The 115,343-nt window shown below is 39.7% G+C and carries 103 protein-coding genes, 6 tRNA genes and 1 pseudogene (2 of these 110 running past the window's edge); 62 read left to right on the forward strand and 48 right to left on the reverse strand.

Features of this window, described 5'->3' with window-relative positions:
• The 3 genes in view from PARA_RS04775 to PARA_RS04785 are tightly spaced (at most 60 nt apart) and all read left to right on the forward strand, a layout consistent with a single transcriptional unit that may run on beyond the window.
• Positions 1–527, forward strand: partial view of a sugar ABC transporter substrate-binding protein gene (locus tag PARA_RS04775; RefSeq protein WP_014064780.1) — the 3' portion only. Its footprint begins 406 nt before the window's first position; only the last 527 of its 933 coding nucleotides appear in the window; the start codon falls outside the window, past its left edge; its stop codon occupies positions 525–527.
• A gap of 60 nt (positions 528–587) precedes the next feature.
• Positions 588–2,099 (forward strand): sugar ABC transporter ATP-binding protein, encoded by a 1,512-nt coding sequence (locus PARA_RS04780; protein WP_014064781.1) that lies wholly within the window; start codon positions 588–590, stop codon positions 2,097–2,099.
• Between the two features lie 55 nt (positions 2,100–2,154).
• Positions 2,155–3,108 carry an ABC transporter permease gene (locus PARA_RS04785; RefSeq protein WP_014064782.1) on the forward strand — a complete coding sequence of 318 codons (954 nt, stop codon included), beginning with the start codon at positions 2,155–2,157 and terminating at the stop codon, positions 3,106–3,108.
• A 294-nt stretch (positions 3,109–3,402) separates the two neighbouring features.
• Here PARA_RS04785 and iolG read toward each other — a convergent pair whose 3' ends face one another.
• From iolG to iolD, 3 genes are read right to left on the reverse strand one after another with little or no spacing between them, the layout of a single operon-like run.
• A complete protein-coding gene (gene iolG, locus PARA_RS04790; protein ID WP_014064783.1) occupies positions 3,403–4,413 on the reverse strand; it encodes an inositol 2-dehydrogenase in 1,011 nt (336 codons plus the stop codon).
• A 2-nt stretch (positions 4,414–4,415) separates the two neighbouring features.
• Entirely contained in the window at positions 4,416–5,312 is an 897-nt protein-coding gene (gene iolE, locus PARA_RS04795; protein ID WP_014064784.1) for a myo-inosose-2 dehydratase, read from the reverse strand.
• 52 nt (positions 5,313–5,364) lie between these two features.
• The gene (gene iolD / locus PARA_RS04800) at positions 5,365–7,311 is read right to left on the reverse strand and encodes a 3D-(3,5/4)-trihydroxycyclohexane-1,2-dione acylhydrolase (decyclizing) (protein ID WP_014064785.1); all 1,947 of its coding nucleotides are present in this window, start codon (positions 7,309–7,311) and stop codon (positions 5,365–5,367) included.
• Positions 7,312–7,620: 309 nt separating this feature from the next.
• Here iolD and PARA_RS04805 point away from each other — a divergent pair, with 309 nt between their 5' ends.
• Positions 7,621–9,531, forward strand: coding sequence for a bifunctional 5-dehydro-2-deoxygluconokinase/5-dehydro-2-deoxyphosphogluconate aldolase (locus PARA_RS04805; protein ID WP_014064786.1), 1,911 nt, complete (start codon positions 7,621–7,623; stop codon positions 9,529–9,531).
• Positions 9,532–9,568: 37 nt separating this feature from the next.
• Here PARA_RS04805 and PARA_RS04810 read toward each other — a convergent pair whose 3' ends face one another.
• The 5 genes from PARA_RS04810 to frdA form a co-directional block, all read right to left on the reverse strand.
• Complete coding sequence (locus PARA_RS04810) at positions 9,569–10,408, reverse strand: MurR/RpiR family transcriptional regulator (RefSeq protein ID WP_014064787.1); 840 nt, start codon at positions 10,406–10,408, stop codon at positions 9,569–9,571.
• A 117-nt stretch (positions 10,409–10,525) separates the two neighbouring features.
• Entirely contained in the window at positions 10,526–10,870 is a 345-nt protein-coding gene (gene frdD / locus PARA_RS04815; protein WP_014064788.1) for a fumarate reductase subunit FrdD, read from the reverse strand.
• Between the two features lie 11 nt (positions 10,871–10,881).
• Positions 10,882–11,292, reverse strand: a complete 411-nt coding sequence (gene frdC / locus PARA_RS04820; protein WP_014064789.1) for a fumarate reductase subunit FrdC — start codon at positions 11,290–11,292, stop codon at positions 10,882–10,884.
• A gap of 10 nt (positions 11,293–11,302) precedes the next feature.
• Entirely contained in the window at positions 11,303–12,073 is a 771-nt protein-coding gene (locus tag PARA_RS04825; protein ID WP_005696861.1) for a succinate dehydrogenase/fumarate reductase iron-sulfur subunit, read from the reverse strand.
• Positions 12,066–13,865: a fumarate reductase (quinol) flavoprotein subunit gene (gene frdA / locus PARA_RS04830; protein ID WP_014064790.1), complete on the reverse strand. Its 1,800-nt coding sequence runs from the start codon at positions 13,863–13,865 to the stop codon at positions 12,066–12,068. Before frdA ends, PARA_RS04825 begins: the two co-directional genes overlap by 8 nt.
• Before the next feature lie 279 nt (positions 13,866–14,144).
• Between frdA and epmA the strand changes: the two genes are divergently transcribed.
• The 3 genes from epmA to PARA_RS04845 all read left to right on the forward strand — a co-directional run bounded on the left by epmA (position 14,145) and on the right by PARA_RS04845 (position 18,009).
• Complete coding sequence (epmA, locus tag PARA_RS04835) at positions 14,145–15,128, forward strand: elongation factor P--(R)-beta-lysine ligase (RefSeq protein ID WP_014064791.1); 984 nt, start codon at positions 14,145–14,147, stop codon at positions 15,126–15,128.
• A 236-nt stretch (positions 15,129–15,364) separates the two neighbouring features.
• Entirely contained in the window at positions 15,365–16,603 is a 1,239-nt protein-coding gene (locus PARA_RS04840) for an HAAAP family serine/threonine permease (RefSeq protein ID WP_014064792.1), read from the forward strand.
• A 35-nt stretch (positions 16,604–16,638) separates the two neighbouring features.
• Positions 16,639–18,009 carry an L-serine ammonia-lyase gene (locus PARA_RS04845; protein WP_014064793.1) on the forward strand — a complete coding sequence of 457 codons (1,371 nt, stop codon included), beginning with the start codon at positions 16,639–16,641 and terminating at the stop codon, positions 18,007–18,009.
• A gap of 45 nt (positions 18,010–18,054) precedes the next feature.
• On the opposite strand, the gene PARA_RS04850 is transcribed toward PARA_RS04845, so the two are convergent.
• Positions 18,055–19,146 (reverse strand): metallophosphoesterase, encoded by a 1,092-nt coding sequence (locus PARA_RS04850; RefSeq protein ID WP_014064794.1) that lies wholly within the window; start codon positions 19,144–19,146, stop codon positions 18,055–18,057.
• 135 nt (positions 19,147–19,281) lie between these two features.
• Between PARA_RS04850 and PARA_RS04855 the strand changes: the two genes are divergently transcribed.
• The 6 genes from PARA_RS04855 (at position 19,282) to PARA_RS04880 (ending at position 24,344) form a co-directional block, all read left to right on the forward strand.
• On the forward strand, positions 19,282–19,611 hold the full coding sequence (locus PARA_RS04855; RefSeq protein WP_005696839.1) for a YbaB/EbfC family nucleoid-associated protein: 330 nt from the start codon (positions 19,282–19,284) through the stop codon (positions 19,609–19,611).
• Between the two features lie 61 nt (positions 19,612–19,672).
• On the forward strand, positions 19,673–20,275 hold the full coding sequence (recR, locus tag PARA_RS04860) for a recombination mediator RecR (protein WP_005696838.1): 603 nt from the start codon (positions 19,673–19,675) through the stop codon (positions 20,273–20,275).
• Between the two features lie 4 nt (positions 20,276–20,279).
• Positions 20,280–22,223, forward strand: a complete 1,944-nt coding sequence (locus tag PARA_RS04865; protein WP_014064795.1) for a DNA topoisomerase III — start codon at positions 20,280–20,282, stop codon at positions 22,221–22,223.
• 116 nt (positions 22,224–22,339) lie between these two features.
• Positions 22,340–22,687 carry a preprotein translocase subunit SecG gene (gene secG / locus PARA_RS04870; RefSeq protein WP_014064796.1) on the forward strand — a complete coding sequence of 116 codons (348 nt, stop codon included), beginning with the start codon at positions 22,340–22,342 and terminating at the stop codon, positions 22,685–22,687.
• 23 nt (positions 22,688–22,710) lie between these two features.
• Positions 22,711–22,796: transfer RNA gene (locus tag PARA_RS04875), tRNA-Leu, on the forward strand.
• 126 nt (positions 22,797–22,922) lie between these two features.
• Positions 22,923–24,344: a sucrose-specific PTS transporter subunit IIBC gene (locus PARA_RS04880; protein ID WP_014064797.1), complete on the forward strand. Its 1,422-nt coding sequence runs from the start codon at positions 22,923–22,925 to the stop codon at positions 24,342–24,344.
• An 89-nt stretch (positions 24,345–24,433) separates the two neighbouring features.
• Here the strand turns inward: PARA_RS04880 and PARA_RS04885 are convergent, their stop codons facing one another.
• The 9 genes from PARA_RS04885 to leuA all read right to left on the reverse strand — a co-directional run bounded on the left by PARA_RS04885 (position 24,434) and on the right by leuA (position 35,963).
• Positions 24,434–24,901 (reverse strand): hypothetical protein, encoded by a 468-nt coding sequence (locus PARA_RS04885; RefSeq protein ID WP_014064798.1) that lies wholly within the window; start codon positions 24,899–24,901, stop codon positions 24,434–24,436.
• A gap of 172 nt (positions 24,902–25,073) precedes the next feature.
• Positions 25,074–25,856: a hypothetical protein gene (locus tag PARA_RS04890; protein ID WP_014064799.1), complete on the reverse strand. Its 783-nt coding sequence runs from the start codon at positions 25,854–25,856 to the stop codon at positions 25,074–25,076.
• Between the two features lie 318 nt (positions 25,857–26,174).
• Positions 26,175–26,342: a hypothetical protein gene (locus tag PARA_RS04895; protein WP_014064800.1), complete on the reverse strand. Its 168-nt coding sequence runs from the start codon at positions 26,340–26,342 to the stop codon at positions 26,175–26,177.
• A 30-nt stretch (positions 26,343–26,372) separates the two neighbouring features.
• A complete protein-coding gene (locus PARA_RS04900) occupies positions 26,373–27,128 on the reverse strand; it encodes a YaaW family protein (RefSeq protein WP_014064801.1) in 756 nt (251 codons plus the stop codon).
• 63 nt (positions 27,129–27,191) lie between these two features.
• Positions 27,192–30,884 carry a methionine synthase gene (gene metH, locus PARA_RS04905; RefSeq protein WP_014064802.1) on the reverse strand — a complete coding sequence of 1,231 codons (3,693 nt, stop codon included), beginning with the start codon at positions 30,882–30,884 and terminating at the stop codon, positions 27,192–27,194.
• A 175-nt stretch (positions 30,885–31,059) separates the two neighbouring features.
• Positions 31,060–31,662: a 3-isopropylmalate dehydratase small subunit gene (leuD, locus tag PARA_RS04910; RefSeq protein WP_005696826.1), complete on the reverse strand. Its 603-nt coding sequence runs from the start codon at positions 31,660–31,662 to the stop codon at positions 31,060–31,062.
• Positions 31,663–31,672: 10 nt separating this feature from the next.
• Positions 31,673–33,082, reverse strand: coding sequence for a 3-isopropylmalate dehydratase large subunit (gene leuC, locus PARA_RS04915; RefSeq protein WP_041918225.1), 1,410 nt, complete (start codon positions 33,080–33,082; stop codon positions 31,673–31,675).
• Between the two features lie 90 nt (positions 33,083–33,172).
• On the reverse strand, positions 33,173–34,249 hold the full coding sequence (gene leuB, locus PARA_RS04920; RefSeq protein WP_014064804.1) for a 3-isopropylmalate dehydrogenase: 1,077 nt from the start codon (positions 34,247–34,249) through the stop codon (positions 33,173–33,175).
• A 166-nt stretch (positions 34,250–34,415) separates the two neighbouring features.
• The gene (gene leuA / locus PARA_RS04925; protein ID WP_014064805.1) at positions 34,416–35,963 is read right to left on the reverse strand and encodes a 2-isopropylmalate synthase; all 1,548 of its coding nucleotides are present in this window, start codon (positions 35,961–35,963) and stop codon (positions 34,416–34,418) included.
• 525 nt (positions 35,964–36,488) lie between these two features.
• Between leuA and dprA the strand changes: the two are divergent.
• From dprA to pfkA, 5 genes and pseudogenes are all read left to right on the forward strand, one after another.
• Positions 36,489–37,346, forward strand: a pseudogene (gene dprA, locus PARA_RS04930) (DNA-processing protein DprA); the annotation flags it as partial.
• A gap of 51 nt (positions 37,347–37,397) precedes the next feature.
• Positions 37,398–37,604: a hypothetical protein gene (locus PARA_RS10520; protein ID WP_419760871.1), complete on the forward strand. Its 207-nt coding sequence runs from the start codon at positions 37,398–37,400 to the stop codon at positions 37,602–37,604.
• A 63-nt stretch (positions 37,605–37,667) separates the two neighbouring features.
• On the forward strand, positions 37,668–38,444 hold the full coding sequence (gene yaaA / locus PARA_RS04935) for a peroxide stress protein YaaA (protein ID WP_014064807.1): 777 nt from the start codon (positions 37,668–37,670) through the stop codon (positions 38,442–38,444).
• Positions 38,437–39,027 (forward strand): hypothetical protein, encoded by a 591-nt coding sequence (locus PARA_RS04940; RefSeq protein ID WP_014064808.1) that lies wholly within the window; start codon positions 38,437–38,439, stop codon positions 39,025–39,027. The genes yaaA and PARA_RS04940 overlap by 8 nt, the downstream gene beginning before the upstream one ends.
• Before the next feature lie 112 nt (positions 39,028–39,139).
• Complete coding sequence (pfkA, locus tag PARA_RS04945; protein WP_014064809.1) at positions 39,140–40,105, forward strand: 6-phosphofructokinase; 966 nt, start codon at positions 39,140–39,142, stop codon at positions 40,103–40,105.
• Positions 40,106–40,184: 79 nt separating this feature from the next.
• On the opposite strand, the gene folA is transcribed toward pfkA, so the two are convergent.
• Positions 40,185–40,685, reverse strand: coding sequence for a type 3 dihydrofolate reductase (gene folA, locus PARA_RS04950; protein ID WP_014064810.1), 501 nt, complete (start codon positions 40,683–40,685; stop codon positions 40,185–40,187).
• A gap of 141 nt (positions 40,686–40,826) precedes the next feature.
• On the opposite strand from folA, the gene proB reads away from it, so the two are divergent.
• Positions 40,827–41,936, forward strand: coding sequence for a glutamate 5-kinase (gene proB / locus PARA_RS04955; protein ID WP_014064811.1), 1,110 nt, complete (start codon positions 40,827–40,829; stop codon positions 41,934–41,936).
• 112 nt (positions 41,937–42,048) lie between these two features.
• Positions 42,049–42,429 (forward strand): hypothetical protein, encoded by a 381-nt coding sequence (locus tag PARA_RS04960; protein ID WP_014064812.1) that lies wholly within the window; start codon positions 42,049–42,051, stop codon positions 42,427–42,429.
• 35 nt (positions 42,430–42,464) lie between these two features.
• Here the strand turns inward: PARA_RS04960 and PARA_RS04965 are convergent, their stop codons facing one another.
• The 3 genes from PARA_RS04965 to pssA form a co-directional block, all read right to left on the reverse strand.
• Positions 42,465–43,097, reverse strand: a complete 633-nt coding sequence (locus PARA_RS04965; RefSeq protein ID WP_014064813.1) for an FKBP-type peptidyl-prolyl cis-trans isomerase — start codon at positions 43,095–43,097, stop codon at positions 42,465–42,467.
• 22 nt (positions 43,098–43,119) lie between these two features.
• On the reverse strand, positions 43,120–43,989 hold the full coding sequence (asd, locus tag PARA_RS04970) for an archaetidylserine decarboxylase (protein WP_014064814.1): 870 nt from the start codon (positions 43,987–43,989) through the stop codon (positions 43,120–43,122).
• Between the two features lie 125 nt (positions 43,990–44,114).
• On the reverse strand, positions 44,115–45,482 hold the full coding sequence (pssA, locus tag PARA_RS04975) for a CDP-diacylglycerol--serine O-phosphatidyltransferase (protein WP_014064815.1): 1,368 nt from the start codon (positions 45,480–45,482) through the stop codon (positions 44,115–44,117).
• Positions 45,483–45,631: 149 nt separating this feature from the next.
• Between pssA and PARA_RS04980 the strand changes: the two genes are divergently transcribed.
• Both PARA_RS04980 and gss read left to right on the forward strand, forming a co-directional pair.
• Positions 45,632–46,705, forward strand: a complete 1,074-nt coding sequence (locus PARA_RS04980; protein WP_014064816.1) for a tRNA/rRNA methyltransferase — start codon at positions 45,632–45,634, stop codon at positions 46,703–46,705.
• Between the two features lie 170 nt (positions 46,706–46,875).
• On the forward strand, positions 46,876–48,765 hold the full coding sequence (gene gss / locus PARA_RS04985) for a bifunctional glutathionylspermidine amidase/synthase (RefSeq protein ID WP_014064817.1): 1,890 nt from the start codon (positions 46,876–46,878) through the stop codon (positions 48,763–48,765).
• A gap of 51 nt (positions 48,766–48,816) precedes the next feature.
• On the opposite strand, the gene PARA_RS04990 is transcribed toward gss, so the two are convergent.
• From PARA_RS04990 to trmB, 9 genes are all read right to left on the reverse strand, one after another.
• The gene (locus PARA_RS04990) at positions 48,817–49,455 is read right to left on the reverse strand and encodes a NapC/NirT family cytochrome c (protein WP_005698705.1); all 639 of its coding nucleotides are present in this window, start codon (positions 49,453–49,455) and stop codon (positions 48,817–48,819) included.
• An 11-nt stretch (positions 49,456–49,466) separates the two neighbouring features.
• Positions 49,467–49,895, reverse strand: a complete 429-nt coding sequence (locus tag PARA_RS04995) for a nitrate reductase cytochrome c-type subunit (RefSeq protein WP_014064818.1) — start codon at positions 49,893–49,895, stop codon at positions 49,467–49,469.
• A 21-nt stretch (positions 49,896–49,916) separates the two neighbouring features.
• The gene (gene napH, locus PARA_RS05000) at positions 49,917–50,807 is read right to left on the reverse strand and encodes a quinol dehydrogenase ferredoxin subunit NapH (protein ID WP_014064819.1); all 891 of its coding nucleotides are present in this window, start codon (positions 50,805–50,807) and stop codon (positions 49,917–49,919) included.
• Complete coding sequence (gene napG / locus PARA_RS05005; protein ID WP_014064820.1) at positions 50,807–51,712, reverse strand: ferredoxin-type protein NapG; 906 nt, start codon at positions 51,710–51,712, stop codon at positions 50,807–50,809. Before napG ends, napH begins: the two co-directional genes overlap by 1 nt.
• A gap of 120 nt (positions 51,713–51,832) precedes the next feature.
• Positions 51,833–54,319 (reverse strand): nitrate reductase catalytic subunit NapA, encoded by a 2,487-nt coding sequence (napA, locus tag PARA_RS05010; RefSeq protein ID WP_014064821.1) that lies wholly within the window; start codon positions 54,317–54,319, stop codon positions 51,833–51,835.
• A gap of 63 nt (positions 54,320–54,382) precedes the next feature.
• Positions 54,383–54,646: a chaperone NapD gene (locus PARA_RS05015; RefSeq protein WP_005699783.1), complete on the reverse strand. Its 264-nt coding sequence runs from the start codon at positions 54,644–54,646 to the stop codon at positions 54,383–54,385.
• Complete coding sequence (gene napF, locus PARA_RS05020) at positions 54,633–55,175, reverse strand: ferredoxin-type protein NapF (protein ID WP_014064822.1); 543 nt, start codon at positions 55,173–55,175, stop codon at positions 54,633–54,635. The genes PARA_RS05015 and napF overlap by 14 nt, the downstream gene beginning before the upstream one ends.
• Positions 55,176–55,397: 222 nt before the next feature.
• A complete protein-coding gene (locus PARA_RS05025; protein ID WP_005696799.1) occupies positions 55,398–55,739 on the reverse strand; it encodes a YggL family protein in 342 nt (113 codons plus the stop codon).
• Positions 55,740–55,791: 52 nt separating this feature from the next.
• Complete coding sequence (gene trmB / locus PARA_RS05030) at positions 55,792–56,538, reverse strand: tRNA (guanosine(46)-N7)-methyltransferase TrmB (protein ID WP_014064823.1); 747 nt, start codon at positions 56,536–56,538, stop codon at positions 55,792–55,794.
• 113 nt (positions 56,539–56,651) lie between these two features.
• On the opposite strand from trmB, the gene priA reads away from it, so the two are divergent.
• The 5 genes from priA to PARA_RS05055 all read left to right on the forward strand — a co-directional run bounded on the left by priA (position 56,652) and on the right by PARA_RS05055 (position 64,891).
• Positions 56,652–58,841 (forward strand): primosomal protein N', encoded by a 2,190-nt coding sequence (priA, locus tag PARA_RS05035; protein ID WP_014064824.1) that lies wholly within the window; start codon positions 56,652–56,654, stop codon positions 58,839–58,841.
• 94 nt (positions 58,842–58,935) lie between these two features.
• A complete protein-coding gene (gene ftsN / locus PARA_RS05040) occupies positions 58,936–59,811 on the forward strand; it encodes a cell division protein FtsN (protein WP_014064825.1) in 876 nt (291 codons plus the stop codon).
• 156 nt (positions 59,812–59,967) lie between these two features.
• Positions 59,968–60,546, forward strand: coding sequence for a TetR/AcrR family transcriptional regulator (locus PARA_RS05045; RefSeq protein ID WP_014064826.1), 579 nt, complete (start codon positions 59,968–59,970; stop codon positions 60,544–60,546).
• 30 nt (positions 60,547–60,576) lie between these two features.
• Entirely contained in the window at positions 60,577–61,773 is a 1,197-nt protein-coding gene (locus tag PARA_RS05050) for an efflux RND transporter periplasmic adaptor subunit (RefSeq protein ID WP_014064827.1), read from the forward strand.
• A gap of 13 nt (positions 61,774–61,786) precedes the next feature.
• On the forward strand, positions 61,787–64,891 hold the full coding sequence (locus PARA_RS05055) for an efflux RND transporter permease subunit (protein WP_014064828.1): 3,105 nt from the start codon (positions 61,787–61,789) through the stop codon (positions 64,889–64,891).
• Between the two features lie 129 nt (positions 64,892–65,020).
• Here the strand turns inward: PARA_RS05055 and PARA_RS05060 are convergent, their stop codons facing one another.
• Entirely contained in the window at positions 65,021–65,803 is a 783-nt protein-coding gene (locus PARA_RS05060) for a M48 family metallopeptidase (protein WP_014064829.1), read from the reverse strand.
• 125 nt (positions 65,804–65,928) lie between these two features.
• Here PARA_RS05060 and mtr point away from each other — a divergent pair, with 125 nt between their 5' ends.
• From mtr to tsf, 4 genes are all read left to right on the forward strand, one after another.
• Positions 65,929–67,185 (forward strand): tryptophan permease, encoded by a 1,257-nt coding sequence (gene mtr, locus PARA_RS05065; protein WP_014064830.1) that lies wholly within the window; start codon positions 65,929–65,931, stop codon positions 67,183–67,185.
• A 65-nt stretch (positions 67,186–67,250) separates the two neighbouring features.
• Positions 67,251–68,024 (forward strand): class I SAM-dependent methyltransferase, encoded by a 774-nt coding sequence (locus PARA_RS05070; RefSeq protein WP_014064831.1) that lies wholly within the window; start codon positions 67,251–67,253, stop codon positions 68,022–68,024.
• Positions 68,025–68,193: 169 nt separating this feature from the next.
• Entirely contained in the window at positions 68,194–68,916 is a 723-nt protein-coding gene (rpsB, locus tag PARA_RS05075; protein WP_014064832.1) for a 30S ribosomal protein S2, read from the forward strand.
• Between the two features lie 133 nt (positions 68,917–69,049).
• A complete protein-coding gene (gene tsf / locus PARA_RS05080; RefSeq protein WP_014064833.1) occupies positions 69,050–69,901 on the forward strand; it encodes a translation elongation factor Ts in 852 nt (283 codons plus the stop codon).
• Between the two features lie 71 nt (positions 69,902–69,972).
• Here tsf and PARA_RS05085 read toward each other — a convergent pair whose 3' ends face one another.
• On the reverse strand, positions 69,973–71,532 hold the full coding sequence (locus PARA_RS05085; protein WP_014064834.1) for a phosphoethanolamine transferase: 1,560 nt from the start codon (positions 71,530–71,532) through the stop codon (positions 69,973–69,975).
• A 124-nt stretch (positions 71,533–71,656) separates the two neighbouring features.
• Here PARA_RS05085 and pyrH point away from each other — a divergent pair, with 124 nt between their 5' ends.
• Positions 71,657–72,370, forward strand: a complete 714-nt coding sequence (gene pyrH / locus PARA_RS05090; protein WP_014064835.1) for a UMP kinase — start codon at positions 71,657–71,659, stop codon at positions 72,368–72,370.
• Positions 72,371–72,563: 193 nt separating this feature from the next.
• Here the strand turns inward: pyrH and PARA_RS05095 are convergent, their stop codons facing one another.
• The gene (locus PARA_RS05095) at positions 72,564–73,403 is read right to left on the reverse strand and encodes a DUF4189 domain-containing protein (protein ID WP_014064836.1); all 840 of its coding nucleotides are present in this window, start codon (positions 73,401–73,403) and stop codon (positions 72,564–72,566) included.
• A 153-nt stretch (positions 73,404–73,556) separates the two neighbouring features.
• Between PARA_RS05095 and frr the strand changes: the two genes are divergently transcribed.
• From frr to PARA_RS05165, 14 genes are all read left to right on the forward strand, one after another.
• Positions 73,557–74,114, forward strand: a complete 558-nt coding sequence (gene frr / locus PARA_RS05100) for a ribosome recycling factor (RefSeq protein WP_005696784.1) — start codon at positions 73,557–73,559, stop codon at positions 74,112–74,114.
• An 89-nt stretch (positions 74,115–74,203) separates the two neighbouring features.
• A complete protein-coding gene (gene ispC / locus PARA_RS05105; protein WP_014064837.1) occupies positions 74,204–75,403 on the forward strand; it encodes a 1-deoxy-D-xylulose-5-phosphate reductoisomerase in 1,200 nt (399 codons plus the stop codon).
• A 40-nt stretch (positions 75,404–75,443) separates the two neighbouring features.
• Complete coding sequence (uppS, locus tag PARA_RS05110; RefSeq protein ID WP_014064838.1) at positions 75,444–76,163, forward strand: polyprenyl diphosphate synthase; 720 nt, start codon at positions 75,444–75,446, stop codon at positions 76,161–76,163.
• A gap of 11 nt (positions 76,164–76,174) precedes the next feature.
• Positions 76,175–77,041, forward strand: coding sequence for a phosphatidate cytidylyltransferase (locus PARA_RS05115; RefSeq protein ID WP_014064839.1), 867 nt, complete (start codon positions 76,175–76,177; stop codon positions 77,039–77,041).
• Positions 77,042–77,049: 8 nt separating this feature from the next.
• Positions 77,050–78,381 (forward strand): sigma E protease regulator RseP, encoded by a 1,332-nt coding sequence (gene rseP, locus PARA_RS05120; protein ID WP_014064840.1) that lies wholly within the window; start codon positions 77,050–77,052, stop codon positions 78,379–78,381.
• Positions 78,382–78,407: 26 nt separating this feature from the next.
• Complete coding sequence (bamA, locus tag PARA_RS05125; RefSeq protein WP_014064841.1) at positions 78,408–80,786, forward strand: outer membrane protein assembly factor BamA; 2,379 nt, start codon at positions 78,408–78,410, stop codon at positions 80,784–80,786.
• 103 nt (positions 80,787–80,889) lie between these two features.
• A complete protein-coding gene (locus PARA_RS05130; protein WP_014064842.1) occupies positions 80,890–81,498 on the forward strand; it encodes an OmpH family outer membrane protein in 609 nt (202 codons plus the stop codon).
• A 12-nt stretch (positions 81,499–81,510) separates the two neighbouring features.
• The gene (lpxD, locus tag PARA_RS05135) at positions 81,511–82,536 is read left to right on the forward strand and encodes a UDP-3-O-(3-hydroxymyristoyl)glucosamine N-acyltransferase (RefSeq protein ID WP_014064843.1); all 1,026 of its coding nucleotides are present in this window, start codon (positions 81,511–81,513) and stop codon (positions 82,534–82,536) included.
• Positions 82,537–82,631: 95 nt separating this feature from the next.
• Positions 82,632–83,081, forward strand: coding sequence for a 3-hydroxyacyl-ACP dehydratase FabZ (gene fabZ / locus PARA_RS05140; protein ID WP_014064844.1), 450 nt, complete (start codon positions 82,632–82,634; stop codon positions 83,079–83,081).
• A 23-nt stretch (positions 83,082–83,104) separates the two neighbouring features.
• The gene (gene lpxA / locus PARA_RS05145; RefSeq protein ID WP_005696773.1) at positions 83,105–83,893 is read left to right on the forward strand and encodes an acyl-ACP--UDP-N-acetylglucosamine O-acyltransferase; all 789 of its coding nucleotides are present in this window, start codon (positions 83,105–83,107) and stop codon (positions 83,891–83,893) included.
• 95 nt (positions 83,894–83,988) lie between these two features.
• Positions 83,989–85,158 carry a lipid-A-disaccharide synthase gene (gene lpxB / locus PARA_RS05150; protein WP_014064845.1) on the forward strand — a complete coding sequence of 390 codons (1,170 nt, stop codon included), beginning with the start codon at positions 83,989–83,991 and terminating at the stop codon, positions 85,156–85,158.
• Positions 85,151–85,753 (forward strand): ribonuclease HII, encoded by a 603-nt coding sequence (rnhB, locus tag PARA_RS05155; protein ID WP_014064846.1) that lies wholly within the window; start codon positions 85,151–85,153, stop codon positions 85,751–85,753. Before lpxB ends, rnhB begins: the two co-directional genes overlap by 8 nt.
• 35 nt (positions 85,754–85,788) lie before the next feature.
• Positions 85,789–87,642, forward strand: a complete 1,854-nt coding sequence (locus PARA_RS05160) for an SLC13 family permease (protein ID WP_014064847.1) — start codon at positions 85,789–85,791, stop codon at positions 87,640–87,642.
• Between the two features lie 163 nt (positions 87,643–87,805).
• Positions 87,806–88,855, forward strand: coding sequence for a transferrin-binding protein-like solute binding protein (locus tag PARA_RS05165; RefSeq protein WP_041918226.1), 1,050 nt, complete (start codon positions 87,806–87,808; stop codon positions 88,853–88,855).
• An 84-nt stretch (positions 88,856–88,939) separates the two neighbouring features.
• Here PARA_RS05165 and aspA read toward each other — a convergent pair whose 3' ends face one another.
• A complete protein-coding gene (gene aspA, locus PARA_RS05170; protein ID WP_014064849.1) occupies positions 88,940–90,358 on the reverse strand; it encodes an aspartate ammonia-lyase in 1,419 nt (472 codons plus the stop codon).
• 221 nt (positions 90,359–90,579) lie between these two features.
• Between aspA and PARA_RS05175 the strand changes: the two genes are divergently transcribed.
• The 8 genes from PARA_RS05175 to galU all read left to right on the forward strand — a co-directional run bounded on the left by PARA_RS05175 (position 90,580) and on the right by galU (position 99,228).
• Entirely contained in the window at positions 90,580–90,870 is a 291-nt protein-coding gene (locus PARA_RS05175; RefSeq protein WP_005629492.1) for a co-chaperone GroES, read from the forward strand.
• Between the two features lie 22 nt (positions 90,871–90,892).
• Positions 90,893–92,539, forward strand: coding sequence for a chaperonin GroEL (groL, locus tag PARA_RS05180; protein ID WP_005696764.1), 1,647 nt, complete (start codon positions 90,893–90,895; stop codon positions 92,537–92,539).
• Positions 92,540–92,650: 111 nt separating this feature from the next.
• The gene (locus PARA_RS05185) at positions 92,651–93,199 is read left to right on the forward strand and encodes a YecA family protein (RefSeq protein ID WP_014064850.1); all 549 of its coding nucleotides are present in this window, start codon (positions 92,651–92,653) and stop codon (positions 93,197–93,199) included.
• Between the two features lie 12 nt (positions 93,200–93,211).
• Entirely contained in the window at positions 93,212–94,504 is a 1,293-nt protein-coding gene (pepP, locus tag PARA_RS05190; RefSeq protein WP_014064851.1) for a Xaa-Pro aminopeptidase, read from the forward strand.
• 103 nt (positions 94,505–94,607) lie between these two features.
• Positions 94,608–95,033, forward strand: coding sequence for a universal stress protein UspA (gene uspA / locus PARA_RS05195; RefSeq protein ID WP_014064852.1), 426 nt, complete (start codon positions 94,608–94,610; stop codon positions 95,031–95,033).
• A gap of 186 nt (positions 95,034–95,219) precedes the next feature.
• Complete coding sequence (alaS, locus tag PARA_RS05200; RefSeq protein WP_014064853.1) at positions 95,220–97,844, forward strand: alanine--tRNA ligase; 2,625 nt, start codon at positions 95,220–95,222, stop codon at positions 97,842–97,844.
• Between the two features lie 78 nt (positions 97,845–97,922).
• On the forward strand, positions 97,923–98,114 hold the full coding sequence (csrA, locus tag PARA_RS05205; protein ID WP_014064854.1) for a carbon storage regulator CsrA: 192 nt from the start codon (positions 97,923–97,925) through the stop codon (positions 98,112–98,114).
• A gap of 226 nt (positions 98,115–98,340) precedes the next feature.
• Positions 98,341–99,228, forward strand: a complete 888-nt coding sequence (galU, locus tag PARA_RS05210) for a UTP--glucose-1-phosphate uridylyltransferase GalU (protein WP_014064855.1) — start codon at positions 98,341–98,343, stop codon at positions 99,226–99,228.
• Between the two features lie 112 nt (positions 99,229–99,340).
• Here galU and aqpZ read toward each other — a convergent pair whose 3' ends face one another.
• The gene (gene aqpZ, locus PARA_RS05215) at positions 99,341–100,030 is read right to left on the reverse strand and encodes an aquaporin Z (protein WP_014064856.1); all 690 of its coding nucleotides are present in this window, start codon (positions 100,028–100,030) and stop codon (positions 99,341–99,343) included.
• Between the two features lie 227 nt (positions 100,031–100,257).
• Between aqpZ and metJ the strand changes: the two genes are divergently transcribed.
• On the forward strand, positions 100,258–100,575 hold the full coding sequence (gene metJ / locus PARA_RS05220) for a met regulon transcriptional regulator MetJ (protein ID WP_005696757.1): 318 nt from the start codon (positions 100,258–100,260) through the stop codon (positions 100,573–100,575).
• A 1-nt stretch (position 100,576) separates the two neighbouring features.
• Here the strand turns inward: metJ and cueR are convergent, their stop codons facing one another.
• Complete coding sequence (gene cueR / locus PARA_RS05225; RefSeq protein ID WP_014064857.1) at positions 100,577–100,963, reverse strand: Cu(I)-responsive transcriptional regulator; 387 nt, start codon at positions 100,961–100,963, stop codon at positions 100,577–100,579.
• A gap of 80 nt (positions 100,964–101,043) precedes the next feature.
• On the opposite strand from cueR, the gene PARA_RS05230 reads away from it, so the two are divergent.
• Together PARA_RS05230 and PARA_RS05235 are read left to right on the forward strand one after the other, a co-directional pair.
• Positions 101,044–101,253, forward strand: coding sequence for a heavy-metal-associated domain-containing protein (locus PARA_RS05230; RefSeq protein ID WP_005696754.1), 210 nt, complete (start codon positions 101,044–101,046; stop codon positions 101,251–101,253).
• On the forward strand, positions 101,240–103,408 hold the full coding sequence (locus PARA_RS05235) for a heavy metal translocating P-type ATPase (protein ID WP_014064858.1): 2,169 nt from the start codon (positions 101,240–101,242) through the stop codon (positions 103,406–103,408). Before PARA_RS05230 ends, PARA_RS05235 begins: the two co-directional genes overlap by 14 nt.
• 39 nt (positions 103,409–103,447) lie before the next feature.
• On the opposite strand, the gene cpxA is transcribed toward PARA_RS05235, so the two are convergent.
• The 4 genes from cpxA to yejK form a co-directional block, all read right to left on the reverse strand.
• On the reverse strand, positions 103,448–104,851 hold the full coding sequence (cpxA, locus tag PARA_RS05240) for an envelope stress sensor histidine kinase CpxA (RefSeq protein ID WP_014064859.1): 1,404 nt from the start codon (positions 104,849–104,851) through the stop codon (positions 103,448–103,450).
• Positions 104,851–105,555 carry a response regulator gene (locus PARA_RS05245; protein ID WP_014064860.1) on the reverse strand — a complete coding sequence of 235 codons (705 nt, stop codon included), beginning with the start codon at positions 105,553–105,555 and terminating at the stop codon, positions 104,851–104,853. Before PARA_RS05245 ends, cpxA begins: the two co-directional genes overlap by 1 nt.
• 63 nt (positions 105,556–105,618) lie before the next feature.
• Positions 105,619–106,032, reverse strand: coding sequence for an outer membrane protein assembly factor BamE (bamE, locus tag PARA_RS05250; protein WP_014064861.1), 414 nt, complete (start codon positions 106,030–106,032; stop codon positions 105,619–105,621).
• A 62-nt stretch (positions 106,033–106,094) separates the two neighbouring features.
• The gene (yejK, locus tag PARA_RS05255) at positions 106,095–107,111 is read right to left on the reverse strand and encodes a nucleoid-associated protein YejK (protein WP_014064862.1); all 1,017 of its coding nucleotides are present in this window, start codon (positions 107,109–107,111) and stop codon (positions 106,095–106,097) included.
• Positions 107,112–107,250: 139 nt separating this feature from the next.
• Between yejK and PARA_RS05260 the strand changes: the two genes are divergently transcribed.
• The 3 genes from PARA_RS05260 (at position 107,251) to PARA_RS05270 (ending at position 110,396) form a co-directional block, all read left to right on the forward strand.
• Positions 107,251–107,469, forward strand: coding sequence for a YejL family protein (locus tag PARA_RS05260; RefSeq protein WP_014064863.1), 219 nt, complete (start codon positions 107,251–107,253; stop codon positions 107,467–107,469).
• A gap of 1 nt (position 107,470) precedes the next feature.
• Positions 107,471–109,213: a DUF3413 domain-containing protein gene (locus PARA_RS05265; protein ID WP_014064864.1), complete on the forward strand. Its 1,743-nt coding sequence runs from the start codon at positions 107,471–107,473 to the stop codon at positions 109,211–109,213.
• A gap of 190 nt (positions 109,214–109,403) precedes the next feature.
• On the forward strand, positions 109,404–110,396 hold the full coding sequence (locus tag PARA_RS05270) for an amidohydrolase family protein (protein WP_005696743.1): 993 nt from the start codon (positions 109,404–109,406) through the stop codon (positions 110,394–110,396).
• A 119-nt stretch (positions 110,397–110,515) separates the two neighbouring features.
• Here the strand turns inward: PARA_RS05270 and PARA_RS05275 are convergent.
• The 4 genes from PARA_RS05275 to PARA_RS05290 form a co-directional block, all read right to left on the reverse strand.
• Positions 110,516–110,591 (reverse strand) — tRNA-Val (locus PARA_RS05275).
• A gap of 47 nt (positions 110,592–110,638) precedes the next feature.
• Positions 110,639–110,714, reverse strand: a tRNA-Val gene (locus PARA_RS05280).
• Positions 110,715–110,773: 59 nt separating this feature from the next.
• Positions 110,774–110,849: transfer RNA gene (locus PARA_RS05285), tRNA-Val, on the reverse strand.
• Between the two features lie 44 nt (positions 110,850–110,893).
• Positions 110,894–110,969 (reverse strand) — tRNA-Val (locus PARA_RS05290).
• 172 nt (positions 110,970–111,141) lie between these two features.
• On the opposite strand from PARA_RS05290, the gene gltX reads away from it, so the two are divergent.
• The gene (gene gltX, locus PARA_RS05295; protein WP_014064865.1) at positions 111,142–112,584 is read left to right on the forward strand and encodes a glutamate--tRNA ligase; all 1,443 of its coding nucleotides are present in this window, start codon (positions 111,142–111,144) and stop codon (positions 112,582–112,584) included.
• Between the two features lie 80 nt (positions 112,585–112,664).
• Positions 112,665–112,740: transfer RNA gene (locus PARA_RS05300), tRNA-Ala, on the forward strand.
• Positions 112,741–112,796: 56 nt separating this feature from the next.
• Here the strand turns inward: PARA_RS05300 and mtgA are convergent.
• The 3 genes in view from mtgA to PARA_RS05315 are tightly spaced (at most 32 nt apart) and all read right to left on the reverse strand, a layout consistent with a single transcriptional unit that may run on beyond the window.
• The gene (mtgA, locus tag PARA_RS05305; protein ID WP_014064866.1) at positions 112,797–113,543 is read right to left on the reverse strand and encodes a monofunctional biosynthetic peptidoglycan transglycosylase; all 747 of its coding nucleotides are present in this window, start codon (positions 113,541–113,543) and stop codon (positions 112,797–112,799) included.
• Positions 113,521–113,829: a trp operon repressor gene (trpR, locus tag PARA_RS05310; RefSeq protein WP_014064867.1), complete on the reverse strand. Its 309-nt coding sequence runs from the start codon at positions 113,827–113,829 to the stop codon at positions 113,521–113,523. The genes mtgA and trpR overlap by 23 nt, the downstream gene beginning before the upstream one ends.
• A 32-nt stretch (positions 113,830–113,861) precedes the next feature.
• A protein-coding gene (locus PARA_RS05315) for a transglycosylase SLT domain-containing protein (protein ID WP_014064868.1) crosses the window boundary here: on the reverse strand, positions 113,862–115,343 show its 3' portion. The gene runs 711 nt beyond the window's last position; the window shows 1,482 of its 2,193 coding nt (coding positions 712–2,193); the start codon falls outside the window, past its right edge; the stop codon is at positions 113,862–113,864.

Here is a 115,343-nt window from a genome sequence, read left to right on the forward strand (position 1 = left end):
TGCAGGGAGAATTTATTGTTAATTCATTGAATGGTAAACCAGCTAAAGCCATTATTTTACTTGGACCATTGGGTTTAGAAGCTCAAATTAAACGAACAGAGGGTAATAAAAAGATCTTTGCACAGCATCCTGAAATTAAAGTGGTCGCAGAACAAGAGGCAAAATGGGATAGAGCTAAAGGGATGGAAGTCGCAGAAAATCTGCTTTCAGCTCACCGAGATGCAAATGTAATTCTGAGTAATAATGATGAAATGGCGATCGGGGCTTTATTGGCTGCGAAGAAACTTGGCTTCAAAGATGAAGACATGCTCATTGTAGGAATTGATGCTACACCAGACGCTTTAGCTTATTTAGGTAATGGCTTGGATGCGACCGTTTATCAATCTGCATCAGGACAAGGACGATTGAGTGCAGAAATGGCCTATAAGGCTGCGCTTGGTGAAGAGATTCCCAAATATAATTGGATTCCTTTTGAATTGGTTACCCCAGAAATGAAGGAACAATATATCAACAAATATAAGGAGTAAATTGACCGCACTTTATAACGTTATTTCCGTATTTATTTTTATCGAGTCAAGGAGTTAAACATGACTAATAGTAATAGCTCAAATTCTCCCTATATTTTAGAAATGAGAAATGTATCGAAAACATTTCCTGGGGTTAAGGCATTAGATCGGATCAATCTCCGAGTCAAGCGTGGAAGTGTTCACGCTCTGATGGGGGAAAATGGAGCAGGTAAATCCACATTGATGAAAATTCTATATGGAATTTATATTCCTGATGAAGGTGGAGAACTTATTCTAGATGATAAACCTTTTAAACCGGGGCGTCCTATTGATGCAATTCGTCGTGGTCTAACTATGGTGCCTCAGGAAATTTCTCCTGCTGCTAATTTGACGATTGCGGATAATTTTTATTTAGGTCGGGAAATAACGAAAGGTAAATTTTTCCTTAATCAAAAAGCAATGAATGAGCAAGCCTCCGCGATTCTAAAAGAGCTTGGTGTGCCGATGGACGTGACAGAAAAAATGTCAGATGTATCGGTAGCAAAAGCTCAGTTGGTTGCGATTGCGACTGCCGTTTCTAATGATGCGAAAGTGATCATTATGGATGAGCCAACAACGGCATTAACTGAAAATGAAGTAGATCAACTTTATCGCATTATTGAAACGGTCAAAGCGAGAGGTATTGCGATTATCTTCATCTCTCACAAATTAGATGAGGTCTTTAGAGTATCTGATGAGATCACGGTAATTCGCGATGGTCAATATGTGGATACGAAGCCAACAAAAGAAGTGACCAAAGAACAACTCATTTCCATGATGGTTGGCCGTGATATGTCAGAAATGTTCCAACGTGAGCGTTTTGAATTATCTGATGAGATTGTTTTAGAAATTAAACATTTTACCCGAGAAGGAAAATATCAAGATATTAATTTTGCTGTACGTAAAGGTGAGATCTTTGGTATTGCTGGATTAGTTGGTGCAGGTCGTTCGGAAATTGTAGAAGGCTTATTTGGTTATAAACCTGCGGATAGTGGTGAGATTTATATTAAAGGCGAAAAAGCGATTATTAATAATCCGCTAGATGCCATGAAGCATAAAATTGGCTTTGTAACTGAAGACAGAAAATTGACAGGCTTGTTCCTAAATCTGAGCATTACAGACAATATGATCATGCCGGAAATGTCGCCTTATTTAGAGAATTTCCTTGTATCTGTTGCAAGAGCACAAAAAACGGCAAATGAACAAAAAACAAAACTCAAAATAAAAGCGCCAAATGTGGATGTGATTACGAATAATCTGTCTGGCGGTAACCAACAAAAAGTATTGCTTGCTCGTTGGTTATTACTAGAGCCTGAAATTTTGATTTTAGATGAACCAACAAAAGGGATTGACGTCGGGGCTAAAGCTGAGCTCTATAAATTGATGGTTGAGTTATCAAAACAAGGTAAAACGATCATTATGATTACGTCAGATATGTTGGAGCTTTTATCAATGAGTGATCGCGTTATGGTTATGCATGAAGGGCATCAAGTTGGCATCATTCCACATACAGAATTGACTCAAGAGCGAGTACTTGAATTGGCTTCGGGTTAGTGTCTATTAATTAGAATGGTTTATTTATTAAGATTAAAAAAGTGAGAGGTTTATTATGGAAAACGTGACACTGAAGAAAATAATTAATGCGTATGGAATGGTCTTAATTTTAATTCTTCTCTTTTTGGCATTGTCTGTTTCAATAGACGGTTTTTTTTCAGCTAGAACAGTATGGAGTATTATCGAACAAGTATCCATGTTTGGTATTATTGCAATTGGTGTAACCTTCATCATTATCACAACGGGTATCGATCTATCATCTGGCTCAGTGGTGGCACTTACAGCAGTCGTTTCAGCTTCAATTGTGACTGGTGGTGATAGCGTATCATCTGCGCTGCTGGCTTTTGCTGCCTCAATTTTAATTGGTGCTTTATTGGGATTGTTTAATGGTGGATTTACCGCGCTTGGTGGCATTCCGCCGTTTATCTCAACTTTAGGTATGATGATTATTGCACGTGGTGCTGCACAGCTTTATTCTGATGGTCGCCCAATTGATGCGTCTTCAGAAGCATTTACCTGGATTGCTGATGTGAATATTTTTGGACTTCCAGGGCTGGTTTTGTTGTATATCTTAATTGTGATTGCTTCTCATATTTTACTTAGCCGTTCAACTTTTGGTCGTCATGTTTATGCAGTAGGTGGAAATCTGAATGCAGCTAAAATTTGTGGTATTAACACAAATAGAACATTAATTTGGGTTTATGTTCTAGGTGGAGCATTATCTGGATTAGCAGGCGCTTTACTCGCATCACGAACCTATGCGGGTAACCCATCTTACGGTTTAGCTTGGGAGCTTGATGCTATCGCGGCAGCCGTTATTGGTGGAGTTTCTTTAAGTGGTGGCTTCGGTACTATTCCAATGTGTGTGATTGGAGCTTTAATTATCGGTACCACCAATAAAGGCTTAAATATGTTAGGTGTGGACCCATACTGGCAGCAAATTGTTAAAGGGGCGATTATTGTAATCGCAGTATTACTTGATACTTTAAAACGTCGTAAAAAAGGGTAATGGAGACAAATACCCATTGATTTCAGAAAAGGCTACCTATGGTAGCCTTTTTTATTGGCATTAAGATTTAAAGCATAAAGAGAATACATGTATGCGTTTTTATTAAGAAAAGTGCGGTCAAAAAAAGGGCGTTTTTGAAATGATGTAGTAATTATCTGAAATGCTAAGTGGACTTATTAAGAACTAAATCTCTATGGTAAATGAGGGAATGTTTCCCACCATTTTTTGTCGTTTTAGGATATGAAAAGAGACCTAAATTTCTTTAGGTCTCTTTCCATATTTATATGTTTAGTTCTAAGCAATTTCTGCTAATTTAACTGGGCGTCCTTCATCTAATGAACGTTTAGCCGCAAGAGCGATAATTACCGGTTGTAATCCATCATTACCATTCACTAAAGTCGGTTTGTCGTTTACTACGGAATCAACAAAACAAGCCATTTCGTCAGCAAAAGATTGCATATAACGTTCTAAGAAGAAGTATTTAGGTTTCTCGGCAATCACACCGGCTTCACAGGAATAAACCGCAGTAGAATCGGTATCATTGCGAGTTTGCACCGCCCCTTTTGAGCCGAATACTTCTGCTCGTTGATCGTAACCGTAAACAGCTTTTCGACTATTATCGATCACGCCAATAGCACCGTTAGCCAGTTTTAAGGTGATAACAGCGGTGTCGATATCGCCAGCTTTACCGATTTCTGGATTGACTAGTACGCCACCAGCTGCGTACACTTCTACAACCTCACTACCAGATAAATAGCGAATCATGTCGAAGTCGTGAATGGTCATGTCGAAGAACATTCCACCAGATACTTTTACATATTCAATTGGTGGTGCATCAGGGTCACGCGAGGTCACTCGAATTAAGTGCGGTTCACCAATATCACCATTTTCTACACGAGTTTTAATCGCTTTGAAGTTATGGTCAAAGCGGCGATTAAAGCCAACTTGGAATTTCACGCCAGCTTTTTCTACTTCTGCTAACACTTCTTTGATGCGATTGACATCTGCATCAACTGGTTTTTCGCAGAAAATGTGTTTGCCTGCTCGAGCGGCTTCAATAGAAATAGGCGCATGGGTATTGGTAGATGAACAGACTAATACAGCATCAATTTCAGGATCTTGTAGAATTTGTTTGTAATCCTCATAAACATGAGCAATGCCCATGCCTTTCGCCCATTGTTTGAGCTCATCCGTCACTTTGACGTCAGAAATTGCTTTAATTTCAGCACCTTTCACATATTTTGTAATACTTTCAGAATGTACGCGACCAATACGACCGGCGCCGATAATACCTACTTTAATCATAATTAGATCCCCGCTGTTTCTTTAATGTATTTACGGCCTTTGACGGCGTATTCAAATGGGTTGGCTATGGCTGGGTCTTGTTCTGCCTCAACCACCATCCAGCCTTTATAATTGTGTTTTTCAAGAATATCAAAAATTGGTCTGAAATCGATTACACCATCACCTGGTACGGTGAATGTGCCTTTGCGAACACCTTCTAAAAAGCTAAGATCATTTGCTTTTACTTCAGCAACGACTTCATCACGCACATCTTTTAAATGCACGTGGCAAATTCGGTCTATGTATTTTTCTAATACGTCTAGCATCGCTTTTTGTGAGCCTTCAGAATAATAGATATGACCTGAATCAAATAACAAATACACGTCATCGTTAACGACAGCCATATATTTATCAATTTCAGCTGGCGTTTGAATACCAGTGCCCATGTGATGATGTAGGCATACTTTCATGCCTTTTTCGGCGGCTAATTTGGCTAGTTCATTATAGCCCTCAGCAAGGAGCTGCCATTCTTCTTCAGTAAAAACAGTTTTTTCTTTAAAAACAGCTTTTGTTGTGCCTTGGATACTACGGCTTTGTTCAGAACAGCCAATAACCTTGGCTCCCATAGCATGAAGGAAATCTCGATGTTTAATGAATTCTTTGATCGTTTCTTCTTTTTTGCCATCTACAAAAAAGGTACTAAACCAAGCATTACAAATTTGAATTCCACGAACACTCAATTTGTGTTTTAGCACTTCCACATCGCGCGGATATTTATTTCCGACCTCGCATCCAGTAAAACCGGCCAGCGCCATTTCACTAACACATTGTTCAAAGGTATTTTCTTTGCCAAGATCAGGCATGTCATCGTTAGTCCAACCAATTGGCGCGATACCTAATTTCACGTTTTCAGCTTTCATAGTATTTCCTTCTCGAAAGAGTGGTTAAATTGGAGATAAATCAAGTCTTTGACTAATAGCGTCTCGCTTCGTTAATGTGTTTCACACTATTTTCATGAGCTTTACGGATAGTCTCTTTTTCAGAAACCTCTGCTACGCCGACGTGCCACCAGCTACCATAGCCATGGATCATGGTTTTTGGTAGTACTTTGATATCAATTAAGGTGGAAACATTTTGTTTTTTAGCATCGGCTAAGGCGGCGTACAATTCTTCTTCTGTTGTAACTTTGTAGGTCTTACATCCGTAAGAAGCTGCGTTCATGGCAAAATCGACAGGTACGAATCCACCATCTAATTTGTTGGTTTGTGGATTTCTGAAACGGAATTCTGTCGCAAAGCTATCCATACCATTGCCGATTTGTAAGTTGTTAATACATCCGTTAGTCATATTGTCGAATAACACGACATTAATTTTTTTATTTTCTTGTACGGATGTGACAAGTTCAGAATGAAGCATCATATAAGAACCATCACCTAATAAGGCATAAACCTCTTTTTCTGGTTGAGCTAATTTTGCTCCTAAAGCCGCATTGACTTCATAGCCCATACAAGAATAACCATATTCTAAATGGTAGGTATTTTCGCCTTTAGATTGCCACGCTCTTTGTAAGTCGCCAGGTAAGCTACCAGCCGCCCCTACAATGATATCGTTTTCACCTAAGGTCTCATTGAGAATGCCTAGAACACGGCTTTGTGTTAAGCAAGATTGAGTGAGCTTAATAAATTCCTCATAAACTTTTTCTCGATCTAAGGCATCATTCACTTCTGGGATGAAATCTTTTTCAGTGTAAGTCGCGTGATAAATACGTTGTAATTCCTGTTTAAATTGCGCTTTAGCTTCACTAATTGAATTGCCCCATTGCGCACGATAGCGATAACCTGTTGGCGATAGAAGTGCGGTCAGTTTTTCTAGGGTTTCTTTAGCATCAGCCACCACTTGGACACCATCTAATTTATAAGCATCAAAACGGGCAATGTTAATATTTAGGAATTTCACCTCTGGATTTTGGAAGATCCATTTAGAGGAAGTAGTGAAATCTGTATAGCGAGTACCAATACCGATAATGAGGTCCGCCTCTTTTGCCAAGAGATTAGCGGCTAAACAACCTGTTTCGCCTACACCGCCAACGTTAAAACTATATTCAGAAACAACCGCACTTTTACCCGCTTGAGTCTCTGCAAAAGGAATATGGAATGTTTCTGCAAAGTGCTTGAGTTGTTCTGCGGCTTCTGAATAACGCACACCACCACCACAAATAATTAATGGTTTTTTCGAGCTCATAATAAGCTCAATAGCAGATTTCAACATCGGCTCAGTTGGTAGTGTTCTTTCAATTCTGTGAACCCGTTTTTGTAGAAAATATTCAGGGAAATCATAGGCTTCAGCTTGAACATCTTGAGGTAACGCAAGAGTTACTGCACCGGTATCTGCTGGGTCAGTTAATACTCGCATGGCATTAATACAGGCAGTCATCAATTGCTCAGGACGGCTAACACGGTCCCAATATTTGCTTACTGCTTTAAATGCATCATTTGTGCTAATGCTTAAGTCATGAAATTGCTCAATTTGTTGTAAAACAGGGTCTGGTTGGCGGGTTGCAAACACATCACCCGGTAAAAGAAGAAGTGGGATACGATTGGCTGTTGCGGTTGCTGCTGCTGTAATCATATTAGCAGCACCAGGCCCAACAGAAGAGGTGCAAGCATAAATTTTTTTACGTAGATTTTGCTTTGCAAAACCAATGGCCACATGGGCCATACCTTGTTCATTACGCCCTTGACGAACGATGAGATTACCGCTGTCTTGTTCTAATGCTTGACCAATGCCTAATACATTGCCATGTCCAAAAATACCAAAGATACCTTCAACAAATTTAGTGACTTTACCGTCAAACTCAATATATTGATTATCAAGGAATTTTATTAGCGCTTGTGCCACAGTTAGTCTTACAGTTTTCATTGTAATCTCCTTTTAGGGTAACTTGCATTAGTGCTAGTATATAAGCATTCTTCTAATTTTAAATATTTTTGAAATAAAAATTTCATTTTTGAGACATAGATCAAACTTTTTTTAGCACGAGAATTCGATTTTATAAATGAAGGTTAGACAGTGTAGTAAACAGGATTGTTTTAGATGTAGTAGAACAGTTTTTAGATATTGATTTTGTGATTAATGTCTAAAAAATGAAATTTCGTTATTGCTTTTTTTGAAATATATGTTTCAATTTGTGTTAGCGAAGCAACTTTATTAATTAGAAGGAATGGCATTATGAAAACGGTAGAAAAAACACTAGACCTCATTTGTCTCGGTCGCGTAGCTGTTGATCTTTATGCACAACAAATTGGTGCAAGATTAGAAGATGCATCTTCTTTTTCCAAATATCTAGGTGGATCTTCAGGTAATGTTGCCTATGGAACTGCTGTGCAAGGTGTGAAATCCTCAATGCTAGCACGTGTTGGGGATGAGCATATGGGCCGTTTCTTGCGTGAAGAATTACAGCGTGTTGGCGTAGATACCAGCCATCTTATTACGGATAAAGAACGCCTAACCGGACTTGTCATTTTAGGTATTAAAGATCAGGACACATTCCCATTAATTTTCTATCGTGAAAATTGTGCCGATATGGCTATTACAAAAGAAGACTTTGATGAAAGCTATATTGCCTCTGCTAAAGCATTAGCTATAACAGGGACTCATTTATCCCATCCGAAAACCAGAGAAGCCGTGTTAACCGCATTAGAGTATGCTGGTAGAAATAATACGAAACGCTTGTTAGATATTGATTATCGCCCGGTATTATGGGGACTAACTTCTCTTGGTGATGGTGAAACTCGCTTTATTGATTCAGAAGCTGTGACAAAATCGTTACAAGAAGTATTACATCATTTTGATGTACTCGTGGGTACCGAAGAAGAATTTCATATTGCTGGAGGTTCAACTGATACATTAACCGCACTTAAAAATGTGCGTAAGTTCAGCCATGCTGTTTTGGTTTGTAAACGTGGCGCATTAGGTTGTTCAGTATTTGAAGGGGATATCCCTGATGATTTGGATGGCGGGTTAAATGTTTATGGTGTGAGAGTGGAAGTACTGAACGTACTTGGAGCAGGTGATGCATTCATGTCAGGACTCATTCGAGGTTACATTAATAATGAAGGTTGGGAACAATCTTGTCGTTATGCCAATGCTTGTGGTGCATTAGTGGTATCTCGCCACGGTTGTGCTCCGGCAATGCCTACAAAAGCCGAGTTAGATAATTACTTAGCTCGAGCAGAATCAGTACCTCGTCCAGATTTAGATCCACAATTAAATCATTTACATCGAGTGACAACCCGAAAAGCAAAATGGGATAATTTATGTATCTTTGCTTTTGATCATCGCAAACAGTTAGTTGATCTCGCTGAGAAATGTGGTGCAGATGTCAAACGAATTCCTAAATTGAAACAACTTCTCTTACAAGCTGCAGAAAGAACAGCACAAGAAGAGGGGATTTATGATGGACAAGCAGGAATTCTTGCTGATACTACTTTTGGGCAAGCTGCATTAAATGAAATTACGGGTAAACATTGGTGGATTGGCCGTCCAATTGAACTTCCTGCTTCTCGCCCATTACGTTTGGAATATGGTGATTTAGGTAGTCAATTAGCAAGCTGGCCACAAGAACATGTGGTGAAATGTTTGGTCTTTTACCATCCGAAAGACAGTATTGAAATGAAAACAGAGCAAGATGCAACATTAAAACAAGTGTATCAAGCTTGCTGTCGAACAGGACATGAATTGCTATTAGAAGTGATTTTACCTTTAGATATGGAACAAAATGAAGCATACTATGCTGAAATTATTACGCATTTCTATCATTTAGGCATTAAACCAGATTGGTGGAAATTACCAGGTGTTTCAGCAAAAGCTTGGGCGCATATTAGCGAAGTCATTCAAGCAAATGATCCATATTGCCGTGGAATCTTGATTTTAGGTTTGGATGCACCGGAAGATAAGTTTAAAGCAGTATTTGATGCATCAACCAATGCACCTTTAGTCAAAGGTTTTGCTGTAGGACGAACAATTTTCGGGCAACCATCAGGAGAGTGGTTAAGTGGAAAATTAACAGATGATGAGCTTATTGCTGAAGTGAGCGAAAGATACAGAAGACTCATTAAGCTTTGGAAATCTCGTCAATAATTGTAAATGTAAAATGCCCCATCTTGGGGCATTTTTATTATTTGGTGTTTTTATCTTTTTCTTTTTCTAAACCTAATACAATTGCAAGTGTTTGCACTAAGGTCATTGTTGAACACTGAGAACGGAAGCCGAGTACTTGTGCTTCTTTGATAACAAATGCAATATCACTGAATGCGAGTAATGGGCTAATTTGGCTATCTGTAATAGAAATTTGTTTAACCCCTTTTTTAGCACAAACCTTACTAATATTAACCGTTTCAGCTGCATAAGGTGAGAAACTAATTGCGACAACAACGTCTCCTTCTTTGACTTGATTAAGCTGTTCATCAAACATTCCACCTAATCCATTAATTAAAAAAGAACGACAATCTAAGTGTTGTAAGGCATAGTTTAAATAGCAGGCAGCACTAAAAGAACGCTTTAATCCAATGATAAAAATATTATTGGCCTCTTTGAGAATTTTGGCTGCTTCATTAATTTGTTCATTTGTGGTTTGTTCGGCTAACTGATGTAACGCTTGGCTATTGGCTTGTGAGAAAATAGTCAAAATATCTTCTGGTGATTCTTCACCTTCTGATTTAGCAATTTTATGTGAAAGTTGAAGTCTTTCCGTGTAATTAGTGGTTTTTTCCATAAGATTTTCACGGAAGATTTGTTTCATTTCGTTAAAACCGGAAAAACCGAATTCAGAAGCAAAACGAATAAGCGTTGAAGGGGGAACATCAGCTTTTTCTGCAATAACGGCAACGGTATCAAAAACAATACTGTCGCTATTATCTAAGATATATTTTGCAACTTGTTTAAGTCTTTTACTTAAACTATCGTAACGAGTTTGTATTTCTGTTTGTAAATTGGTTAATTGAGATTTTTCTTTCATATAAAGTTATTTTTAGAATAAATGTTCGCAGATCTTATAGAGATGAACGAAAAATTCAAGAAAAAAGTGCGGTCAAAAATGACCGCACTTTTATTTCTTCACTTTAGTACTTTTAAATTACAAACCTAATACGGCAAATAACACCCAAACAGTGTAAATGGTTGCTAGACCGTAGAAGATAAATCCGCCTGCAGGCACGTGAATTTTAAGATCGTGCATCGCGTGGTGGATACGGTGTAAACCACACCACATTGGGAAAATTGTTAAAACTAAGATAACTAATTTTCCGATCCAAGAATAAGCGAATGTAATTAGGTTATGTGGATCAATTAATCCAAATGGTAACAATAAACCAAGGATTAAGATTACCACAGGGAAGAAAATCGCACTGACAGTCCCGCCAGCACCAAACATCAACCATACTGGTGGTTCACCAGAGCGTTTTGGATTTTGTTCGACCATTTTTTCTCTCCCTACATATAAACTAAAATTAATGCGATAACACTAATCACCGCTGTAACTGCCCAAAGTGCATTTCTTAACACGTGATGTGGTAAACGTTCATTTTTAACAATGATGTTCATCACTTTTGGTGTCATCACGAAATAAGTTGCAGTGTGATATAAAGTCGCAATTAATGTAATGATATTTAAGATCACCACAATTGGATTTCTTAAGAAGCCAATGAAATCAACAATACCTAAGCCTGGTATAGGATTGCTTGCAAGGCAAAGTACACCATAAAGCAATACGATACAGAACCATACGGCAAAGATAGAAGTTGCTTCACGCACCATATAAGCTTTGTAGAAATCCAATTTTTGCCACCAAGTAGCCGTCATTGGGCGAACATATTTTTTACGTTTACTTACTGTTACTGACATATTCTTCCCCTTAGCCTTTTGGTTTTAGCATTGAGATAACATAATCTTTGGCACTTTCCACTTTGCCTTGGTTAATTGCAGAAGCTGGATCCACGTGTTTTGGACACACTTCAGAACAATAACCGACGAAAGTACAGCTCCAAACACCGTTTTTACCATTTAATAATGGCATACGTTGTGCTTTACCATGGTCACGGTTATCAAGGTTGTAACGGTGTGCCATTGTAATTGCAGCTGGGCCTAAGAATTCAGGGTTTAAACCAAATTGCGGACAAGCGGCATAGCATAAACCACAGTTGATACACATTGAGAATTGACGATATTTTTCAAGCTGTGCCGGAGTTTGTTTAGTACGGCTTACTTGCAATTCTTTCGATGGATGTGGTTTACCATCTAATGCTGGCGCTTCGTTACCAATAATATAAGGTTTAATTGCCTCTAAACTTTCGATGAAGTGGCTTAAATCCACCACTAAGTCGCGTTCAATAGGGAAGTTTGCTAATGGTTCAATACGCATGTGGCCGCTGTAATCACGTAAGAACGTTTTACAAGCCAATTTTGGTTTGTTATTGACCATCATCCCACAAGAACCGCAGATCGCCATACGGCAAGACCAACGATAAGAAAGAGACGGTTCAAGTTTATCTTTAATATAACCTAACGCATCTAAAAGAGAGGTTTGGTTATCATAAGGTACTTGATAAGAGCTTAAATGTGGCTCTTGATCGTTTTCTGGGTTGTAGCGTAATACTTCAACAGTCATTACCGGTGAATTAGCCATTTGCTTGCTCCTTAGCTTTCGCAGCCGCTTCTGCCGCTTCTGCTTCAGCACCATAAACACGTTTTGCTGGTTGAGATTTAGTGATTTTCACCGGACTGTATTCAATACGCGGTGCATCATCGCCATTGTAGTAAGCAAGGGTGTGTTTTAAATAATTCACATCATCACGTTCAGTGTAGTCTAAGCGTTGGTGTGCACCACGAGACTCTTTACGTTCAATTGCAGAGTTTGCAATAGATTGTGCCACATCAAGGATGTAACCTAATTCTACTGTGTAAAGCACATCGGTATTGAATACGCTTGAACGGTCTGTTACACGGATACGTTTATAACGTTCTTTAAGCTCAGCAATTTTATCTACTGCTTTTTGCATGCTTTCTTGGTCACGGTAGATACCACAACCTTCTTCCATTACGGTACCCATTTCATCACGGATTTCAGACCAAGATTCATTACCTTCTTGGTTATAAAGTGCTTCAAGGCGAGCCACAACATCTTGAGCTTGCGCATCAACTGCTGCACGATTTGCAGGTTGCGCTTCTGCTGCACGTTGTGCGGCATATTCACCCGCAACACGGCCTAAAACCACTAATTCTGCAAGCGAGTTAGAACCTAAACGGTTTGCGCCGTGTAAACCAGAAGACGCACATTCACCCACAGCAAATAACCCTTTAATGCGAGTTTCGCTGTTGTAATCCACTTCGATACCACCCATAGTGTAGTGAACAACTGGACGAACAGGGATTGGTTCATTAACTGGGTTTACACCCTCATAAGCACTTGCCAATTCACAAATGAATGGAAGACGTTCATGTAAATATTTTTCACCTAAGTGACGTAAGTCAAGGTGAACCACATCGACACCTTTTGCCGTTTTTAAGGTGTTGCCTTTTCTCCATTCTTGCCAGAATGCTTGTGAAACTTTATCACGCGGACCAAGTTCCATATATTTGTTTTCAGGTTTACCGATTGGGGTTTCAGGACCTAGACCATAATCTTGTAAATAACGGTAGCCGTTTTTATTCACTAAGATACCGCCTTCACCACGACAACCTTCAGTCATTAAGATACCGGTGTTTGGTAAGCCGGTTGGGTGATATTGGACGAATTCCATATCACGAAGAGGGACACCGTGACGATATGCCATTGATAAACCATCACCAGTTACGATACCGCCGTTGGTGTTGAATTTAAATGCACGACAACCACCACCCGTTGCAATCACAACCGCATTTGCGTTGATTTGAACAAGTGAACCTTCCATCATATTCATCGCCACCATACCGCGAGCATGACCATCATCAACTAAGATGTCTAAAACGAAGTGCTCGTCAAAGCGTTGAATTTGTGGATATTGAATGGATGTTTGGAAAAGAGTATGTAATAAGTGGAAACCGGTTTTGTCTGCCGCGAACCAAGTACGTTCGATTTTCATCCCACCGAAACGGCGCACGTTCACATCACCATCTGCTTTACGGCTCCAAGGGCAGCCCCAACGTTCAAGCTGAGTCATTTCCACTGGAGAATGTTCAACGAAGTATTCCACCACATCTTGTTCACATAACCAGTCACCACCGGCAACGGTATCGTGGAAGTGTTTATCGTAGGAATCTTCCTCTTTAATTACTGCGGCCGCACCACCTTCTGCTGCAACCGTATGGCTACGCATAGGATAAACCTTAGAAACTAATGCGATCTTTAAGTTAGGGTTTGCTTCTGCTGCTGCAATTGCTGCACGTAAACCGCCGCCACCGGCACCAACAATAGCAATATCGACATTAACCGTTTGCACGATATCCTCCAATCAATAGAAAGTAAAAAAATAAAATGCCCTAAATAAATAGGGGATATATTGCCATTCTGCCATTTTTGTTTACAAATTAGTAACCTTTTTTCTGGAATAAACGGATAAAATATCAAAAGTGTGATCTAACTCAAAAAAGTTACTTTTTTTATATTTTTTAGATGATAACCGTTTTCGTTTAAGAATGATTTAGTCGGATTATTGAGTTAAAAATCGCTCTTGTTTACAATAGTCTTATTCATTTTAAAGGTGAAAACGGAGAAAAAAATGACCGCACTTAGCGATAAAAAAACAGAATGGCAACCTTCTGCATCAATTCAAAACTTATTGGCGCGTGCCAAAATCATTGCAGATATCCGCCAGTTCTTTACTGAACGTGGATTACTAGAAGTGGAAACGCCCGTTTTAAGTGAATTTGGCGTAACGGATCTTCACCTTTCCACCTTTAATACAGAATTTGTTGCCCCTTTTGATGAGTTGTCGAAAACGCTGTGGCTTTCTACCAGCCCGGAATATCACATGAAACGTTTATTAGCGGCAGGAAGTGGACCGATTTTTCAAATTGGCAAAGTGTTTCGTAATGAAGAAGCAGGTAATCGCCATAATCCAGAATTTACCATGCTTGAATGGTATCGACCGCACTTTGATATGTACCGCCTAATGAATGAAGTGGATGATTTATTACAACAGATCCTCGATTGCAAACCTGCAGAAACCTTAAGTTATCAATTTGTCTTCCAAGAATATGTAGGATTAGATCCATTATCAGCGACTCGTCAAGAATTAGTAGAGGCAGCGCGTAAGCACAACTTTATGGCAGATGAAGATGAAGATCGTGATACTTTACTACAATTTTTATTCAGCGAAGTGGTAGAACCTAAAATCGGACAAGAAGCGCCTGTTGCCGTTTATCATTTCCCTTCTTCCCAAGCAGCGCTTGCACAACTTAGCCCAGAAGATAGCCGCGTGGCAGAACGTTTTGAGTTCTATTATAAAGGCTTAGAGTTAGCCAACGGTTTCCATGAGCTCACCGATGCGCGTGAACAGCAACATCGCTTTGAGCAAGACAACCGCCTACGTGAAAAAGCTGGCTTGCCACAACGTGAAATTGATCATCGTTTACTGGCGGCATTACAAGCAGGAATCCCCAATACATCAGGCGTGGCTTTAGGTGTCGATCGTCTAATTATGATTGCATTAGGCGCTGAAAGTATTAAAGAAGTGATTTCATTTTCGGTGGAATGTGCTTAAGTTTATATAGTGTGCGTTACTCACTCTTACCTAAAAATGATTTCAATTTGTACCGCACTTTTTTTGATTTAGATAAATATTTATGTAAAAAAGTTACATAAAATTGTTAGTAAGATCACACTTTATTATTTTGCACTTTGCGATCACCCCCTAACGTTATCATAATGCCACCATTAATTTAATGAATGAATATTCATTGGGTAAAGATTTTATAATTTAACTTTAGAGGGTAATGTATGGACACTACAACTAATAAAAAATGGAATAAATTTGATACAGCTTGGGTATTAAACTTATTTGGAACTGCGGTGGGTGCAGGGGTATTATTTTTACCAATCAACGCAGGGATGGGCGGCTTTTGGCCTTTGATTGTGATGGCGGTTTTAGTTGGACCGATGACATATTTTGCGCATCGTGGTTTGGCTTATTTCGTGTTGTCTTCTTCTAAACCAGGCAGTGATATTACCGAAGTAGTAGAAGAACATTTCGGCCCGACCGCTGGGAAATTAATTACCTTATTATATTTCTTTGCGATCTTCCCAATTTTATTGATTTATGGAAACGGGATCACTAATACGGTCGATTCTTTTATCGTCAACCAATTAGGCATGGCTTCACCAAACCGTGTGATTCTTTCTTTTGTATTAATTGCGATATTGATTTCAGTCATGTTGTTCAGTGAAAAAGTGATGTTGAAAATCACCGAATTACTGGTTTATCCATTGGTGTTGATTCTCTTTGCGTTATCAATTTATCTCATTCCGCAATGGAATGCTTCAATGCTTTATGAACTTCCTACTGCTGGTGGCTTTATCACGACATTATGGTTAACCATCCCAGTATTGGTTTTCTCTTTTAACCATTCTCCGGCAATTTCATCTTTCACGCTTTCTCAACAACGTGAATATAAAGATTTTAATACAACGGAATATCACATTGGTCGTACAGAAAAAGGCACTTCAACCGTATTACTTTTCTTCGTGATGTTCTTTGTATTTAGCTGTGTATTAACTTTAACACCAGCAGAGTTATTAGAAGCAAAAGCACAAAATATCAGTATCTTGTCTTATCTTGCTAACAAATTTGATAACCCATACATTTCTTATTTTGCACCATTAGTGGCTTTCTTCGCGATTACAAGCTCATTCTTTGGCCATTATTTAGGCGCACGTGAAGGTTTAGAAGGTTTATACCTCAAAATGAAAGGTGAAAGCGTGAATCGTAAAAAATTAAATTACGGTACTGCAGTTTTCTTCTTATTGACTTTATGGGGTGTGGCGATCATTAATCCAAGTATTTTAGGTTTGATTGAATCCCTTGGCGGCCCAATCATTGCGATGATCCTTTTCATTATGCCTATGTATGCAATCCGCAATGTTCCAGCAATGAAACGCTATCAAGGTCGTTTTAGCAATATATTTGTTACAGTTATGGGATTAATTGCTATCTCCGCGGTCGTATATGGATTATTATAAGCGGCTTTTTAGTTTAGCTTAGGATTTAAAATAATATGATTAGTGTATTTGATATGTTTAAAGTGGGAGTTGGGCCATCCAGCTCCCATACTGTTGGCCCGATGAAAGCAGGCAAGCAGTTTATTGATGATTTAATCGAGCAAGGTAAATTTGATGCTGTTGCAACCTTGCATGTTGATGTGTATGGTTCTCTCTCAATGACAGGACTTGGCCATAATACAGATATCGCCATCATTATGGGATTAGCAGGTTATCTACCACACGATGTAGATATTGATTTAATCCCAACATTTATCGACCAGGTTAAACAAACCAAAAAACTGTCGATTGCACAGGGTAAAAAAACGGTTAATTTCGATTGGGATGCCAATATGGTATTCCATAATTCCTTTTTATCATTGCATGAAAACGGCATGACAATTACCGCATTAGATGCTGAACGTAATGTGCTTTATCGTCAAACCTATTATTCTATCGGTGGTGGTTTTATCGTAGATGAAGCGCATTTTGGTCAAGAGAAAGAGAATCCTGTGGCCGTGCCGTATCCTTATCAATATGCTGAAGATATTTTGAAACATTGTCAGGAAAATGGCTTAATGCTATCTACGGTGATGATGAGAAATGAGTTAGCATTACGTGATAAAAAAGAGGTTGAAGCACATTTACATAATGTCTGGAAAACCATGAAAGATTGTATTGAGCATGGTGTCAATACAGAAGGCGTGTTACCAGGACCATTAAAAGTAGTACGTCGTGCACCGTCACTTTATCGTCTCTTGCAAGCCAATAGTAATCGTCTTGCAAATGATCCAATGCATGTCATCGACTGGGTGAATATGTTTGCCCTCGCGGTAAACGAAGAGAATGCTGCCGGTGGACGCGTCGTGACCGCACCAACGAACGGTGCTTGTGGTATCGTACCAGCCGTGCTTTCTTATTATGAAAAATTTGTAGGACCTTTAACACAGGATGTGATTGAGCGCTACTTATTGGCAGCTGGTATGATTGGTTCACTTTATAAGATGAATGCGTCTATTTCTGGTGCAGAAGTTGGCTGCCAAGGTGAAGTAGGCGTGGCATGTTCAATGGCTGCCGCAGGTTTAACTGAAATCCTAGGCGGTACGCCAGTACAAGTATGTATTGCAGCTGAAATTGCGATGGAACACAATCTGGGCTTAACTTGCGACCCTGTTGGTGGACAAGTACAGGTGCCTTGTATTGAACGTAACGCAATTGCTTCAGTGAAAGCGATTAACGCTAGCCGTATGGCATTACGCCGAACCACGAACCCTCGCGTAACCTTGGATAAAGTGATCGAAACCATGTATGAAACAGGTAAAGACATGAATGCCAAATATCGCGAAACATCGAAAGGTGGCTTAGCGGTGAAAGTGGTCTGTTCTTAAGATTTCATTGATAATAAAAGAGCGGTCATTTTTGACCGCTCTTTTTTATTTTCCTTTCACATCAATAATTACTACTTCTGATTGAGATCCTAAGCGCATTGGAATACCCCAGAAACCATAACCAGAAGTGACAAAAACATGTGGATTGCCAATTTTTTCATGACTATAATCCAAACGATACATCATTTTTGTGATTATACTGGCGGGGAATACTTGCCCTTTATGTGCATGCCCTGAAACTTGAATATCAAGAGGGAGTGAAGCATGTTTTTCGATATCTGTTGGTCGGTGATCCAATAGAATAATCGGTAAGTCAGTATTCACTTGTTTTAATAACGCCTCGGTACTTGGTCTATCGTGAGCAAGATTGTCATTTCGTCCAATCAGTACCAATTCATTATTTAATGTTAATGTTTCATCTCTTAATACCGTAATACCCGCTTTGCGAATTTCTTGATCAATTCGATCTTGGTCACCGAATAAGTCATGATTGCCTAGTGTGGCATACACGCCCATTGGGGCCTTGAGTTTCGCCAGATGAGGCTGCATTTTTTCGGCTAAATAGGCATTGACGTTATCATCCATAATATCGCCAGGCAGTAAAATGATATCCACCTTTTCCTGCTGCATAATATCAGCCAGTTTATCCAATTCTTTCCCACCAAATAATTTGCCTAAATGGAGATCGCTTGCCATACCAATTCGCAGCGGTTTAATGGGCTTATCTAGCGTAATTTCATAATGAATAACACGTGTGACATAGGCGTTATACACACTTAAGGCAGTGATACCAATAAATAAAATCGGGTAAGTAATGCGTAAAGTACGGTCGATTTTTGTGATGGATTTGGATTTTCGGAAAAGAAAATGAATACCTCCCACGGCGATACTCGCAAAGGCTGAAAAAAGGAGAAGCGCGAGCACTAAAGCAATAAGTCGAAATATCGTAAAAAGCTTTAAAAAATGGCAAATAACCAAGACATTAGGAAGCAAAAAGCTGACAAAAGTAATTGCTCGTCTTGCCTTTTGAGAGAGCTGTTTGTTAAGCCACCAAATCAGCGTTTTATTAAAAATATAAATCAGCAGTTGTAACAAAATAATGGCTGCCGTAAATATAAAGTAATAACGAGTTTCCATCTGCAATTCCTAAATAAAAGTGCGGTCGTTTTTGACCAAGTTTTGAAGTATTGAATAATAAATTTCTCTGTTCCCAAAGGCAAATTTTTTCGCTAAAATGCGGCTCGTTTTAGTTAATTTAAGAAGGAAAATCCAATGTTTGGAAAAGGCGGTTTAGGCGGCTTGATGAAACAAGCCCAACAAATGCAAGAAAAAATGCAAAAAATGCAGGAAGAAATTGCCCAATTAGAAGTAACAGGCGAAAGTGGTGCAGGTTTAGTAAAAATCACGATTAATGGTGCGCACAACTGCCGTCGTATTGAGATCGATCCTTCTTTAATGGAAGACGATAAAGAAATGTTGGAAGATTTAATTGCTGCCGCATTCAACGATGCAGTCCGTCGTGCAGAAGAATTACAAAAAGAAAAAATGGCGTCTGTAACCGCAGGCATGCCATTACCTCCAGGAATGAAACTTCCATTTTAATTCATCGGGTGTGTGAATTTACACGTTCACACACCATTCATTTTCTCCCATCATAAATATTATGCAAAGCAGTCCACTTTTAGAACATCTTATTGAAAACCTTCGTTGCTTGCCGGGTGTTGGCCCGAAATCAGCGCAGCGCATGGCTTATCATCTCTTACAGCGCAATCGTAGCGGTGGGATGAATTTAGCACGTGCATTAACGGAAGCGATGTCTAAAATTGGGCATTGTTCACAGTGTCGTGATTTTACCGAAGAGGAAACGTGCAATATTTGTAACAATCCTCGCCGTCAAAATTCAGGTTTGCTTTGCGTGGTGGAAATGCCGGCGGATATTCAGGCTATTGAGCAAACAGGCCAATTTTCTGGGCGTTATTTTGTCTTAATGGGGCACTTATCGCCTTTAGATGGTATTGGCCCAAAAGAGATTGGTTTAGATTTATTGCAAAAACGTCTGGTAGAAGAATCTTTCCACGAAGTGATTTTAGCGACCAATCCAACGGTGGAAGGCGATGCCACAGCCAATTATATTGCGGAAATTTGCCATCAACATAATATTAAAGTGAGTCGTATTGCTCACGGGATCCCTGTCGGTGGGGAATTAGAAACCGTGGACGGCACCACCTTAACCCATTCTTTCTTAGGTCGTCGTCAGATCGACTAATCTTATGCGCCTGTTTATTGCCGAGAAACCCAGTCTTGGGCGAGCGATTGCCGATGTATTGCCAAAACCTCATCAGCGGGGTGATGGTTTTATTAAATGTGGCAATGATGATGTTGTGACTTGGTGCGTGGGGCATTTGCTCGAACAAGCAGAACCGGATGCCTACGATCCTAAATTTAAACAATGGCGTTTAGAACATTTACCCATCATTCCTGAAAAATGGATTTTGTTACCGCGAAAAGAAGTTAAAAAACAACTTTCCGTGGTGGAAAAACTTATTCATCAAGCTGATGTTTTAGTTAACGCAGGCGACCCGGATAGAGAAGGGCAGTTGCTGGTGGATGAAGTGTTCAGCTATGCCAATTTATCAGCCGAAAAACGTGATGGCATTTTGCGTTGTCTGATTAGCGATCTTAACCCCAGCGCGGTCGAAAAAGCCGTACAAAAGCTCCAACCGAATCGTAACTTTATCCCATTAGCCACCTCCGCACTGGCGCGTGCTCGTGCCGATTGGCTTTATGGCATTAATATGACCCGCGCTTATACCATTCGGGGTCGCCAAGCGGGTTATGATGGCGTGCTGTCTGTTGGGCGAGTGCAAACGCCCGTATTAGGTTTGATTGTTCGACGTGATTTGGAAATTGAAAATTTCCAACCAAAAGATTTCTATGAAGTGTTGGCGTGGGTAAAAGAAGAAAAAACATCTGAAAATCCAACCGCACTTTTTTCTGCACTTTGGCAACCAAGTAAAGCTTGCGAAGACTACCAAGATGAAGATGGTCGTGTGCTGTCTTTAGGCTTAGCCGAAAATGTAGTGAAGCGTATTACCGATCAACCTGCCGAAGTGACAGAATATGTAGATAAGCGCGAGAAAGAAACGGCGCCTTTGCCTTATTCGTTGTCAGCATTGCAGATTGATGCGGCAAAACGTTTTGGCATGTCAGCGCAAAGCGTGTTGGATACCTGTCAGCGGTTATATGAAACCCATCGTTTGATTACCTATCCACGTTCGGATTGTCGCTATTTGCCGGAAGAGCATTTTGCTGAACGACATAAAGTGATGAATGCCATTTCTCAGCATTGTCAGACGTACCAAACCTTGCCATTGGTGGTAGATACTGAGCAACGTAATCGTTGTTGGAATGATAAAAAAGTGGAAGCGCACCATGCCATTATTCCGACAGCTAACACGCGCTCGATCAATTTAAGTATTGATGAACAACGTATTTATGAATTGATTGCGCGTCAGTATTTATTGCAATTCTGTCCAGATGCGGAATATCGTAAAAGCAAAATTATCTTAAGTATTGCGGGCGGTACTTTTGTGGCTCAAGCGCGCAACTTGCAAACTGCGGGTTGGAAAGAATTGCTTGGTAAAGAAGACGAAGATGAAAATCAAGAGCCGTTATTGCCGATCGTGAAGAAAGGGCAGATCCTGTACTGCGAACGAGGCGAAGTGGTGAGCAAAAAAACGCAACCGCCGAAACCATTTACTGATGCGACGTTGCTTTCCGCCATGACAGGGATTGCGCGCTTTGTGCAAGATAAAGAATTGAAAAAAATTCTGCGAGAAACAGATGGACTTGGCACAGAAGCCACGCGCGCAGGTATTATCGAATTGCTGTTTAAACGAGGCTTTTTGACCAAAAAAGGACGAAATATTCACAGCACAGAAACGGGGCGGATCCTCATTTCAGCATTACCAGATATTGCCACACAACCTGATATGACGGCACATTGGGAAGCGCAATTAACGGATATCAGTCAAAAACAAGCGAGTTATCAGCAATTTATGTTTACGCTCAATCAAATGTTGCCGGATTTAGTGCGCTTTGTGGATTTCACCGCATTACGTCGTCTAAGTCAGATTTCAAAAGGTTTAAGCACACCAGCAACGAAACGAAAAAGAGCGGTCAAAAAATCGGAAGATTTAAACGCTGAAAATTGATTAAACTTAATACAATTAAGTAAAAAAAATGGGAAAGCGCTTGCGAAAAGCGTGAATTTTATATAACATTTGCTCCCAGTTTTCTTGCGAAATCGCAATTTAGAGAAGAAAGAATAATGTACAATATTTTATTATTTGTTTATGTATTAATTTGTATCGCCTTAATCGGCTTTATCCTTATTCAACAAGGTAAAGGCGCGAACGCAGGTGCGTCATTTGGCGGCGGTGCATCAGGTACCATGTTTGGTTCTGCAGGTGCAGGTAACTTTTTAACCCGTACCAGCGCAATCTTAGCGACAGGCTTTTTTGTGATTGCTTTAGTGTTGGGTAATATCAACTCTCACCGTGGTAACGTACAAAAAGGTTCATTTGACGATTTATCTCAAACTGCTGAACAAGTTCAACAACAGCAACAACAAGCTGCTCCAGCAGTTGAAAACAAAAATAATGACATTCCGCAATAATAAGGAATAAAAACAGAATAAACGCTCTGGTGGTGGAATTGGTAGACACGCTATCTTGAGGGGGTAGTGGCCGCAGGCCGTGCGAGTTCAAGTCTCGCCCAGAGCACCAACTATAAACCGACTTAATCAAGTCGGTTTTTTTTCGCCTAAAATTTGCCTGAATAGCTAGTTATTATCCCCTGTTTTGGTTACAATCGGTCAATTTCTTTTTCTAAAACCCCATTAGGAGAGCACTATGAACTTCCCTCAAATTGCCCAGCAAGTGATTGATAAGCTTGGCGGCAAAGAAAACATCGCCACAGCAGCACATTGTGCAACGCGTTTACGTATTGTGTTAAACGATGAAAGCAAAGTGGATAAAGAAGGTATTGATAATATTGAAGGCGTGAAAGGGCAGTTTGCTGTCGCCGGTCAATATCAAATTATCTTCGGTTCAGGTACGGTGAATAAAGTCCATGCTGAACTCACCAAATTGCTTGGTATCGGCGATGTGAGTAAAGCCGAAGTGGCTGAAGCAGCATCAGGCAATCAAAACTTATTGCAACGTTTGGTGAAAGGCTTGGCAGATATTTTCGTGCCAATCATTCCGGCAATCGTAGCAGGCGGTTTGTTAATGGGTATTCACTCCATGCTGACAGCGAAAGGTTTCTTCGTTGATGAATTAAGCGTGATTGATATGCACCCAGGTCTTGCGGATTTGGTGGATTTTATTAACACCATCGCGAATGCACCATTTGTATTCTTACCAGTATTACTTGGTTTCTCAGCCACCCGTAAATTCGGCGGTAACCCATTCTTAGGGGCAGCGCTTGGGATGTTATTAGTTCACCCTGCATTAGCAGATGGTTGGAACTACGCATTAACCCTTGCGCAAGGCAAAATCCAATACTGGAATGTATTCGGTCTTGAAATTGAAAAAGTCGGCTATCAAGGCACGGTTATCCCAACATTAGTTTCTGCTTGGGTATTAGCAACCTTAGAAAAAACCTTCCGTAAGTTTGTGCCTTCTTATTTAGATAACCTCATTACCCCCTTATTCTCGCTCTTTATTGCGGGCTTCTTAGCATTTACTGTAATTGGTCCAATTGGTCGTGAAGCGGGTTCATTAATTGCATCAGGTTTAACTTGGTTATATGACACCTTAGGTTTCGTGGGCGGCGCGATCTTCGGGGCATTCTATGCACCAATTGTTATCACGGGTATGCACCAAACCTTCATTGCGGTTGAAACACAATTATTAGCTGAAATGGCAAATACAGGCGGTACCTTTATTTTCCCAATCGCTGCAATGTCAAATATCGCACAAGGTGCAGCCTGTTTAGGTGTGGCAGTGGCATTAAAAGATCCAAAAGTACGCGGTTTAGCAGTACCATCTGGTATCTCTGCATTATTAGGAATTACTGAACCGGCGATGTTCGGGGTGAACTTACGCTATCGTCAAGCTTTCTTTGCGGCGATGATTGGTTCAGGTCTTGCAAGTGCCTTTATCGCGTTCTTTAATGTAAAAGCCATTGCATTAGGGGCAGCAGGTTTCTTAGGTATCCCATCTATCAAACCGGATAGCCTTGCGATGTATAGCCTCGGTATGGTGATTTCATTTGTGGTGGCATTCACGCTTTCAGTCGTTTTCGTGAAACGCGCACAAGCAAAAGCATAATTGAAATAAAAAAGAAAAAGCACGAGTTTAATCTCGTGCTTTTTTGTTTGGAAAAATGCGTCTAAAAATGACCGCACTTTCAGTGAGAATTAGCCTTCTCGACAGTTTAACCAAGTGGTTTTCATGCCTTGATTATTCTTGTAATACACGGAATTATTTTCACGAGCGATTAAATCAACATAACTGCCATCAATCGGCTCATAAGAGCGATAAATCACTTCAAAGCGATTTCCACGTGCATTTAAGGTACGATTTTCCACATGATCAAACGGCACGGCTTTTCCACCATCTAATTGGAAATAAATACCAAAGTTATCTTTCATGCGGCTTTCTCTTGAAAGCGGGAAGTAAGTGGTTAAATACGAACTTGAACCCGTTTCTGAATTACGGCAAGAATAGTAATAACGCTTGTAGTCTTTAGGATTGTTTAATTCCGTTTGGCTAATATTATTTTTAAGGAATCGTGTTTTAACAGTTTTCTTTGGTTGTTGTGTTGTGGTACAAGCAAACAACCCTACGAATGCAGCCGTGAGTAATGCTATTTTGAATTTATTCATTGATAAAGTTCCGAGAGTAGAGTGAATGAGAAAGGGAGTATAATAGCGGAAATTGGGGATAGTGCAATATACAAAGGGGAAAGTGCGGTGAGTTTTTGAAGTGTTTTTTAGTAAAATTTGGCACACGCTGCGAGCGTGCGCCATTATAAAGAAAATGAAATATGATAAGTAACTACTTGCCCATAACAGGACCCACCCCTATCAACATAAGGTAGTAAATTGGTGCAGTAATGATGTCAAAGGCTTCTTTTGCTCTATATTTGGCTGATTCTTTCATCTTATCTCGTTTCTCTGATCGAATTTCTTCATCTGTTTTTAGACGATAATTATCAAGATATGCAGGTATTGGTATAGAGCGTGAGGATTTTTTCAAAATTTCATCACGGTTATTCAATTTCACGATACGCCCATTGATTATTGGCTTCTCTACCCATCCCATATAAAGGGTAATTTTGGTTTTAGGCTTATTATCTTTGCATTCAGAAGGTTCTTGATGGAAGAAATCGCTTACTCCACAATTACCATCATCATAAATTATTCGCCAACGTTGCTCTAATCCTTTCAAACTTTGACGAAGCGTATTAAGGTATTTCATCGGTAATACTAGCTTATAGTATATTTTAACAAAGTTATTACTACGGTCAGCATCAAAGGAAAGCGCTAGATAAAATTTATCATCCCTTCTATTGGATTTTAACAGCTTTGTCATGTATTCAGGTTGGAATAAAGGTTGTAAATAATGCGCATCAATACCTGAAAACTCATAATCTTCGTTATCACTAAGCAAATAAGTTTTATTATCCGGTGTTTTAACAATACCTCGAATTAATATTTCTTCACCTTTCAAGCGAGTCATATATTCGTAAAAGGGCGTCGTACTGTCGTAAGCAGGTGGCGTATTGTTACTCGAACAAGCTACTAATAATAAGCAAAGCAAAGAGATAAATTTTTTCATAGGATTCCTTACAAGCGGTGGGATTTTGGAATTAGTTTACTTAATCCAGAATTGTTTTGCTATTTGTTTTTAGGATACGCTTTCCTCATATTAGTGTTAGAGATTAAAAAATGGGGGGAGAATTATTCACTAAACTTCTATGCTTGTATGAGGCAGATCAAAGTGCGGTCAGTTTTTCAGGTGCTGTTTAATAAAAACATTGCGAATTTTACCCATAAGCTGTCGGCAGAACCAATATTCAAAATTCTTTGGATTTTTTGACAGCACTTTTAGTTGCTAGGCACAAGCGAGGACGCTTGCGCCATCGTGGGGAGTATATTATGATTTACCTGTTCCATCACAATCAGGACAAATAAATTCACCGTAGTAGTCTCCACCACAAAACGCACAATCAGAATGACCTTCTCGAGAGTTATCTCCCATATCAATTGGGCAGTAGTCAAAATAGCCTCGCCCTTCACAAGTATAGCATTCATCGCCTAACATATTTTTCTCCTATTCTATAAACTATTAAAGTTAATTTTCCTCTTCACCATCTCTAAGTGCCACAATACCAATATATAAACAAATTGGAATAGTTTTTCTATATGCTTCACCTTGCAAATCAAGTGCAAACCAAGCTCCAGAAAGAACCCATATTATTGGCCCCAAGGTATTTAACCAAGGATTTCTTTTTACGAGCTCTTGAATAAGTTTTTTTGCTATATCTTTACCAACGAATTGAGCAATAATGGAGATAACTATAGATTGAATTATTGCTGCAGTCATTTCAGGTCCTAAGATCTTAAATAGTATTGGTAGAACAGCAATTTTTCCATTATCTTTTAAGTAATTAATGATTTTTTCACTATCTGCATCACAAATCTTTGCTTTTTTAAAATACGCTGATAATTCTTCTGGAGATTTTGATAGAAGTTCTTTGTCAACAACAGCTAGCACCAGTAATTCAAGCATTTTTTCAGTAGAGGCTCCTAGTTTAACCTTCACTTTCAATTTATTAGCAACATCGCTAATTACTTCTTCAGCAGAAACTCCTCCATCATCATTAAATAAACTTCTAAATAAATATGCAACATCAGATGAGCCATAATATCTAATTTGTTTATCTATTAACTTAATGAGTTCATTTTTAGTGGTAATATCTCCATCCTTAATAGTTTTTTTTAACAACTCTTTTCGTTTTGAGTCATTAGTAAAAGCTACATAACTATCTAGAATTTCAGAGATGTATTCAAGGTCATTATTTGTACATTTTTGGAGGATTTTTTTCATGATTGATTCCTTGTTAAAAAGTTATAAATATAGGACGCATTATAAAGTTATTAATAATTAAAGTTACTTCATCGCCACACCCAACCATTTCATCATCTCTCTCTCATCCCAGCCTTTACGTTTGGCATAATCTTGAGCTTGGTCTTCATCAATGCGACCTAAAGTGAAATAGTTACTTGCCGGGTGGGTGAAGTACCAACCGCAGACGGAAGCTGCCGGCCACATAGCGTAGCTTTCGGTGAGTTTCATGCCGATGCGTTGTTCCACTTCTAATAAATCCCAAATCAATGCTTTTTCGGTATGCTCAGGGCAGCTTGGATAACCTGGTGCAGGGCGGATGCCGACATAGTTTTCATTGATTAAACCTTGATTGTCGAATTCTTCTTGCGTGTAGCCCCAAATGCGGGTGCGAAGCTCAAAGTGCAGGTATTCTGCCATGGCTTCCGCTAAGCGGTCGCCCACCGCTTGTAGTAAGATAGCATTGTAGTCATCGCCTGCCGCTTTATAGCCTTCTACTAATTCCATTTCTTCAATTCCTGCACAGACGGCAAACATACCCATCCAGTCTTTTTTGCCACTTTCGCGATCAGCAATAAAGTCACTTAAGGCAAAGTTAAACGGACTTTTGCTGTTTTTGCCACGTTCTGTTTGTTGGCGTAAGCCGTAAGCGGTGCCAATTTGTTGTGTGCGTTCTTCATCAGCGAAAAGCACCACATCATCGCCTACACGTTCCGCAGGGAAGATGCCTAAAATACCGCTTGGGTTGAGTTTGTGGTTTTGCTCTAATTCATCTAATACCACTTGCGCATCGTTCCATACTTTACGTGCTTCTTCGCCACCTTCTGGATAATCAAAGGCATCAGGATAGCCACCCATTAAGCCCCAAATGCGGAAGAATGGCGACCAGTCGATAAATTTACGTAATGTGGCAATCGGTACGTTTTTAAATTCCACAATACCTGTTTGGTTTGGTGTTGGCGGCACGTAATCTGCCCATTCACCACTAAAGCCATCAAAGCGGTTTGCACGCGCTTCTTCAATGCTGAGCTGTTTACGCAGTGGTTTACGGTTAGAGAAAGATTGCTGAATTTTCTCATAATCCTTTTTAAACTGTTCCCATAATTCTGCACGGCTTTCAGGATTCATCAATGTCGCACACACCGTCACCGCACGAGAGGCATTTGAGGTATAAAATACGCCGTGTTCTTTATATTTTGGATAAAGTTTAATTGCCGTATGTTCTTTAGATGTGGTCGCACCGCCAATCATCACTGGCAGATTTAAGCCTAAGCGAGTCATTTCCCCCAAGAAGTATTCCATCTCATCTAGAGAAGGGGTAATCAAACCACTTAACGCGATGATATCCGCTTTTTCATCAATAGCGGTTTGAATGATTTTGTCTGCAGGCACCATCACGCCCAAGTCAATCACTTCAAAGTTATTACATTGCATCACTACGCTCACGATATTTTTACCGATATCGTGCACGTCGCCTTTTACCGTCGCAATCACCACTTTACCGTTGCTTGAACCTTTTTGTTTAGTGGCGTTGATAAACGGCTCTAAATACGCCACAGATTGTTTCATCACGCGCGCAGATTTCACCACTTGTGGCAGGAACATTTTACCGTCACCGAATAAATCACCGACGACATCCATCCCTTCCATCAGCGGCCCTTCAATGACATCTAATGGGCTTGGTAATTGTTGGCGGGCTTCTTCAGTATCTTCCACAATGTAAGTGGTAATCCCTTTCACTAGCGCGTGTTTTAAACGTTCTTCCACTGGCCAAGTACGCCATTCTGCGACAGAATCCACCGCACTTTCATCGTTGCCTTGGTTACGATATTTCTCCGCAATATCGAGTAATTTTTCAGTGGCATCAGGACTGCGGTTTAATACTGCATCTTCCACAATTTCACGTAATTCAGGATCGAGATCGTCATAAATCGCAAGTTGTCCCGCATTCACAATCCCCATATCCATGCCTTGCTTGATGGCATGATAGAGGAAAACAGCGTGGATAGCCTCACGCATCACGTTGTTACCACGGAATGAGAAAGACACATTCGACACCCCGCCCGAGATTTTCGCATGCGGTAGGGCACGTTTAATGCGACCTGTAGCATTGATGAAATCCACACCGTAGTTGTTGTGTTCTTCAATCCCTGTACCGATGGCAAAAATATTCGGGTCGAAAATAATGTCTTCTGGTGGGAAGCCGACTTGGTTCACCAAAATGTCATAAGCACGGCTACAAATTTCCACTTTGCGATCTTCGGTATCGGCCTGCCCCACTTCGTCAAACGCCATGACCACCACGGCTGCACCATATTTACGTACCAATTTGGCGTGGTCGATAAAGATTTCTTCGCCTTCTTTAAGCGAAATAGAGTTCACAATCGGTTTACCTTGTACCGACTGCAAGCCCGCCTCAATCACTTCCCATTTGGAGGAGTCGATCATCACAGGCACTTTGGCAGCATCCGGTTCCGTCGCCATAATATTAAGGAAACGGGTCATGCATTTTTTGCTGTCTAGCAAAGCTTCATCCATATTGATGTCGATCACTTGCGCCCCGTTTTCCACTTGGTCGATGGCAATTTCAATGGCTTCGGCAAATTTGTCTTCTTTAATTAAGCGTTTGAATTTCGCTGAACCTGTCACGTTATTACGTTCGCCCACGTTCACGAATAGACTTTCATCATCAATATTGAGTGGTTCTAAGCCTGATAAACGCATCGCAGTTTTAATTTCAGGCAATTTACGCGGTGCAATACCTTGCATTGCATCGGCAAAGGCTTTGATATGTTCTGGCGTCGTACCGCAACAACCCCCGACAATGTTTACAAAGCCACTTTCAGCCCATTCTTTCAGATGTGCCGCCATCTCTTCAGCCCCCAAATCATAGCCACCAAAAGCATTTGGTAGGCCCGCATTCGGGTGAACAGATATATAGGTTTCGCTGATTTTAGACAGTTGTTCAACATATTGGCGGAGTTCTTTCGGGCCGAGCGCACAGTTTAAACCGAAAGTTAGCGGTTTAGCGTGACGAAGTGAGTTGTAGAACGCTTCTGTGGTTTGCCCAGAAAGCGTCCGACCGGAAGCATCGGTAATGGTGCCGGAAATCATAATCGGTAATTCCACACCTAATTCTTCAAACACGGTTTCAATGGCGAAAATGGCGGCTTTTGCGTTTAACGTGTCGAAAATGGTTTCGATCATGATTAAATCTGCACCACCTTCAATTAAGCCTTTAGTCGCTTCAGCATAGGCATCCACCAGTTCCATAAAGGTAATGTTACGGAAACCTGGATCGTTTACATCAGGAGAAATAGAGGCCGTACGGTTGGTTGGCCCTAACACGCCCGCAACAAAGCGAGGTTTTTCTGGTGTACTGTATTTATCTGCGGCTAAACGCGCTAGTTTTGCCCCTGCGAAATTCAGTTCGTAGGCAATAGACTGTAAATCATAATCCGCTTGTGCAATAGTGGTAGAACTGAAGGTATTGGTTTCAATAATATCGGCGCCCGCTTGTAAATATTTCTCATGAATCGCAGAAATTAACAGCGGTTGGGTTAAGGTGAGCAAGTCATTATTGCCACGTAAATCAACCGCACTTTCTTTAAAACGCTCGCCTCTAAAATCAGCCTCAGTGAGTTTATATTTTTGGATCATCGTCCCCATCGCACCATCTAAAATAAGGATGCGTTCAGCGAGGGATTTTTTCAGTAATTCGGTTTGATTATGTGACATAGACAGCTCTTTTTAAAATCAATCAATATTGGTCGGAATAATAGGGATAAGCATGGATACTGTCAAATAAAAGGGGAGAAAGTGCGGTAAAAAAATGGAATGTTTTCAAAAAGAAAGGCGGACAAATTGTCCGCCAAATGGTTAGCTATATTTGCTGTCCGAGTAAAAAAACAGATTAACGTAAAAATGCCGGAATATTTTTTTCGTATTCACTGATGGCGTCTTCGTGTTGTAACGTCAAACCGATGTTATCCAAGCCGTTTAACAAACAATGGCGGCGGAATTCATCCAGTTCAAAGTGATAGACTTTGTCACCTACAGTGACCGTCATCGCTTCCAAATCCACATGGATTTGTTTACCTTCATTTGCCCACACCCATTGGAAGATTTCTTCTACTTCTTCTTCGCTTAAACGAATCGGTAACATGTGGTTATTTAAACTGTTGTTATAGAAAATATCCGCAAAACTTGGTGCGATCATCACTTTGAAACCGTAATCGGCTAATGCCCAAGGCGCATGTTCACGAGAAGAACCACAACCAAGGTTTTTACGCGCTAATAAAATGGTCGCGCCTTGATATTGCGGATAATTCAATACGAAATCCGGGTTTGGCTTGGTGCCTTCCACATCCAAATAACGCCATTCATGGAATAAGTGTTTACCGAAACCTACGCGGGTAATCGCTTGTAAAAATTGTTTTGGAATAATCGCATCTGTGTCCACGTTTGCCGCATCCAATGGCACTACTAAGCCTGAAAGTTGTTTAAATCCTGCCATTTTCTGCTCCTTAGTTTAATGTTACGTCACGAATATCAACGAATTTACCGAACATTCCCGCTGCGGCAGCCATCGCAGGGCTCACTAAGTGAGTGCGACCGTTACGGCCTTGGCGACCTTCAAAGTTACGGTTTGAAGTGGAAGCACAGCGTTCCCATTCACCTAAACGGTCATCGTTCATCCCTAAACACATTGAGCAGCCCGGATTACGCCATTCAGCGCCCGCTTCGATAAAGATTTTATCCAAACCTTCTTTTTCTGCTTGTTCTTTCACTAAACCAGAGCCTGGTACCACTAAAATACGTTTTACATTGTCGGCTTTTTTACGACCTTTCATGACAGCCGCTGCGGCACGTAAATCTTCGATACGAGCATTGGTGCAAGAGCCAATAAACACTTGATCCACCGGAATGTCTTTTAAATCGGTATTCGGTTCTAAACCGATATAATTCAAGGCTTTTTCTGCTGAAGCACGAGTCACGGGATCGGTCATTTCTGCTGGATTAGGTACACGTTGATCGATACCGATTACTTGGCCAGGGTTTGTTCCCCAAGTTACCTGTGGTGCAATATCTTTGGCTTCTAATGTGATGACTGTGTCAAATTTTGCATCATCATCGGATTTTAAGGTTTTCCAATAAGCAACAGCATCATCCCAATCTTTACCTTTAGGCGCATGTGGACGACCTTTTAAGTATTCGAAAGTCGTTTCATCTGGTGCGATTAAGCCGGCTTTCGCGCCCATTTCAATCGCCATATTACAAACAGTCATACGGCCTTCCATAGAAAGGTCACGAATGGCTTCCCCACAGAATTCCACCACATGGCCTGTACCACCTGCCATGGTGGTTTTACCGATAATGGCAAGAATAATATCTTTTGCGGTAATACCTGGCGCTACTTTGCCGCGCACTTCAATTTTCATATTTTTTGCGCGAGCTTGTTTTAAGGTTTGTGTGGCTAATACGTGTTCGACTTCAGATGTACCAATACCAAATGCCAAAGCACCGAACGCACCATGAGTGGCGGTATGGGAGTCACCACAAACGATAGTCATGCCTGGTAAGGTTAAGCCTTGTTCAGGCCCCATGACATGCACGATACCTTGTTCTTTGGTGGTCATATCGAATAATTGAATACCGGTCGCTTTTGTATTTTTTGCGAGCTCCAATACTTGAATTTTCGCTTGGCCTTCAAGTTTGTTCACATCACGTACTTGAGTAGAAATACTGTGATCCATGGTGCCGAAAGTTTTGCTTACTTGGCGCACTTGACGGCCTGCCACACGTAAACCGTCAAAGGCTTGTGGACTGGTCACTTCATGGATTAAATGACGGTTAATATATAAAATCGGCGTTTCGCCTTCAGCTTCGTATACCACGTGGGCATCGAATAATTTTTCGTAAAGAGTTTTTGCCATAATTTTTCTCAATTCGTTAGAGGCTTTTGTTAGAGTAGTAAGTGCGGTCAAAATTGAGGGTGTTTTTAAGCCGCACTTTAATTGTTTTTATTAGATTGCGTTAGCGATTAATGTACCCATTTCTGCCGTTGAAACAGGGGCAGAGTCATCGGCTAAATCACCGGTACGGTGACCATTTGCTAAGACTTTTTGTACCGCATTTTCAATCGCATCTGCGGCATCATTTAAGTTGAAGCTATAACGCAACATCATCGCGGCAGAAAGAATTTGTGCGATTGGGTTAGCAATACCTTTGCCTGCGATATCCGGCGCAGAACCGCCAGCTGGTTCATATAAGCCGAAACCTTCTTCATTTAAGCTTGCAGATGGCAACATGCCCATAGAACCCGTGATCATCGCCGCTTCATCAGAAATAATATCGCCGAAAATGTTCGAGCAGAGGAGCACATCGAAAGACTCAGGCGCTTTGATTAATTGCATGGTCGCGTTGTCGATATAAATGTGATCTAAGGTGACCTCAGGGTAGTCTTTCGCCACTTCAGTTACGGTTTCACGCCATAAGATTGAGGCTTGCAGTACGTTAGCTTTATCCACAGAAGTCACGTGTTTACGACGTTTCATTGCGGCATCAAAAGCCGCACGCGCAATACGTTCAATTTCATATTTGTAATAAACTTCAGTGTCGAATGCTTTGGTTTGTGCGCCTTCACCTTCACGCCCTTTAGGCTGACCGAAATAAATCCCGCCCGTTAATTCACGCACAACCACCATATCAAATCCTTTTGCCGCAATATCTGCACGTAATGGGCAGAATTTTTCGAGGCCTTTATAAAGGGTAGCAGGGCGAAGATTGCAGAATAATTTGAAATGTTTACGCAATGGCAACAATGCACCGCGTTCAGGTTGTTGATCCGGTGGTAAATTTGTCCATTTTGGGCCACCCACAGAACCAAACAAAATCGCGTCAGCTTCATCACAACCTTTTAAGGTTTCTGCTGGTAATGGGCAACCACAATGATCAATTGCAGCACCTCCTACATAAAATTCATTGAAGTTAAGTTTAAAACCGAATTTTTCTTGGACTTTGTTTAATACTTTAATGGCTTCAGCCATGACTTCCGGACCAATACCGTCTCCCGGTAGAACTGCGATGTTGTATGATTGCATATTATTTTTCCTATTTCTTTCACACTAAAGTGCGGTTAATTTTCTCCCCTCTTTTATAAAGAGGGGGAGGGGGAGATTTTAACGATATAAAATTCACTGCTGAGGTTGATGTTACTTCTGCCAAATCTCCCTAATCCCTCTTTGGTAAAGAGAGTAACTCGATAGATTAATGATGTTTATGATTCTTAATATCTGCGACTTTATGTGAACGGTAAATCGCATTGATCGCATGGACTAAAGCAAGCGCGGAAGATTCAACGATGTCTGTCGCTAAACCAACGCCATGGAATTTACGGCCGTCATGTTCAACCACGATATCCACCTGACCTAATGCTTCAGCGCCTTCACCTTTAGCGGTTAAGTTATAGTGAGACATTTTGATTTCTAAGCCAGTTAAGTTCAAGATCGCATTGTAAACTGCATCGACTGGACCGTTACCACCAATTGACGAAGTGCTTAATTTATTGCCATCTAATTCCACTTGAACAAAAGCGGTTGCTGGATATTCTTTGGTGGAGTGTGCCGAAAGTTTATCTAACACTAAGCGATCTTCATCACCTTGTTGCATGTCGATAAACGCCAACGCTTCCAAGTCATAATCAAACACTTGGCCTTTTTTGTCTGCTAATTTCAAGAAAGATTCGTACAATTTATCCAAGTCATAATCTTGCTCGGTGTAACCCATATCCGCCATATGACCTTTCACTGCTGCGCGACCAGAACGTGCAGTTAAGTTTAATTTCTCTTTCTTCAAGCCAATGGTTTCTGGCGACATGATTTCGTAGGTGTTTTTGTTTTTCAACACACCATCTTGGTGAATACCGGAAGAGTGAGCAAAAGCATTTGAACCTACAATCGCTTTATTTGGTTGAATTGGCATATTACAAAGTTGGCTTACCATTTGGCTGACACGGTGAATTTCTTGCGTGTTGATACGTGTATCCACGCCCATAAATTCTTGGCGAACTTTCATTGCCATCACGACTTCTTCAAGTGAAGTATTACCCGCACGTTCACCGATGCCGTTTACGGTACATTCAATTTGGCGAGCACCATTTTGTACTGCGGTTAAGGAGTTGGCTGTTGCCATACCTAAGTCATTGTGGCAGTGCACAGAAATGATTGCTTTATCAATATTTGGCACGCGGTTACGCACTTGAGCAATGATATTGCCGTATTCGTTTGGTAAGCAGAAACCAACGGTATCTGGAATGTTTACGGTGGTAGCCCCCGCATGAATTGCCGCTTCCACAATACGACAGATATTATCTATGCCCGTACGACCAGCATCTTCGCAAGAAAATTCCACATCATCCGTGTAGTTACGTGCACGTTTTACCGCGGCTACAGCCATTTCAACGACATCATCAAAGGTACGTTTTAATTTGGCTTCAACGTGTAATGCGGAGCTCGCGATAAAGGTGTGAATACGGAACGCTTCCGCGACTTTTAAGGCTTCGTAAGCCGCATCGATATCTTTATTTACCGCACGGGAAAGTGCCGCAACACGACTATTTTTGATATGGCGCGCGATAGTTTGAACAGATTCAAAATCGCCTTGAGAAGAAACTGGAAAACCCACTTCCATCACATCCACACCTAAACGTTCAAGCGCTAAAGCAATTTGTAACTTTTCTTTTACGGTTAAGCTTGCTTTTAATGCTTGTTCTCCATCACGCAAGGTGGTATCAAAAATAATAACGCGATCTGACATAATAATTTCCTTCTGTTGTCACTCAAAGTGCGGTCGCTTTTAGCACTGTTTTTGAAACAAAAAACCCGCAATCTTAAAAGTGCGGGTTGATAATAGATTTTTTTACATAAAGGTATTTTTTATCCACAACTTAGCCGCACAAAGAATGTGAGAGCAGGAGGTTGAGAGATAAAGAAACAACTTGGTACATAAAAAAGATAATCCTATAAAAAATTCTGTAAAACACTGTCCATATTACGGATAAAAGTTTCGCTGTCAAACCATTTTTTAGTGATTTATATCTAAAATAAATATCTCGACATAATCTTAAAAGTTTATTTATCTAAATGTAATGATTTTACTGGAATTAATATCTAAAAATGGCTTTCAAGAAGTTATTTTTGTCCTGTTTTATTCCTCGTTTCTGGTATGCCGATTTTTTCTAAAATTTTTTCTCTTTTTGCGATCTGAATCGCAAAATTAAGACAAATCTTTCATTTTTTAACACCAATCTCGTCATAATTCTCTTTTTAAAGGAGAGAATAAATGAGCGATTTTACGTCGATTTTGTTGCGATTAGCTCAAGTGCCCAAATTGGGCAGTGTGCGGATTCAACAAATTTTGGCCCATGTGAATATAGAAGATTTGTTAAATTATGATGAAGTGGCATTTCAACAAATGGGCTGGGATGCGTTACAGATTCGTCGTTGGTTTCAGCCAGAAATGAAATTTATTGAACCTGCTTTGAGCTGGGCAGAAAAAGAAGGACATCATTTAATCCACTGTTTTTCAGATGACTATCCTTTTTTACTTAAACAAATTAGTGGCTTTCCGCCCTTATTATTTGTGAAAGGTAATTTGACCGCACTTTCTGCCCAGCAAATTGCCATGGTTGGGAGCCGTTATTGTTCGGCTTATGGTGAATATTGGGCAAAATATTTTGCGACAGAACTTTCTCTTGCAGGATTGACGGTCACGAGTGGGCTGGCTTTAGGTATCGATGGATTTAGTCATCAGGCGGTGGTAGATATTCAAGGACAAACCATTGCCGTATTGGGCAGTGGATTAGATCATATTTATCCCGCCAAACACCGCCGATTAGCCGAGCAAATTATCGAAAATAACGGGGCATTAGTTTCCGAATTTATCCCTACACAAGCGCCGATTGCTGAAAATTTTCCTCGTCGTAATCGCATTATCAGCGGGCTTTCATTAGGAACGTTAGTGATTGAAGCCACAGAGAAAAGCGGTTCACTCATTACAGCACGCTATGCCTTAGAACAAAACCGCGACATTTTTGCGTTGCCGGGGAATATTCAAAGTGAATACAGTCAAGGCTGTCATAAACTGATTAAGCAAGGGGCGATGTTGGTGGAAAATATCAAAGACATTTTAGATTGTCTTAATCATAACGTTGTTTTTCAGCCTCCAGTACATACGCCAATCAATCAGTCGATGACTAAACCACTCACCGCAAAAGCACCTGCGGTAGAGCCGAGTCATCCTGAACTTTATCAATATATTACTTATACACCGATAAGTCTTGATGATTTATCTGCAGCATTGAATTTGCCGGTGGATTTGCTTTTAGTGCAGTTATTAGATTTGGAGTTACAAGATTTAATCGTCAATGAGAATGGACTCTATAAGCGGATAGCATAAACGGGGTAGAGTGATGAGGCAATCCTGTGCTAAGATACGGTTCAGTTTTAGAAAGGAGAACCTATGTTAGCCATTATTTCCCCGGCAAAAACCTTAGATTTTGAAAGTGCGGTCAGAAATCTTCCTGTTTCTCAACCGCACTTGACGGATTATAGTGAGCAACTGATTGAAATCTGTCGTCAATTATCTCCCCAAGATCTTTCTTCCTTAATGTCTATCAGCGATAAACTTGCGGGCTTAAATGCCGCTCGCTTTGCTGAATGGACAAAATCTCACAACGAAAAAAATTCACGTGCAGCTATTTGGGCATTCAAAGGTGATGTTTACACCGGTTTGGATGCGGATAGCTTATCTGATGAAGATGTGCAATTCGCACAACGCCATTTACGTATGCTTTCTGGCTTATATGGCTTACTTAAACCCCTTGATTTAATGCAACCTTACCGCTTGGAAATGGGCACGAAGTTAGCGAATCCAAAAGGGAAAGATCTTTATGCATTTTGGGGGAACATTATCACTCAATCCGTGCAACAGGCACTTGATGAGCAAGGCGATCGTGTTTTGATCAATTTAGCTTCTGATGAATACTATAAATCAGTAAAAGAAAACCAATTAGATGCACAGATTGTGAAGCCTGTTTTCTTAGATAATAAGAATGGTAAATACAAAGTGGTCAGCTTTTATGCGAAAAAAGCCCGTGGTTTAATGTGTCGTTTTATCATTCAAAATCGTTTGGAACGTGTTGAACAACTGAAAGAGTTTGACCTAGGTGGTTATTGGTTTGATGCGACATCCTCAACTGAAAAAGAATTTGTATTTAAGCGAGATATCAATGAATAAATTCCTGGTTATATTGACCGCACTTTTACTTTCAGGTTGTGCGGCAAAAGTGAGTCAGCTTCAAACACCTGAAAAAATTGAGTATAACGGTAAAACCTATAAGCTTACCGCAAGCCAAGATTTAGATACGATTGCACGTTACGTTTATATTGCTGAGCCGGAAACATTGGAAAATTGGAAATCTCAAATTGAAGTATTGCTTGATCGTGATGTCACCCGTTCTATTGAGCAACGTGTAGCATTACGTGAAAAAGTGTATCGTAATTTGGGTGTGCAAGATTTCAAAATTCGTGCCAATTCAACGAATCCGAAAAAGCCCGCGACAGAATTAAACGGTTATGTCATTTATGCACCAACAGAACAAAATCCGTCTTGGCAGGTGGATATTGCGAAAGGGAAAAATATTTCCCATTGTGGTTTTGTGCAATACCAATATTCCCAAAAAATGGAAATGAAAAAGTTTCAGCGCTTAAGCAAAGTAAAAATTGTGAAAAATTTACAAAAGTATCTTGTCGCAAAAGAAAGTAAAACATTACAAAAAGCGGATCTTTCTTGGAAATGTGAAAGTTATTTCAATCACTAAAATGTATAACTAGATCAAATCTCAAGTAAATTTTCAAAATTTTGCTAGAGCAGAAATTATGGATAGTGTAATCTTAGCACCAATTGTTCTTAAGAATTCAAAGTAGGTAAATATGATTAAAAAAATTGCTGTATTAACCAGTGGTGGTGATGCACCAGGTATGAATGCTGCCATCCGTGGCGTTGTTCGTGCAGCTCTTGCAGAAGGGCTTGAAGTATTTGGGATTTATGACGGTTATCAAGGCTTATATAATAATAAAATCCAACAGTTAAACCGTTATAATGTATCAGATATTATTAACCGTGGTGGGACATTCTTAGGTTCTGCTCGTTTCCCTGAATTTAAGGATCCTGCCGTACGTGAGAAATGTGCAGAAATTTTACGTTCACATGGTATTGATGCCTTAGTTGTTATTGGTGGTGACGGTTCTTACATGGGGGCTAAATTGCTTACTGAAGAACATGGTTTCCCTTGCGTAGGTATCCCTGGCACAATTGATAACGATGTGGCTGGAACAGATTACACAATCGGTTATGAAACCGCACTACAAACAGCGGTGGATGCCATTGACCGTTTACGTGACACTTCAAGTTCTCACCAACGTATTTCTATCGTGGAAATCATGGGTCGTCACTGTAGTGACTTAACCATTTCTGCAGGTATTGCTGGTGGTTGTGAATACATTGTGGCATCTGAAATGGAATTTAACCGCGAAGAATTAATTCGCCAAATTGAGCGCAGTATTATTCGTGGAAAACGCCACGCCATCATTGCGATTACTGAGTTAATCACTGACGTGCATTCTCTTGCTCGTGAAATTGAAGCTCGTGTAGGTCATGAAACCCGTGCAACCGTATTAGGCCATATTCAACGTGGTGGTTCGCCTTGTGCCTTCGACCGTATTTTAGGCTCACGTATGGGCGTATATGCGGTAGATATATTGCTACAGGGTAAAGGTGGCTACTGTGTGGGTATTCAAAACGAAAAATTAGTTCACCACGATATTATTGATGCAATCAACAATATGCGTCGTGAATTTAAAGCAGATTGGTTAGAAATGGCTAAACGCTTAGAATAATCTTCTAAAGGTTTATTTAAAACAAAAGAAATCGGGCTAAAACAATCATTGTTTTAGCCCGATTTTTATATGCTCTAGATTAGGCTTTTAGTTTATTTTTCTTACGCTGCAAAATTAAAAAACGACAATCATAGGGATTATCTGCATCTGCTTGGCGATATTCTTCAAACTCGATGCTCCATTCAGCCCAATTAATTTCAGGGAAGAAGGTATCGCCGTCAATGTCAGCTTGAATTTGCGTGAGATATAGTTTATCTGCTTTAGGTAAATATTGTTTAAATAACTCGCCGCCGCCAATCAACATAATTTCATCAAATTCTTTGACAAAATCGACCGCACTTTCAAAATTCTCTTTCCAGATGACACCTTCATATACGTAAGGCGTGCGTGAAAGGACGATATTGGTGCGTTTAGGCAATGGGCGACCAATACTTTCAAAGGTTTTACGGCCCATAATCACTGGTTTGCCCGTGGTGTTTTTACGAAACCAGGCTAAATCAGCAGGTAAGTGCCAAGGCATTTGATTATCTTTTCCGATGACGTTATTTTTTGTTGTCGCAACGATCAAACTTAATGTCATATTTTCTATCCTATTTTTATTTTTTTGCACTATATCATAGCTATTCACAAAATCTGTATATGAGGTTGGATTTTTCGTGATTTTTATTAATTTTAGTGCTAATTTAACCGCACTTTTCTATTTTTTCACTGGGGATAAACTATGTCGGCAAATCGCAAAACAATCGTCGTAAAATTTGGTACTAGCACATTAACACATGGTTCCCCAAAATTGAATGCGCCTCACATGGTCGATATTGTTCGCCAGATTGCACAACTTCATCAAGCGGGTTTTCGTGTCGTGATTGTGACATCAGGGGCGATTGCTGCTGGACGACATTATTTAAATCATCCTCAACTTCCTCCAACCATTGCGTCAAAGCAGCTTTTAGCTGCAGTAGGGCAGAGTCAACTGATTCAAGCCTGGGAAAAATTATTTGCAATTTATGATATTCATATTGGACAAATTTTATTAACTCGTGCCGATATTGAAGATCGTGAACGTTTTTTAAATGCGCGCGATACATTACATGCGCTGTTGGACAATCACATTATTCCAGTGATTAACGAGAATGATGCGGTAGCAACGGCTGAGATTAAAGTAGGGGATAACGATAACTTATCGGCGTTAGTTGCGATTTTAGTGCAAGCGGAACAACTTTACTTATTAACGGATCAACAAGGCTTATACGAAAGCGATCCTCGTAAAAATCCAGATGCGAAATTGATTCCAGTGGTTGAGCAAATTACTGATCATATTCGTTCGATTGCAGGCGGTAGTGGTACAAACCTTGGTACTGGCGGGATGAGTACAAAAATTATTGCAGCAGATGTGGCAACGCGTTCAGGTATTGAAACGATAATTGCACCAGGTAGCCGACCTGATGTGATTGTGGATTTAGCCTACGATAAACCAATTGGCACGAAATTTATTGCACATCATTCAGATCGTCTCGAAAGTCGTAAACAGTGGTTATTTGCAGCTCCATCAGCGGGTATGCTGACGATTGATGAGGGTGCTGAAAATGCCATGTTAGTACAGAATAAATCGTTGTTGCCTGCAGGGATTACGGCTGTGGAAGGGCGTTTCTCACGTGGTGAAGTCGTCAAAATTAAGAATACCTCAGGTAAAGTGATTGCACTTGGTATGCTGCGTTATAACAGCGATGCGTTGGAATTAATCAAAGGGAAAAAATCCCAAGAAATTGAACAAATTCTTGGCTATGAGTACGGTGCAGTTGCGTTACATCGTGATGACATGATTGTGCTATAGCTTAAAATAGAAATCGGATCTCTTATATTTTCTGAACCTTCCTTTTATTTTGTTGGTCTATAAAACCATAAAAAGGGCAATAGCCCGATATTAAGTAGTAAAAGGAGACAACATGAGATTAATAGCAACCGTTTTAGCTGTTGGGCTATTAAGTGCTTGTACGCAGGGCTATTATGTAAAACATCGTAGCCCAATTCCAGTGAGCAAACATGTAAAGCGTTTAAATACGACGGTTTGTCATGATAAAGATGACTGGTATTTAGATGGTTATCGTGTAGGAAAAGATTTCCAAGCGCAAAGCCAATCTCAATTGAATAAACGAATTAATTATTGTGGCCGACGTGTACCTGAAGAGCTGAGAACCGCATGGTTTAACGGTTTTGATGCAGGCTCAAATGGCGTTCAGATTGATATAGAGGGTTATGATGAGGATGCTCTCTTAACCTATGATTATGACGATGATGATCGTTATAGCGAAGACGAAGAAGAATAAAAAAGTGCGGTTAATTTTAACCGCACTTTTTCTTTTTAAAGAATATCGAGTAATTCAACTTCAAACACTAGGGGTGAGAATGGTGGGATAGATGCGCCCGCACCACGTTCACCGTAAGCCAGTTCGTGTGGAATAGTGAGTTTCCATTTAGAACCAACAGGCATCATTTGTAATGCTTCAACCCAACCACGAATTACGCCATTTACTGGGAATTCAGCTGGTGCACCACGAGCAACAGAACTGTCGAATACGGTACCATCTGGTAATGTACCTGTGTAGTGAACACGTACTTTGTCAGTTGCAGATGGTTTGTTACCGTTACCTTCGCTTAAAATTTCGTATTGTAAACCGCTGTCAGTGACGTTTACGCCCGCTTTTTTCGCGTTTTCTTCTAAGAATTTTTTACCTTCTTCTTCAATCGCTTTAAATTGCGCTTGTTGTGCTTCAGCTGCTTGTTGTTGAAGCGCTTGAACAGAATGCATTAAATCATTAATTTCTAATGCTGGTTGATTACGATTTAACGCATCAAAAATGCCTTTTGCTACTGCTTCAACAGAAATATCCATTTGGCTATCTGCTAATTGTTGACCGATTTGTAAACCGATACCGTAGCTGCCTTTTTCAGAAATACTTTCTAATTTTACTTGTTCAAAAATTTGAGTTGTCATTGTTTTTTCCTTTGTTGTAAAACTATTTTTTCAATGCCAAGATTTCACCCATGCGAACAGGTTCATCAACACTTAAATGATCGGCAATTTGTACTTGTCCGGCTTGGAATAAATTAATTACGGTAGAACCAAGTTGGAACCAACCCATTTCTTGACCCTTGCTTAATTTAACCGCACTTTCACCTTCATAAGTCCACTCTTTCACTTCGTTATGACGTGGCGGATTAATCACGCCAGCCCAAACAGTGCCGATACTCGCAGTGATTGTTGCGCCCACTAAGATTTGTACCATGGTACCGAATTCAGTATCAAAGACACAAATTACACGCTCATTACGCGCAAAGAGGTTCGGCACATGTTTCGCTAAAAACGGATTGACGGAGAATAAATCACCCGGTACGTAAATCATTTTGCGAAGAGTACCATCACATGGCATATGCACACGGTGATAATCACGTGGTGATAAATAAGTGGTGATGAATTCCCCATTTTTAAAGGTCTCGGTTAAATCTTTATCTTCCGCTAATAAATCATTTAAGCTGAAGAAGTGACCTTTCGCTTGTAATAGGCGGTCATCGTCAATGTGTCCACATTCACTTACACGGCCATCCGCAGGGCAACAAAGTGCGGTTGGATTTTGGTTAATTGGTCGTGCATTTTCTTTTAATGGACGGATAAAGAATTCATTAAAACTAGCGTAATCACTGAATTTTTCTTTTTCAGCAATGCTCATATCAATGTTGTATTTTTTTGCAAACGCTTTAATCACAAAATGTGTCACTGCGCCCCATTTTTGTTTAGCTAACCAACCTGCTGCTTGTGTCATATAGATTTGTGGCATCACATATTGAAATGCAACTTTTAGGCGTTGCCAATAAGAAATTGGGTTCATTGATTTCTCCGATAAGATTAAAAAGTTGGGCGATTATAACAACTTATTTCACTTGTGCAATGTTAGCCGAGGTTTTTGCGTAAGATCAAAGCAAGAAGCCGACATTTGTCGGCTTCTTTTTATGTTTATAAAATCATTTTGACTAACTTGTCTGCTTGAATCCGAGCAAATTTCTTCAACAGTTTTTGCACCGGTTCAGGATATTGCGTCAATTCTTCTAATTCAGAATAATCTTGCAATACTTTGGTATGTTGGCGGATGTGCGATAATTCTTTTTCCACTTGTGGCAGAAGTTCTTCTTTCGGGTCGTGGATTAATAATCCATTTTCCGCATCTAAACGCCATGCGCGAGGATTCAGGTTGTTCCCTGTTAAAAGAATATACTGATTGTCCACCCAAATACCTTTGAGGTGATAAGTGTTATCGCCATCTTTCCATAAACGCACCGTTAAATGGTCATTTTTAATGTAAGCATCAAATTTCTCGCAGAAACGACGAAGATTGCTTTCATATAAATAAGGCAATGCACCTGCCATTTTAAATGGCTGCTCTGGTGGAATATAGAAATCGTTCGCGACTTTATCACCCACGATAATTTCGACACGCTTTCCTTGTTCTAATAAGCGTGCTAGCTTACTTCTTAACGTGCGAGGGAAGTTGAAATAAGGCGTACAAATCACCAGTTTTTCCTGCACTTGTAAGAATAAATCTTCGATAACTTGGTTTAATTCATTGCCCGATGCACCCAAACCAAAAAGTGGTGAAATGGTTAAAACATCGGAAAAACCAACCGCACTTTCCAACTGATATTCCGCGTGAGCCGCTAAGTTTTTACGATAAGCTTTTATTGCACTACGAATTTCTTTGGTGCGAGGACGATTAGCCACATCTAATGGATGTACCGCACTGAAATCCAATAAATAATCATTGATGAAATTCACCATAGAGTCGGCAAGTGCCGCATTGTGAATTTTTTGATATCGGTCGTAACGGTATTTATCTTGTTGTTGTAAATACACGTTATTAATACTTGCACCGCTATAAAGCACTGTATCATCAAAGACAAAGCCTTTAATATGCAACACACCGAAGACTTCACGGGTATTAATAGGCACCCCGAAGAACATATTGGGTTCATCGGGAAGTTGATAGGTTTGGCGTTGTTCACAATACCAATCAGCGTTAGTGGCAGATTTTTCTGCACCGAGTAAATTGCGTTGTCCGCGATGCCAATCTACTAAAATTTTCACATCTAATTCAGGATGATCTTGTTTTACGCGATAAATCTCATTGAGAATTTCTTGTCCCGCTTCATCTTTTTGCCAGTAAAGTGCGGTCACGTAAATGCGTTTTTTAGCTTGGCGAATTAATTCTATAATTTGTGCTTTGAATTCAAGCGGACTAAACAGAAACTCAACCTGCTCTGCCTGTAAAGGAAGAAAAGGTAAATTTTTTAAATTTTGTTCTGCTCGTTTAGCTTTATTGATTAACATAATCTATCTCTACACTAAAAATTAATGCTCTAGTTTACAATATTTCCTTTGAGGATTGATAGAAAAAAGGTTTTTTTTCGTTATAATGCTCACAAATTTTCGCATTTTTTGGCGAATTATTATCCAATTTTTCCTTCGAGAAGCAAATTATGAGCAATTCACGCAAACCATCATTCCAAACAAATTCCACCAAATCTTTTCAAGAGCGTAGCCCCAAACGTGCATTTAATGATAAAGAACGTCGCTTTGATGATCGTCGTAATAATGAAAAACGTGAGGGAAATCAACCGCACTTTGATAAAAAACGGGATGATCGCAAACCTTCTCGTGGTTTCCAACAGCAAGAAGTGAGAGAACCGAAAATTGCAGAGCTTTCATTAAATAAAGCCAATGGTGAAAGTGGCTCGGTAAAAGTAATGGTGAAAAGTACGGGCGTGAGTTATAAACCGAAAGAAAAGAAAACGGGTGCATTATCACCACGCGCACCAGAGAAAATTAAAAAGAACCGTGCTGAAGAAATGAAAGTGTATGGCGAAAATGCGTGCTTGGAATTGTTTGCAGAACGTCCAGAGAGCATCGTTCGCGTATGGGCAACGGTGCAAATGGCGCATCGAATTGGCGAGATTTTCAGTTATTTAGCCGCGAATAAAAAAGTATATCACGTGGTGGATAGCGATGAGCTAAGCTTAGTAAGTGGCACTGAGCATCATGGCGGCATTTGTATGTTAGTGAAAAAACAACGTACTTTTTCTTTGCAAGGTTATTTAGATGTCCCGCGTCAAGAAGATTGCTTAGTGGTGCTTGATCAAGTTAATAATGCGCAAAACCTAGGTGGCGTTGTGCGTACTTGCGTCTTCTATGGCATTAAAAATGTGGTAACAAATCAAGTTGAACAGCTTTATGCACCGGCTGCGATGCGTGTAGCTGAAGGCGGAATGGAGCATATTCGTATTTTAGAAACAGAAAGTACTGAAATTGCTTTAGAGGCTTTACGTAAGGCTGGTTATCAGATTATTCATGTATCAACCAATAAACAGGGTATTGCGTTGGAGCAACTCAAATTTGCAGCCAAAGTTGCATTAGTATTGAGTGAAGGCAGCACAGATGATATTCGTGAGAAAGAAGATGTGAATGTACGTCTTTCTTTAAGTAATCCATTAAAAACCGGATTAAATATTGCGGTAAATACAGGAATTTTATTAGCGCATTGGTATGTAAAATAACCTCAAGTGCGGTTATTTTTACACTTATTTTCAAGGCTGGCAGATGTCAGCCTTTTTTCTTTTTTAAAATGTGTGTCACTCAATTTTTCATCTTTCTTTCATAAAGTTTTTGGGGGAAGTTAGACAAAAGATCTATACTATTCCGAGTAGTTATTTAACAGGGAGTTTTTATGCCTGAACGTTCAGCAAACATCAGTACACACGATCCTTTCGGGAGCTTATTAGGCTATGCGCCGGGGGGAATTGCGATTTATTCATCCGATTATCATACAGCAGATGAGAAAGAGTATCCCGATGATGCCGCCTTTCGCAGTTATTTAGGGCGAGAGTATATGGGATATAAATGGCAGTGTGTGGAGTTTGCACGTCGCTATCTCTATCTCAACCATGGCATGGTATTTACTGATGTAGGAATGGCTTACGAGATCTTTTCTTTACGATTTTTACGTCAAGTGGTGAATGATGCCTTATTACCTTTACAAGCCTTTGCAAATGGTTGTAAACGTAAGCCTGAAGCAGGTGCATTGTTAATTTGGCAGGAGGGCGGTGAATTTAAACATACGGGGCATGTGGCAATCATTACCGAGGTATTAGAAGATAAAATTCGCATTGCCGAGCAAAACGTGATTCACTCTCGCTTACCAAGTGGACAGCAATGGACTCGTGAATTACCGATGACGGTTTCCGAAAGTGGTTATTTTCTGCATGATACCTTTGATGATACAGAAATTTTAGGTTGGATGATCCAAACAGAAGATACAGAATACAGCCTGCCGCAGCCAACACCAGAAAAAGAGAAGCTTGAAATTCATGCTGAACATATAGAAAACAATGGTCAGTTTGAGCATAAATGGCTGAATGAGAAAAATGAATTTGAAGCTGCCTATGTGAAAGCCATGGGAGGGCATAAAGTCAGTCATTCTGATCAATATCGTTACTTTACGATGTCTGAAACAGCACAGCATGAGTTGATTCGTGCAACCAATGAATTACATTTAATGTATTTGCATGCCACAGATAAAGTGTTAAAAGACGATAAGTTATTAGAATATTTCAATATTCCAAAATTATTATGGCCTCGCTTACGTTTATCTTGGCAAAATCGCCGTTATCAAACCATTACGGGGCGTTTAGATTTCTGTATGGATAGTCGTGGATTGAAAGTGTATGAATACAACGCAGATTCAGCCTCTTGTCATGCGGAAGCCGGTGAGTTTATGAATCGATGGGCAATCCAAGGTGGATTGAATATGGGTGAAAATCCTGCTGATGGTTTACGTAATGCATTAGCGGATTGTTGGAAACACAGTGAAGCTACGCCGCTTGTTCATATTATGCAAGATCATGATGATGAAGAAGATTATCACGCATTATTTATGCGCAATGCACTAGTTCAAGCAGGATTTCAAGCTAAAATTATTCATGGGACCGAGGGATTGCATTGGGATAGCCGTGGTCGTTTGATTGATGATGAAGATAACCAGGTCAAAACCGTATGGAAAACGTGGGCCTGGGAAACCATGTTGGAGCAACTTCGTGAAGATGCAACAGGTATGGAAGTGGCTCCACCAATTCGTACGGGATATCCAGAAGACAAAGTGCGGTTGATTGATGTGTTACTTCGTCCAGAAGTTCTAGTTTATGAGCCACTGTGGACGGCTATTCCGAGTAATAAAGCGATCTTACCAGTGTTGTGGTCACTATTCCCAAACCATCGTTATCTACTAGAAGCAGGATTTGAATTGACGCCTGAGCTGATTAAAAATGGTTACGCACAAAAGCCAATTGCAGGTCGCCGTGGTGATAATGTGAAATTGATTGGTGAGTGTAAGTCGGTGCTTGATAGCAAAGATGGGCGTTTTGGTAAGCAGGAGAGTATCTACCAACAACTTTGGTGTTTACCAAAAGTGGAAGACCAATATGTTCAGGTCTGTACTTTTACTGTGGGCGGTCATTATGGTGGTAGCTGTTTACGCTCAGACCCGAGTTTGGTCATCATGGGAAATAGCGATATGCAACCGTTAAGGGTATTATCTGATAAAGACTTCCTTAAAAAATAAAAATAAAATCGGCACTCAAAATGAGTGCCGATTTATTATTTTGCTATAAGATTATTTAGCATCTTTGTTATCAGCAGGTTTTTCATTTGCTTTTAACATATCCGCAGGAATAAAGCTTTGTTGTACTTTTTCCATGTGTGGAAGGTTATGCGCAATACCTTTGTGACAATCGATACAGGTTTTGTTTTGTTCCTGTGCAAGTGCATGCATTTGTTGTGCCACAGTTTTTTGTTGAGTAAAGTCCATATCATTGAAGTTATGGCAGTTACGACATTCTTGTGAATTATTCGCTTTCATACGCGCCCATTCGCGTTCTGCCATTTCTAAACGATGTTTTTCGAATTTTTCTTTAGTATCGACTTTACCTGTAAAGTGAGCATAAACTTCAGTCGATGCCTGCATTTTACGAATCATTTTTGGTACGAATTCATGCGGAACGTGACAGTCTGAACAAATTGCTTTCACACCTGAACGGTTACTAAAGTGGATTGACGCTTGGTACTCAGGTACAACGTCATTAGTATGACAGTCTGAACAGAATTGCTCTGTATTAGTTGTCGCCATTCCAGCATTAAACAGGTTAGTGCCAACGATAGTACCAATGATAGTTAATAAAATAACCCCACCAATTGCCATTTTGCTCGGAGAGCGTAACCAACGACAAACTTTTTGAATGCTTGATTTAATCATGGTTTAGCTCCTTATTTACCTTGCGTTTTACGAATGGTTTCGAATTTATTTTGAATAATTGGATTTACGTTAGTTTGCTGAACGTGGCATTGTAAACAGAAATAACGACGTGGTGAGGTACCTTCTGTTTTTTGACCATCACGTGTTAAGAAATGACTCTCAGGAACACGTGGCGCACCCGTTGTTGGGGCAACATCCGGAGAGTGACAGCCTAAACATTGGTTAACATTTTTCGTCACTTGTAAACCACGAATGCTGTGTGGAACAAGTGGTGGTTGGTGAGGAAAAGTAACAGGAATATTGCCTACATCTTTATAAGGATTATTAAATGCAGGTGCAAGACTTTCTGCTGTTTTATCGATGCTGTTTGCAACTTGTGGTGCATCAGCAAATGCCAATCCACTACATAAAGCCAGCATGAAAATAAATGATTTTTTCATGAAATCCACTCCATTAAATAATTAAATATTTTTAATTTTTATTTGTTTCTCAAATCGAGATCCAAATGTAAATACATTTTCTGCGCACACGTCAATACAGCGTCCACAAGTAATACAATCTTTTGCCAATACAATTTGGCTATCTTCTGGTCCACCGTGTAAAGGAAGTCTTAATACTTGCGGCTCTGGGCAAACATTATAACAATCCATACAACGGTCACAGCGATCGCGATCGACTACATTAATTTTTATCAGGCTTTTAGCACCAATGACACCATATATCGCACCAATTGGACAAAGGTGACCACACCAGCCATGCTCAGCAACAAGTAAGTCAAATAAAAAGATGACTGTAACCAACCAAAGGGTTGCGCCTGTTCCAAAGACAAAGATACGTCCAAGTGCCGCGACAGGATTTATCCACTCCCATAAGAGCGTACCCGTTATTGCACTACCAACTAAAATCACGGTTAAAATCACATAGCGAAGTTGACGTGAAATTTTTAATGATTGTCGAATACCTAATTTTCTACGTAACCAAGCTGCAGCATCAGTCACAATATTCATTGGGCAAACCCAACTACAAAAGGCTTTGCTCGCAATAATGGCGTAGAATATGACAATCACTAAGGCACCAATAATCGTTGTGATTTCTGGTAGGTAACCTGTCACTAAACTTTCAGCGGTAATCAATGGATCTGTCAATGGTACAGTATCCAAAAGCATGCTTGAGCTATAATTGCCTTTTAGAATCCAAACTTGCCAAATCGGGCCGCTTAAGAACATTAAAATAATACTTAATTGACTGATTCGACGTAGAATTAAAAAGCGATAAGCATGCCACCAACCAAGTTTTTGACGTGCTTCTAAGCCAGCATCTTTTGGCTTATTCGGGGTATATTTTTCAGCCATTATTTAACCCCCTTAATGTTTAAATCCAAATTCGGGAACTGTTCAGCTTCCGGTACCGTAGTTGGGCTTGGTACATAATCCATTGTCGCGCGACTCGGTGTTGCCACTTTTTGATTCGGTACGACCTGCATTGGTTGATAAACAGGTTCATGCTGTCCTTCTGGCATACGAACGTCTAATGATGGACGTAAACCATCTGGATGTTGCTCCTCAATTAAGGATTTTCCAGCGTTTTGTTTTTCTTTCCAACCTAAGCGATAGTGACGACCGAGTAGACCTTTAGCAAGATCCATTGGCAATACTTTAATTGCAGCTTCCTCTAATACACAAGCTTGTTCACATTTTCCACATCCAGTGCAAGCATCGGAATGGACGGTTGGAATAAGCTTCGCATGAATACCTGTACGATCATTATGAACGCGCTCAAGTGTAATCGCTTTATCCACTAATGGACAAACACGATAACAAACGTCACAACGTAAACCTTGCCAGTTAAGACAAGTTTCATGGTCTAGCAATACGGCTAATCCCATTCTTGCATCATTGATGTCTTTGAGCTCTTCACTTAATGCGCCACTTGGGCAAGCATTCATACAAGGAATGTCAGGACACATTTCGCAAGGTTTGTCCCGAGCGATAAAGTAAGGTGTGCCAGCTTCCATTGGGGAAATGAGCGAAGCTAAATACAACATATCGTATGGACATGCTTGGACACACTGTCCGCAGCGGGTACAAGCTGCCAAGAAATCCTTCTCCGGTAAAGCACCAGGTGGGCGTAAGGCAACCCCTTCTTTGGCGTTAGCTTGTTGTTGCTGTAAGCCAAGAATCACTCCAACTCCACATACTCCAGCTGCCGTTCTTGTCACGTTTTTTAGAAACTGACGACGGTTAGGATCAAGTTTCATCTGCGTTTCCTTTTATAAGCGGTCCGATTTTGTAAAAACGTTGCAAAATTTGACCGCTCTTGTTTTTTAAATTCCTCCCTTTGTTTAAAGAGAGGAGAGACTAGAAACGAAAGGGAAAACCTACGCTTTCACCACTTTAACCGCACATTTTTTGAAGTCGGTTTCGCCAGAGATTGGGTCGGTTGCATCCAATGTTAATTTGTTAGCAAGCTGACCTGCATCAAAGAAGGTGGTGTAAATTAAGCCTGGAGGACATTTGTTACGACCACGAGTATCTAAGTAAGTAATCATTTCACCACGACGAGTGATTAATTTCACTTTATCCCCATGGCGTAAGCCATATTTTTTCGCATCTGCTGGGTGCATCCACACTAAGTTGTTCGGGAATGCACGGTGTAATTCAGGTACACGACGTGTCATGGTACCAGTATGCCAGTGTTCAAGAACACGACCAGTACATAACCATAATGGATATTCTTCATCTGGCGATTCTGCTGGCGCTTCATAAGGTACACCTAGAATAATCGCTTTTTTATCTGGATAGCCATAGAATGCGATATCTTCACCTGGTTTGACATACGGGTCAAAGCCTTCACGGTAACGCCATAAGGTTTCTTTACCATCCACAACCGGCCAACGTAAACCACGTACTTGGTGATAAGTATCGAATGGTGCTAAGTCATGACCATGTCCACGACCGAAGTCAGCGTATTCTTCGAATAAACCTTTTTGTAAGTAGTAACCGAAGTAATCAGCTTCATCGTTGATATAGCCAGGAATGTCGGTTGGTACTTTAAATTTGTTTACTTCACCATTTTCGTAAAGCACTTCGTATAAGGTTTTGCCACGATATTCAGGCATTTGAGCTAATAACTCTTCACCCCATACTTCATCAGTTTTGAAGTATTTTGAGAATTCAACAATTTGCCATAAGTCAGAACGAGACTCACCTGGGCCTTTTACTTGTTGACGCCATAATTGGGTACGACGTTCAGCGTTACCATAACCCCCTTCTTTTTCTACCCACATACAAGTTGGAAGAATTAAGTCAGCTGCAACCGCAGAAACGGATGGGTAAGGGTCTGAAACAACGATAAAGTTCTCTGGGTTACGCCAACCAGGGAAAATTTCGTCATTGATATTCGGGCCACCTTGCATGTTGTTGGTGGACATTTGCCATAAGAAATTTAGTTTACCGTCTTTTAAGGCACGGCTTTGTTGTACTGCTGGATAGCCTGGTACGGTTGGAATAGTGCCTTTTGGTAATTTCCATTTTTTCTCTGTAATTTCAACGTGTTTCGGATTGGTTACTACCATGTCCGCAGGTAAACGGTGAACGAAAGTACCTACTTCACGCGCGGTACCACAAGCTGAAGGTTGACCAGTTAATGAGAACGGACCACAACCTGGTTTAGAAATTTTACCGGTTAATAAGTGTACGTTATAGATCATGTGGTTAACCCATACACCACGAGTGTGTTGGTTAAAGCCCATTGTCCAGTAAGATACTAAGTTTTGTTCTGGATCGGCGTACATCTTCGCAAGAGTTTCAAGCTGATCTTTTGGTACACCAGAAATACGGTGTGCTTCATCTAATGTATAAGGTGCAACGATTTTCTTGAATTCTTCAAAGTCAGAATCGTGCATTTTACCTGCAGTTTTACGGTTTTTCGCTGCAACTTCAAGTGGGTGTTCTGGACGTAAACCATAACCGATATCAGTTTCACCACGTTTGAATTTAGTGTGTTTATTAACGAAATCCCAGTTTACTTTATCGTTTTGGATAATGTAGTTTGCAATGTAGTTAAGGATTGCAAGGTCTGAATGTGGATTAAACACGATAGGCACATCAGCTAGTTCAAACGAACGGTGTTCGAATGTTGACATAACCACTACTTTCACATTATCAGAAGAAAGACGACGGTCAGAAATACGAGACCATAAAATAGGGTGCATTTCTGCCATGTTTGAACCCCAAAGCACAAATGCATCAGTTTTTTCGATGTCGTTATAGCAACCCATAGGTTCATCCATACCGAATGTACGCATAAACGCCACTGCTGCAGATGCCATACAGTGACGAGCATTCGGGTCGATAGTATTAGAGCGGAAACCAGCTTTCCAAAGTTTTACTTTTGCATAGCCTTCATAGATGGTGGTTTGACCGGAAGAGAACATCCCTACAGCATTTGGTTCTTTTTTCTTCAGGATATCTTTGATTTTTTCCGCCATGATAGTGAAAGCTTGATCCCAAGAAACCGGTGTAAAGTCACCTTCTTTATGGAATTTACCATCTTTCATACGTAATAACGGAGTTTGTACACGGTCTGCACCGTACATGATTTTAGAAAGGAAGTAACCTTTGATACAGTTTAAACCGCGGTTTACCTCTGCATCCGGGTCACCTTGAGTTGCGACAACTCGACCATCTTTGGTTCCTACCAATACGCTACATCCTGTACCACAGAAACGACATGGCGCTTTATCCCATTTGATGCCCATATCTTCTGCCGCATCAACCTGTTTAACAGGGATGGTCATACCGGCAGCCGCAGCTGCTGCAAGCGCAGCATTGGCTTTCATAAAATCTCTACGATTAAGTTCCATAGTTTTCCCCACTCGTTGTTGAATTTTTTAGAATATACAAAATGGCATGTATAACTAAATTATTTATTTTTCATCTAAGTAATTAGAAATTAAAGACACGACAATTACTCCTGGGATATCTTTAATTTCATCCATAAGATCCGCTAACGCTAATTGACGGTTACTTTCAAGGGTAACCACCAATTTGCCTTCTTCAGATTTTTCACCATGAATTTCAGCACCTGAAATAGCTAAAATAGCTTCTTTGACTTGGCTGAGTTTTTCTGGTCTGGCTTGCACAACAATACTGCATACATACCAGTTTTCATTTTCGCTAAATTGACTCATCTGTATTTGTTTCAAAATTAAGAATTTTTATTGCTCTTGTTGGGCAAATGCTTAAACAAGCACCACAACCATTACAACTTTCTAAATCTAAAATGGGTTTTGCCACACCACCAAGCTGTAATCGAAAACGGATGGCATTCATCGGACAGCTATCTTGGCAACTTCGACATTCCACTCGATTTTCTGTTAGGCACTGCGTTGTAATCTCAACTTTATGTGCCCAAGGCTCTTCTTCTAATGAACGAAAAATCGGTTGTTCGCAGACTAAAACACATTTTTGGCAGAAAGTGCATTCGCCTTTGTCAAATTGTATTTCAGGAAAGCCGCCATCGCCTTTTACGATAATTTGGGTTTCACATACCAGTATGCAATCACCGCATCGAGTACATTTATCTGTAAAGTCTGCTTCGTTTACCGACCAAGGTGGACGGATAGCATTTATACCTTGAATTTTAGCGTTTTCAGAATGTAACGATTGTAAAAATTGCCCACGTAATAATTGCCTGCGAGAAGGATTTTCAATCGCCATATTTTTCTTTAAAGTTCGGTATTTTCAAGGGGAGCATTATCTAGCTCCGATAACAAAATAGTAACTACCTAAAAGGAGTAGTTTTTAAGAAATATACACTTTTCTTGAGGTAGATCAAGGATATTTTGAAAGGAATTTAGAAGTGTAAATAAATTGTTAAAACATAAGTGAAAATGATTATTAAATAGGGCGGATAATCCGCCCTGAAGAGTGCTTAAAATATTACGCGTTTTTTGTTGGGTAATCCCACCAAATATCGAATAATTCACTGATTTCGATTTGTTGCAATTTGTTCTCTTCTAACCATTTTTGTACTAATTGGCGATGGCTTTCATCACATTTACCGATTTTCTCTAAGCAAACTAAGCCTTCCCAATGTAAATAGCCGCTACCTTCATAAGCTAAGCCGTTTGGTTGAATCACTTCAGCAATAAAACGATCAACGGTTTCATCGATAGTTTCGATGCTGGTTCCTTCAGCAAATTGCCAATTCACTAAAAAGCCTAATTCTTGGAATTCAGCTAAGTGAAGTTTTTTACGTTGACGTTGATTACGAGTTTTCATTTTCAATGTTCTCCTATGTTAAGGTAATGGGGTATAGTCATCATCTCGATGATTATTTTTTCTTAAAGTATAAATCCCACACACCGTGACCTAAGCGATGGCCGCGCGCCTCAAATTTTGTAAGAGGACGGAAATCAGGACGTGGAATATAATCTTGTTCGGCAGCATTGACTAAATTTTCATTGGCTGAAAGCACTTCGAGCATTTGTTCTGCATAGTTCTCCCAGTCCGTAGCCATATGAATAAAGCCATTGGGTTGTAATTTTTGTACAACTTGCTCGACAAAGTGCGGTTGAACAATACGGCGTTTATGATGTTTTGCTTTGTGCCAAGGATCAGGGAAGAAAAGTTGTAAACCGCCCAATTCGCCGTCTTTCACACAATCACGTAAAATTTCAGTGGCATCATGGCAAATCACGCGAAGGTTTTTCACGCCTTTTTCTACCGCATAAGCAATACAGGCACCCACACCAGGCGTGTGTACTTCAATACCGAGATAATTTTTATCAGGATTCGCTTCAGCCATATCCACTAAAGATTTACCCATCCCGAAGCCAATTTCTAATATAACGGGATTCGTATTGCCATAAATCACGGCAAAATCAAAAGGGGCGTTTTGATAATCTAATCCAAGATCAGCCCAGTGATCGTTCATCATATTTTTTTGAAAATCACTTAAGCGACCTGTCCGCAACACAAAGCTACGAACTTTACGTTTATAACGACCATCTTCTGTAAATTCAGCCGTTTCAACGGTTTTACGTTTTTGATCAGCAAAGGTTTTTTGCTCTTCTGTCATGGTTTTTATTCGCTCAATTAAAATTGGCGGCGATTATACACTAAAAGGCAAGGTTGTGGGATTTTTCCACCTAATTCCCGTATAATAGCGAAAATTTTTAATTGTTTTTTGTTATGAATATTGTCCGAGTTGCATTAGCCGTACCGCTTCCCCGATTCTTTGATTATCTCTATTCGCCCCACTTGACACCAATTGTTGGTGGACGAGTGTTGGTGCCTTTCGGTTCGCAAAAACGAGTCGGGATCGTGGTGGATTTGCCCACTTCTTCGGATGTAGCAAAAGAGAAATTAAAACCGATTATTGATGTACTTGATGCTGAATCACTTTTTAATTCGATAACGTGGGATTGGTTAGCTTGGTCGGCTAATTATTATCGTGCAGCATTAGGCGATGTGTTGTTTCAAGCGTTGCCAGTCAAACTTCGTAATGGAGAAAGTGCGGTTAAAAATGACCGCACTTTTTGGCGTATTACGGACCTTGGAAAACAAGCGTTAGAATCAGGTGATCTAAAACGCGCTAAAAAACAAATTGAAGCCTTAAATTTATTGCTAACGCAAGATCTAGAAAAAGGTAACAATGAGATCAGTTCCGCGATTTGGTCAGCCTTAAAGGGCAAACATTATGTGGAAGAGATTATTGTGCCTACTGAACAAAAAAGTTGGCAGCAAGCTCTAGGGGATAATCCTTTAGTTAATCTTGATAACCGATTGACCTTAAACAAGCAACAAGCCCTTGCATTTAGCCAGTTGCTTTTCCAAGAAGGCTTTAATGTGTGGTTGTTAGAGGGCGTGACCGGTTCAGGTAAAACTGAAATTTACTTACAATATATTGAAGAAGTCTTAAAGAAAGGCAAACAGGTTTTAGTGCTTGTTCCTGAAATTGGGCTTACCCCTCAAACTGTGAGACGTTTCCAAGCTCGCTTTAATGTGGAAATTGATGTATTGCATTCCAACTTGAACGATACACAGCGCTTAAATGTTTGGGAGCGAGCAAGAACAGGACAGAGTGCAATCGTAATTGGCACGAGATCGGCGCTTTTCACCCAGTTTTCAGATCTTGGCTTAATCATTTTAGATGAGGAACATGACGGCTCGTTTAAACAGCAAGATGGTTGGCGTTATCATGCAAGAGATTTAGGCATTGTGCTTGCTCAAAAGCTCAATATTCCTATTTTGTTAGGTTCCGCCACACCAAGTTTGGAAAGTGTGAATAATGTACAAAATGGTAAATACCGTCATTTGGTCTTATCAAAAAGAGCCGGAAATGCGACCGCACTTCGTCAATTTGTGATTGATTTAAAACATCAACGAATTCAAAACGGCTTATCCGAACCACTATTACAACGTATGCAAGAACACTTAGAAAAAGGCAACCAAGTATTGTTATTCCTTAATCGACGTGGATTTGCGCCAGTGTTGTTATGTCATGAGTGTGGTTGGATTGATGAGTGTCATCATTGCGAAAAACCTTATACTTATCACCAACATCAGCGTGTTTTACGCTGCCATCATTGTGGTGCGCAAAAAACAGTGCCGATGCAATGTGGTCATTGCGGTTCAACGCATTTAGTCACAACGGGTTTAGGCACGGAACAACTGGAGGAAACCCTAAAAGCACGTTTTCCACAATACAATATTGCACGTATTGATCGCGATAGTACGGCGCGAAAAGGCAAGCTTGAAGGTTATTTAGAGGATATTCAGCAAGGTAAAAGTCAGATTTTAATTGGCACCCAAATGTTAGCCAAAGGACACCATTTCCCGAATGTCACCTTGGTTGCTTTAGTGAATGTTGATAATGCCTTGTTTTCCCTTGATTTCAGAGCCGAAGAACGTTTAGCACAGCTTTATGTTCAAGTGGCGGGGCGCTCAGGCAGAGCCGAAAAACAGGGTGAAGTGGTTTTGCAGACCCATTATCCGGATCATCCGTTATTAACCACCTTGCTTGAAAAAGGCTACCAGGCCTTTGCAGAAGAAACCTTGAAGCTACGTCATAATATGGGCTTGCCTCCGTTTAGTTTCCAAGCGTTGTTTAAAGCACAATGTCGTCATTCTGAAGAGGCGGAAAATGCATTGTCGCAATTAGCCTCTTTCTTCTATGAACAAAAAATAGAAGGCTTGCAAGTGTTGGGGCCGATTCCCGCACCGTTCAGCAAAAAAGCGGGGCAATATCGTTGGCAGTTACTATTACAGCACGCGTCTCGGAAACAATTACAGGCGGCATTAAGTCGATATTCGCCAGAGCTGATAAAGTCTTCTCAAGTGCGGTTAATTTTAGACGTGGATCCATTGGATTTGAGTTAGCAAAAATTCCCTAGAAAAATGCACAGTTTTTCAGTAGAATTAAGCGTTTTTTTATACTCTAAGTTTAATTTATCGAATATTTTAGGATTTTATCGTGGCTCATCGAGATTTTGCCGGTCGAAGCGGCTCAAAAAATAATAAAAAGAAAGCAAAGAAAAGTTTTAATCGCAATACCTTAATTGTTCTTGCGTTGGTGGCGGTATTAGGTTTTGGGTTAGGGCTTTACTTCTTAAAAAGTAAAACGCCAGCACCCGTAGTGACGACAAATGTTCAGCCGGAAAAACCGCAACCGAAAAGTGTGCTACCAAATCGCCCAGAAGAAGTGTGGCACTATATTAAAGAATTAGAAACCCGTACGGTACCGGTGGATAATAATCCTTCTTCAGTTGAAAAAAATATGCGTTTGACGGAAGAACAGCGTCAAGTGCTTATTCAAATGGAAAAAGAACAAAAAGCGGCAGAAGAAGCGAAAAAATTAGAAGCTCAACGTAAAGAGCAAGAAGCGGCGAATGCGGAAAAAGCCGCGGCTCAAGCACAGCAAGCTCAACCAGCACAGACAGTGCAAGCTCAGCCAACACAGCCACAGCAAACAGCAAAAACGGAACTGAAAAAGCCTGAGCCAGTTAAAAAAACAGAGCCAGTTAAAAAGCCAGAACCGCCTAAAAAAGTAGAAGTAGTGAAAGCGGAACCAGCTAAAACTGAGCAACCGAAAAAAGTAGAACCGAAACCAGCTGAACAGCAAGTACAGGCTGGCGGTAAAAAATTTGGCTTACAATGTGGTGCATTTAAAAATCGTGCGCAAGCAGAAAGCTTACAAGGTCGTCTCGCAATGGCTGGCGTGAATGCACAAATTGCGACAAGTGAAGAATGGAACCGTGTACGCGTGGGACCATTTGGTAGTCGAGATGCCGCAACAGCAGCACAAGATAAAGCAAAATCTGTGGCAAGTTGCGTTGTGATTGGAATGTAATTCAGAATTTAAAAGTGCGGTTAAAAATAACCGCACTTTTTTTATATTTTCACTTGCCAAAAAACGAAAAATCAATAAAATGAACGTTCATTCATTTTAAGTATTCATCTTAAATGACCTTTCTCATATATAACCCTAAGAATTTAATTTTTTATTATGCGACAAGTAAAAGCCTCTAAAACGAAGCTTGATGTCAGCGAGCAGATCTTTGATGCAACAGATCGTCTTATGGCAAAAGAAGGATTACATCATCTTTCTATGCATAAGCTAGCCAAGGAAGCAGGCATCGCAGCGGGTACGATTTATCTTTATTTTAAGAGTAAAGACGAGTTATTAGCACAATTTGCTCGTCGAGTGTTCAATAAGTTAGTTGTAGCAGTTGAAGAAGGTGTTGATGAAAATCAATCTTTTTTCGAACAATACAGAAAAATGTGGTGGAATATTTGGCATTTTCTTCAAGAAAATCCAACGATTTTGTCAAATATGAACCAGTATAAATCTTTGCCGGAGTTTATTGAAATCTGCAACGAAATGGAGCATTCGTGCTGGGATCAATTTTGTATAAAGGGACAAGCAGCAAGTGTATTAGCTGATTTAGAACCTCGAATTTTATTTTTGCTGAGTCTAGATACTGCAATCGTTTTAGCCTCAGATATCAAATTTCTCGGTATAGCGGTTACCGATACGATGTTAGAATCTGTCATTGAACGCTCTTGGCGTGCAATTCAGAAGTAGTGATTTTATTGTCTTAATGGAGTTTTCCAAATGAGTATAACTCAAACTAATAGACCAAAGCGTTCACACGTTTTCTTTTTGAAATTAGCGTTAGGCGTATTTGTGTTAATTTTTGCCGCAATGATTTTCCTTAATCAAATGAAGGCAAAAGGCATTGCTGATTTCTTGGCAAATAAACCAGAAACAGCCTCTCCTGTGACTGCAATGACAGTTAAGGCTTCAGAATGGACGCCAATCATTGAAACGACAGGTATTGTTCGTCCGAATCAAGGGGCGATGTTAAGCGCTCAAAGTGCAGGAACCGTGTCTAAAGTGCTCGTGCAAAATGGACAGAGCGTGAAAAAAGGGGATTTGTTAGTTGAGTTAGATAGCTCAGTTGAGCGTGCAAGCTTACAAGCCGCACAAGCTCAGGTGGTGTCATTACGTCAAACTTATCAACGTTATGCAAACCTTGCGGGCAGCGGGGCTGTTTCTCGTCAAGAATTAGATAATGCAAAAGCAGCTTATGAAGCACAAGCGGCAAATATTGAGTCATTAAAAGCGGCAATTGAACGTCGCCAAATCGTGGCACCATTTGATGGTAAAGCCGGTATTGTGAAAGTGAATGTCGGTCAGTACGTTTCAAATGGTACTGAAATTGTACGTGTTGAAGATCGTTCTTCAATGAAAGTGGATTTTGCGATTGCTCAAAACCTATTAGATAAATTGCATATTGGTCAAAAAGTAACAGCTACGGCAGATGCGCGTAAAGGTGAAACCTTTGCAGCGAAAGTTACCGCAATTGAGCCGGCAATTAATTCTTCAACGGGTTTAGTTGATGTTCAAGCAACATTTGAGCCAGAAGATGGTGCAAAATTATTATCCGGAATGTTTACTCGCTTAAATGTCGCTTTACCGACTGAGCATAATCAAATCGTTGTGCCACAAGTGGCAGTGAGCTACAACATGTATGGCGAATCGCTTTATATTTTGACCGCACTTTCTGATGAAGATATTGAGAAATTAGGCGGCGCAGAAAAAGCGGCAAATATGTACCGTGCAAAATCAATCACTGTGTTTACGAAAGATCGTCAAGGCATTTATGCGCAATTAAAAGGCGATGAAGTCAAAGTTGGCGATAAAATTGTGACTGGCGGTCAGCAAAACTTAAGTAACGGCTCATTAGTGTCTGTTGCAGATAAAGCGGGCGTAGGTACTGAGCAACCTGCGAATAAAACGAATCTTTAATTAGGAAAAGCGAATGAAATTTACCGATATATTTATTCGTCGTCCTGTTTTGGCAGTTTCGATTAGCTTGTTAATCATTATTTTAGGATTACAAGCAATCTCGAAATTAGCTGTGCGCGAATATCCGAAAATGACCACGACGGTGATTACGGTGACCACAGTATATCCAGGGGCGGATGCAAACTTAATTCAAGCGTTTGTTACTTCCAAAATTGAAGAGGCGGTAGCGCAAGCGGATAATGTGGACTATATGTCTTCAAGCTCTAGCCCAAGTACGTCAACTGTCACCGTAAAAATGAAATTAAATACGGATCCGAATGCGGCCTTAGCAGATGTTTTAGCTAAAGTTAACTCGGTTCGTTCTGAATTGCCAAGTGGTATTGAAGATCCAACGATTTCTTCATCAACGGGTGGTTCGGGGATTATGTATATTAGTTTCCGTTCTAACAAACTTGATGCAAGCCAAGTAACTGACTACATTCAACGCGTGGTGAAACCACAATTCTTTACCGTAGAAGGTGTAGCAAGCGTACAGATCTTTGGTGCTTCGGAGTACGCACTTCGTGTTTGGTTAGACCCAGAAAAAATGGCGGCTCAAAACCTTTCTGCTACACAAGTGATGTCCGCATTATCAGCGAATAACGTTCAAACAGCGGCGGGTAATGATAACGGCTATTTTGTGACCTATAAAAACAAAGTAGAAACCACGACAAAATCAGTTGAAGAATTAGGTAATTTAATTGTGACGTCTAACGGTGATAAGTTAGTACGTTTACGCGATATCGCTGATATTGAGTTAAATAAATCAAGCGATAACTCACGTGCGGTAGCCAATGGCGCAGATTCTGTTGTATTAGCGATTAACCCAACCTCGTCAGCAAACCCATTAACGGTAGCGGCGAAAGTACGTCCGCTATATGACAGTATTAAAAATAATCTACCGGATGCTATTGAATCTGACATCTTATATGACCGTACAATTGCGATTAATAACTCAATTAATGAAGTAATCAAAACGATTGTTGAGGCAACGATAATCGTGTTGGTGGTGATTACCATGTTTATTGGTTCATTCCGCGCGATTTTAATCCCGGTTATCACTATTCCGATTTCATTAATTGGGGTAATCATGTTGCTTCAATCATTTGATTTCTCCATTAACTTGATGACTTTGCTAGCATTGATTCTAGCCATCGGTTTGGTGGTGGATGATGCGATTGTGGTATTGGAAAACGTAGACCGCCACATTAAGTTAGGTGAAACGCCATTCCGTGCGGCGATTATCGGTACGCGTGAAATTGCCGTTCCGGTTATTTCCATGACCATTGCCTTGATTGCGGTATATTCTCCAATGGCGTTAATGGGCGGTATTACGGGTACGTTGTTTAAAGAGTTTGCTTTAACCCTTGCTGGAGCAGTATTTATTTCCGGTATCGTAGCATTAACGCTTTCACCAATGATGACCAGTAAATTGCTAAAATCCAATGAGGCTCCAAGTAAATTGGAACAACGAGTAGAGCATACCCTTAGTAAAGTGAATGCAGCTTATGCGTATGTTCTTGATTTGGTGATGGTAAACCGTAAATGTATGTTGATGTTTGCGGCAATCATTTTTGCAACCTTACCCGTGTTGTTTAAATCACTTTCAAGTGAATTAACACCAACGGAAGACAAGGGCGCATTTTTGGCAATCGGTTCTGCACCTTCTAACGTGAACGTGGATTATGTGCAAAATGCGATGGCACCTTATCAAGAGATTTTAACCAATACGCCAGAAGTACAGTTTGCGATGACGATTGCAGGGGCTCCAAGTTCTAACCAATCTTTAAACGTTGTGACTTTAAAAGATTGGAAAGAACGCTCAAAAAGCCAAACGGCTATCATGAATGAATTAAATGCAAAGGCGAAAGCGATTCCTGAAGTGTCAGTGCAAGGCTTCGCGTTCCCAGAAATTGATACCGGGGAGCAAGGTCCTCCAATCGGTTTTGTGATTAGTACTTCACAAGACTATGGCGATTTAGCGAATGTGGCAGGTAAATTCTTAGAGGATATGCAGAAATCCAGTAAGTTCGTTTATACCAACCTCGATCTTAAATTTGATACTGCTCAAATGCGTATTAAGATCGACCGTGAAAAAGCGGGGACTTACGGTATTACGATGCAACAAATCAGCCGTACGTTAGGGAGTTTCTTATCTGCCGCAACCATTGAACGTGTGGATATTGACGGCCGTGCTTATAAAATCATTTCCCAAGTAAAACGTGACAATCGTTTATCTCCGGAAAGTTTTAATAAGTATTATATTACTGCAGCAAATGGTACCTCTGTGCCATTAAGTAGCTTAGTAACAGCAACATTAGAACCTCAACCAAGTTCATTACCGCGTTTTAGCCAATTGAACTCAGCGGTAATCAGTGCAGTGCCAATGCCTGGTACTTCAATTGGTGATGCAATCCAATGGTTGCAAGACAATGCGAAAAATACGTTACCACAGGGTTATAACTATGACTTTAAAGGTGAAGCGCGTCAGTTAGTACAAGAAGGTAATGCACTTGCTGTAACGTTCTTACTTGCGGTAGTAATTATTTTCTTAGTGTTGGCGATTCAGTTTGAATCAATTCGCGATCCAATCGTGATTATGATTTCTGTTCCGTTAGCTGTGAGTGGTGCATTGTTGGCCTTAAATGCTTTCGGATTTATTGGTATTGCAGGGACAACGCTAAATATCTACTCACAGGTTGGTTTGATTACCTTAGTTGGTCTTATCACAAAACACGGTATTTTAATGTGTGAAGTAGCGAAAGAAGAGCAGTTAAATCATGGTAAAACGCGTGTTGAAGCGATTACCGAAGCGGCTAAAGTACGTTTACGTCCAATTCTGATGACAACCGCAGCGATGATTGCAGGTCTTGTACCGTTGCTTTATGCAACAGGTGCAGGTGCGGTATCTCGTTTCAGTATTGGTATCGTTATCGTGGCAGGTTTGGCAATCGGTACATTGTTTACCTTGTTCGTGTTGCCAGTGATTTATTCTTACATTGCAAGCGAACACAAACCGTTACCAGTGTTTGATGAAAATGTAAAACCAATTGAAGGTCACATTAACGAACAACATTAATTGAAAATACTATAAAAACAAACCGCACTTTGATTTTTCAAGTGCGGTTTTCTTTTAGAGATTAAAAAAGCGAACATAATGTTCGCTTTTTATTTATGAAAGTGCGGTCAAATTTTTAACCGTTTTTATTTAACCATTTTTATTTTTTGCCGCTTTATAAAGTTCCATCGCTTCAGGTAATAAGCGTTGTAAGTTTTCTTGGCGGGATTCATCACTTGGGTGAGTAGAAGCTAACACATCAAGTGCCCCTTTAGAACCACCTGAGGCTTTAGCCATTTTTTGCCATAAACCTGGTGCGACTTGAGGATTGTAACCTGAGCGAGCCATTAGCATTAATCCAACTTCATCCGCTTCAGTTTCTGCGCTACGAGAGTAAGGTTTATCTAAAGCAAAGTCTTTGGTTAAACCTACTGCTAATTCACTTGCACTTGAACCGATAACAGTAGAAAGTGCAGCATGACCTAAACTTGCTGCAATATTAGTAGCCATACCAAAATTCACTTTCGCTTTACCGTGTTCTTTTAAAGCGTGTGCCATTTCGTGACCCATTACAACAGCAATTTCATTATCGTTTAACTGTAAGGTATCCACTAAACCTGTGTAGAAAGCCATTTTACCGCCTGGCATTGCCCAAGCATTCAGTTCTTTTGATTTAATGACATTGATTTGCCAGTTAAATTGTTGTCCAGTTTCATTCGCTTGGTCTGCATAAGGCACCATTTTATTAAACACTGCATGAACACGTTTTGCAGTTTTTGATGAAGTATCAATTACACCATGTGCACGCATATTACCCATTTCTTGGGTATAGCTACTTGCCGCTTGTTGATTGATAGAGGCTGAATCAGCACAGGAAGTTAATACAACACCCGCTAACGTAGCAAAAGCAAAGCTTTTAATTTGTTTTTTCATAATTAAGTCCTTTTTGGTTAAAATATCAATATTATATAAGTTTCTTTATTGTTGTCGATATAAAAAGATTGCCTTTTAATTTTGTACTATTATAATAGTGCAGAATTATATTCTAGGACTTTACTATGACAATAAAAAAATCTCCCTCTTTATTAGGCGGCGCCATGATTATTGCGGGCACCGCGATTGGTGCAGGTATGCTTGCTAATCCAACCTCAACGGCTGGTGTATGGTTTATCGGCTCTATTCTGGCTTTGGTTTATACCTGGTTTTGTATGACCACATCAGGTTTGATGATTTTAGAAGCTAACTTACATTATCCTACCGGCTCAAGCTTTGACACCATAGTGAAAGATTTGTTAGGAAAAGGTTGGAATATTATCAATGGTCTTTCCGTTGCTTTCGTGTTGTACATTTTAACCTATGCCTATATCACCTCTGGCGGCGGTATTACACAAAACTTGCTCAATCAAGCCTTTGGTTCTGCTGAAAGTGCGGTCGATATTGGACGTACTTCTGGATCCTTAATTTTCTGTTTTATTCTTGCGGCTTTCGTGTGGCTTTCCACTAAAGCTGTGGATCGTTTCACGACGGTATTGATTGTTGGAATGGTAGTTGCTTTCTTCCTTTCTACTGCAGGTTTATTGAGCTCTGTGAAAACAGAGGTGTTATTCAATAGCATTGCAGAAGGCGAGCAAACTTATTTACCTTATTTATTGACCGCACTTCCTGTTTGCTTAGTGTCTTTCGGTTTCCATGGAAATGTACCAAGCCTCGTCAAATATTACGATCGTGATGGTAGCCGTGTAATGAAATCGATCTTTATTGGTACGGGCTTAGCCTTAGTGATTTACATCTTATGGCAGCTTGCGGTGCAAGGTAATTTACCACGTACAGAATTTGCACCCGTGATTGAAAAAGGCGGCGATGTATCGGCATTATTAGAAGCATTACACAAATATATTGAAGTGGAATACATTGCGGTTGTATTGAATTTCTTTGCTTATATGGCTATTGCAACCTCATTCTTAGGGGTAACGTTAGGTTTATTTGATTATATTGCCGACTTATTTAAATTTGATGACAGCTTATTAGGCAGAACAAAAACCACATTGGTGACATTTTTACCGCCACTATTGTTAAGTTTACAATTCCCTTATGGCTTCGTGATTGCTATTGGTTATGCGGGATTAGCGGCAACCATTTGGGCAGCAATCGTGCCGGCACTGCTTGCGAAAGCAAGTCGTCAAAAATTCCCAAATGCAACTTATAAAGTGTATGGCGGTAATTTTATGATTGGCTTTGTGATCTTATTCGGTGTGTTAAATATTGTGGCACAAGTAGGCGCAAACTTAGGATGGTTTGCAAGTTTCGCAGGATAAGTTTTCGCGTTAATATTGTAGGGGCGTATCGAATACGCCCTTTTTAATTTTACATAGGAAACGAGATGAATAACAAAACGAGCGTTTACGATAAAGAAAACTTCTTTGCGCTTTATCAAAAACTTCGATCTAACCCAATCAGTCTCAATGAAATAGTGGAAAAGCCGACTATGCTTTCCCTCTTACCCGATTTACAAGGGAAAAAATTGCTCGATCTAGGTTGTGGAACTGGCGGACATTTGCAACTCTATCTAGAACGCAATGTGGCGAGTGTAGTGGGAACGGATCTTTCAGCTAAAATGCTCGAACAAGCTGAACAAGAGCTGCAAAAGTGCGGTCAATTTTCTGGATGTTTTTCGTTATATCAGTTACCGATGGAAAAATTAACGGAATTGCCAGAAAGTGATTTTGATGTCATTACCAGCTCTTTTGCTTTTCACTATATTGAAGATTTTCCTGCTTTATTAGCTTCCATTGCCAACAAACTTAAGCCTAATGGTACATTAGTTTTTTCCCAAGAGCATCCGATTACAACTTGCCATAAAGAAGGGGAGCGCTGGGAAAAAAATGAGAAAAAGCAGCAAGTCGCTTATCGTTTAAATCATTACCGTGATGAAGGGCTAAGAGAGAGAAATTGGTTTCAACAACCTTTTAAAACCTATCACCGCACGACGGCAACGATTATTAATGATTTAATTGCTGCAGGTTTTCAAATTGAACAAATGGCTGAACCCATGTTGGCCGAGCAGCCACAATGGCATGATGAATTTAAAGATTTGCGGCATCGTCCCCCTTTATTGTTTATTAAAGCAAGAAAAGTAATAAATTTGACAAAATAAACTGGTTTTTGACCGCACTTTATGGTATAAATCGCACCGCTGTTTTTGGGTTTCAAAAGCAGCGTTTTTAATTATTAACAACACACACATATCATTAAGGCTTAATCGGGGTGCCAAACGGTCGATTAGCTGATATGTGGAGGCTCAACCCCAACAAAAGGAAAATATTATGGCACAAGTTTCAATGCGCGACATGATCAACGCGGGCGTACACTTCGGACACCAAACTCGTTACTGGAATCCACAAATGAAACCTTTCATTTTTGGTGCTCGTAACGGTGTTCATATCATCAACTTAGAAAAAACTTTACCTTTATTCAACGAAGCTTTAGCGGAATTAACCCGTATTGCTAGCAACAACGGTAAAGTATTATTTGTTGGTACTAAACGCGCTGCTCAAGAAGCAGTACAAGCTGCAGCATTAGACTGTCAACAATATTATGTAAACCACCGCTGGTTAGGTGGTATGTTGACTAACTGGAAAACCGTTCGTCAATCAATTAAACGTTTAAAAGATTTAGAAACTCAATCTCAAGACGGTACTTTTGACAAATTAACCAAAAAAGAAGCGTTAATGCGTACCCGTGAGATGGAAAAACTTGAATTAAGCCTTGGCGGTATCAAAGATATGGGCGGCTTACCAGATGCGTTATTCGTTATCGGTGCAGACCACGAACATATCGCTGTTAAAGAAGCAAACAACCTAGGTATTCCTGTGTTTGCTATCGTTGATACTAACTCAACTTCAGCTGGCGTAGATTTCGTTATCCCTGGTAACGATGATGCGACTCGTGCTATCCAACTTTACGTTTCTGCAGCTGCAGCAGCGGTTAAAGAAGGTCGTGGTAACGAAGCTCAAGTTGCTGAAGAATTAGCAGCTGACGCAGAATAATTTAAGTTTTGCAATAAGGCGAAGCCCTTAATAATCAAACGATTAATTGGCATAGGGGCTAAAATTTAGCCCCTATATTTTTATCTAAAAGTGCGGTCAAAATAAATCGCATTTTCGACAGAGGATTTTTAAAATGGCTGAAATCACAGCATCATTAGTAAAAGAACTTCGTGAACGTACCGGTGCCGGTATGATGGAATGTAAAAAAGCATTAGTTGAAGCAAACGGTGATATCGAGTTAGCAATCGACAACATGCGTAAATCTGGTCAAGCTAAAGCAGCTAAAAAAGCAGGCCGTGTTGCAGCTGAAGGTGTTATCCTTGCTCGTGTAGAAAATGGTTTCGGTGTATTAGTTGAAATGAACTGTGAAACTGACTTCGTAGCAAAAGATGCTGGTTTCTTAGGTTTAGCAAACGAAGTGGCTGATTTCGCAGCAGCAAACAAAGGTACTACTATCGAAGCATTACAAGCACAATTTGAAGAAAAACGTGCTGCATTAGTAGCTAAAATCGGTGAGAACATGAACATCCGTCGTGTTGCTTACTTAGATGGTCAAGTTATCGCTCAATACTTACACGGTGCAAAAATCGGTGTATTAGTTGCAGGTGAAGGTTCTGTAGATGAACTTAAAAAAGTGGCAATGCACGTTGCTGCATCTAAACCTGAATTTGTGAACCCAGAAGATGTATCTGCTGAAGTAGTTGAACACGAACGTCAAATCCAAATCGACATCGCAATCAACTCTGGTAAACCAAAAGAAATCGCAGAGAAAATGGTTGAAGGTCGTATGAAGAAATTCACTGGTGAAGTTTCATTAACAGGTCAACCATTCGTAATGGATCCTTCAGTATCTGTAGGTGACTTCTTAAAATCAGTAAACACTTCAGTGTCTAACTTCATCCGTTTAGAAGTAGGTGAAGGTATCGAGAAAAAAGAAGAAGATTTCGCAGCTGAAGTTGCAAAAATCACGGGCGGTAACGCTTAATTTTCTCCATTGAGATATAAAAAAGCCGATATTGAATATCGGCTTTTTTGTTGTCTGAAATTTGAAATTTTCTATTTCTTTGGACGAATATCGATGGCAGGGTCTGCATCTTTACGATATTTTTCTTCAATCAGTTTTTTCAGACCATAATCATTTTTGTCAGCTTGTTCAGAGAATAAATCTTCTTCTAATGTGAGCTTCGGATTTTTGATCCCTATCCAATTAGCAATACCTTCTAAGAAATTCAGACCAGATTTAAAGGCTTTGTATTCTTTACGTGCCGTATCATCAGATGAAATCTTAAAGAGCGGAATATTATGATGTAATTGGCTGTGACAGTTTTGGTTAAACAAGGTTACGCCATGTTTATCATCTTCCTGATGACATAAACCATGATCTGAAAAATAAATCATCGAGAAAGTGCGGTGTGTTTTTTGCTCGTTTTCTTTGAGGGTTTCATACACTTTCTTAATAAAATCATCGGTTTTCTTAATGGATGTAATATAGCAATTTAAGTATTCGTTCTTTTTCTCAATGTCATTGTCATTGAAAATTTTCGGGTAATCTTCAACGCGATCGCAAGCAAGCGGATGCGAACCGTAAATGTGTAATACAATAAAGCGTTTACCTTGCGTTGGATCTTCTAAAACTTGGGCAAATTTAGGGATTAAATCAAAATCGCTGTAGTTTGTAGAATTAAAGCTCCCGCCTTTTTTCAAGAAAATGGTTTCATCAGATTTTGAGGCTAGAGAGGCCACTGGTGTGTCATATTCACCTAAGAAACCTTGATTAGACAGCCAGTAGGTTTTCAGACCTGCAGACTTAATGAGATCCACTAAGCTTAAATCATAGTTTGGTTCCCATTTTTCTTTATCAGGTAACGTTAACATTAAGCGCAATGAGGCGACAGTGTTTGTTCCGGCAGATGTCATACCATCAATCAGTGTACCATTTGCAGATGACATAAAGGGGGTGTCATTGACGGGGTATCCATACGCATGCAAGTAATCTTTTCGCGCACTTTCACCCAAAATAATCACATAATCTTGGTATTTAGAATTTTCTAATGTGGATTGTCCCCAGCTGCTTTCCTGTGACATTTTTTTCAATTTTTGCCATTCATTAACGATTTGTACACTCGAATCTATCGTTTCTTTTAATGGCGCAGCAATCGGTAAGTTATAGCCAATCAACAGGGTAGCGAGGGCAATGAATGTTTTATTGCGATAAAATTTCACCCCAAACTTGACCGCACTTTTGTAATGTAAAAAGACTAAAACTGGAATAGCTAATGCTGCTAAATAGCTGCTCACAGGGATTTGCATGAGAAACTCTTTGGTCTCTAACATATCTGTCGCGAGAACCGATGCAATATATTGGTAGCTTGGCGCACCAAAATTTAAGCCTGTCGGCGTATAAATTGCGTGTAAGCAAACTAAGGGTAATAAAATAAAATAGAAAGATTTTCGGCTACTACTTAATAAAATAATGAAAATAGCCGTGAGTAAAATCAGACTAATAGATGGCTCAGGAAACATCCCTGAACCTCGTAAAATCAGGTAACCCGCAAGAATGGCACAAGCCAAAGAAAAAAGTGCGGTTAAAATTTGTGAGGTTTTTGATATCTTCATAAAGTTTGCCTATAAAATCAAAAGTGCACCATTTTATCGCACTTTTCTGACCAATTTCCATTTTTAACTTTTTCACTCTTTTGCTAGAATAAGCCAATTTTTGTAACCGACAAAGGAAAAAACAATGAGCCAACCAATTTACAAACGAATCTTATTGAAATTAAGTGGTGAAGCATTACAAGGTGATGAGGGCTTCGGTATCGATCCTTCTATCCTCGATCGTATGGCTTTAGAGATTAAAGAATTAATTGAAATGGGCGTGGAAGTTGGTGTTGTGCTCGGCGGTGGTAACTTATTCCGTGGCGCAAAATTAGCTAAAGCGGGGATGAATCGCGTAGTGGGCGACCATATGGGGATGCTTGCAACCGTGATGAATGGTTTGGCTATGCGTGATGCACTTCACCGTGCAGATGTCAATGCGAAATTAATGTCTGCGTTCCAATTAAATGGTATTTGCGATACGTATAACTGGTCTGAAGCAATTAAAATGTTACGTGAAAAACGTGTGGTCATTTTCTCTGCAGGTACGGGTAGCCCATTCTTTACAACTGACTCTGCAGCATGTTTACGTGGTATTGAAATTGAAGCGGATATCGTATTAAAAGCGACTAAGGTAGATGGCGTATATAACTGCGATCCTGCTAAAAATCCTGATGCCGTGTTATATCGTAATTTATCTTATGCAGAAGTAATCGAAAAAGAGTTACAAGTGATGGATTTGGCAGCATTCACGCTTGCTCGTGACCACGGTATGCCAATTCGTGTATTTAATATGTGCAAACCAGGTGCATTGCGCCAAGTGGTGCTAGGCACAGAAGAAGGCACAACGATTTGTTAATTTAATAAAGTCAAAATGAAAAACGGTAGAAATGATTTCTACCGTTTTTTGTGCACTAACATCAGTTTTAGATATATTGGCGATATTTAAACAAACATTATTAAATTTAAATAAGATATTGTATTTTAGATTCTTTCGAATGTTTTAGTTAAAAAATAACCACTTACCTTAATGATAAGCGGTTTGTTTTATATTATGGTTTAATCCATTTGGGTTCAGGTAAGATACATCCCGTCTCATGCTCCATGTCACAAGCTGTTGCACAGAGTCCCTCAACGACAATTTTGCAATCTTTTCCTCCTTTAGACTTACATTGCTCAATGACATCTTTATTTGCTTGTTCTTTATTCCAACCAAAGCCAAAAATATCAAAATAAGTACCATTGCGAGCACCAATTCCACTTGATAAACAAATATTGCTATAAGAAGCCATTACTTTACAGTTTTTGTTACCTTCATCTTTACATTGTTCTAGCGCATCTTTTTCAGCTGCTTTTTGAGTGGAATGTGCTTTATTAGAAGCCCAGACCATTTTATTGTTATCTGCTGAATTAACTATACTCATCCATAAACTTTCTCGAGTTAATATAGAGGTAAGTTCTTTGTCATCTGTTTGCCCAAGTGCACGACAATTAAATTCTTTATCTAAGTCTCCAAATCCTGTTGCGGCACGATAAGATGTAATGTTACCGCTTAGGTCTGTAAAGGCATAAGTCCAATAATTACCAGTAAAAACATTTTCTCTTTGAGTGTAAATAGTTGTACCAAAAGCATTATAAGATCGGCCAACTTCTCGATCAAAAATTTGATACATAGGTTTTGCAAAACTATAGATAAAAAATGCTTTATCTTTTTCTTTACAAATTTTTGTTTCATTAACTGCTAACTCTTTATCTTCTATAAATTCCTTAATATTTTTACCTTTCCAATATAAACTTGAAAAAGGATTAACATAAGTGGAACAACTTGATAACCACGCTGAAGTGCAAACTATAGCAGCAATACGGAATACGTTTTTCATGTTATAAATCATACTAAAATCCTCTGTTATTAATTGAGAGCCAAGATACTATCAAATCATACTTTAAGCAATCGGAATTTATATTCAAAATAAAAGATTCAAAACTCCCTAAAAATCCAGTAAAATCACTGTGTTTTATCTTTATTTATTAAAAAGGACAGATGAATGATTAATGAAATCAAACAAGATGCTGAAGCTCGCATGGAAAAAAGCCTCGAAGCGTTGCGTGGGCATATTGCAAAAATCCGTACAGGCCGTGCACAACCAAGCTTATTAGATGCAATCCAAGTGGAATACTATGGTGCAGCGACACCACTTCGTCAATTAGCTAACGTTGTTGCAGAAGATGCACGTACTTTAGCGGTAACAGTATTTGACCGTTCTTTAATCAGTGCAGTAGAAAAAGCAATTTTAACGTCTGATTTAGGTTTGAACCCATCTTCAGCAGGTACAACAATTCGCGTGCCTCTTCCGCCATTAACTGAAGAACGCCGTCGTGATTTAATCAAAATCGTAAAAAGCGAAGGTGAGCAAGGTAAAGTCGCGATTCGTAACGTACGTCGTGATGCAAATGATAAAATCAAAGCATTATTAAAAGACAAAGAAATCAGCGAAAACGATCAACACAAAGCAGAAGAAATCATTCAAAAAGTGACTGATAGCTATATCAAAAAAGTGGATGAGATCTTAGCAGATAAAGAAAAAGAATTAATGGATTTCTAATAGTCGAACCATGTTTTGGGGCAGACCAAGTGTCTGCCCTTGTTCTATTCTGATAAAAAAATAAAAGCACAAAGTGCGGTCGAAATTTTATGCAAAAACAAAATCTTGTTATTTTAGGATCAACCGGTTCTATTGGTCATAGCACCCTTTCTGTTATCGAACATAATCCTGACAAATACCATGCCTTTGCGTTAGTAGGGGGCAAAAATGTTGAGACGATGTTTGAACAATGCGTGAAATTTCAACCGCACTTTGCTGCATTAGATGACGAAAATGCAGCAAAGGTATTGCGAGAAAAATTAGCTTCACACTACATTAAAACGGAAGTCTTAGCCGGACAGAAAGCCATTTGTGAGTTGGCAGCGCATCCAGATGCTGATCAAGTTATGGCAGCCATTGTTGGGGCAGCGGGATTATTGCCGACTCTTTCAGCAGTAAAAGCGAGTAAGAAAGTCTTGCTTGCGAATAAAGAATCCTTGGTGACGTGTGGCCAGATCTTTATTGATGCAGTGAAGCAGTCAAAAGCAAAATTATTGCCTGTTGATAGTGAGCATAACGCGATTTTTCAATCCTTACCGCCTGAGGCACAAGAAAAGATTGGATTTTGTCCTTTGAAAGAATTAGGGGTCAGTAAAATTGTCTTAACGGGTTCTGGTGGGCCTTTCCGTTATACGTCGTTAAGCGAGTTTGAGCATATTACGCCAGAACAGGCCGTTGCACATCCAAACTGGTCAATGGGCAAAAAAATTTCCGTGGATTCTGCCACGATGATGAATAAAGGTTTAGAATACATTGAGGCACGCTGGCTATTTAATGCATCGGCAGATGAAATGGAAGTGATTATTCATCCTCAATCTATTATTCATTCAATGGTGCGTTATGTAGATGGCTCAGTCATTGCTCAAATGGGCAATCCCGATATGCGCACGCCCATTGCGGAAACCATGGCTTATCCAAGTCGTACAGTCAGTGGTGTGGAACCATTAGATTTCTTTAAAATCAAAGAATTGACATTTATAGAACCTGATTTTAATCGTTATCCAAATTTAAAATTAGCGATTGATGCGTTTGCAGAAGGGCAGTATGCGACAACTGCAATGAATGCAGCAAATGAAATTGCAGTACAAGCCTTTTTAGATGGATATATTAAATTTACAGATATTGCGAAAATTAACCAAGCATCGGTTGAGCAAATGCCATCTTCTATCATTTCAAGCATTGATGATGTATTAGCCGTAGATCAGCTAGCACGTGAGCTAGCCGATTCGCTGATTAAAAAGTTAATGTAGAATACGCCAAAGTGCGGTCATAAAATCCGAATATTTTAGAATGAAAGAACTTGATAACAATAATATTCCCGAGCATGTTGCCATTATTATGGATGGTAATGGGCGCTGGGCGAAACAACAAAATAAGCTACGTATTTTTGGCCATACAAATGGGGTGGCTGCCGTACGCCGTGCGGTGAGTTATGCACGACAAACTGGCGTTAAGTTTTTGACGTTATATGCGTTTAGCAGCGAAAATTGGAATCGCCCTGAGCAAGAAGTGAGCGCTTTAATGACGCTCTTTATGCAAGCGCTTGATCGAGAAGTCAAAAAATTACATAAAAATAATATTCGTTTAAAGATTATCGGTGATGTTTCTCGTTTTAGTGAAAAATTGCAAGAGAAGATCGCAAAAGCAGAAAATTTAACGGAAAATAATACCGCACTGACTTTAAATATTGCGGCTAATTACGGTGGTTGTTGGGATATTGTTCAAGCCACTCAACAATTAGCTGAAAAAGTAAAAAATAATGAGATTTCGGTGAGTGATATTAATGAATCACTTTTCCAGCAACACTTAGTCACACAAGATGAGCCGCCGGTCGATTTGTTAATTCGGACGAGCGGTGAGCAACGCATTAGTAATTTCTTGCTTTGGCAAATTGCATATGCGGAATTGTGTTTTTTAGATGTGCTTTGGCCGGATTTTAGTGAAAAAGATTTTAATCAGGCAATTGCCTGCTATCAACAACGTCATCGCCGTTTTGGCGGGACAGAATAAGCGGAGAACTTATGCTTAAAGAACGTGTATTATCAGCCATTGTGTTGATTGCTTTGGTATTATGTGCCTTGTTCTTATTTACCCCATTTTATTTTGCTCTAGCCTTAGGCTTTGTGGCGACGCTTGGTATTTGGGAGTGGGCTCAATTTGCTCGTTTTAAAAATCCTTTGGCGCGCCTTTGTATTGCGGCATTTTTAGGGGCATTTATCTTCCTCTGGCTTTATAACGAAGGTAATTATTTAGATGCTGGGCGAGTGTTTGAAAACTACTTACCGCTTTTATTGCTAAATTCAGTCGGTTGGTGGGCACTTGCATTAGTATTAGTGGTGACTTATCCAAGTTCAGCGAAGTTTTGGGGTAAAAATATACCTTTACAACTCTTGTTTGCTTTCTCTACGCTGATTCCTTTTGTTGCCGCTGTCTTACGTTTACGTTTAGATAATTATACTGCTGATCCTCATCATGGTTTATTCTTATTGCTCTATGTGTTTGTATTGGTATGGGCAGCGGACTCTGGTGCCTATTTTGCCGGACGAGCCTTTGGTAAGCACAAGCTTGCACCGAAAGTATCACCGGGAAAAACATGGCAAGGCGTATTTGGAGGCATGATCACCGCGGCGGTATTGGCGTTTGTATTTATCCATTTCTCAGGTGAAACCTTATTAGGTAGCCGTGCAATGAGCGGTTTTGTTGTGCTTTCTGTAGCAACTGTGGCTATTTCTGTATTAGGTGACTTAGCAGAAAGTATGTTTAAACGTGAATCAGGCATTAAAGACAGTGGTCAATTAATTCCAGGTCATGGCGGTATTTTAGATCGTATTGATAGCTTAACAGCCGCAGTACCATTCTTCACATACTTCTATTTCTTTGTATTATAGGATAGAACATGTCATTTTTGTGGTCGCTTGGCTCATTTATTGTTGCAATTGCTGTTCTGGTTGCCGTGCACGAGTACGGCCACTTTTGGGCTGCGAGAAAGTGCGGTATTAAAGTTCATCGTTTTTCGATTGGCTTTGGTAAAGTGATTTGGCGACGCACAGATAAATTGGGCACCGAATTTGCTATTTCAGCCATTCCACTTGGTGGTTATGTCAAAATGCTTGACGGGCGAAATGAAGAGGTTTCAGCAGAATTAAAATCGCAGGCATTTGAAAGTAAATCTGTCGCTCAACGTGCTTTTGTCATTGCAGCAGGCCCTTTGGCCAATTTTATTTTTGCGATTTTGGCATATTGGGTAATTTATTCCGTTGGGATTCCGAGTGTTAAACCGGTTATTGAAAACATAACACCCAATTCTCCGGCTGCAATGGCTCAAATTGAACCGAATACCCAGATTTTGGCAATTGATGGGAAGAATACACCAGATTGGGAAACCATTAATTTATTGCTCACTGATAAGTTAGGTTCTGATACTGTTGAGCTCACATTAACGCCTTTTGGTGAAGACCGACCTTATCAACGAATCATTAATCTGCAAAATTGGACATTTGAGCCAGATAAAGAAACAGCATTTGAAACATTAGGAATCAATCCAGTTTCAAGTAAAGTGGAGATGACTTTATCAAAAGTGGTGGAGAACTCACCAGCTGAAAAAGCAGGCCTATTGATTGGCGATAAAATTTTAGCAGAAAATTCGACCGCACTTGATTGGAAAGCTTTTGTCGCACAGGTACAACAAGGCCAACCTTTTACAATCAAGGTTGAACGAAATCAGGAAATTTTTGACAAAACCTTGCAACCGGAGAAGAATCAAGATGGTAAATGGTTTGTGGGGTTAAGTCCGACGTTCTTAAAAGTTGGCGAACAGTATCGAACTGAATTAAAATATGGTATTCTTGATGCGCTACAAAAAGGTGTGGAAAAGACAGGCCAAATTTCGTGGTTTATTGTGAAGGCAATCGGGAAATTGCTTAGTGGTGAACTTTCATTTTCCAGTTTGGCTGGGCCAATTTCAATTGCCCAAGGTGCGGGAGCATCTTCTAACGCTGGCGTGATTTATTTCTTAAGTTTTCTCGCGTTAATTAGTGTTAATTTAGGCATAATGAATTTATTTCCGTTGCCAGTTTTAGATGGTGGACATCTCGTATTTTTGGCGGCAGAAGCTATCAAAGGAAAACCTGTTTCAGAACGGGTACAAAATTTAAGTTATCGTATAGGGCTAACAATCTTGTTAATTGAAACAATTTTTGTGCTTTTTAATGATTTCTTACGTTTATAACTATTATTTTTTATAGGATAAAGTCGATGAAAAAACTTCTAATCGCAAGTTTATTATTCGGTACTACAACGAGTGTATTTGCGGCACCATTTGTAGCAAAAGACATTCGTGTTGACGGTGCTCAAGGAGACTTAGAACAACAAATTCTAGCGAGCCTTCCTGTTCGTAGCGGTCAGCGTGTAACGGATAAAGACGTAGCCAATATTGTACGTTCATTGTTTGTAAGTGGACAGTTTGATGATGTCAAAGCTTTCCAAGATGGTGATGCGTTAGTTGTGAGCGTTATCGCGAAACCAATCATTTCTGAAGTGAATATTAAAGGCAATTCATCTATTCCAACAGAAGCTTTAAAACAAAATCTTGATGCAAATGGGTTCAAAAGTGGTGATGTATTAAATCGTGCGAAATTAGAAGAGTTTGCGAAAACCTTAAGAGAACATTATAAGAGTGTAGGCCGTTATAATGCGAAAGTTGAACCAATTGTGACGACTTTACCAAATAATCGCGCAGAAATTACTCTTCAAATTGATGAAGATGATACGGCAAAACTCCGTTCAGTGACTTTTAATGGAAACGAAGCGATTTCGAGCAGTAAGTTACAAGAACAAATGGAGCTTCAACCAGATTCTTGGTGGAAACTTTGGGGTAATAAGTTTGATGGTTCTCAGTTTGATAAAGATGTTCAAGCTATCCAAGATTACTACCAAAATAATGGTTACGCAAAAGCAAAAGTGACTAAAACAGATGTTCAATTAAATGAAGATCATACAAAAGCAGATGTGACCATTGATGTAAGTGAAGGTGAAAAATACAATTTAAGTTCTGCCCGTATTGTTGGTAACTTAGGTGGTATGGCTAATGAGTTACAACCATTATTGCGCGAGCTTCACTTAAACGAAACATTCAGACGTTCAGATGTGCAATACGTAGAAAGCTTAATTAAAGATAAATTAGGCGAGCGAGGTTATGGTAGCGCAACAGTTAATTCTGTACCAACTTTTGATGATGCGAATAAAATACTGGCTTTAACATTTGTTGTGGATGCTGGTCGTCGTCTATCTGTACGTCAAGTTCGTTTTGAAGGTAATACGGTTTCTGCGGATAGTACATTGCGTCAAGAAATGCGTCAGCAAGAAGGAACTTGGTATAACTCACAATTAGTTGAGTTAGGTAAAGTGCGTTTAGATAGAACAGGCTTCTTTGAAAGCGTAGAAAATCGTATTGAACCAATCCAAGGTTCTAACGATGAAGTAGATGTAGTATATAAGGTCAGAGAACGTAATACGGGTAGTATCAACTTTGGTATCGGTTATGGTACAGAAAGTGGACTTAGCTATCAAGCAAGTGTGAAACAAGATAACTTCTTGGGAACGGGCGCTGCGGTAAGTTTAGCAGGTACACGTAATGACTACGGTACAAGTGTAAACTTAGGTTATACGGAACCATACTTTACTAAAGATGGCGTAAGTTTAGGTGGAAACGTGTTCTATGAAACTTACGACAACTCGAAAAGTGATACTTCATCAACCTATAAGCGTACGACTTATGGCGGTAATGTAACATTAGGATTCCCAGTCAATGAGAATAACTCGTATTATGTGGGATTAGGTTATACTTACAATAAAATTAGCAACTTCGCGTATGAGTACAACCGTGATTTATACATGAAGTCAATGAATTTGACTGGAAACTCAATCAAAACTAATGATTTTGATTTCTCATTTGGTTGGAACTATAACAGCCTAAACCGTGGCTATTTCCCAACTAAAGGGGTAAAAGCAAATCTAGGTGGTCGCGTAACCATTCCAGGATCTGACAATAAATATTATAAATTAAGCGCTGAGCTTCAAGGTTTCTACCCATTAGATCGTGATCACCGTTGGGTGTTATCAGGAAAAGCAACCGCCTCTTATGCAAATGGCTTAGGTGGTAAACGTGTACCGTTCTATCAACTTTATACGGCTGGTGGTATCGGTTCATTACGTGGCTTTGCTTACGGTGCGGTAGGTCCGAATGCGATTTATCAAGACAAATATGGTCAATGGTATCAAAGCACTGATGTTGTTGGTGGTAACGCGATGGCTACAGCAAGCGTGGAACTTATTGTTCCAACACCATTTGTTGGAGATAAAAGTCAAAATAGTGTAAGAACCTCCCTTTTCGTTGATGCAGCGAGCGTTTGGAATACAAAATGGAAATCAGATAAAGAAGGCTTAAAATCATCTCCGATTTATGCAACACTACCTGATTACAGCAAAGCAGGTAGAGTTCGTGCTTCAACTGGTGTTGCTTTCCAATGGCAATCACCAATTGGACCATTGGTATTCTCTTACGCGAAACCAATCAAAAAATATGAGAATGATGATGTAGAACAATTCCAATTTAGTATTGGTGGTTCTTTCTAATAAATTGAACTTTTATATTCTATTTAAGTCAAAATCTTTGTTCTGTGTCAGTGAGTTAGCTGATACAGAAAAATTTACTAAACTAATTTAAGGAAATTCAAATATGAAAAACGTACTAAAAGTTACCGCACTTTCTTTAGGTCTAGCACTTGCATCAGGTTTTGCTGCTGCAGATGAAAATATCGCATTCATCAACGCGGGTTATTTATTCCAAAATCACCCAGATCGCCAAGCTGTAGCTGATAAATTAGATGCTGAATTTAAACCAATGGCAGATAAACTTGCTGCAAGCAAAAAAGAAATTGATGATAAAATCGTGGCATCTCGTAAAAAAGTAGAAGCAAAAATTGCAGCGTTACAAAAAGATGCACCTCGTTTACGTCAAGCTGAAATTCAAAAGCGTCAAGACGAAATTACTAAATTCGGTTCAGATGAAGAAGCTGCATTAAGTAAATTAATGGAAGAGCAAGATAAAAAAGTGGCAGAGTTCCAAGAGTTAAACGAAAAACGTCAAACTGAAGAGCGTGGTAAATTATTGGAAAGCATTCAAGTTGCAACGAATAATTTAGCTAAAGCTAAAGGTTATACTTATGTTTTAGATGCAAACTCTGTCGTATTTGCGGTAGATGGTAAAGATATTACTGAAGAAGTATTAAAATCTATTCCAGCAACTGAAAAAGCGGAACCAGCGAAAACTGAAGAGAAAAAATAATAGGTTCTCATAATGCAAAAATCCTATTCTTTACAGGAATTAGCAACAAAAGTCGGCGGCACCCCTCGCGGTAACGCCGACGTTGTCGTTAATAGTATTGCTGCTCTTTCAAAAGCAGATGCAAATCAGCTTACGTTCATTTCTAATGCAAAATTTCGCCCTTTATTAGCTGAATCTAAAGCAGGTATTCTTGTGGTGTCAGAAGCGGATGTGGAATTTTGCTCACCTGAAAGTAATTTACTTATCGTTAAAGATCCTTATGTTGCTTACGCCGTATTAGCTCAATATATGGATACCACTCCGAAAGCTGCTCAAAATATCCACCCAAGTGCGGTTATTTCTGAAAAATCTTCAATTGGTGAAAATGTATCAATTGGTGCAAATGCCGTTATTGAAGAAGGTGTTGTATTAGGCGATAACGTGATTATTGGCACAGGTTGTTTTGTCGGTAAATTCACCAAAATTGGTGCAGGTACACAGCTTTGGGCAAACGTAAGCATTTATCATGAAGTAGAAATTGGACAAAATTGCTTAATTCAATCAGGTGCAGTCATTGGTAGTGATGGCTTTGGCTATGCGAATGATCGTGGCCGCTGGGTGAAAATTCCACAAGTAGGGCAAGTGATTATTGGTAATAATGTCGAAATCGGTGCTTGTACTTGTATTGACCGTGGTGCCTTAGACGCGACAGTCATTGAAGATAACGTCATCATTGATAACCTTTGTCAAATAGCCCATAACGTTCATATTGGCACGGGCACAGCGGTGGCTGGCGGTGTAATTATGGCGGGTAGCTTAAAAGTCGGTCGTTATTGTTTAATTGGCGGAGCAAGTGTGATTAATGGTCACATGGAAATCTGCGATAAAGTAACGGTGACAGGCATGGGTATGGTGATGCGCCCAATTACTGAACCCGGTGTGTACTCATCGGGTATTCCATTGCAAACCAATAAAGAGTGGCGAAAAACAGCCGCACTTACCTTGGGAATTGATGGTATGAATAAACGATTGAAAGCTCTTGAGAAAAAACTTGGCTAAGATTTTAAAACGTACCCTAGGGTGCGTTTTATTTTTATACAGAAATATCGTATAATTCCAGCGTTTTATTGTTATTTATTTTAAAGGTATTAGACGTGTCAGAGAATCAAGTAAGTAAAGTAATTGAAGCAAAAGAAATTATGACCTTATTGCCACATCGTTATCCATTTTTATTAGTGGATCGTGTGTTAGACTACAAAGAAGGTGAATGGTTAAAAGCAATTAAAAATATCAGCGTAAACGAACCTTGTTTTACCGGTCATTTCCCTGGAGAGCCAATTTTACCAGGTGTGTTAATTCTTGAAGCTTTGGCGCAATCAATGGGGATCCTTGCATTTAAAACCCATGAATTAAAAGGTGGCGAATTATTCTATTTCGCAGGTATTGATGAAGCGCGTTTCAAACGCCCAGTATTACCTGGAGATCAAATGGAATTGAACGTTCAAGTGATTAAAGAACGTCGTGGTATTACAGCATTCACAGGTATTGCAACCGTAAACGGTGAAGTAGCTTGTGAAGCCAAATTAATGTGTGCTCGTCGATAATTAAAGAAAATTAAGGGGTAAGTATGATCCACCCAAGTGCAAAAATTCACCCAACCGCGCTTGTTGCTGATGGCGCAGTTATTGGCGAAGACGTTGTTATCGGTCCTTTTTGTATTATTGAAGGGAGCGTTGAGATTAAAGCGCGTACAGTTTTAAATTCTCACATTGTCGTGAAAGGCGACACCGTGATTGGCGAAGATAACCAGATTTATCAATTCGCTAGCATTGGTGAAGTAAACCAAGATTTAAAATATAAGGGCGAAGCAACTAAAACCATTATTGGTAATGGCAACCTGATTCGTGAACATGTGACAATTCACCGTGGTACTATCCAAGGTGGTGGTGTAACACGTATTGGTAACAACAACTTATTGATGATCAATGTCCACATTGCCCACGATTGCCAAATCAAAAATAACTGTATTTTGGCAAACAATGCAACCCTTGCAGGTCACGTTGAATTAGATGATTTTGTTATTGTAGGTGGTATGTCTGCGATTCACCAATTTGTGATCGTCGGTGCGCACGTAATGCTAGGTGGTGGCTCTATGGTTAGCCAAGACGTGCCGCCTTATGTGATGGCACAAGGTAACCATGCACAGCCTTTTGGTGTTAACCTTGAAGGATTAAAACGTCGTGGTTTTGATAAACCAACCATGCATGCTATCCGTAATGTTTATAAAATGATTTACCGTAGCGGTAAAACCCTTGAAGAAGTATTGCCGGAAATTGAACAAATTGCACAAACTGAATCTGCAATTAGTTTCTTTGTGGAGTTCTTCAAACGTTCTACCCGTGGCATTATTCGTTAATTAACGTTTCTTTTCTCATTAAGAGAAAATGATGAATAACAGAGAGACCGCACTATGATTTGTTCAAAGTGCGGTCGTTTTTTAGGATAAATTTAATGATAAAAGAAAATCCGACTATTGCGATTGTTGCCGGTGAAGTGTCTGGTGATATTCTTGGTGCAGGTCTTATTCAAGCGCTTAAATGCCACTATCCGCAAGCTAAGTTTGTCGGGATTGGCGGAGAGAGAATGATTGCTCAAGGTTTTGAAAGCTTTTTTGATATGGAAGAGCTCTCTGTCATGGGCCTAGTAGAAGTACTTAAACATTTACCTCGATTGCTTAAAATTCGTCGCAGTGTCATCGAACAACTTTCTGCTATTAAACCGGATGTATTTATCGGTATTGATGCGCCGGATTTTAATCTTACCGTTGAACTAAAATTAAAAGAAAAAGGGATTAAAACCATTCATTACGTGAGTCCATCTGTATGGGCTTGGCGTCAAAATCGTATTTATAAAATTGCCAAAGCGACCCATCAAGTATTAGCCTTTCTTCCTTTTGAAAAAGCCTTTTATGATCGTTTTAATGTGCCTTGTCGTTTTATTGGCCATACCATGGCAGATGCGATTCCATTAAAACCAAATAGAACGGAAGCTTGCCAGACCTTAGGTATTGATGAAAAAGGACGGTACCTTGCCATTTTAGTGGGAAGCCGTGGTAGCGAAGTCGGGTTTCTTACTGAACCATTTCTAAAAACTGCTTTGTTATTAAAAGAAAAATATCCAGACTTACAGTTTTTAGTCCCTTTGGTGAATGAAAAACGTCGCCAGCAATTTGAGGAAATAAAGGCTCGGATTGCACCTGATCTCGATATGCATTTAATTGATGGTAAAGCACGCCAAGTGATGATTGCTGCCGAAGCGACTTTACTTGCTTCGGGTACCGCAGCGCTTGAGGCAATGTTGTGTAAATCGCCAATGGTAGTGGGGTATCGAATGAAACCTTTCACGTATTTCTTGGCAAAACGATTGGTCAAAACAAAATATATTTCATTGCCTAATTTGTTAGCGGATGAAATGCTTGTGCCAGAAATGATTCAAGAAGATTGCGAACTGCAAAAATTAGCAGAACAACTTTCTCAGTATTTAGGCGATGACGAAAGTGCGGTCAAATCTCGCAGTGTTTTAATTCAGCGTTTTACAGAGTTGCATAAATTAATTCAATGTGATGCGGATAGCCAAGCCGCACAAGCTGTGATTGATTTATTGGAGCAAAAACATGACTGATTTTGTTTATCCTGAAGGTTATCAATTATTTGCAGGAGTGGATGAAGTTGGCCGAGGCCCTTTAGTGGGGGCAGTTGTAACGGCTGCAGTGATCTTAGATCCGAATAACCCGATTGCTGGTTTAGCAGATTCTAAAAAGCTCAGCGAGAAAAAACGTCTTGCACTCGCAGCAGAAATTAAAGAGAAAGCCTTAGCTTGGGCAATGGGGCGAGCAGAGCCAGCCGAGATTGATGAATTGAATATTCTTCATGCCTCTATGTTAGCCATGGAACGAGCCGTAAAAGCCTTAGAAATTCAACCGCACTTTGTGTTGGTGGATGGCAATCGCATTCCGCCTAACCTTAGTTTACCAGCTCAAGCGGTAGTGAAAGGGGATTCACTTGTGGCGGAAATTAGTGCCGCCTCTATTTTGGCAAAAGTCGCACGCGATCAGGAAATGGAAGAATTAGATAAAAAGTATCCTGAATATGCTTTTGCTCAACATAAAGGGTATCCAACCAAATTACACTTGGAAAAATTAGCGGAACTGGGCCCTTTACCAGAGTATCGTCGAAGTTTTTCACCTGTGAAGAAAGCGCTAGGCATAGAAGACTAGCGAGCTTGAAAGATTTTAAGATTGAAGGATAGCGTATGAATACCATTTTTGAGCATGCACTTTGGGTGAGTCCATTGTTTTGGACATTAATACTGCTTGGTGCGGCCATTATTTTATTTGTACATAATAAAATTCGTATGGATGTGGTGGCATTATTGGTGATGCTCTCCTTTTATCTAAGCGGTATTCTCAGTATCCAGGAGATCTTAGTTGGCTTTAGTGATCCTAATATTATCCTCATTGCTTTACTCTTCATTGTAGGGGAAAGTTTAGTCCGTACAGGAATTGCTTATCGCGTGAGCGATGGCATCTTGAAAGTAGCAGGAAATAGTGAAGCCAAGGTACTTATTTTACTGATGCTTTCAGTGGCTGGATTAGGTGCATTTATGAGTTCTACTGGCGTGGTTGCAGTGTTTATCCCTGTTGTGATGATGATTTGCCGTCAAATGAATATTTCCCCAAAACGCTTAATGATGCCATTAAGTGTGGCAGGTTTAATCAGTGGGATGATGACGTTAATCGCGACAGCTCCTAACCTTGTGGTGAATGCAGAGTTAGTAAAAGATACCAATCTTCGTCTTGAGTTTTTTGATTTCACCCCGATCGGATTACTGATCTTAGTGTTGGGTATGGGCTATATGCTTATCGCTCGTCGATGGCTTTCGGATAATAGTGATGAAAGCAATCAAGATACCATGCAGAGCTCCATGAATGAGCTAATTAATGAATATGGTTTAAAAGATCGTACCAAACGTTTGGTGGTGAAAAGCACGTCTCCTTTCGTAGGTAAAACCTTAGACCAACTTCATTTGCGTTCTAGCTATCAACTAAATGTGTTGGCGATTGAGCGTTGGAAACATTTCCGTCCAAGTTACATCATGCCACTTGGCACCTCAGAGATAAAAGCAAAAGATATTCTCATGGTGGATTTGGAACGCTGTGATTTTAATTTCGATATGTTTTGCCAAGAATTTCATCTAGAGCCAGCCGAAATTAAATCACAATCGTTTGATCAGCAGGCACGTTCCATTGGAATGGCCGAGTTAATTATTGTGCCGAACTCTGCCTGTATTGGTAAAACCACTGCAGAGTTACAATTCCGTACAAAATATGGCTTAAATGTGGTTGGGATTAAACGAGATGGTGTGGTGTTGAGTGATGCTTTTAAAGAAAAATATCGCTCAGGTGATTTGCTTTTAGTGATTGGCGATTGGCGACTTATTCAAGCGATGCGTGATCGTCGAAAAGATTTCCTGGTATTGAATTATCCGAAAGAAATGGAACGCGCTGTACCAGCTCAACGTCAAGCACCACTTGCCTTACTATCCATTTTAACCATGGTGGTATTAATGGTTTCAGGTGTTGTGCCGAATGTTGTGGCTGCCTTGATTGGTTGTTTAATGTTGGCTTATTTCCGTTGTGTGGATGCGAAAAGTGCTTATGACTCCATTCAATGGCCGAGCCTTATTCTGATTATCGGAATGATGCCATTTTCGACCGCACTTCAAAAAACTGGAGGAGTAGAGTTTGCTGTGAAATGGTTTACACAAATCATTGATGGATGGGGAATGTATCCTGTATTGATTGTGCTCTTTATATTTTGTGCATTAGTTGGACTGTTTATTTCGAATACAGCCACTGCAATTTTGATGGCACCCATTGCGATTTCTCTTGCTCAGCAACTTAATGTGTCTCCTGTGCCATTTGCGATGGTGGTCGCGATTGCGGCTTCTGCTGCATTTATGACTCCAGTTTCTTCTCCGGTAAATACCATGGTGGTGGGACCTGGTGGCTACAAATTTGCTGACTTTATTAAAATTGGCGTACCTTTTACCTTAATTGTTATGCTGGTGACTGTTTTTATCGTGCCAATATTGTTTCCATTTTAAATGAAAGACTAGTTAACAATATAAATTCATTTACTCATAGTTTACTCTTTATTAATTCTTGAGTTGTTTACTAGATTATTTTTTGTTATGCTACCTTGCATCATCTATGATGATAAATAGTGATTATCTTTTATTTTTAACCGTTTAGTCGAGGAATTCCTTTATGAGAAAAGTAACACTTTCCGCATTAGCTATAGCTCTTGCTATGGGATTATCTGCTTGTTCATCTAGCCAAGAAGAAAGTTATGACCCATCTTCTAATGATGTTGCAACTTTCCAACCGAATAAATCTTCATCAAAGAATAATTCGTCAAACCAATCTTCATCAGAGAATAATTCGTCAAACCAATCTTCATCAGAAAATAATTCGTCAAACCAATCTGCATCAGAAAATGATTCAGCAAATCAAACAAACGAATCAAATAACCAAAAACAATCAACCCGACCTCACTTGACAATAATTGAAAAGGGACCGTTAAGTAAAGGGCACCCATCATCAGCGAAAGATTACGCTATTCCAACAACTGGTAAATTTAATGGGATTGCTTATGAGTTTCGCAGCCACTATAACACTGACAGAATTGAGAATCCAAAAGTACATCAATTATCAACGGATAATATCTACGTCTTAAACATTAATGGTAAACGCATTGATATTGCGCCAGAGGGTGTGAATCCAGCATATACTTATGTGGATAAGGATGGAGAAATTCATTTAAGTACAGGGGCTTTTGTTAATGGTGTAGTTTTCCAAGACAGTATGCAAAATGGGATTTATCAAAGCAAAAAAGATGGAAAAACCTACGTTTATATCCAAGGTGAACTCACTCCGACAGATAATATTCCGAAAAGTGGCACAGCTCGTTATCTTGGCCTGAGTAGCTACCATGTGAATAATGATACACTACTTGAAGGTGCTCTTGATCCTGTTGAGGGCGCTCCTCCAAGATTTGGTATTGTGGGTGTTGATATGACGGCAAATTTTGAAGATAAAACAGTTGCTGGCCACCTAGTTCATACCAGTGCAGCGAAGAATAATAATGTACTCGCTGAATTAGAAGGAACTATCTCTGGAAACCAATTCAGTGGTACAAAAAATGATACAAAACTGCAAGGCGCATTCTTTGGTGAAAATGCTAATGAAATGGGTGGTGTTTATATCAATCAGAGAGAAGGTTTCAGTGGCGCATTTAGTGCGAGACATCAATGGTAATTGAGTGCCATTAATCATATTTTAACGAGATGTTAAGAAAAAAGAGCGGTCAAAATTGACCGCTCTTTTTATCTCTCTGCGAGATTATTTATTTAATTTCGCTTTGTAAGTTGGGTTCATTAAGTTTTCTACAGAAAGGATATCATCCAATTGTTCTGCGGTTAATAAACCTTTTTCTAATACCACTTCACGTACGCCTTTACCGGTTTGAGCACAGATTTTACCCACCAAGTCGCCATTATGGTGACCGATAAATGGATTTAAGTAAGTCACGATACCGATTGAGTTAAATACGTAGTTTTCACAAATTTCTTTGTTTACAGTAATACCGTCTACACATTTATCGCGTAAGTTCACGCAAGCATTAGTTAAGATGTCGATAGATTCAAACATTGCTTGCCCAATCACTGGTTCCATTACGTTTAATTGTAATTGACCCGCTTCAGATGCGAAAGTAACAGTAGTATCGTTACCAATTACTTTAAAGCAAACTTGGTTTACCACTTCTGGAATAACAGGATTCACTTTTGCAGGCATGATAGAAGAACCTGCTTGTAATTCAGGTAAGTTAATTTCTTTAATACCTGCACGTGGACCAGAAGAGAGTAAACGTAAGTCGTTACATACTTTAGATAGTTTTACTGCGGTACGTTTTAATGCACCGTGAACCATGACATAAGCACCACAGTCAGATGTTGCTTCGATTAAGTTTTCAGCAGGTACGCAAGGTAATCCAGTTACCTCAGCAAGGTATTTTACTACTAATTCTGTATAACCTTTTGGTGTATTTAAACCAGTACCGATTGCTGTTGCACCAAGGTTGACTTCAAGGAGTAACTCAGCGGTACGTTTTAAGTTACGTACTTCTTCTTCAAGTAATACGGCAAAGGCTTTAAACTCTTGACCAACGGTCATCGGTACAGCATCTTGTAATTGAGTACGGCCCATTTTCAAAATTTTAGCAAATTCTTTTGCTTTATTATCGAAACCATCATGTAAGTATTGGATTTTGTCGATAAGTTTCAAAATGCTGTTGTATACCGCAATACGGAAACCGGTAGGATACGCATCGTTGGTAGATTGGCTAGCGTTCACGTGGTCCATTGGGTTAATAACATCATATTCACCTTTTTTATGACCAATTTTTTCAAGCGCGAGGTTAGCAACCACTTCGTTGGTATTCATATTGACAGAAGTACCAGCGCCACCTTGATATACATCAGATGGGAATTGATCTAAGCATTTCCCTGTGGTAAGAATTTCATCACAAGCTGCTACAATTGCTTTTGCAATATCACTTGGAATAGCACCTAATTCACCATTCGCTAGGGCAGTTGCTTTTTTAACCATTACCATGCCGCGAACAAATTCCGGTACATCAGAAATGGTTACATTAGAAATATTGAAGTTTTCAACCGCTCTTAAGGTATGGATACCCCAGTATGCATCAGCTGGCACATCACGTTCACCTAATAAATCCACTTCTTTTCTGTATTGAGTCATTTTAATCACCTTTTTTGGTTGTTAATTAATTTGAGGTAATTATAGGAATTTACATTGAAAATAAATTTGATATGGATCACATTTCAAATAAAAGGTGTAAGAGATATTTTCATTTCTCGCATAAATTTTTTTAGGGGAAAATTTTTTTATTTATCCCCTTGAAAGCAGAAAAGTTATCCCCACATTTAAGACACTTTATTTTAATAAGAAGGAAATTAATCATGAATATTCGTCCTTTACACGATCGTGTAATCATTAAACGTGAAGAAGTAGAAACTCGTTCAGCTGGCGGTATCGTATTAACCGGCTCAGCAGCGACTAAATCAACCCGTGCGAAAGTATTGGCAGTGGGTAAAGGCCGTATTTTGGAAAATGGCACCGTTCAACCTTTAGATGTAAAAGTTGGCGATACAGTCATTTTCAATGATGGTTATGGCGTGAAAAGTGAAAAAATCGATGGTGAAGAAGTGTTAATCATTTCTGAAAACGACATTTTGGCGATTGTGGAATAATTTAAATTAAGGAAAAAAGAAAATGGCAGCAAAAGACGTAAAATTTGGTAACGATGCACGCGTAAAAATGCTTAAAGGCGTGAATGTATTAGCAGATGCAGTAAAAGTGACCCTTGGCCCTAAAGGTCGCAATGTCATTTTAGATAAATCATTTGGTGCACCAACCATCACTAAAGATGGTGTATCTGTCGCACGTGAAATTGAATTAGAAGATAAATTTGAAAACATGGGTGCTCAAATGGTGAAAGAGGTTGCCTCTAAAGCCAATGATGCAGCCGGTGACGGTACTACGACTGCAACAGTTCTTGCTCAAGCTATCGTAAATGAAGGTTTAAAAGCTGTGGCTGCGGGCATGAATCCAATGGATTTAAAACGCGGTATTGATAAAGCGGTAAGTGCGGTTGTTTCTGAGCTTAAAAATTTATCTAAACCTTGCGAAACCTCTAAAGAAATTGAGCAAGTAGGGACAATTTCTGCTAACTCTGACAGCATTGTGGGTCAATTAATTGCTCAAGCAATGGAAAAAGTGGGTAAAGAAGGCGTGATTACCGTAGAAGACGGTACAGGCCTTGATGATGAATTAGCGGTTGTGGAAGGGATGCAATTCGATCGTGGTTACTTATCACCTTATTTCATCAACAAACCAGAAACGGCAACTGTTGAATTAGATAATCCATACATTCTTTTAGTAGATAAAAAAGTATCAAACATTCGTGAATTACTTCCAGTATTAGAAGGTGTGGCAAAAGCGGGTAAACCATTATTAATTATAGCTGAAGATATCGAAGGTGAAGCACTTGCAACCTTAGTAGTGAACACTATGCGCGGTATTGTGAAAGTGGCAGCAGTGAAAGCACCTGGTTTTGGTGATCGTCGTAAAGCAATGTTACAAGATATTGCGATCTTAACAGCAGGTACTGTGATTTCTGAAGAAATCGGTATGGAACTTGAAAAAGCGACATTAGAAGATTTAGGTCAAGCGAAACGTGTTGTTATCAACAAAGACAATACCACGATTATCGATGGTGTGGGTGATGAAGCACAAATCAAAGGTCGCGTAGCTCAAATTCGTCAGCAAATCGAAGAATCAACGTCTGATTATGACAAAGAAAAACTTCAAGAACGCGTAGCTAAACTTGCTGGCGGTGTGGCTGTAATCAAAGTTGGTGCAGCAACTGAAGTTGAAATGAAAGAGAAAAAAGATCGTGTGGATGATGCATTACACGCAACTCGTGCAGCGGTAGAAGAAGGTATCGTTGCGGGTGGTGGTGTTGCATTAGTTCGTGCTGCAACCAAAGTAGCGGCAACCTTAAAAGGTGATAACGAAGAACAAGATGTAGGTATTAAACTTGCATTACGTGCAATGGAAGCGCCACTTCGTCAAATCGTCACTAACGCAGGTGAAGAAGCATCGGTTGTGGCAAGTGCGGTTAAAAATGGCGAAGGAAACTTCGGTTATAACGCGGGTACTGAACAGTACGGCGATATGATCGAAATGGGTATTCTAGATCCAACTAAAGTAACTCGTTCTGCGTTACAATTCGCGGCTTCTGTAGCGGGCTTAATGATCACCACAGAATGTATGGTTACTGATCTTCCAAAAGATGATAAAGCCGATTTAGGTGCTGCCGGAATGGGCGGTATGGGAGGCATGGGCGGAATGATGTAATTCCCCTTTGCAAAAGAAAGTGCGATCGTTTTTCTTTATAGAAATGCGATCGCATTTTTATTTGTGTGGTGCTACACTTTAATGGTTTTCGATGATTTTATAGGTATAACAATGACAATTTCCCAAACTGAACTTAATCAACAACTCAAATCTGCCGGTATTGGTATTAATGCAACTGAATTACATGGTTTTTTGAGTGGCTTAATTTGTGGTGGACTGAAAGACCAAAGCTGGTTACCACTTCTATATCAATTCAGTAACGATAATCACGCCTACCCAACCGCATTAATTCAGCCAATTACCGAAATTTATGAGCAGATTGGTAAAACCTTATCGGATGTAGAAGGGTTTGATTTTGAATTGGGCTTAACAGAAGATGATAGCGTGTTTGCTCGCGCAGACAGTCTATCAGACTGGGCAAACCAATTTTTACTGGGTTTAGGGCTTGTTCAGACAGAATTGGATAAGGAAAAAGGCGAAATTGGCGAAGCGGTAGATGATTTACAAGATATTTGTCAGCTTGGTTATGATGAAGAAGATGACGAAGAAGAGCTTGCCGAAGCCTTAGAAGAAATTATTGAATATGTTCGCACCATTGCGATGTTGTTTTACACCCATTTCAACGATGATGCACAAGAAATAAAACCGATATTACATTAAAAGGAGCGAAACATGGATCTCGCATATATGGCGGCATTACCGCAAGAGGAATTTACAGAACGTCGTCAAAAAGTATTCGCGCAAATGCAGCCAAATTCTGCCTTGTTGCTATTTTCTGAAATTGAAAAACGTCGTAATAACGACTGTGATTTTCCTTTCCGTCAGGACAGTTACTTTTGGTATTTAACGGGATTTAATGAGCCCAATGCAGCATTATTATTGATTAAAACGGAAGAGTCAGAAAAAACGGTTGTATTTCTTCGTCCGCGAGATCCTTTGCTTGAAACCTGGAATGGTCGCCGATTAGGCGTTGAGCGAGCACCGCAAAAACTCAATGTCGATGAAGCCTATTCTATTGATGATTTCAAAACAGAATTTCCAAAATTAACGGAAAAATTGACCGCTCTTTATCATGTGGCCGATCGTCATCCTTGGGGCGATCAATTATTAGCTGAAAGTGCGGTGAAATTTTACGCTGTTTTTGATTGGCAGCCGATGTTAAGTGAAATGCGCTTAATCAAATCTCCAAACGAAATTCGCTTAATGCAGCAAGCGGGACAGATTACTGCGTTCGGACATATTAAAGCGATGCAAGTGACTCGCCCAAATCGTTTTGAATATGAAATAGAAAGCGAAATTCTGCATGAATTTAATCGTCATGGTGCTAGATTTCCGTCTTACAATTCGATTATTGCGGGAGGAGATAATGCTTGTATATTGCACTACACTGAAAATGATCAACCATTAAAAGATGGTGATCTTGTGTTGATTGATGCAGGGTGTGAGTTTGCTATGTATGCAGGGGATATCACGCGTACTTTCCCTGTGAATGGTAAATTTACCCAGCCTCAACGTGAGATTTATGAATTAGTCTTAAAGGCTCAAAAACGCGCGATTGAGCTATTAGTGCCAGGAAATTCGATTAAACTGGCGAATGACGAAGTGATTCGTATTAAAACTCAAGGCTTGGTTGATTTAGGCATCCTGAAAGGGGATGTAGATAAGCTGATTGAAGAGAAAGCTTATCGCCAATTTTATATGCATGGTTTAGGCCATTGGCTTGGTTTAGATGTGCATGATGTTGGTCGCTATGATGATGATCGTAGCCGTACGCTTGAAGTGGGGATGATCATCACTGTTGAGCCAGGTATTTATATTTCAGAAGAGGCGGATGTACCAGCTCAATATAAAGGCATTGGTGTCCGTATTGAAGATAACTTGTTGATGACTGAATACGGCAACAAAAATCTGACAGCTGCGGCACCAAAAGAAATCAATGACATTGAGAATTTAATGAAAAATTGAGAAAAATTCTCAAATTTGTGATCTAGTGCAAGTTTTTCCTACAACCAAAGTGTTACTATGCAGTCAGATAAAAAAAGTCAATTAAATCGGTAAGGAGTTGATTATGTATAAACACGTTTTAGTTGCGGTAGATCTTTCTGATGAAAGTGAATTTCTACTCAAAAAAGCCGTGGGAATTGCAAAACGCAATGATGCGCAGCTTTCCATTATCCACGTAGATGTAAACTTCTCGGATCTCTATACTGGTTTAATTGATGTCAATATGTCATCAATGCAAGATAGAATTTCGAGCGAAACACAAAAAGCGCTAATTAATTTAGCAGAACATGCTGGTTATCCAGTAAAAGAAAAATTGAGCGGTAGCGGTGATTTAGGTCAAGTTTTGACGGACGCTATTGATCAGTATGATGTAGATCTACTAGTGACAGGTCATCACCAAGATTTCTGGAGTAAATTAATGTCTTCAACACGTCAAGTGATGAATACGATTAAAATTGATATGTTGGTTGTGCCACTTCGCGACGAATAGTGATCAAAAATTATTTTAGCCCCATTAAAATAACGTAAATTTTAACCGCACTTCTCAATTAATGCAGTAGAGTGCGGTTTTCTTTTTAAGATCAGTGAAAAAGCCTTTTTCTCTAGGTCAAAATATGCAAGAATAGTGAGCTTATTTTATAAATCGTGATCGAGATAGAGACACAAGGTTTTATCAATGAAAACAACAGCAGAAATTAGACAGTCATTCCTTGATTTTTTCCATAGCAAGGGGCATCAGGTCGTCGCAAGTAGTTCACTTGTGCCTGAAAACGATCCGACATTGCTTTTTACCAATGCCGGGATGAACCAATTTAAAGACGTGTTCCTTGGTATGGATAAACGTCCTTACTCACGTGCGACAACAGCACAACGTTGTGTGCGCGCAGGTGGTAAGCATAATGACTTAGAAAACGTCGGTTATACGGCGCGTCACCATACTTTCTTTGAAATGCTCGGCAACTTCAGTTTTGGTGACTATTTCAAACATGATGCGATTAATTTTGCCTGGGAGTATTTGACTTCTCCACAATGGCTCGGGTTACCAAAAGAAAAATTATGGGTAACCGTGTATGAAACCGATAATGAAGCTTATGATATTTGGCATAAAGAAGTTGGTGTGCCAGCAGAACGTATTATTCGTATCGGTGATAACAAAGGTGCGCCTTATGCATCAGATAACTTCTGGGCAATGGGTGACACAGGTCCTTGTGGTCCATGTACTGAAATTTTCTACGATCACGGTGATCATATTTGGGGGGGGCCTCCGGGTTCTCCAGAAGAAGATGGTGACCGCTATATCGAAATTTGGAACGTGGTATTCATGCAATTTAACCGTCAAGCAGACGGCACAATGGAAAAATTACCACGTCCATCGGTTGATACCGGGATGGGTTTAGAGCGTATTTCTGCTGTATTACAACATGTAAACTCTAACTATGAGATCGATATTTTCCAAAAACTAATTGCGAAAACGGCAGAAGTTGTAGGAACAACGGATTTAACTAATAAATCATTACGTGTAATTGCAGACCACATTCGTTCTTGTGCATATTTGATTGCAGATGGCGTAATTCCATCAAACGAAGGTCGTGGTTATGTATTACGTCGTATTATCCGTCGTGCAGTGCGTCATGGCCACTTGTTAGGGGCAAAAGAAGCCTTCTTCTACAAACTTGTGCCGACTTTAATTGAAGTCATGGCGGAAGCAGGAAAAGAAGTTAAAGAAAAACAAGCTAATGTCGAAAAATTACTTCGTTTAGAAGAAGAACAATTTGCTCGTACATTAGAGCGCGGATTAAGCTTATTAGACGATGCGCTTGCTCAAGTGAAAGATGGTGTGTTGTCAGGTGAAGTTGCCTTTAAACTTTATGATACTTATGGCTTTCCACTTGATTTAACTGCAGACGTATGTCGTGAGCGTGATATTGCAATTGATGAAGCAGGTTTTGAGCGTGAAATGGAAGCACAACGCTTACGCGCACAATCTGCAAGCCAATTCGGCATGGATTACAACAATGTTATTCGTGTAGAAGGTGAAACGAAATTTGAAGGTTATACTGAATCAGAATCTTTAGCCAAAGTGACCGCACTTTTCCATGATGGAAAATCAGTAGACAGTATTACTGCAGGCCAAAGTGCTGTGGTGATTTTAGAAAATACTCCATTCTATGCGGAATCAGGTGGTCAAATTGGTGACAGTGGTTATTTAACCTCTCAAGGTATTCAGTTTAATGTAAAAGATACTCAAAAATATGGTCAAGTATTTGGTCATATTGGTGAGTTAGAACAGGGTACCTTAAAAGTTGGGCAAACAGTCAACGCGGTTGTGGATGCAGCAAGACGTCATCAAACGTCGCTTAACCATTCTGCAACACACTTATTACATGCCGCATTGCGTCAAGTTTTAGGTCACCATGTAGTGCAAAAAGGATCATTAGTATCCGATACCGCATTACGTTTTGACTTTGCTCATCCGGAAGCGATTACCAAAGCACAGCTTAACGAAATTGAAACGTTGGTAAACCAGAAAGTACGTGAGAATTTTGTGGTTCAAACGGACGTGATGGATATCGAAGCGGCAAAAGCAAAAGGTGCAATGGCGTTATTCGGTGAAAAATATTCTGATGTGGTACGTGTTTTAACAATGGGAGATTTCTCCGTTGAACTTTGTGGTGGCATTCATGCTAAACGTACCGGTGATATCGGTTTATTTAAAATTGTGGCGGAAACTGCAGTTGCAGCAGGTGTTCGTCGTATTGAAGCGGTAACGGGTGAAAATGCAATTAATTGGTTACATAATCAACAACGCATTCTTACTCAAAGTGCAGATTTATTTAAATCTGACGTTAATACCCTTGTTGAGAAAATTCAGCAACTTCAAGATAAAGCGAAGAAAGCAGAAAAAGAATTACAAGGATTAAAAGAAAAAGCCGCAATGCAAGCGGGGTCCGATTTAGTGAAAAGTGCGGTTAAAATTAATGATGTTTCTGTAATCGTACATCAACTAGACGGAATTGAAACTAAATCGTTACGTGTGATGGTTGATGATTTAAAAAATCAACTTGGTTCAGGCGTAATTGTATTTGCATCTATTTTAGATGATAAAGTCAACCTCGTCGTTGGCGTAACAAGCGATTTAACTACTAAAGTGAAGGCTGGTGAGCTAGTGAATTTAATGGCTCAGCAAGTTGGTGGGAAAGGCGGTGGTCGCCCGGATATGGCAATGGCAGGAGGCTCCCAACCAGAAAATGTGAATCTAGCATTAACTGTCGCACAAAACTGGTTAAGCAATAATCTGTAGTACAAGCAGGTCGGTGGGATGCCGATCTTTACTTGATTGATAGGGATATCTAATAAATGCAAACTAAGGAGATAAAAGATGTTAATCTTAACTCGAAAAGTTGGCGAAAGTGTTCTCATTGGAGACGATATTTCTATCACGGTTTTGAGTGTACGTGGAAACCAGGTCAAACTCGGTGTACAAGCGCCTAAAGAAGTATCCGTTCACCGAGAGGAAATTTACCAACGAATTCTGCAGTCAAAAGATGAACATATAGATGAGGCATCTTAGACCAACGAGTTTAATGAATGTTTTACATTCTGTTTATAATTTAATTAACGTTTTTCAAAAAATTAAACCCATTGGTTTGCAAGATTTTAAAAATAACGGAAATTTGAGTTATAAAGGTAGAGAAGGAACTTTTCCAACTTAAATCTATCAAAATTTAATAAATAATGACCGCACTTTTGTGTTACAGAAGTGTGGTCATTGAATATTTAAACAAAAAGGAAAATCAATGAAAGTCATTATTCCCGTAGCAGGTTTAGGTACTCGAATGTTACCCGCAACGAAAGCGATTCCAAAAGAAATGTTAACGCTTGTGGATAAACCACTTATTCAATATGTTGTGAATGAGTGTGTTGCTGCAGGCATTAAAGAAATCGTCTTAGTCACACATTCTTCTAAAAATGCGATTGAAAACCACTTTGATACGTCTTTTGAATTGGAAACAATGCTTGAGAAACGTGTTAAACGTCAACTTTTGGAAGAGGTTCGTTCTATTTGTCCTAAAGATGTAACTATCATGCATGTTCGTCAGGGGAATGCGAAAGGCTTGGGCCATGCGGTGTTATGTGGTCGTCCTGTCGTTGGAAACGAGCCGTTTGCAGTGGTGTTACCTGATGTGCTTTTAGCGGATTTTACGGCAAATCAAAAGAAAGAAAATCTTTCAGCAATGATTAAACGTTTTAAAGAAACACAAGCAAGCCAAATCATGGTAGCGCCTGTTGCTGCCGATGAAGTGAGTAGCTATGGTATCGCGGATTGTGGTGGAGTAGAATTAAAAGGTGGTGATAGCGTTAAAATTAACAGCATTGTTGAAAAACCATCTGTTGAAGAGGCACCATCAAATCTTGCTGTTGTTGGACGTTATGTCTTCTCTGCGGCGATTTGGGATTTATTAGAAAAAACACCAGTTGGTGTAGGTGATGAAATCCAATTAACGGATGCAATCGATATGCTTATTGAGAAAGAGACCGTTGAAGCATTCCATATGACAGGCAGAAGCTTTGACTGTGGTGACAAGATTGGCTATATGGAAGCCTTTGTAGAATATAGTCTTCGCCATGATAAATTAGGCAAAGAGTTTAAAGCTTTCCTAAAAGATCTTGCAAAAACCTTATAATTGACTGAAACCACCGAAAGGTGGTTTTTATTTATATATTTGGATTAGACAATATAAAAGATAAAAAAGAAGGCATCTGATGATGCCTTCTTCTTTCTCTATAAACGAAATCTTAGTTATTTTTCGCTAATAAAGTGCGGTAGATAATACCACCTAAAATACCACCGATAATTGGCGCAACCCAGAATAACCATAATTGGTCGATTGCCCAAGAACCTTGGAATACCGCAACTGCAGTACTACGAGCCGGGTTTACAGAGGTATTTGATACAGGAATGCTGATTAAGTGGATTAAAGTTAAACCTAAACCAATTGCGATTGGCGCAAAACCTGCAGCTGCATTTTTATGAGTTGAACCCATGATGATTAATAAGAAGAATGCAGTCAATAATACTTCTGCTACGAATACCGCTTCTAAAGAATAACCTTCAGGAGAGTGTTCGCCGTAGCCATTAGATGCAAAACCTGCAGTCACATCAAAGCCCGCTTTACCTGATGCGATAAGATAAAGTGCAGCACCCGCTACTAAACCACCAACTACTTGAGAAACGATGTATGGAAGAGCATCTTTCGCAGAGAAACGACCGCCTGCCACTAAACCAAGTGTTACAGCTGGGTTAAAGTGACCACCAGAAATGTGACCTACAGCATAAGCCATGGTTAATACGGTTAAACCAAACGCAAATGCAACGCCTACATAACCGATACCTAGGTTGACAGAAGCGGCAAAGATTGCACTACCACAACCACCAAACACTAACCAAAATGTGCCGAAGAATTCAGCAAAAAGTTTTTTTGACATAATAGACCTCAATATTAAACATGTCGTTATCTTCAAATAACAATAATGTATTGCGAATGCAACAGGCATTTAGTCAAAGGTAATGGTTTTTAGTTCTGCAAATTATTGTAAATGTTTGTAAGTGAATGTAAGGGAAATAGCATGCTATACTTTTAGCCGTCTAGATTGTCATTTTGCTTATTTTTCATTAAAATACGGATAAATTATCAGGTTATTTAAGGTGCATTATGGCAAACTGGGATGGCAAATATATTAGCCCTTATGCAGAGCATGGCAAAAAGAGCGAACAGGTCAAAAAAATTACAGTGTCTATTCCAATTAAAGTATTGGAAATTTTGACGAATGAGCGTACGCGTCGTCAGCTGAAAAGTTTGCGCCATGCAACAAATAGTGAATTGCTTTGTGAGGCATTCTTGCATGCTTTTACGGGGCAGCCATTACCGACTGATGCAGATTTAATGAAAGAACGCCATGATGAGATTCCTGAAAATGCCAAAGAGATCATGCGTGATTTAGGTATCGATCCTGAAAGCTGGGAATATTAATTTATCCTTTTAATCCTTCCAAAATACTGCATTCAGGGCAATCATTGCCCTGACAAGCGTTATGCCATCGTTCTAATTCCTCTACCATTTTTTGCAAGTGACGAATTTGCTCATTCAATGTTTTAATATGCTGCGTCGTGAGCGCTTTAACTTCTCGGCTACTACGATTAGGATTATCCTGTAATTGCAAAAGTTGGTGAATTTGTTGGAGTGAAAACCCAACATCTCGAGAATGACGAATAAAACGTAGTCGTTCTAAATCTTTTTCTTCATAATGACGGTAACCCGAAAGGCTTCGTTGGGCAGGCTTTAATAAGCCGGACTTTTCATAATCTCGAATTTGTTTACTTGATAAACCCACTAATTTTGCTACTTCACTAATGTTCATAAAAAATCCTTGACCTTAACCTTATGTTAAGGTTTATAGTAAGCTTAATTTCAATCTATATCAATAATTAAGGAGTAAATATGAAATCAATTACATTACATGTAACAGGAATGACTTGTGGTGGTTGTGTGAAAAGCGTCACAAGAGTGTTGGAAGAACTTAATGGCGTAGAAAAAGCCGTAGTAACACTTGATGATGGTAAAGCAGTGGTTACCTTTGATGAAAGTGCGGTCAGTATTCCACAATTAATTGAAACAATTGAAGACGCAGGTTTTGATGCAACAGAATAAAAAAATAGCCATTCAAATCGAGGGAATGACTTGCCAATCCTGTGCGAATCGAATTGAAAAGGTGCTGAATCGAAAAGATTTTGTCTCTGAAGCGGGTGTGAATTTTGCGGCAGAGGAAGCGCATGTCGTATTTGATTCATCTCAGGCTTCAGAACAAGATATTTTGACAATTATTCAAAAAGCTGGATTTAATGGCATTCTAAAGCAAAATGTGCTGCCTAGTGCATCTAATGAAACGAAGATTAGTCTGCGTTTATGGTTGCTTTTGTTGATTAATATTCCTTTTTTAATCGGAATGATCGGGATGATGCTTAATCATCATTCTTGGATGATGCCGCCAATGTGGCAATTTGTTCTTGCTAGCATTGTACAACTTTGGTTAGCCATCCCTTTTTATAAAGGTGCGATTGGTAGTATTCGAGGTGGTTTGGCTAATATGGATGTACTGGTGAGTACAGGTACATTGGCGATTTATCTCTATTCGGTCTTTATGCTGTTTTATCATCAGCCAATGGGGCATGATGGTGCATCTCATGTTTATTTTGAAGCATCGGTGATGGTCATTGGTTTCGTCAGCCTTGGGAAATTTCTTGAGGAAAGAACGAAGAAACAAAGCTTAAACAGTTTAGGGCTATTATTACAACTCACCCCAAAACAAGTTAGTGTTCAACGTGAAAATCGTTGGGAAACGATTCCTCTAGATCAAGTAAAAATAGGTGATATTTTACGAGCTAATCAAGGTGAACGTATTGCAGCTGATGGTATAGTTGAACAGGGGAGTGGTTGGTGCGATGAGAGTCATTTAACCGGTGAATCTCAACCATTAGAAAAAATGTCTCAAAGTCCTGTGCTTGCGGGGGCAATGGTGACACAAGGTAGCCTTATTTATCGAGCCAATCAACTCGGTCAGCAAACCCTATTGGGCGATATGATGAAAGCGCTCTCTGAGGCGCAAGGTACAAAGGCACCGATTGCTCGTTTTGCTGATAAAGTCGCTGCAGTATTTGTACCTGCCGTGTTATTAATTTCTGCGATAACATTTGGATTAACCTGGTGGATAAAAGGAGATTGGGTAACCGCTTTAATTCATTCGGTTGCTGTGTTAGTTATTGCTTGTCCTTGTGCGTTAGGGCTTGCTACACCTGCTGCCATAATGGTTGGTATGGGAAAAGCAGTTAATGCAGGGATTTGGTTTAAAGATGCTGCATCTATGGAAGAGGCAGCCCATGTGGATACGGTGGTATTAGATAAAACTGGTACGCTAACTCATGGAGACCTCAAAATCACCGCTGTTTGGCAACCACAAAGTGCGGTCTATTCTGAGGAAGATTTATATCGTATTGCGGCTTCCGTTGAGCAAAATGCCAATCACCCTTTAGCTAAAGCGATAGTCCTGGCAGCACAGGAAAAATCACTTGAAATTCCGACCGCATTTTCAGTTCATTCAGAAGTAGGTATGGGCATCTCAGCTCACATTGACGGAATAGGTTTGGTTAAAGTAGGTAAGCCGACTTATTGTGAATTAACCTTACCAGATAATATGCCTCAAATTTGGCAAATTGCGAGTATTGTTGCGGTATCTGTAGATAACAGTCCAATTGGCGCCTTTGCATTAGCAGACAGTTTAAAAGAGGATAGTTTGCAAGCGATTCAACGCTTACATCAACATAATATTGATGTGGTGATGATGAGTGGCGATCAGCAATCTGTCGTTGATTATGTTGCTCAGCAAGTAGGTGTGAAAACCGCGAAAGGTAATTGTAGTCCACGTGACAAAGCCGCTTATATTGAGGCATTACGCCAGCAAGGCAAAGTGGTGGCAATGGTTGGTGATGGTGTGAATGATGCACCAGCGTTAGCGATGGCTAATGTAAGCTTTGCGATGAAATCGGGTTCTGATGTTGCAGAGCAAACCGCATCGGCGACACTGATGCAGCATTCGGTTGATCAGTTAGTCGATGGCTTAATGATTTCTCGAGCAACATTAAAGAATATTAAACAAAACTTATTCTTTGCCCTCATTTACAATGTGCTAGGTATTCCACTTGCGGCATTAGGCTACTTAAGTCCTGTTTTGGCAGGAGCAGCCATGGCAATGAGTTCGCTTTCTGTGCTATCCAATGCATTGCGATTAAAACGAGTGAAAATTAAATAAGAAAAAGGCGATATGAAAATATCGCCTTTTATTTTTTGATTAATGTTGCTTCCATAAGGGAAGTTGAATCGTGACGGCAAGCCCGCCCAAGTTGCTGGATTCGGCCCATACTTTTCCATTGTGTTCATTAACTACATTATAAACAATGGTTAATCCCAACCCTGTTCCACCAGTGGCCCGTGTTCGGGTTTCATCTACACGATAGAATGGCTTAAAGATTTTATCAAACTCTTCAGGTGGTAAGCCTAAGCCATTATCATCCACTCGAATTTGTAGGCAGTTCTCATCCTGTTCATTTTTTTGTAAGTTAATAGTGAGAAAAATACGGTCTTTAGTGTATTTCAACGCATTGCGAACAATGTTTTCAATTGCACTGGTGAGTAAGCTTAGGTTGCCATAAATCATGTGTTTTTCAGGATGTAAAATAGAGATATTGACATCACAAGTTATTTTGCGTTGTTCTGCTTCAAATAGGGCATCCTTTATGACATCGTCCCAGAGTTGAACAATGGAAAATAAATTGTGCTCCATTTGAGAATGCATTTGTTGACGGGAAATGAGCAACAATTCACTGATCATCTTATCCATTCGTTGTATTTCTTTTTCAATGCGTTTTACCGGTTCAATATCACCCGTTTGATGACGAACCAGTGCAGTAGAAAGTTGTAAACGCGTTAATGGTGTTTTTAATTCATGTGAGATGGACGAAAGTAGATTGTGTTGGTTTGAAATTAGATTATCAATCGCAATCGACATTTTGTTAAAACTTTGACCTACTTCTCGCAATTCTGCTGGACCATGATTTGCTAACTCATTATCAACTTTGAAGTTACCTAATGCCACGCTATTAGCGGCTTTTTGTAAATTGGTAATAGGTTTGACGATGGTATGAGTGAACCACCAAAGCAAAGGTGTTGTAATAATTAATGTTAAGAGCAGTAAGATCCAAGGGTGATCAAGCATATAACGCAAAATTTCTTGTTGGCCATTTGCTCGAGACACAAAGAATAATTCGGATGCTTGGTCGGAATCGCCAATATAGACTTTAAAAGGTCCTGCAATTTGGATATCTTTAAATGTTTTGCGTTGTGGCTGGGCAAAGTTACTTGATTCTTGGGCGAACTGAGCAATATGCATTCTTTCTTCGCCTAAAGCACCGAAGATTTCTTTTTCAGGCGTCATAATAACTGGGCGAGCAGAGTCGAATTTATCTGTTGGAAGCACAGGAACGCCAGCGAGGATGCCATTGATTCTATTATTACGAATTGATTCGACGAGTTTCTTTTGATAACTCGATATTTCATTTTGATTTAAATCTGAGTATAAGCGGCTATCAAAATAAGGAAGTGCGACTAAAAGCGCGGTCATGGCAAAGAATGCCAACCAAAAGACAGTAAATGTGCGTATAGTGAGCTGATTTAAGCTGAATTTCTTAATGAGCATTATTCACAAACCAATAAGTAACCACGGCCACGTAGCGTTTTCAGCCATGGTAAGCCATTGTCTCTTTCTGGAAGTTTTTTGCGCAAGTTTGACATATGCATATCAATCGAGCGATCGAAAGGAGAAAGGTGTTTGCCAAGCACATTCATACTTAATTCTTCACGAGAAACAATTTGTCCAGGGCGAAGCACAAGTTTATGAAGTAGGGCAAATTCAGAGCCGGTTAGACCGAGATCTTGCCCTTTATAAGAGGCTTGTTGAAGACCAGAATGAAGGACTAAACCACAAAATTCCAATGTATTCTCTTCTGATGGAAGTGCGGTCGAATTTTGAGAACTTTCTGATGGGCTAACGCGACGCAAAATCGCCTTAATGCGGGCAACCAACTCACGATCGTTAAATGGTTTTGGTAAATAGTCATCGGCACCAAGTTCTAAGCCCAGTACACGATCGATTTCTTCACCACGCGCAGTTAGCATCATTACAGGGACATTTGATGTTTGACGAATTTTCTTGAGTGTTTCAATGCCGTTTAATACAGGCATCATAACATCCAATAAGACTAATTGGTGACTTGAGTTTAATTTGTCTAATGCTTCTTGACCATTATTTGCAATTTCGACTTCAAAACCAGTCAGTCGTAAAACTTCTGCAAGCAAATCTGTTAGTTCAATATCATCATCAACTAATAGAATTTTTGACATTTTTATTCCCTTGTAATACAACGAACCTGCTTGATGTAACAAGCAGGTACTATTTTTTTATGACTACCAGAATTTCCACCAGCTTTTCTTACCTGCATTTTCAGGTGTGCTGATAATAGTATTATTTTCGTCTTGTTTTGCCACTTCAGGTAATGGCTTATCTAATTCTGCACTGCTCACTAAACCGTTTTGATCGAATTTCACAGTAAATGTGTGCTGCTCAGGTTTTTGGTAAGAGTGTTGTTGTAAGAACACGTAATACCAAGTTAAGTTACTATAAGGATCAATTAAAACCGGTGTGCCAAGTAAATATTGTACTTGTTGGGCTGTCATGCCAGGTTTTACTTGTGCCACAGTGGCCGCTTCTAAATAGTTACCTTGTGGTACATCAATACGATAAACTACTTTTTGTACAGTTGAACAAGAAGTTAAGCTTAATGCTAAAACAACTGCACCTAAAAATGTTTTTAATTGCATATTTTTTACCTTTTACTGCAAAGTTATGTCGAATGATACCGAAACTTTATGATCTTGCCAAATTAATTATCGCACTTTAATGCTTTTTGAAGTTGATCTTTTAAATTTGGTGGTATCCCTTTGATTGTTAAAGTATCTGTAAGTGGATCCCATTCAATACGGTTATTCAATAAATCCGCATCAAAGCTTAATGTGACACCTTTACCGGAACCTGAAAACTTCGTTAATGTTTTTAAGGCTGAGCGTACTGGCGGAATCGTTTCTTCCAAGCCGTAATCTTGCTCTTCTGTAAAGGTGACAAAAGGGCGCTCGTTTAGAGTCGGCAAATTGGCTGAAAGTTCAGTTAATGCGATCTCATCACCGCTTGCTAATTGACCTTTGCAGTATTCAAATACCTGTTTTTTCACCGCCTGAGTTTGTTCTTTATTTAGCTCACCTTGTTCACAGTAATCACTTACCGCTTGTAATAAGCATTGGTTTTGAACTTGTGGATTTAGACCTTCTTCTGCACCCAAAAAATCCATAAAAAAGTCACTAATTTTACGGCCTACACGACCTTTAATGAAGGTAAGGTAGCGGTTTGAGTTTGCATTTACTTGTAAATCCGTTAAGTTGATTCGTGCCGCAATATCAAATTGTGTGATATCTAAGTATTCTGTACGGCGAATTTCAAGATTCTCGTCAACTAACATGCTGATACGGCTATCCAACAAAGCAATGAATAGGTAATCCGTCGCTAAAAAGTTATATTGGCATAGGATAAGCGTACCGCTGTCTGCAAAATTATATTTGCCCAATTCTTGCGCTAATAATTTTGTGGATTGTTGGCTGAAATTTAAAAAGTTGATTTCATTTTCTAATAAACGATTCAGATCTTGTGCAAAAATGGAATTCTCTTGGAAGACACCAAAAGCTTTGCCTTTATTTTGATAACCTTGATGTAATTGCAACATCATTTGTTCGACTTCTGGCGTAATGGTGAGAAGTTCATCACGTAACACGCTTTCCATTGTAGTGGTTTCATTTCCAGCGTGCTTAACTAATTGATGTAGCACGATTTGATTAACCGTAATGCTCATAATTTTTTCCTTCGTAAAATTTGCCTTAAATTATAACCGCACTTTTTAGGCAAGAAAAAAGAAATTATTCAGATTGAGCAAATTATCGGGTATGATATAAGAAGTTTTTTTGTATTCAGAACAGGCTTAAACATTCCAAATGGCTCAACATTCAAAGTATTCAGATGGGCAAGTTAATGCCATCATTAACGACATGATTAGCGTGCTTGAAACTCACAAAGCGCCCGTTGATCTTTCTCTTATCGCTTTAGGTAATATGGCTAGTAATTTATTAACCACTAGCGTGCCAGCTGCACAGCGTGAAGCATTAGCACAAGCCTTTGCCAACTCTCTGATGAATTCGGTGAAAACAAAATAAAATGTGGTGGTTTAAAAAGAGCAAATTCAACGGACGTGAATACCGTGAAGAAACCTCGCGAAAAATTTCGTGGGGGCATTGGTTTGCTTTTTTTAACATTATCATCGCAATTCTTATTGGTAGTCGTTACGCCTTTCTCATTGACTGGCCAGACACCTTACTCGGCAAAATTTATTTCTTTATCAGCTTATTAGGTCATTTCAGTTTTTGTGTTTTTGCCTTGTATTTGCTAGTGATTTTCCCGCTGAGTTTTATCATCAAAAATCACCGCACTTTCCGTGGATTAACGGTGATTATCGCGACAATTTGCACCACTTTATTGCTGTTTGATACGGAAGTCTTTAACCGTTTCAATATCCACCTTTCTTCTATCGTTTGGAATTTGTTAGTGAACCCTGAAAAGGGAGAGCTTTCAAGAGATTGGCAAATTTTCTTCGCGCCAATGCCGATTATTTTACTGATTCAAATGCTTTTCTCCCGTTGGAGTTGGGAAAAGTTACGTAGCTTAGAGCGTCAGAAATGGCTGAAAAAAGTCGGATTAGTGCTAACTTCTACTTTTGTCGCTACACACTTAATTTATGCTTGGGCGGATGCCTTTTTATATCGCCCGATTACCATGCAACGCTCAAATTTCCCGCTTTCTTATCCAATGACTGCTCGAACCTTTTTGGAAAAACAAGGATTTATTAATGCGGAAACATACTCTCAGCGCTTAGAGCAAGAAGGGCGTTTAGATGCATTAAAACTTGATTATCCGAAAAAAGACCTTCAGTTTGAGCAAGTTGAGAACAAACCAAATATCCTCGTGATTACCGTTTCAGGTTTACGTTATGACGCACTGACTAGCGAGAAAATGCCTAAATTGTTTGAATTTGCCACAAGTTCTACTCAATTTACGAATCATTACAGTAGCGGCAATACGAACAATGCCGGCCTAGTGGGCTTATTCTATGGACTGAATGCAAATTATACGGACAGTATTTTGAGTAATCACACACCGTCGGTATTAATTAAAAAGCTACAAGATGAGAAATATCAATTTGTCGCTTATTCGTCCACGGCATTTAAAGATAGCTTATTTAAACAAGCCTTGTTCCGTAATGTGAAATTGCCTAAAGTGAAAGCTTCTTCGCCAAAAGAAGCGAGAAATGGTGTTTTATCACTCTTAAAAAATGATAAGCCTTGGTTTGCTTATGTGGATTTAGATATTACGGATAAAACGGAAGAAAATTACACCAAATCGCTTGCAGATATAGACCAACAGATTGACGAAATCTTAGCATCAGTTTCTTTAGAGAATACGATTGTCATTATTACGGCAGAACATGGTACAACGTTTAATAAGCTGGATGAAAAAGAGCAAGAAAACTATTTTGGTCGTGATGAAATTCAAGTGCCGTTTATTGTTTACTGGAAAGATTTACCGGTGCAAGAAGTCTCGAAATTAACGAGCCATACGGATTTATTACCGGCATTGATGTCATCGATCTTTAAAGTGAAAAATCCAGTTTCGGATTATGCACAAGGTCGCAATTTATTTGAGCTTAATGGCGATCCTTGGGTGTTGGCATCAAATTTCCGTTGGAATGTCATTATTCAGCCCGATGGCACACAGTATCACATTGATCGCAAAGGAAACTATAAGAAATTTGACCGCACTTATACGGAGCAATCTTCTAGCCGCCCACCACTTGGGTTGTTCTTGGAAGTTTTCAAACAAGAGCGTTCTTTTATCAATAAATAGATAGCTTTTTTGCGCTTAAAATCTTATACTTTGCATTCAGTTGAAAGACTGAAAAGATGTTATTAATTAAAATCTGCGAATTTTTCATAACATTGCAAACAATTCACAATAGATCAGATCCTTATTGGGTTTGCTTTTCAATTAATACACTTCTCGTCTCTCTTTTCCTTTCTTTTTTGGCGGAGTTATTATGAGAAATCACGTTCGTAGCTTTAAAACGTTTATTCGAGACGAAATTATTAAAAAAGGTGGCTGGGTTAATGCTCATGCTCACGCAGATCGTGCTTTTACAATGACACCCGAAAAAATCGGCATTTATCACAATAGTAATCTTCAACAAAAATGGGATTTAGTGGACGAAGTTAAACGTACATCAAGTGTTGATGATTATTACGCCCGTTTCTGTCAATCGATTGAGTTGATGATTTCCCAAGGGGTGACGGCATTTGGGACTTTTGTGGATATCGACCCGATTTGTGAAGACCGAGCCATCATTGCTGCGCATAAAGCTCGCGAAGTCTATAAGCATGACATTATTTTAAAATTTGCGAATCAGACTTTAAAAGGGGTGATTGAGCCAGAAGCACGCAAATGGTTTGATATTGGCTCTGATATGGTGGATATGATTGGTGGTTTACCTTATCGCGATGAGCTTGACTATGGTCGAGGCCTTGAAGCAATGGATATTTTACTTGATGCGGCTAAATCTCGCGGCATTATGTGTCATGTGCATGTGGACCAATTCAACTCTCCAAAAGAAAAAGAAACAGAGCAGCTTTGCGATAAAACTATCGAACATGGTATGGAAGGTCGAGTCGTGGCGATACATGGTATTTCCATTGGTGCGCATAGCAGAGAATATCGTTATAAACTTTATGAAAAAATGCGTCAGGCAAAAATGATGATGATTGCTTGCCCAATGGCGTGGATTGATAGTAACCGAAAAGAAGATTTAATGCCTTTCCATAACGCATTGACACCGGCAGATGAAATGATTCCGGAAGGAATTACAGTCGCGTTAGGTACCGATAATATCTGTGATTACATGGTGCCACTTTGTGAAGGGGATTTATGGCAAGAACTAAGCTTGCTGGCTGCGGGCTGCCGTTTCCCTCATCTTGATGCGATGGTTGATATTGCCAGTATCAATGGACGTAAAGTGTTAGGGTTAGAGCCTGTTTAATCCAAAAAATTAGATAGAAGTGCGGTCATAAAACGAAACGTTTTGTGGCCGTTTTTATTTATAAGATAAAACAGAACTAATGCTAATTTGACTGATTTAAAAAAGGACTTTAAGAAAAGTGGTGGGCGATACCGGTCTCGAACCAGTGACCCCCTCCTTGTAAGGGAGGTGCTCTCCCAACTGAGCTAATCGCCCGATGCACCTGAAAAGGTATTCGGATTTATTTAAACACTAAAATTAAGTGGTGGGCGATACCGGTCTCGAACCAGTGACCCCCTCCTTGTAAGGGAGGTGCTCTCCCAACTGAGCTAATCGCCCACATAAGAAAAGCGTTTAAATAATGGGAAAGTTTGAGCGGAAAGAACACTTTAGAAAAGTGGTGGGCGATACCGGTCTCGAACCAGTGACCCCCTCCTTGTAAGGGAGGTGCTCTCCCAACTGAGCTAATCGCCCGCTTGGTCAAACTTTTACAACATTAAAGCCAACTTTGGAAAAAGTGGTGGGCGATACCGGTCTCGAACCAGTGACCCCCTCCTTGTAAGGGAGGTGCTCTCCCAACTGAGCTAATCGCCCTTAATGTTGTGGATTGGCATTATAAGTATAATGAGATTTCAGTCAATATATTTTTATGAAAAAGCGTCTAGTTGTTGCAAAAATAGGCATAAAATCAGATTTTTTATTTAGAACTCACGCAAGTCGTAGTAAAATAAAGGTAATTTTTGTAAATGAATAGGTTATTAAGAAAATGAAAATTGATCCTCCTTTTGAATTAGATCCGAATGTCAAAGTACGTACGCGTTTTGCTCCAAGTCCAACAGGTTATTTGCACGTAGGCGGCGCACGTACAGCCCTTTATTCTTGGTTATTTGCAAAACATAATAACGGTGAGTTTGTATTACGTATTGAAGATACCGATTTAGAGCGTTCTACACCGGAAGCAACAGCAGCAATCATTGAAGGGATGGAGTGGTTAAACCTTGCTTGGGAGCATGGTCCTTATTATCAGACCAAACGCTTTGATCGTTACAATCAAGTGATTGATGAAATGATTGAGCAAGGCTTGGCTTATCGTTGCTATTGCTCTAAAGAGCGTTTAGAAGAACTACGCCATACACAAGAGCAAAACAAAGAAAAACCACGTTATGACCGCCATTGTTTACATGATCACAATCATGCAGCCGATGAGCCACACGTAGTACGTTTTAAAAACCCAACAGAAGGTTCAGTCGTGTTTGATGATGCGGTGCGTGGTCGTATTGAAATCAGCAACAGTGAATTAGATGATTTAATTATTCGTCGTACTGACGGTTCACCAACCTATAACTTCTGTGTAGTGGTGGATGACTGGGATATGGGTATTACTCACGTTGTACGTGGTGAAGACCACATTAACAACACTCCTCGTCAAATTAATATCTTAAAAGCGTTAGGCGCACCAATTCCAGTGTATGCGCACGTTTCCATGATTAATGGTGATGATGGTCAAAAACTCTCCAAACGTCATGGTGCGGTAAGTGTAATGCAATATCGTGATGATGGTTATTTACCAGAAGCCTTAATCAACTATCTTGTTCGTTTAGGTTGGGGTCATGGTGACCAAGAGATCTTTACGCGTGAAGAAATGATTAAATACTTCGAATTAGATCATGTGAGTAAATCAGCAAGTGCATTTAACACGGAAAAATTATTGTGGTTAAATCACCATTACATTCGTGAATTACCACCTGAATATGTGGCAAAACACCTTGCATGGCACTATAAAGATCAAGGTATTGATACTTCAAATGGCCCGGCATTAACTGAAATCGTGACGATGCTTGCAGAACGTTGCAAAACTTTAAAAGAAATGGCATCAGCAAGCCGTTATTTCTTTGAAGAGTTTGAAAGTTTTGATGAAGCAGCGGTGAAGAAACACTTTAAAGCAGCGGCGATTGAACCACTTGAAAAAGTAAAAGAAAAATTGACCGCACTTTCTAGCTGGGATTTACATTCTACTCATGAAGCGATTGAACAAACCGCAGCTGAATTAGAAGTAGGGATGGGTAAAGTTGGGATGCCGTTACGCGTGGCTGTAACAGGCTCAGGTCAATCACCTTCAATGGATGTGACATTAGTAGGCATCGGCCGTGAACGCGTGTTAGCGCGTATCCAACGTGCCATTGATTTTATTAAATCTCAAAACGCTTAATATTTAGGCTGATAAGCGGGATTTGATTATTTCAATATTGACAGTTTATCAGCCGAAATTTATCATAGCTTGCGTTATTTGGGGATATAGCTCAGTTGGGAGAGCGCTTGAATGGCATTCAAGAGGTCGTCGGTTCGATCCCGATTATCTCCACCAAATTTAAAACCTTGAAACTTAAAGTGAGTTTCAAGGTTTTTTTCTTTATAACGAATCTACATTTCTTTTAGATAATTCAAGCCTAATCCATTCATTTGCCGCATAATCCAACTTTGTTTTTGACGAACTAACGCACTAGGCTTATTCACTTTATAGATGATAGGGTTTGGTAAAACTGCTGCGAGTAATGCCGCTTCTGATTGCGTTAAATTCTTTGCCGATTTTTTGAAGTAATAACGGCTGGCAGCTTCCACACCAAAGATGCCATTACCAAATTCTGCAATGTTTAAATACACTTCTAAAATCCGTTCTTTGGACCAAAAGATTTCCATTAATGCTGTTGTGGGAACTTCTAACCCTTTACGAAACCAACTTTGTCCATGCCAGAGAACGAGGTTTTTCGCAGTTTGCTGTGAAATCGTTGAAGCGCCTCGGGTTCGGCGAGATTTTTCATTGAATTTAAAAGCCTTTTGAATTGCCTCAAAATCAAAGCCCCAGTGGTGGGGGAATTTTTGATCTTCAGCAGCAATCACCGCAAGCTGCATATTCGGTGAGATTTCATCAAGACTCACCCAATCATATTTGATTGAATAGCTAAAATCTAACTGTAATAAGTGGCCGATTTTTTGCTGTACCATATAGGCAGAGAAGGGAACAGGGATAAAGCGAAAACAAATGAAAAACGCCAGGATTGCGAGAGAGAAACGCCACGCAACCCGTTGCCAATTTTTTTTCCACCAAGATGGGCGAAAAAAATGTAAAAGTGCGGTCAGAATTCGCTTAGTTTTTTGCAGCTTGCTCATCGAGTTGGCTTTTCACCCAGTTTATAAAATCCGGATCCATTGTTTTGAGCATATTAGAACCACGCGTAATGGTTGCCGCACTGGTATTGAGATTTTGTTGAATCTCTCGTTGTGAGAGATTCTTATCCAATAACTGAGCCACGATTTGTAAACGCAAACCCACTGCATCGCGCTCATCAGGCGTGAGCAGAAGCGTTAAGAAATCTTGTGCTTTCCCTTGTTCAAATGCGCTTTGCAAGGTTGTGAGGAAAGCATTCCATTGTTCTAAATTGCGACTAATATACATATCAACAATCCTATACTATTAAACTAGTGCGACTAGTATAGCCGATCGTATTCCTCTTTGCTAAAGGTTTGTAATTTTTCTTTGTCTTGTAGGTGTTGATAGTAAAAATCGTAAGTTAATACGTTTTGAACATAACCTCGCGTTTCAAAGAACGGAATAGAGGCAATAAATTCATCCATGGCCAATTTGCCATTGGCTCTCGCAAGCCATTTTTCTACACGGCTTGCTCCCGCATTATAAGCAGAGGCGATCAAAATACGATTATTTGGATATTTAGCATTCAGCTCATTTAAGTGAGCTGTACCGAGTAAAATATTATTAAGCGGTTTGAATAGATCTGATTCGCCGTTATAAGGAAGTTGCTGATTCTCAGCCGTTTTTTGCGCAGTACTTGGCAATAGCTGCATTAATCCACGCGCATTCGCAGAAGATTGTGCCATTGGATTCCAAGCACTTTCTTGGCGAGCGATTGCCATGGCGAAGGTTTTGGTGACACGATTATCTACAATGGCTTGTGGTTCCGTCGCGCTGAGATTCACATTACTGAGGGCAATATCAAAATATTGACTGTAAGCATTTGGTAAACGTAATCCGATATAATCCCATGCTTTCGCAATAATTGAGCCATCCACGCCTAATTCAAACCAATTTTGTTCATTTGCATATTGGCTTAATGCAAGTTGTTTCTCTTGCGGTAGTTTTTCTAATAGAGAACGCCAGCGTTGTTTGGCTGCACCTAATCGATCTAATTGACGTAGTTCTGCAATCTCAGCTAATTCAGTTGCATATTTCTCTTGGATATTGGACTCTTGAGGAATTTTAGGCATTTCCAGTTTGTAGGAATGACCTAATTTGACGGCTGCTAACATTGGATAAAACCCACGTTCTCTCGATAAAGCTTCTAATCGTTGTTTCGCATCTTTATCGGATGCTTGAGCAGCTATTTTAGCCATCCAATAACGCCATTCTTGTTTTTGTTTTGCTTCATCTGAAAGTGCATTTAACCAGGCGAGTAAATCTGTTTGTTGCCAAATAGCCGTACGTAAACGACGTTCAATGAGGTTATCTGCATTGAGTTTAAGAATTTCCTGATCGCGCCATTGCACAAAATTAGGACTTTCGTTATCAAAGAAACGGCTAATAAAAGCGATTTTCCAATCACGTAATTCAGTTTCGTTTAATTGCCAAGTCTTAGCCCATTGCTCGTAAGGGGTGAAGGTTGGCTCATTCATATTTTCTGGAATGGTTCGCAAATAACGAGAAAAACCTAGCACTACGGCAAATTTATGGATAATTTTATTCGTATTACCATCAATTAATGGCAATGACTCAGCGAGTGTTTTCAAATTAGCTGGATTTTTTAAGAGATCCAAATAAAGAGCCAAATCGATATTTACCTGAGCATTTTCTTTTGCACCATCAACTTTTTCTAATTCTTTAGCGAGTATTTCGAGACCTTTCGCGTTATTCTTACTAAAAAGCATTTCCGCTTTTTGATAGATCTTCTCTTCAGT

The sequence above is a fragment of the Haemophilus parainfluenzae T3T1 genome, assembly GCF_000210895.1.
Classification (GTDB): domain Bacteria; phylum Pseudomonadota; class Gammaproteobacteria; order Enterobacterales; family Pasteurellaceae; genus Haemophilus_D; species Haemophilus_D parainfluenzae_A.

Coding starts and splice junctions, on each gene's coding strand:
- PARA_RS04850 (WP_014064794.1), bottom strand. CDS start 19,146: ATGGAAACTCGTTATTACTTTATATTTACGGCAGCCATTATTTTGTTA.
- leuB (WP_014064804.1), bottom strand. CDS start 34,249: ATGCAATCATACAACATCGCAGTTCTACCGGGAGACGGTATTGGTCCG.
- PARA_RS05045 (WP_014064826.1), top strand. CDS start 59,968: ATGCGACAAGTAAAAGCCTCTAAAACGAAGCTTGATGTCAGCGAGCAG.
- PARA_RS04965 (WP_014064813.1), bottom strand. CDS start 43,097: ATGACAACTCAAATTTTTGAACAAGTAAAATTAGAAAGTATTTCTGAA.
- metJ (WP_005696757.1), top strand. CDS start 100,258: ATGGCAAACTGGGATGGCAAATATATTAGCCCTTATGCAGAGCATGGC.
- groL (WP_005696764.1), top strand. CDS start 90,893: ATGGCAGCAAAAGACGTAAAATTTGGTAACGATGCACGCGTAAAAATG.
- PARA_RS05175 (WP_005629492.1), top strand. CDS start 90,580: ATGAATATTCGTCCTTTACACGATCGTGTAATCATTAAACGTGAAGAA.
- rnhB (WP_014064846.1), top strand. CDS start 85,151: ATGACTGATTTTGTTTATCCTGAAGGTTATCAATTATTTGCAGGAGTG.
- frdD (WP_014064788.1), bottom strand. CDS start 10,870: ATGGTCGAACAAAATCCAAAACGCTCTGGTGAACCACCAGTATGGTTG.
- PARA_RS04865 (WP_014064795.1), top strand. CDS start 20,280: ATGCGCCTGTTTATTGCCGAGAAACCCAGTCTTGGGCGAGCGATTGCC.
- leuA (WP_014064805.1), bottom strand. CDS start 35,963: ATGTCAGATCGCGTTATTATTTTTGATACCACCTTGCGTGATGGAGAA.
- PARA_RS05050 (WP_014064827.1), top strand. CDS start 60,577: ATGAGTATAACTCAAACTAATAGACCAAAGCGTTCACACGTTTTCTTT.
- PARA_RS05070 (WP_014064831.1), top strand. CDS start 67,251: ATGAATAACAAAACGAGCGTTTACGATAAAGAAAACTTCTTTGCGCTT.
- PARA_RS05095 (WP_014064836.1), bottom strand. CDS start 73,403: ATGATTTATAACATGAAAAACGTATTCCGTATTGCTGCTATAGTTTGC.
- asd (WP_014064814.1), bottom strand. CDS start 43,989: ATGAACCCAATTTCTTATTGGCAACGCCTAAAAGTTGCATTTCAATAT.
- priA (WP_014064824.1), top strand. CDS start 56,652: ATGAATATTGTCCGAGTTGCATTAGCCGTACCGCTTCCCCGATTCTTT.
- galU (WP_014064855.1), top strand. CDS start 98,341: ATGAAAGTCATTATTCCCGTAGCAGGTTTAGGTACTCGAATGTTACCC.
- aspA (WP_014064849.1), bottom strand. CDS start 90,358: ATGACTCAATACAGAAAAGAAGTGGATTTATTAGGTGAACGTGATGTG.
- cpxA (WP_014064859.1), bottom strand. CDS start 104,851: ATGCTCATTAAGAAATTCAGCTTAAATCAGCTCACTATACGCACATTT.
- napF (WP_014064822.1), bottom strand. CDS start 55,175: ATGGCGATTGAAAATCCTTCTCGCAGGCAATTATTACGTGGGCAATTT.
- lpxD (WP_014064843.1), top strand. CDS start 81,511: ATGCAAAAATCCTATTCTTTACAGGAATTAGCAACAAAAGTCGGCGGC.
- PARA_RS04805 (WP_014064786.1), top strand. CDS start 7,621: ATGAAAACGGTAGAAAAAACACTAGACCTCATTTGTCTCGGTCGCGTA.
- ispC (WP_014064837.1), top strand. CDS start 74,204: ATGCAAAAACAAAATCTTGTTATTTTAGGATCAACCGGTTCTATTGGT.
- pssA (WP_014064815.1), bottom strand. CDS start 45,482: ATGTTAATCAATAAAGCTAAACGAGCAGAACAAAATTTAAAAAATTTA.
- trpR (WP_014064867.1), bottom strand. CDS start 113,829: ATGTATATTAGTCGCAATTTAGAACAATGGAATGCTTTCCTCACAACC.
- PARA_RS05055 (WP_014064828.1), top strand. CDS start 61,787: ATGAAATTTACCGATATATTTATTCGTCGTCCTGTTTTGGCAGTTTCG.
- PARA_RS04780 (WP_014064781.1), top strand. CDS start 588: ATGACTAATAGTAATAGCTCAAATTCTCCCTATATTTTAGAAATGAGA.
- yaaA (WP_014064807.1), top strand. CDS start 37,668: ATGTTAGCCATTATTTCCCCGGCAAAAACCTTAGATTTTGAAAGTGCG.
- PARA_RS05160 (WP_014064847.1), top strand. CDS start 85,789: ATGAATACCATTTTTGAGCATGCACTTTGGGTGAGTCCATTGTTTTGG.
- PARA_RS04940 (WP_014064808.1), top strand. CDS start 38,437: ATGAATAAATTCCTGGTTATATTGACCGCACTTTTACTTTCAGGTTGT.
- PARA_RS05115 (WP_014064839.1), top strand. CDS start 76,175: ATGCTTAAAGAACGTGTATTATCAGCCATTGTGTTGATTGCTTTGGTA.
- PARA_RS05265 (WP_014064864.1), top strand. CDS start 107,471: ATGTGGTGGTTTAAAAAGAGCAAATTCAACGGACGTGAATACCGTGAA.
- iolD (WP_014064785.1), bottom strand. CDS start 7,311: ATGAAAACTGTAAGACTAACTGTGGCACAAGCGCTAATAAAATTCCTT.
- PARA_RS05060 (WP_014064829.1), bottom strand. CDS start 65,803: ATGAAAAAACAAATTAAAAGCTTTGCTTTTGCTACGTTAGCGGGTGTT.
- PARA_RS05185 (WP_014064850.1), top strand. CDS start 92,651: ATGACAATTTCCCAAACTGAACTTAATCAACAACTCAAATCTGCCGGT.
- PARA_RS04890 (WP_014064799.1), bottom strand. CDS start 25,856: ATGAAAAAATTTATCTCTTTGCTTTGCTTATTATTAGTAGCTTGTTCG.
- alaS (WP_014064853.1), top strand. CDS start 95,220: ATGAAAACAACAGCAGAAATTAGACAGTCATTCCTTGATTTTTTCCAT.
- folA (WP_014064810.1), bottom strand. CDS start 40,685: ATGACATTAAGTTTGATCGTTGCGACAACAAAAAATAACGTCATCGGA.
- PARA_RS04980 (WP_014064816.1), top strand. CDS start 45,632: ATGAGCAATTCACGCAAACCATCATTCCAAACAAATTCCACCAAATCT.
- PARA_RS04825 (WP_005696861.1), bottom strand. CDS start 12,073: ATGGCTAATTCACCGGTAATGACTGTTGAAGTATTACGCTACAACCCA.
- PARA_RS04995 (WP_014064818.1), bottom strand. CDS start 49,895: ATGAAAAAATCATTTATTTTCATGCTGGCTTTATGTAGTGGATTGGCA.
- napG (WP_014064820.1), bottom strand. CDS start 51,712: ATGAAACTTGATCCTAACCGTCGTCAGTTTCTAAAAAACGTGACAAGA.
- metH (WP_014064802.1), bottom strand. CDS start 30,884: ATGTCACATAATCAAACCGAATTACTGAAAAAATCCCTCGCTGAACGC.
- PARA_RS04880 (WP_014064797.1), top strand. CDS start 22,923: ATGAACTTCCCTCAAATTGCCCAGCAAGTGATTGATAAGCTTGGCGGC.
- PARA_RS05245 (WP_014064860.1), bottom strand. CDS start 105,555: ATGTCAAAAATTCTATTAGTTGATGATGATATTGAACTAACAGATTTG.
- PARA_RS05085 (WP_014064834.1), bottom strand. CDS start 71,532: ATGAAGATATCAAAAACCTCACAAATTTTAACCGCACTTTTTTCTTTG.
- pfkA (WP_014064809.1), top strand. CDS start 39,140: ATGATTAAAAAAATTGCTGTATTAACCAGTGGTGGTGATGCACCAGGT.
- bamA (WP_014064841.1), top strand. CDS start 78,408: ATGAAAAAACTTCTAATCGCAAGTTTATTATTCGGTACTACAACGAGT.
- napH (WP_014064819.1), bottom strand. CDS start 50,807: ATGGCTGAAAAATATACCCCGAATAAGCCAAAAGATGCTGGCTTAGAA.
- bamE (WP_014064861.1), bottom strand. CDS start 106,032: ATGCAATTAAAAACATTTTTAGGTGCAGTTGTTTTAGCATTAAGCTTA.
- mtgA (WP_014064866.1), bottom strand. CDS start 113,543: ATGAGCAAGCTGCAAAAAACTAAGCGAATTCTGACCGCACTTTTACAT.
- PARA_RS05230 (WP_005696754.1), top strand. CDS start 101,044: ATGAAATCAATTACATTACATGTAACAGGAATGACTTGTGGTGGTTGT.
- PARA_RS04855 (WP_005696839.1), top strand. CDS start 19,282: ATGTTTGGAAAAGGCGGTTTAGGCGGCTTGATGAAACAAGCCCAACAA.
- PARA_RS04845 (WP_014064793.1), top strand. CDS start 16,639: ATGATTAGTGTATTTGATATGTTTAAAGTGGGAGTTGGGCCATCCAGC.
- epmA (WP_014064791.1), top strand. CDS start 14,145: ATGACCGCACTTAGCGATAAAAAAACAGAATGGCAACCTTCTGCATCA.
- lpxA (WP_005696773.1), top strand. CDS start 83,105: ATGATCCACCCAAGTGCAAAAATTCACCCAACCGCGCTTGTTGCTGAT.
- leuD (WP_005696826.1), bottom strand. CDS start 31,662: ATGGCAGGATTTAAACAACTTTCAGGCTTAGTAGTGCCATTGGATGCG.
- proB (WP_014064811.1), top strand. CDS start 40,827: ATGTCGGCAAATCGCAAAACAATCGTCGTAAAATTTGGTACTAGCACA.
- PARA_RS05025 (WP_005696799.1), bottom strand. CDS start 55,739: ATGAAAACTCGTAATCAACGTCAACGTAAAAAACTTCACTTAGCTGAA.
- recR (WP_005696838.1), top strand. CDS start 19,673: ATGCAAAGCAGTCCACTTTTAGAACATCTTATTGAAAACCTTCGTTGC.
- trmB (WP_014064823.1), bottom strand. CDS start 56,538: ATGACAGAAGAGCAAAAAACCTTTGCTGATCAAAAACGTAAAACCGTT.
- PARA_RS04895 (WP_014064800.1), bottom strand. CDS start 26,342: ATGTTAGGCGATGAATGCTATACTTGTGAAGGGCGAGGCTATTTTGAC.
- PARA_RS04810 (WP_014064787.1), bottom strand. CDS start 10,408: ATGAAAGAAAAATCTCAATTAACCAATTTACAAACAGAAATACAAACT.
- PARA_RS04990 (WP_005698705.1), bottom strand. CDS start 49,455: ATGATTAAATCAAGCATTCAAAAAGTTTGTCGTTGGTTACGCTCTCCG.
- PARA_RS04885 (WP_014064798.1), bottom strand. CDS start 24,901: ATGAATAAATTCAAAATAGCATTACTCACGGCTGCATTCGTAGGGTTG.
- iolE (WP_014064784.1), bottom strand. CDS start 5,312: ATGAAAGCTGAAAACGTGAAATTAGGTATCGCGCCAATTGGTTGGACT.
- napA (WP_014064821.1), bottom strand. CDS start 54,319: ATGGAACTTAATCGTAGAGATTTTATGAAAGCCAATGCTGCGCTTGCA.
- lpxB (WP_014064845.1), top strand. CDS start 83,989: ATGATAAAAGAAAATCCGACTATTGCGATTGTTGCCGGTGAAGTGTCT.
- secG (WP_014064796.1), top strand. CDS start 22,340: ATGTACAATATTTTATTATTTGTTTATGTATTAATTTGTATCGCCTTA.
- frr (WP_005696784.1), top strand. CDS start 73,557: ATGATTAATGAAATCAAACAAGATGCTGAAGCTCGCATGGAAAAAAGC.
- PARA_RS05235 (WP_014064858.1), top strand. CDS start 101,240: ATGCAACAGAATAAAAAAATAGCCATTCAAATCGAGGGAATGACTTGC.
- mtr (WP_014064830.1), top strand. CDS start 65,929: ATGACAATAAAAAAATCTCCCTCTTTATTAGGCGGCGCCATGATTATT.
- PARA_RS10520 (WP_419760871.1), top strand. CDS start 37,398: ATGACTAAACCACTCACCGCAAAAGCACCTGCGGTAGAGCCGAGTCAT.
- gltX (WP_014064865.1), top strand. CDS start 111,142: ATGAAAATTGATCCTCCTTTTGAATTAGATCCGAATGTCAAAGTACGT.
- yejK (WP_014064862.1), bottom strand. CDS start 107,111: ATGAGCATTACGGTTAATCAAATCGTGCTACATCAATTAGTTAAGCAC.
- PARA_RS04840 (WP_014064792.1), top strand. CDS start 15,365: ATGGACACTACAACTAATAAAAAATGGAATAAATTTGATACAGCTTGG.
- PARA_RS05015 (WP_005699783.1), bottom strand. CDS start 54,646: ATGAGTCAATTTAGCGAAAATGAAAACTGGTATGTATGCAGTATTGTT.
- pyrH (WP_014064835.1), top strand. CDS start 71,657: ATGAGCCAACCAATTTACAAACGAATCTTATTGAAATTAAGTGGTGAA.
- PARA_RS04785 (WP_014064782.1), top strand. CDS start 2,155: ATGGAAAACGTGACACTGAAGAAAATAATTAATGCGTATGGAATGGTC.
- PARA_RS05270 (WP_005696743.1), top strand. CDS start 109,404: ATGAGAAATCACGTTCGTAGCTTTAAAACGTTTATTCGAGACGAAATT.
- frdC (WP_014064789.1), bottom strand. CDS start 11,292: ATGTCAGTAACAGTAAGTAAACGTAAAAAATATGTTCGCCCAATGACG.
- PARA_RS04900 (WP_014064801.1), bottom strand. CDS start 27,128: ATGAAAAAAATCCTCCAAAAATGTACAAATAATGACCTTGAATACATC.
- rpsB (WP_014064832.1), top strand. CDS start 68,194: ATGGCACAAGTTTCAATGCGCGACATGATCAACGCGGGCGTACACTTC.
- uspA (WP_014064852.1), top strand. CDS start 94,608: ATGTATAAACACGTTTTAGTTGCGGTAGATCTTTCTGATGAAAGTGAA.
- aqpZ (WP_014064856.1), bottom strand. CDS start 100,030: ATGTCAAAAAAACTTTTTGCTGAATTCTTCGGCACATTTTGGTTAGTG.
- iolG (WP_014064783.1), bottom strand. CDS start 4,413: ATGATTAAAGTAGGTATTATCGGCGCCGGTCGTATTGGTCGCGTACAT.
- pepP (WP_014064851.1), top strand. CDS start 93,212: ATGGATCTCGCATATATGGCGGCATTACCGCAAGAGGAATTTACAGAA.
- leuC (WP_041918225.1), bottom strand. CDS start 33,082: ATGGCAAAAACTCTTTACGAAAAATTATTCGATGCCCACGTGGTATAC.
- csrA (WP_014064854.1), top strand. CDS start 97,923: ATGTTAATCTTAACTCGAAAAGTTGGCGAAAGTGTTCTCATTGGAGAC.
- cueR (WP_014064857.1), bottom strand. CDS start 100,963: ATGAACATTAGTGAAGTAGCAAAATTAGTGGGTTTATCAAGTAAACAA.
- PARA_RS05130 (WP_014064842.1), top strand. CDS start 80,890: ATGAAAAACGTACTAAAAGTTACCGCACTTTCTTTAGGTCTAGCACTT.
- gss (WP_014064817.1), top strand. CDS start 46,876: ATGCCTGAACGTTCAGCAAACATCAGTACACACGATCCTTTCGGGAGC.
- rseP (WP_014064840.1), top strand. CDS start 77,050: ATGTCATTTTTGTGGTCGCTTGGCTCATTTATTGTTGCAATTGCTGTT.
- PARA_RS05260 (WP_014064863.1), top strand. CDS start 107,251: ATGGCTCAACATTCAAAGTATTCAGATGGGCAAGTTAATGCCATCATT.
- PARA_RS04960 (WP_014064812.1), top strand. CDS start 42,049: ATGAGATTAATAGCAACCGTTTTAGCTGTTGGGCTATTAAGTGCTTGT.
- PARA_RS05165 (WP_041918226.1), top strand. CDS start 87,806: ATGAGAAAAGTAACACTTTCCGCATTAGCTATAGCTCTTGCTATGGGA.
- tsf (WP_014064833.1), top strand. CDS start 69,050: ATGGCTGAAATCACAGCATCATTAGTAAAAGAACTTCGTGAACGTACC.
- uppS (WP_014064838.1), top strand. CDS start 75,444: ATGAAAGAACTTGATAACAATAATATTCCCGAGCATGTTGCCATTATT.